Source organism: Oculatella sp. LEGE 06141 (genome assembly GCF_015207605.1).
GTDB lineage: Bacteria > Cyanobacteriota > Cyanobacteriia > Elainellales > Elainellaceae > Oculatella.
This window is the reverse complement of sequence record NZ_JADEWO010000011.1, coordinates 57672-150756: the sequence shown is the minus strand read 5'-3', so window position 1 is coordinate 150756 and position 93085 is coordinate 57672. Positions and strand designations below refer to the sequence as shown.

86 protein-coding genes, 3 tRNA genes and 3 pseudogenes (1 of these 92 running past the window's edge) are annotated in these 93085 nt (G+C 51.1%); 49 read left to right on the top strand and 43 right to left on the bottom strand.

The window, feature by feature from the left end:
- Positions 1–127: pseudogene (locus IQ268_RS10765) on the top strand (photosystem II q(b) protein); the annotation flags it as partial.
- Positions 128–267: 140 nt separating this feature from the next.
- Here IQ268_RS10765 and IQ268_RS10760 read toward each other — a convergent pair.
- The gene (locus tag IQ268_RS10760) at positions 268–573 is read right to left on the bottom strand and encodes a hypothetical protein (protein ID WP_193878319.1); all 306 of its coding nucleotides are present in this window, start codon (positions 571–573) and stop codon (positions 268–270) included.
- A gap of 202 nt (positions 574–775) precedes the next feature.
- On the opposite strand from IQ268_RS10760, the gene recR reads away from it, so the two are divergent.
- On the top strand, positions 776–1378 hold the full coding sequence (gene recR, locus IQ268_RS10755) for a recombination mediator RecR (RefSeq protein ID WP_193878339.1): 603 nt from the start codon (positions 776–778) through the stop codon (positions 1376–1378).
- A gap of 70 nt (positions 1379–1448) precedes the next feature.
- Here recR and fetB read toward each other — a convergent pair whose 3' ends face one another.
- On the bottom strand, positions 1449–2228 hold the full coding sequence (fetB, locus tag IQ268_RS10750; protein WP_193878317.1) for an iron export ABC transporter permease subunit FetB: 780 nt from the start codon (positions 2226–2228) through the stop codon (positions 1449–1451).
- Between the two features lie 439 nt (positions 2229–2667).
- Between fetB and IQ268_RS10745 the strand changes: the two genes are divergently transcribed.
- Complete coding sequence (locus tag IQ268_RS10745; protein WP_193878315.1) at positions 2668–3834, top strand: DegT/DnrJ/EryC1/StrS family aminotransferase; 1167 nt, start codon at positions 2668–2670, stop codon at positions 3832–3834.
- 555 nt (positions 3835–4389) lie between these two features.
- Complete coding sequence (locus IQ268_RS10740; protein ID WP_193878313.1) at positions 4390–4572, top strand: CsbD family protein; 183 nt, start codon at positions 4390–4392, stop codon at positions 4570–4572.
- Between the two features lie 141 nt (positions 4573–4713).
- On the opposite strand, the gene IQ268_RS10735 is transcribed toward IQ268_RS10740, so the two are convergent.
- Together IQ268_RS10735 and IQ268_RS10730 are read right to left on the bottom strand one after the other, a co-directional pair.
- Entirely contained in the window at positions 4714–5442 is a 729-nt protein-coding gene (locus tag IQ268_RS10735) for a phycobilisome rod-core linker polypeptide (RefSeq protein WP_193878311.1), read from the bottom strand.
- Positions 5443–5582: 140 nt separating this feature from the next.
- Positions 5583–6056, bottom strand: a complete 474-nt coding sequence (locus tag IQ268_RS10730) for a phycobilisome protein (protein WP_193878309.1) — start codon at positions 6054–6056, stop codon at positions 5583–5585.
- A gap of 240 nt (positions 6057–6296) precedes the next feature.
- Between IQ268_RS10730 and IQ268_RS10725 the strand changes: the two genes are divergently transcribed.
- Together IQ268_RS10725 and IQ268_RS10720 are read left to right on the top strand one after the other, a co-directional pair.
- Positions 6297–6506 (top strand): hypothetical protein, encoded by a 210-nt coding sequence (locus IQ268_RS10725; RefSeq protein WP_193878307.1) that lies wholly within the window; start codon positions 6297–6299, stop codon positions 6504–6506.
- A 46-nt stretch (positions 6507–6552) separates the two neighbouring features.
- The gene (locus IQ268_RS10720) at positions 6553–7191 is read left to right on the top strand and encodes an ABC transporter permease (RefSeq protein WP_193878305.1); all 639 of its coding nucleotides are present in this window, start codon (positions 6553–6555) and stop codon (positions 7189–7191) included.
- Positions 7192–7224: 33 nt separating this feature from the next.
- Here IQ268_RS10720 and IQ268_RS10715 read toward each other — a convergent pair whose 3' ends face one another.
- The 4 genes from IQ268_RS10715 to IQ268_RS10700 form a co-directional block, all read right to left on the bottom strand.
- Positions 7225–7887 carry an ABC transporter permease gene (locus tag IQ268_RS10715; protein ID WP_193878303.1) on the bottom strand — a complete coding sequence of 221 codons (663 nt, stop codon included), beginning with the start codon at positions 7885–7887 and terminating at the stop codon, positions 7225–7227.
- Positions 7884–8849, bottom strand: a complete 966-nt coding sequence (locus IQ268_RS10710; protein WP_193878301.1) for an ABC transporter ATP-binding protein — start codon at positions 8847–8849, stop codon at positions 7884–7886. Before IQ268_RS10710 ends, IQ268_RS10715 begins: the two co-directional genes overlap by 4 nt.
- Positions 8850–9003: 154 nt before the next feature.
- Positions 9004–9915, bottom strand: a complete 912-nt coding sequence (locus tag IQ268_RS10705) for a glycine betaine ABC transporter substrate-binding protein (RefSeq protein ID WP_193878299.1) — start codon at positions 9913–9915, stop codon at positions 9004–9006.
- Between the two features lie 393 nt (positions 9916–10308).
- Positions 10309–11391, bottom strand: a complete 1083-nt coding sequence (locus IQ268_RS10700) for an ATP-dependent 6-phosphofructokinase (RefSeq protein WP_193878297.1) — start codon at positions 11389–11391, stop codon at positions 10309–10311.
- 147 nt (positions 11392–11538) lie between these two features.
- On the opposite strand from IQ268_RS10700, the gene IQ268_RS10695 reads away from it, so the two are divergent.
- From IQ268_RS10695 to IQ268_RS10665, 7 genes are all read left to right on the top strand, one after another.
- A complete protein-coding gene (locus tag IQ268_RS10695) occupies positions 11539–11727 on the top strand; it encodes a hypothetical protein (protein WP_193878295.1) in 189 nt (62 codons plus the stop codon).
- Positions 11728–11944: 217 nt separating this feature from the next.
- Entirely contained in the window at positions 11945–13021 is a 1077-nt protein-coding gene (fbp, locus tag IQ268_RS10690; RefSeq protein WP_193878293.1) for a class 1 fructose-bisphosphatase, read from the top strand.
- 52 nt (positions 13022–13073) lie between these two features.
- Positions 13074–14225, top strand: coding sequence for a transaldolase (tal, locus tag IQ268_RS10685; protein ID WP_193878292.1), 1152 nt, complete (start codon positions 13074–13076; stop codon positions 14223–14225).
- Between the two features lie 87 nt (positions 14226–14312).
- Positions 14313–15842, top strand: a complete 1530-nt coding sequence (gene zwf, locus IQ268_RS10680; RefSeq protein WP_193878290.1) for a glucose-6-phosphate dehydrogenase — start codon at positions 14313–14315, stop codon at positions 15840–15842.
- A gap of 76 nt (positions 15843–15918) precedes the next feature.
- Positions 15919–17262 (top strand): glucose-6-phosphate dehydrogenase assembly protein OpcA, encoded by a 1344-nt coding sequence (gene opcA, locus IQ268_RS10675; RefSeq protein WP_193878288.1) that lies wholly within the window; start codon positions 15919–15921, stop codon positions 17260–17262.
- Positions 17252–17413 carry a hypothetical protein gene (locus IQ268_RS10670; protein WP_193878286.1) on the top strand — a complete coding sequence of 54 codons (162 nt, stop codon included), beginning with the start codon at positions 17252–17254 and terminating at the stop codon, positions 17411–17413. Before opcA ends, IQ268_RS10670 begins: the two co-directional genes overlap by 11 nt.
- A 6-nt stretch (positions 17414–17419) precedes the next feature.
- The gene (locus IQ268_RS10665) at positions 17420–18793 is read left to right on the top strand and encodes a cobyrinate a,c-diamide synthase (RefSeq protein ID WP_193878284.1); all 1374 of its coding nucleotides are present in this window, start codon (positions 17420–17422) and stop codon (positions 18791–18793) included.
- Between the two features lie 15 nt (positions 18794–18808).
- Here the strand turns inward: IQ268_RS10665 and IQ268_RS10660 are convergent, their stop codons facing one another.
- Positions 18809–20350 (bottom strand): family 10 glycosylhydrolase, encoded by a 1542-nt coding sequence (locus tag IQ268_RS10660; RefSeq protein ID WP_193878282.1) that lies wholly within the window; start codon positions 20348–20350, stop codon positions 18809–18811.
- Between the two features lie 310 nt (positions 20351–20660).
- On the opposite strand from IQ268_RS10660, the gene IQ268_RS10655 reads away from it, so the two are divergent.
- A complete protein-coding gene (locus IQ268_RS10655; RefSeq protein WP_193878280.1) occupies positions 20661–22589 on the top strand; it encodes an alpha-amylase family glycosyl hydrolase in 1929 nt (642 codons plus the stop codon).
- A gap of 3 nt (positions 22590–22592) precedes the next feature.
- Complete coding sequence (locus tag IQ268_RS33365) at positions 22593–23693, top strand: glycosyltransferase (protein WP_193878278.1); 1101 nt, start codon at positions 22593–22595, stop codon at positions 23691–23693.
- A gap of 92 nt (positions 23694–23785) precedes the next feature.
- On the opposite strand, the gene IQ268_RS10645 is transcribed toward IQ268_RS33365, so the two are convergent.
- On the bottom strand, positions 23786–25237 hold the full coding sequence (locus tag IQ268_RS10645; protein WP_193878276.1) for a S8 family peptidase: 1452 nt from the start codon (positions 25235–25237) through the stop codon (positions 23786–23788).
- Positions 25238–26005: 768 nt separating this feature from the next.
- On the opposite strand from IQ268_RS10645, the gene ileS reads away from it, so the two are divergent.
- On the top strand, positions 26006–28945 hold the full coding sequence (gene ileS / locus IQ268_RS10640; RefSeq protein WP_193878273.1) for an isoleucine--tRNA ligase: 2940 nt from the start codon (positions 26006–26008) through the stop codon (positions 28943–28945).
- A 221-nt stretch (positions 28946–29166) separates the two neighbouring features.
- On the opposite strand, the gene IQ268_RS10635 is transcribed toward ileS, so the two are convergent.
- Positions 29167–30306 carry a septal ring lytic transglycosylase RlpA family protein gene (locus IQ268_RS10635; protein ID WP_193878271.1) on the bottom strand — a complete coding sequence of 380 codons (1140 nt, stop codon included), beginning with the start codon at positions 30304–30306 and terminating at the stop codon, positions 29167–29169.
- Positions 30307–30751: 445 nt separating this feature from the next.
- On the bottom strand, positions 30752–32071 hold the full coding sequence (sbcD, locus tag IQ268_RS10630; protein ID WP_193878269.1) for an exonuclease subunit SbcD: 1320 nt from the start codon (positions 32069–32071) through the stop codon (positions 30752–30754).
- Between the two features lie 174 nt (positions 32072–32245).
- Here sbcD and IQ268_RS10625 point away from each other — a divergent pair, with 174 nt between their 5' ends.
- Positions 32246–32941: a hypothetical protein gene (locus IQ268_RS10625; protein WP_193878267.1), complete on the top strand. Its 696-nt coding sequence runs from the start codon at positions 32246–32248 to the stop codon at positions 32939–32941.
- Between the two features lie 209 nt (positions 32942–33150).
- Here IQ268_RS10625 and cysH read toward each other — a convergent pair whose 3' ends face one another.
- Positions 33151–33885 (bottom strand): phosphoadenosine phosphosulfate reductase, encoded by a 735-nt coding sequence (gene cysH, locus IQ268_RS10620; protein WP_193878265.1) that lies wholly within the window; start codon positions 33883–33885, stop codon positions 33151–33153.
- Between the two features lie 100 nt (positions 33886–33985).
- Between cysH and IQ268_RS10615 the strand changes: the two genes are divergently transcribed.
- Both IQ268_RS10615 and IQ268_RS10610 read left to right on the top strand, forming a co-directional pair.
- Entirely contained in the window at positions 33986–34294 is a 309-nt protein-coding gene (locus IQ268_RS10615; protein WP_193878264.1) for a glutaredoxin family protein, read from the top strand.
- 39 nt (positions 34295–34333) lie between these two features.
- Entirely contained in the window at positions 34334–35842 is a 1509-nt protein-coding gene (locus IQ268_RS10610) for a UDP-N-acetylmuramoyl-L-alanyl-D-glutamate--2,6-diaminopimelate ligase (protein ID WP_193878262.1), read from the top strand.
- On the opposite strand, the gene IQ268_RS10605 is transcribed toward IQ268_RS10610, so the two are convergent.
- Positions 35812–36030 (bottom strand): hypothetical protein, encoded by a 219-nt coding sequence (locus tag IQ268_RS10605; RefSeq protein ID WP_193878260.1) that lies wholly within the window; start codon positions 36028–36030, stop codon positions 35812–35814. The two genes, IQ268_RS10610 and IQ268_RS10605, sit on opposite strands and share 31 nt — an antisense overlap.
- Before the next feature lie 45 nt (positions 36031–36075).
- Between IQ268_RS10605 and IQ268_RS10600 the strand changes: the two genes are divergently transcribed.
- Complete coding sequence (locus tag IQ268_RS10600; protein WP_193878259.1) at positions 36076–36732, top strand: DUF1361 domain-containing protein; 657 nt, start codon at positions 36076–36078, stop codon at positions 36730–36732.
- Positions 36733–36827: 95 nt separating this feature from the next.
- On the opposite strand, the gene IQ268_RS10595 is transcribed toward IQ268_RS10600, so the two are convergent.
- The 4 genes from IQ268_RS10595 to IQ268_RS10580 form a co-directional block, all read right to left on the bottom strand.
- Positions 36828–37283, bottom strand: coding sequence for a hypothetical protein (locus IQ268_RS10595; protein ID WP_193878258.1), 456 nt, complete (start codon positions 37281–37283; stop codon positions 36828–36830).
- Positions 37284–38303: 1020 nt separating this feature from the next.
- The gene (locus IQ268_RS10590; RefSeq protein ID WP_193878257.1) at positions 38304–39173 is read right to left on the bottom strand and encodes a transglutaminase family protein; all 870 of its coding nucleotides are present in this window, start codon (positions 39171–39173) and stop codon (positions 38304–38306) included.
- Between the two features lie 71 nt (positions 39174–39244).
- Entirely contained in the window at positions 39245–40195 is a 951-nt protein-coding gene (locus tag IQ268_RS10585) for an alpha-E domain-containing protein (protein ID WP_193878256.1), read from the bottom strand.
- Between the two features lie 59 nt (positions 40196–40254).
- Positions 40255–41730, bottom strand: a complete 1476-nt coding sequence (locus IQ268_RS10580; protein WP_228035255.1) for a circularly permuted type 2 ATP-grasp protein — start codon at positions 41728–41730, stop codon at positions 40255–40257.
- 363 nt (positions 41731–42093) lie between these two features.
- On the opposite strand from IQ268_RS10580, the gene IQ268_RS10575 reads away from it, so the two are divergent.
- Positions 42094–42756 carry a hypothetical protein gene (locus IQ268_RS10575; protein WP_193878254.1) on the top strand — a complete coding sequence of 221 codons (663 nt, stop codon included), beginning with the start codon at positions 42094–42096 and terminating at the stop codon, positions 42754–42756.
- A complete protein-coding gene (locus IQ268_RS10570) occupies positions 42753–43331 on the top strand; it encodes a zinc ribbon domain-containing protein (protein WP_193878252.1) in 579 nt (192 codons plus the stop codon). The genes IQ268_RS10575 and IQ268_RS10570 overlap by 4 nt, the downstream gene beginning before the upstream one ends.
- A gap of 143 nt (positions 43332–43474) precedes the next feature.
- On the opposite strand, the gene IQ268_RS10565 is transcribed toward IQ268_RS10570, so the two are convergent.
- Complete coding sequence (locus tag IQ268_RS10565; protein ID WP_193878250.1) at positions 43475–43861, bottom strand: hypothetical protein; 387 nt, start codon at positions 43859–43861, stop codon at positions 43475–43477.
- A 397-nt stretch (positions 43862–44258) separates the two neighbouring features.
- Here IQ268_RS10565 and IQ268_RS10560 point away from each other — a divergent pair, with 397 nt between their 5' ends.
- On the top strand, positions 44259–44543 hold the full coding sequence (locus tag IQ268_RS10560; RefSeq protein WP_193878248.1) for a hypothetical protein: 285 nt from the start codon (positions 44259–44261) through the stop codon (positions 44541–44543).
- A gap of 28 nt (positions 44544–44571) precedes the next feature.
- On the opposite strand, the gene IQ268_RS10555 is transcribed toward IQ268_RS10560, so the two are convergent.
- Both IQ268_RS10555 and IQ268_RS10550 read right to left on the bottom strand, forming a co-directional pair.
- Entirely contained in the window at positions 44572–45108 is a 537-nt protein-coding gene (locus tag IQ268_RS10555) for a DoxX family protein (RefSeq protein WP_193878246.1), read from the bottom strand.
- Between the two features lie 200 nt (positions 45109–45308).
- Positions 45309–46070 carry an amino acid ABC transporter ATP-binding protein gene (locus tag IQ268_RS10550; RefSeq protein WP_193878245.1) on the bottom strand — a complete coding sequence of 254 codons (762 nt, stop codon included), beginning with the start codon at positions 46068–46070 and terminating at the stop codon, positions 45309–45311.
- A gap of 364 nt (positions 46071–46434) precedes the next feature.
- Between IQ268_RS10550 and IQ268_RS10545 the strand changes: the two are divergent.
- Both IQ268_RS10545 and IQ268_RS10540 read left to right on the top strand, forming a co-directional pair.
- Positions 46435–47275, top strand: a pseudogene (locus IQ268_RS10545) (basic amino acid ABC transporter substrate-binding protein); the annotation flags it as partial.
- Between the two features lie 292 nt (positions 47276–47567).
- Positions 47568–48260: pseudogene (locus IQ268_RS10540) on the top strand (amino acid ABC transporter permease); the annotation flags it as partial.
- A gap of 2 nt (positions 48261–48262) precedes the next feature.
- On the opposite strand, the gene IQ268_RS10535 reads toward IQ268_RS10540, so the two are convergent.
- Entirely contained in the window at positions 48263–48460 is a 198-nt protein-coding gene (locus tag IQ268_RS10535) for a hypothetical protein (protein WP_193878239.1), read from the bottom strand.
- A gap of 89 nt (positions 48461–48549) precedes the next feature.
- Here IQ268_RS10535 and IQ268_RS10530 point away from each other — a divergent pair, with 89 nt between their 5' ends.
- Positions 48550–49140 carry a chromophore lyase CpcT/CpeT gene (locus IQ268_RS10530; RefSeq protein WP_193878237.1) on the top strand — a complete coding sequence of 197 codons (591 nt, stop codon included), beginning with the start codon at positions 48550–48552 and terminating at the stop codon, positions 49138–49140.
- 15 nt (positions 49141–49155) lie between these two features.
- Here the strand turns inward: IQ268_RS10530 and IQ268_RS10525 are convergent, their stop codons facing one another.
- Genes IQ268_RS10525 through IQ268_RS10515 form a run of 3 tightly spaced genes read right to left on the bottom strand, consistent with a single transcriptional unit; the run spans position 49156 to position 51015 of the window.
- Positions 49156–49452 (bottom strand): AzlD domain-containing protein, encoded by a 297-nt coding sequence (locus IQ268_RS10525; protein ID WP_193878235.1) that lies wholly within the window; start codon positions 49450–49452, stop codon positions 49156–49158.
- On the bottom strand, positions 49449–50135 hold the full coding sequence (locus IQ268_RS10520) for an AzlC family ABC transporter permease (protein ID WP_228035249.1): 687 nt from the start codon (positions 50133–50135) through the stop codon (positions 49449–49451). Before IQ268_RS10520 ends, IQ268_RS10525 begins: the two co-directional genes overlap by 4 nt.
- A gap of 49 nt (positions 50136–50184) precedes the next feature.
- Positions 50185–51015, bottom strand: coding sequence for an AraC family transcriptional regulator (locus IQ268_RS10515; protein ID WP_193878233.1), 831 nt, complete (start codon positions 51013–51015; stop codon positions 50185–50187).
- A gap of 98 nt (positions 51016–51113) precedes the next feature.
- On the opposite strand from IQ268_RS10515, the gene IQ268_RS10510 reads away from it, so the two are divergent.
- The 9 genes from IQ268_RS10510 to IQ268_RS10470 all read left to right on the top strand — a co-directional run bounded on the left by IQ268_RS10510 (position 51114) and on the right by IQ268_RS10470 (position 61035).
- A tRNA-Asp gene (locus IQ268_RS10510) sits at positions 51114–51187 on the top strand.
- A 300-nt stretch (positions 51188–51487) separates the two neighbouring features.
- Positions 51488–52225, top strand: coding sequence for an SDR family oxidoreductase (locus IQ268_RS10505; protein WP_193878337.1), 738 nt, complete (start codon positions 51488–51490; stop codon positions 52223–52225).
- A 436-nt stretch (positions 52226–52661) separates the two neighbouring features.
- Positions 52662–52735, top strand: a tRNA-Asp gene (locus tag IQ268_RS10500).
- Between the two features lie 147 nt (positions 52736–52882).
- On the top strand, positions 52883–54328 hold the full coding sequence (gene gltX / locus IQ268_RS10495) for a glutamate--tRNA ligase (protein WP_193878231.1): 1446 nt from the start codon (positions 52883–52885) through the stop codon (positions 54326–54328).
- 553 nt (positions 54329–54881) lie between these two features.
- Positions 54882–55388 (top strand): hypothetical protein, encoded by a 507-nt coding sequence (locus IQ268_RS10490; protein ID WP_193878229.1) that lies wholly within the window; start codon positions 54882–54884, stop codon positions 55386–55388.
- A gap of 448 nt (positions 55389–55836) precedes the next feature.
- Entirely contained in the window at positions 55837–57723 is a 1887-nt protein-coding gene (gene ftsH2 / locus IQ268_RS10485; protein WP_193878227.1) for an ATP-dependent zinc metalloprotease FtsH2, read from the top strand.
- Between the two features lie 82 nt (positions 57724–57805).
- Positions 57806–59275: an aminotransferase class I/II-fold pyridoxal phosphate-dependent enzyme gene (locus IQ268_RS10480; protein WP_193878225.1), complete on the top strand. Its 1470-nt coding sequence runs from the start codon at positions 57806–57808 to the stop codon at positions 59273–59275.
- 73 nt (positions 59276–59348) lie between these two features.
- Positions 59349–59951 (top strand): precorrin-6Y C5,15-methyltransferase subunit CbiT, encoded by a 603-nt coding sequence (gene cbiT, locus IQ268_RS10475; RefSeq protein ID WP_193878223.1) that lies wholly within the window; start codon positions 59349–59351, stop codon positions 59949–59951.
- Between the two features lie 211 nt (positions 59952–60162).
- A complete protein-coding gene (locus IQ268_RS10470; RefSeq protein ID WP_193878221.1) occupies positions 60163–61035 on the top strand; it encodes a phosphatidate cytidylyltransferase in 873 nt (290 codons plus the stop codon).
- 36 nt (positions 61036–61071) lie between these two features.
- On the opposite strand, the gene IQ268_RS10465 is transcribed toward IQ268_RS10470, so the two are convergent.
- The gene (locus IQ268_RS10465) at positions 61072–61893 is read right to left on the bottom strand and encodes a DUF2993 domain-containing protein (protein ID WP_193878219.1); all 822 of its coding nucleotides are present in this window, start codon (positions 61891–61893) and stop codon (positions 61072–61074) included.
- Positions 61894–62405: 512 nt separating this feature from the next.
- Between IQ268_RS10465 and IQ268_RS10460 the strand changes: the two genes are divergently transcribed.
- Positions 62406–63692, top strand: a complete 1287-nt coding sequence (locus IQ268_RS10460) for a DUF4912 domain-containing protein (RefSeq protein WP_193878217.1) — start codon at positions 62406–62408, stop codon at positions 63690–63692.
- Positions 63693–63835: 143 nt separating this feature from the next.
- On the opposite strand, the gene IQ268_RS10455 is transcribed toward IQ268_RS10460, so the two are convergent.
- Complete coding sequence (locus IQ268_RS10455) at positions 63836–65362, bottom strand: YifB family Mg chelatase-like AAA ATPase (protein ID WP_193878215.1); 1527 nt, start codon at positions 65360–65362, stop codon at positions 63836–63838.
- A 282-nt stretch (positions 65363–65644) separates the two neighbouring features.
- On the opposite strand from IQ268_RS10455, the gene IQ268_RS10450 reads away from it, so the two are divergent.
- The 3 genes from IQ268_RS10450 to IQ268_RS10440 are packed head-to-tail and all read left to right on the top strand — an operon-like array spanning position 65645 to position 70404.
- Positions 65645–67516: a PAS domain S-box protein gene (locus IQ268_RS10450; protein ID WP_193878213.1), complete on the top strand. Its 1872-nt coding sequence runs from the start codon at positions 65645–65647 to the stop codon at positions 67514–67516.
- On the top strand, positions 67507–67965 hold the full coding sequence (locus IQ268_RS10445; protein ID WP_193878211.1) for a response regulator: 459 nt from the start codon (positions 67507–67509) through the stop codon (positions 67963–67965). Before IQ268_RS10450 ends, IQ268_RS10445 begins: the two co-directional genes overlap by 10 nt.
- A 6-nt stretch (positions 67966–67971) precedes the next feature.
- Positions 67972–70404 (top strand): response regulator, encoded by a 2433-nt coding sequence (locus tag IQ268_RS10440; RefSeq protein WP_193878209.1) that lies wholly within the window; start codon positions 67972–67974, stop codon positions 70402–70404.
- Positions 70405–70409: 5 nt separating this feature from the next.
- Here IQ268_RS10440 and IQ268_RS10435 read toward each other — a convergent pair whose 3' ends face one another.
- Both IQ268_RS10435 and trpB read right to left on the bottom strand, forming a co-directional pair.
- Entirely contained in the window at positions 70410–71039 is a 630-nt protein-coding gene (locus tag IQ268_RS10435; RefSeq protein WP_193878207.1) for a ribonuclease H-like domain-containing protein, read from the bottom strand.
- A 366-nt stretch (positions 71040–71405) separates the two neighbouring features.
- Positions 71406–72683, bottom strand: coding sequence for a tryptophan synthase subunit beta (gene trpB / locus IQ268_RS10430; protein ID WP_193878205.1), 1278 nt, complete (start codon positions 72681–72683; stop codon positions 71406–71408).
- Between the two features lie 97 nt (positions 72684–72780).
- Here trpB and IQ268_RS10425 point away from each other — a divergent pair, with 97 nt between their 5' ends.
- Complete coding sequence (locus IQ268_RS10425; RefSeq protein ID WP_193878203.1) at positions 72781–73146, top strand: translation initiation factor; 366 nt, start codon at positions 72781–72783, stop codon at positions 73144–73146.
- 377 nt (positions 73147–73523) lie between these two features.
- Here the strand turns inward: IQ268_RS10425 and IQ268_RS10420 are convergent, their stop codons facing one another.
- Entirely contained in the window at positions 73524–73727 is a 204-nt protein-coding gene (locus IQ268_RS10420) for a hypothetical protein (protein ID WP_193878201.1), read from the bottom strand.
- A 285-nt stretch (positions 73728–74012) separates the two neighbouring features.
- Positions 74013–74948, bottom strand: a complete 936-nt coding sequence (locus IQ268_RS10415) for a tRNA (5-methylaminomethyl-2-thiouridine)(34)-methyltransferase MnmD (protein ID WP_193878199.1) — start codon at positions 74946–74948, stop codon at positions 74013–74015.
- A 184-nt stretch (positions 74949–75132) separates the two neighbouring features.
- On the opposite strand from IQ268_RS10415, the gene IQ268_RS10410 reads away from it, so the two are divergent.
- The 3 genes from IQ268_RS10410 to IQ268_RS10400 all read left to right on the top strand — a co-directional run bounded on the left by IQ268_RS10410 (position 75133) and on the right by IQ268_RS10400 (position 78078).
- Positions 75133–75963, top strand: coding sequence for a sulfurtransferase (locus IQ268_RS10410; RefSeq protein WP_193878197.1), 831 nt, complete (start codon positions 75133–75135; stop codon positions 75961–75963).
- Positions 75964–76510: 547 nt separating this feature from the next.
- Positions 76511–77029 carry an NYN domain-containing protein gene (locus IQ268_RS10405; protein WP_193878195.1) on the top strand — a complete coding sequence of 173 codons (519 nt, stop codon included), beginning with the start codon at positions 76511–76513 and terminating at the stop codon, positions 77027–77029.
- A gap of 116 nt (positions 77030–77145) precedes the next feature.
- Complete coding sequence (locus tag IQ268_RS10400) at positions 77146–78078, top strand: TIGR04168 family protein (protein ID WP_193878193.1); 933 nt, start codon at positions 77146–77148, stop codon at positions 78076–78078.
- Between the two features lie 52 nt (positions 78079–78130).
- Here IQ268_RS10400 and IQ268_RS10395 read toward each other — a convergent pair whose 3' ends face one another.
- Positions 78131–78712 carry a hypothetical protein gene (locus IQ268_RS10395; protein ID WP_193878191.1) on the bottom strand — a complete coding sequence of 194 codons (582 nt, stop codon included), beginning with the start codon at positions 78710–78712 and terminating at the stop codon, positions 78131–78133.
- 532 nt (positions 78713–79244) lie between these two features.
- Here IQ268_RS10395 and IQ268_RS10390 point away from each other — a divergent pair.
- Positions 79245–79329, top strand: a tRNA-Ser gene (locus IQ268_RS10390).
- A gap of 17 nt (positions 79330–79346) precedes the next feature.
- Here the strand turns inward: IQ268_RS10390 and IQ268_RS10385 are convergent.
- Positions 79347–79901 carry a hypothetical protein gene (locus tag IQ268_RS10385; RefSeq protein ID WP_193878189.1) on the bottom strand — a complete coding sequence of 185 codons (555 nt, stop codon included), beginning with the start codon at positions 79899–79901 and terminating at the stop codon, positions 79347–79349.
- 223 nt (positions 79902–80124) lie between these two features.
- On the opposite strand from IQ268_RS10385, the gene IQ268_RS10380 reads away from it, so the two are divergent.
- Together IQ268_RS10380 and IQ268_RS10375 are read left to right on the top strand one after the other, a co-directional pair.
- A complete protein-coding gene (locus IQ268_RS10380) occupies positions 80125–80700 on the top strand; it encodes a peptidoglycan-binding protein (protein ID WP_193878188.1) in 576 nt (191 codons plus the stop codon).
- A gap of 4 nt (positions 80701–80704) precedes the next feature.
- Complete coding sequence (locus IQ268_RS10375) at positions 80705–81547, top strand: sigma-70 family RNA polymerase sigma factor (RefSeq protein WP_193878186.1); 843 nt, start codon at positions 80705–80707, stop codon at positions 81545–81547.
- Positions 81548–81655: 108 nt separating this feature from the next.
- On the opposite strand, the gene IQ268_RS10370 is transcribed toward IQ268_RS10375, so the two are convergent.
- A complete protein-coding gene (locus tag IQ268_RS10370; protein ID WP_228035247.1) occupies positions 81656–82012 on the bottom strand; it encodes a hypothetical protein in 357 nt (118 codons plus the stop codon).
- A gap of 143 nt (positions 82013–82155) precedes the next feature.
- Complete coding sequence (locus IQ268_RS10365) at positions 82156–83115, bottom strand: YegS/Rv2252/BmrU family lipid kinase (RefSeq protein WP_193878185.1); 960 nt, start codon at positions 83113–83115, stop codon at positions 82156–82158.
- 340 nt (positions 83116–83455) lie between these two features.
- On the opposite strand from IQ268_RS10365, the gene IQ268_RS10360 reads away from it, so the two are divergent.
- On the top strand, positions 83456–83605 hold the full coding sequence (locus tag IQ268_RS10360) for a hypothetical protein (protein ID WP_193878182.1): 150 nt from the start codon (positions 83456–83458) through the stop codon (positions 83603–83605).
- Between the two features lie 119 nt (positions 83606–83724).
- Here the strand turns inward: IQ268_RS10360 and IQ268_RS10355 are convergent, their stop codons facing one another.
- From IQ268_RS10355 to IQ268_RS10320, 8 genes are all read right to left on the bottom strand, one after another.
- A complete protein-coding gene (locus IQ268_RS10355) occupies positions 83725–84186 on the bottom strand; it encodes a hypothetical protein (protein ID WP_193878180.1) in 462 nt (153 codons plus the stop codon).
- A 281-nt stretch (positions 84187–84467) separates the two neighbouring features.
- Complete coding sequence (locus IQ268_RS10350; RefSeq protein ID WP_193878178.1) at positions 84468–85103, bottom strand: hypothetical protein; 636 nt, start codon at positions 85101–85103, stop codon at positions 84468–84470.
- A 681-nt stretch (positions 85104–85784) separates the two neighbouring features.
- Positions 85785–87188 carry a CHAT domain-containing protein gene (locus tag IQ268_RS10345; RefSeq protein ID WP_193878176.1) on the bottom strand — a complete coding sequence of 468 codons (1404 nt, stop codon included), beginning with the start codon at positions 87186–87188 and terminating at the stop codon, positions 85785–85787.
- Between the two features lie 344 nt (positions 87189–87532).
- Complete coding sequence (locus IQ268_RS10340; protein ID WP_193878174.1) at positions 87533–88018, bottom strand: hypothetical protein; 486 nt, start codon at positions 88016–88018, stop codon at positions 87533–87535.
- A gap of 158 nt (positions 88019–88176) precedes the next feature.
- Positions 88177–88986, bottom strand: a complete 810-nt coding sequence (locus IQ268_RS10335; protein WP_193878333.1) for an ATP-binding cassette domain-containing protein — start codon at positions 88984–88986, stop codon at positions 88177–88179.
- Positions 88986–90155: an ABC transporter permease DevC gene (devC, locus tag IQ268_RS10330; protein ID WP_193878172.1), complete on the bottom strand. Its 1170-nt coding sequence runs from the start codon at positions 90153–90155 to the stop codon at positions 88986–88988. Before devC (IQ268_RS10330) ends, IQ268_RS10335 begins: the two co-directional genes overlap by 1 nt.
- Positions 90152–91297 (bottom strand): ABC transporter permease DevC, encoded by a 1146-nt coding sequence (devC, locus tag IQ268_RS10325; RefSeq protein ID WP_193878170.1) that lies wholly within the window; start codon positions 91295–91297, stop codon positions 90152–90154. Before devC (IQ268_RS10325) ends, devC (IQ268_RS10330) begins: the two co-directional genes overlap by 4 nt.
- Entirely contained in the window at positions 91294–92508 is a 1215-nt protein-coding gene (locus IQ268_RS10320; RefSeq protein ID WP_193878168.1) for an HlyD family efflux transporter periplasmic adaptor subunit, read from the bottom strand. Before IQ268_RS10320 ends, devC (IQ268_RS10325) begins: the two co-directional genes overlap by 4 nt.
- 96 nt (positions 92509–92604) lie before the next feature.
- Between IQ268_RS10320 and IQ268_RS10315 the strand changes: the two genes are divergently transcribed.
- Positions 92605–92772 (top strand): hypothetical protein, encoded by a 168-nt coding sequence (locus tag IQ268_RS10315; RefSeq protein WP_193878166.1) that lies wholly within the window; start codon positions 92605–92607, stop codon positions 92770–92772.
- Positions 92773–92961: 189 nt separating this feature from the next.
- Positions 92962–93085, top strand: partial view of a TetR/AcrR family transcriptional regulator gene (locus IQ268_RS10310; protein ID WP_193878164.1) — the 5' end (the start) only. The gene runs 500 nt beyond the window's last position; the window shows 124 of its 624 coding nt (coding positions 1–124); its start codon is at positions 92962–92964; its stop codon lies beyond the right edge, outside the window.

The window sequence follows — 93085 nt, the reverse complement described above, 5'->3', positions numbered from 1 at the left end:
AGTGATTGGCACCTGGGCAGACGTACTCAACCGTGCGAACCTGGGGATGGAAGTGATGCACGAGCGCAACGCTCACAACTTCCCGCTTGACCTGGCTTCTAGCGAAGCACCCAGCATCGTTGGCTAATCGAAGCAGATGCTTTCGATAGTTGATTAAGCTTGAAAGCGCCCCACAAGGGGCGCTTTTTGCGTAGCTGTCATTGCTTAAGCATTTGAGCATTCAGAGGTCATTCTTTGCGGTTGAGCTTCAACAATAAAGAGCGCTGGCTAGTCCAGTTCTGTGCCAACGGCAAAGTTACCGTTGGTTTCAATAAGCAACATATTCTCTGGTAACCCCAATTCGTTCGGCAAGCGGATAGTGTTGGTTCGGGTTTGGTTGGGGGCAACTGTTCGCTGATTCAACTGTGTTTCTATTTCGGCCAGGCGATCGGCATCGTACTCAAATTCCGAGGTTGCCTCGTCCTGTGGTATCAAAAGCTGAGCTGCCTCACCCGGTGAGGAATCGGCTTCAGCGGCAGCAGCAAATCCGATCGTACCGAAGAGCGCTGAAATGGCTAATGGTAGAAGTTTCATTTTTCTGCCTGTTGAGGTTTGATTAGAACAAAACAAACTTAAGCTCCTCTACATTAACTAAGCTTATTTCGTGCAAGCAAGATGCAATTGAGCAACGCAATGGCGATCGCCCCGCTTCGTTAGCATTTCCTGATAAAACCGTTCGTGACCAAGAATCGCTATGATTTGAATGGTCTACGTTTGAGATGAGTCATCTGGAGGCATTCCAACGGTTTACGCACGTCCCTTAGCTCGACTAATTGAGCAGCTACAACGCCTACCCGGAGTAGGCCCCAAAACCGCACAACGCTTAGCGCTTCACATTCTGAGACGCCCGGAGACAGAAGTACAAGCCCTGGCTCAAGCGTTGATGGAAGCAAAGCAGCAGGTGGGGCTATGTTCTGTGTGCTTTCATTTGTCTGCCGATCCGGTTTGCGAGATTTGTCGTTCTCCCAGCCGCGACCCGGATACAGTCTGTGTCGTAGCAGACTCTAGAGACGTCATTGCGCTGGAGAAAACGCGCGAATACAAAGGGAAATATCACGTCCTGGGTGGTTTAATTTCCCCAATGGATGGAATTGGGCCGGATCAGCTTCACATCTCGCCGCTGGTGCGGCGGATTAGTCAACAGAAGATCCAGGAAGTCATCTTGGCGATTAGTCCCAGCGTTGAGGGAGACACTACAACCCTTTATGTGGGGCAATTGTTGAAACCCTTTACCAAAGTAACCCGCATCGCTTTTGGTTTACCAATGGGGGGAGACTTGGAGTATGCCGATGAGGTTACTTTAGCAAGGGCATTAGAAGGCCGACGAGAGTTAGAGTAGCGAGTCAGACTGCTCGACGGCTTGATGGATTGGCTTGATGGATTGGCTTAGTGGATTGGCTTGAATAGCGTCAATGAAGCGTTAACTGCGCGACTGAGTTGAAAAACTGACGGAAGATGCCCTGCGTTACCAGAATCGCCGTCAAAGCACTGGCAAACGACAGCATAATCATAATCAAAATTTGGTAAAGCGCTGCGTTAAATGGACTGACGCCGCTAAGTAACTGACCTGTAATAATGCCCGGAAGGGTAACGATTCCCACTACTGCCATCTGGTTCAAAATGGGAATTAATCCAGCTTTGACTGCCTCTTTGCGATAGGTAGCGATCGCCTCTCCAGGCGTTGCACCAAGACTTAAATGCGTTTCAATTTCAAGCTGACTGGCATTAATGGTGCTGGCTAACCGTTCCCCGGCGATCGCAGCGGCATTCATCGCGCTACCAAATACAATGCCAGCCAACGGAATCAAATACTGGGGTTCGTACCAGGTTTCTGGCTGAATGATTACCAGGTTGACATAGCTCAGCGTCAGCACCGAGCTAACCAAAATGGCACCAGACACTAAGGGCATTAGTTTGGGCACTTTTTTGCTGATGCGGTTACGAGCGACCGTTGCTGCAATGACTAACATCACACCAATCACCGTCAACACAACCCAGGGGCTACGCAGCGCAAAGACGATTTCCAAAACATAGCCAACCACCAGCAATTGAACGACCGTACGTGCTGTAGCGATCGCCAGATTCCATTCCAACCCAAGCCGTTGCCAGCTCGACAAGCCAATGGCAACGGCAGTCAGTGCCAACGCCCAACTCAGACGGATTGGATCAAGTTGAATCAGCGAATCCACAAGGGTAACTGTTGGAGAAACGACAATGAATTAGCCTGAATCTTTTGCGAAACACTTTCAGGACTTTATCATTCTTTAGACATGGTAAGACACAGTAAAGCATGGTCTGCTATTGCTTAGGAGTAGACTTTAGACTATGAATATCAAATGCTGGATTAGGTCAACTCAAGCTTGTTGAGGCAAGGCTTGATGACTTCTAAGGCATAGTTTTCAGACTGTGGTTCAACTACAGTTGAAGAGGGTGTCTGGACAGTAGAAACCATGACCTGCTACGTTTCTCTGGCTACCAATTCTGGGGAGAAATAGACCGAAAGTCCTTCCGAATTGGGGATATAGGGATAACGGTAGAGCGATCGTTTCTTCTCAGACCTCCTCTAAAGCTACTTTCTAATGTCCAGCTGACCAGTGGTTCAGCATTGATGTTTGTGGTGTAAAACGAGTGAGTCCAATTCCCCCTTTTGATTTAACCCAGCAGTATACAACGATTAGCGAAGAGGTCAGTGCTGCTGTATTAGATGTGTTGTCTTCAGGTCAATACATCAAAGGCTCTGTTGTAGAGAGCTTCGAGCGGCAGTTTGCAAACTACATCGGTACCAGTGAAGGCATCGCCTGCAATTCCGGTACAGATGCGCTTTACCTGGCATTACGAGCCTTGCAGATTGGTGCAGGCGATGAAGTGATCACCTCACCGTTTACGTTTATCGCAACGGCAGAGGTTATTAGTGCTGTTGGGGCAACGCCTGTTTTTGTGGACGTTGAGCCTGAGACATTTAACCTCGACCTCAAACTGATTGAAGCGGCTATTACAGAGCGCACGCGGGCAATTATTCCGGTTCATTTGTTTGGACAACCAGTGAATATGACCCGGCTCATGGCGATCGCCCAAACTCACCGCCTGGTTGTAATCGAAGACTGCGCTCAGGCGATCGGGGCGAAGTGGGGTAATGCCAGGGTTGGTAGCATTGGCCATATTGGCTGCTTTAGCTTTTATCCCACCAAAAATTTGGGAGCCTGTGGCGATGGCGGAGCCGTGACGACTAACGATAGTGCGATCGCGGCGGCGATTCGCATGTTGGGCGATCATGGCAGAAAGTCGGGCTACTTTCACGAAAAGGTTGGGGTAAATAGCCGACTGGATGCGGTTCAGGCCGCCATCCTACAAATTAAACTACGCTACCTCGATAGCTGGAATGACCAGCGGCAAACGGTTGCAAAACGCTATCACCAACTGCTCCATTCCATTTCGGATTTGGTTGTGCCTCAGATTCCAGAAGGGGGGCATGGTGTGTGGAACCAATACACGATTCGCCTTTCCAGGGCTTTAGAGACGCATCAGCACAATGGACACGGCAATTTTCGAGATGCGGTGCGCCAGCAGCTTCAGCAACAGGGGGTTAGTTCAATGGTGTACTACCCTCTCCCACTGCACCTTCAACCTGTTTATGCTGATTTGGGGTACCAGGTTGGGCAATTACCCGTTTCAGAACAATTGGCAAAAGAAGTGCTGTCACTACCAATGTTTCCTGAACTCTCGGCGCTGCAACAGGAACAGGTTGTGTATACGCTAAAAGATTCGTTGCTCCAGGTCGCAGAACTCTCGGTTTAAGAGGATGTACAGGTTTAATTTGTAGCCCAACACCCGCAGGGTATGCTGCGCCCCTGCGGGTGTTGGGCTACAGAATACTTCTGAGTCTATTTCAATGGCTATTTGCCAAATGTACGCCCTTACAAGGAGACATTTGATACGGTTCAAGCATCCTTTTAAGCCTTCTTTAGAGGGGGAGATTAATTGCTCTTTTTACAGGCTCACTACTCCACAAAACAGTAGTACATTGCAATAATTGATCGTTGCTCTGACCTCAGTTGGACGAATAGTTATTAGCCTACTGAGTAGCTTCCTTGATAAGCTCAGATCAATAGACTCGCAAGATGTTTGAAGGTTAAGCAACAGGATTGCATCTATGTAACATCTGTTGAAATGACATTCAGATAGCATTATTTATCAATGCTGCTAAAGAGTGACACCGTGTTATCACCTTAGGAGGATGGAGTTTCTATTAAACATACCTATTCTAGTAATAGAGCCAAGGATAAAAAATAACCTTTCGCTCCAAAACTTATAAACATAAGTTTTGCGAAACTATCGATTTAAGAGGGAATTATGAGTACAGAAGAAAGAGCTAAAGCAACTGGCAAAAACCTCGAAGGTAAAGCGCAAGAGGCTATGGGCAACATCACTGGCGATCCCGGTGACAAAGCTGAAGGCCAAGCGAAGCAAGCCGAAGGCCAAGCACGCCACGCCAAAGAAGATGTCAAAGATAACGTCAAAAAAGCATTGGACTAATCTCACTTTAAACATTAGATTCGTGCGATAGAGCAGTCTAATTTTGGGTCTAATGCTCTTAGTTACCAGGATTAGACAGTTAAGAAAGGGGGAACAGGTATTTGACCTGTTCCCCCTTTTTCACGTGATGGAGTCGTACTGTCAAGCGCTAATTGCTCGACGGAGAGCTGCTTTTTGCTGAGGCGATAATGAAGCAACTACTTTTCTGGCCTGATTCACATCCATCGATCGCAACATTTCCAACAGTTCCTCCTGGAGTTGCTCTCCCGCTTCAGAAACAGGCGGATCTAAAATTTCATCTGCTTCCGGATGACGGCATACTCCAGCGTCACAATTTAGCCCTAATTCGTGCCAGTAAATTGTTGGTACAACATGGCCGCGTTGACCTACATATTCGTGGTTCAGTACATGGCTTTCCCAATACGCCTTGGGCGACTCGTAACGTTGCAGTTGGCGTGGGTATGGAACGGTGAAACAGCCAAAGACTTTACGGTATTCTTCAGAATCCAAAATAGCTGTAATCAACGCTGTTGCACCCTTCTTCATCAAGAGATCGCAAGACGTTTGAACTTCCGTTTGATGAAGTGGAGCACGCCCCATGAAGTGTTTGAAGCACCACTCAATAAACTTCAAATTAGAGGCGTTGAAATAAAACACATTCAGATAAATGTTTGAATGCCCCAACTCTTTGAGAAATCGGCGTACGCCAATTTTGTCATTCAAAAAGTCCTTTTCTATGGCTGCTAAACACTTGCGTTCATAGCAATAGGGTTGTCGCTCTAAAACCTGGCGGTAGATTTGGTGCAATGCCGCCTGCCGCTCTTCAAAAGACGACCGTCGGCTGACAGTAATGGTATTAAGGTGATTCATGAAGCAACTCTCCAACAAAGCAAATAAGTGCCTTGCCATTTCTGGTAAGGGTGTACATTGCTGTTTGCAGACCTCTTGGTGAACTCACGCAAGCAGCAAAACTGCCGGAGACGCTGTGACTGGGTTAGGAAAGCGGTTGATTAAGCGTGGGATTGAAGAACCAAGATAACGCTATCGAGGTAAGGCCGCAGCAGCATACTGTTGGCAGGGGGGAAGCTAACATTGATGGCGTTTTGCAAGTAGCGGTAAGCAGTTGAGCAAGGGGTATGCCGTTTGTGTGCCAACAAGATGGTATCTAGCCATGCCATCATCTGCTCTTTGAAAAAGACTTCGTCATCTCGCAATATAGCTAGCGCAATGTAGCGCAGCACTTCTGACATGTCATATTGACAACGTTGCCCATGTTTTTTGATGATGTCTGGGTTAGCTTGAGCCATTTTTTGTAACGCCTGAACCACCAGTGCCGGACTGCGATCGCGCAACATTTGATACGTTTCCAGGCGCAGTGCGTACGTTTGAAAGTACTGTTCTAACGGCTGTAACCCTTGACTGTTCAAGTATTGACCGTCAGCATCTAGGACTTTATCTTCCAGGGTGCGGTTGAGAGTATGCATAACAGTTGCGATAACGTTTCAGTCAGTTTAAAGCGTTCTTTCAACGCTGATGTGATCAGATTTCCCTGCACTACAAACGAACTGAACAATTCAACAGAAAACTCAATATGCCGATGTCTTTCTTCATAGTCGTGCTGCTGATTCATTCAGAGTTGGCGATAGACGATGGCGATAGCGTTAGAAGGCAGGCTGATAAACTGGTTAACTTAACCGATCATTTAGTTTATATCGTTTGCCATCATGGGCGCTTACCCAGCCAAACAGCGAATTTCTGTTGAGATTGATGCAGCAGTGGTTCATCAGCTTGACCAGTTAACGGACGATCGCACCCAGGCTATTGAAGCCGCTATTCGGTTGTGGTGCCAGCAGCAAGCGACGCAAAACCTCAAACAAGCCGCTGCTTTGCGCCATCAACTTCACGACAACGATGAAACCGGATGGCTGGTATGAGGTACAGTAGTGCCACGAGCCGTGATTCCCTGAGGCGATCGATTCGGTGGACATTTTTACCCAGGCGTATCAGTACGTTGTTGATAATCCCGATCGGCTGATTCAAGCGCTGTGGCAGCACTTGCAGCTAGTTGCAATTCCACTGCTGATTGGCTTGCTGGTGGGTTTGCCGTTGGGATTGTGGAGTGCGCGATCGCGTACAGCCTCTACGGTTTTAATCAACCTGTTTAACGGGCTGCGGGTGATTCCCAGTCTGGCTATTTTGTTTATCGCCATTCCCTATTTAGGGCTGAGTTTCCAGTCGGCGCTAATTGCCCTGACAGTTTTGGTGATGCCGCCGATTTTAATTAGCACAGACGTTGCCTTTCGCACTATCGATCCGATGATTCGTGAAGCGGCTTACGGCATGGGCATGGATAACAGGCAAGTGTTGCGGCAGGTTGAAATTCCCCTGGCGCTTCCGGTTATTCTCGCTGGAATCAAAACGGCAACGGTAGAAGTAATTGCCAGTGCGACTCTTGCGGCGTTTATTGGTGCCGGAGGGTTGGGTACGTTTATTGTTCTGGGGTTTGCACTGTACGACAACGCCGTCCTACTGGTTGGGGCAATTCCGGTCGCAATTTTGGCGTTGCTAGCCGAAGTTGGCTTAAGCACCCTGCAACGTAGCGTGCAACCGCCCAGCTAATATCAGGGCAAGTTTTTGAGGAGATGACCTGCGCTATCGAGCCTGGGAGAGTTTCATGCGCTGACGAACCTGCATCCGGCGGGCAGGATGGGCAGCCACTTCCAGAGCCAGCAAAGCTCCGTTAATTACAAAGGCAAGGAACGCAACGGCGATCGCCCCAGCCCAAATTTTGTCGTAGCGTCCAGCCTGGGCAATGCCATCAAACAACAAGGTACCCAGACCACCCGCCCCAAATTTTGCGCCAATTGTAGCAATGGCGATCGCCACAATAGCCGACAGCCTCAAGCCTGCCAAAAACAGCGGCAAAATGAGAGGAACCTGCACTTGCCACCACCGCTGCCATGCGCTCATTCCCATGCCCCGCGCGGCTTCTAACACAGCCGGCTGAATAGATTGCAGCCCTACGGTCAAATTTCGTACCAGAATCACCTGGGTATAGATCACCATAGCTGCCACCACTGACTGCGAATTGAGGCCAAAGATGGGTACAAGCAGAATGATGAGCGCCAGACTGGGAATGGTATACATCACCCCCAGAACGCCCAACACAGGCACATTCAGCCAGCGGTAACGGGTGACTAGCAGAGCGATCGGTAGGGCTAGCAACACAGCAACGACCAGCGTCAGGCAGGTCATTTGCAGATGAGCTAGCAGAAGCGTAAAAACAATGCCGGGATTGCCAAGGATATAACTCATGCACTGGCTCCAACGCTAGCAGAATCGCGGATGTGTTCTAGCGTTAACACCCCAACGGTGGCACCGTTATCCAGAACCGTCAGCGTCTGTGCGCCAGTTTTTAAAATTAACGACAGGGCATGACGCAGGCTGTCGCTTCGGGTCACGGTTGGTTCACCGTTGTGGCGATAGTTATCTGGAGCGCTAATCATAGCGGTTTCAACTCGCAACAAGCTGAGTTGACGCACCATATCGTCTGCTCCCATCAAGTCATAGACGAAGGGATTGGCTGGCTGAGTCAGGATATGAAACGGTGTGTCGTATTGCACAATCTTGCCGTCGCGCAATATCAGAATGCGATCGGCCAGCCGCAAGGCTTCTTCTACATCGTGCGACACGAAGAGAATTGTTTTTTGGAGCTGGCGTTGTAGCCGCAAGATTTCGTCTTGGAGACTGGTGCGGGTAATAGCATCGATCGCCCCAAACGGTTCATCCATCAACAGCACATTTGGGTTCCCTGCCAATGCCCGGGCTAAGCCCACGCGCTGTTGTTGTCCACCCGAAAGCTGAGCCGGATAGCGATTGCGGTATTCTTCGGGCGGCAGCTTAATCAACATCAATAGCTCATCAATTCGAGCTTGAATAGTAGGACGGGACCAGCCCAACAGCTTTGGCACCACCGCAATGTTTTGAGCCACCGTCATATGGGGAAATAAGCCCGATTGCTGGATGACGTAGCCAATCTGCTGCCGCAGTTTTGTTACCTTAGCCCGACGAATATCGGCATCGTCAAGATAAATCGTGCCTGAGGTTGGCTCATAAAGACGGTTCACCATCTTGAGCAGCGTGGTTTTGCCGCAGCCCGATGGCCCCAAAATGACGACCAGCCTGCCCGTTTCGATCTCACAACTGCACTGATCCACGGCTGGACGAGGCGCACCGGGAAACTTCAAAGATACTTGCTCGAACCGAATTGCGCTCACAGATTCCTCTCCGCAATAGACGCTACACTGGCGACCCTAAACTGAAACGTCGGGCAATCAACTATCAAATCGTAGAGGCTGGAGGCGTGCCGTTTTAAGCAGCTACCGCCTGAAATCTATTAGCCTGTGGTGTCACTCAGTCCAAGCATCGACCTTAAATCAAGCCCTCCTGCGCCAGAAACTCTCTAGCCACCTCGGCGGGTTCTCGTTGATTGCCGCTGACTTCATAGTTGAGCTGCCGCATCACCTCATCTGTTAGCCTTGGAGCCAGTGCATTGAGCGCTTCTGCAACTTCAGGATGGGTATCTAAAGCGTCTTGCCGAACCACAGGCGCAACCTGATACGGCGGGAACAACTGCTGATCGTCTTCCAGAAGCACCAAATCAAAAGCGCTGATTTCGCCATCGGTGCCAAAGGCCACTGCTACGTCGGCTTCACCATCTACTAAGCCTTTGTATCTCAGTCCTGCATCGACAGCTTTGTATTCTTTTAGCTGGAAGTCGCCATAGGTCGTTTGTAGCCCTCGCAATCCATCCTCGCGCACCTCAAACTCCGGTGGGCCAATCATCGTTAGCTCGTTGGCTCTGGCGGCCATTTCAGAGATGGTGGTCACGCCAAAGCGATCGGACCCCTCTTGAGTCATCGCTAGCCCCTGCGTGTTGTTCATGGGTGAAGGGTCTAGCCAAACTAAATCAAATTGCTCTTTGTAGGCACTACTCACCGATTGATACACCTGCTGCTGGTCACTGGCGGCAGGCAGTTTAAGAACCGTCAGCAGGGCCGTACCCGTATATTCGGGATACAGGTCAATTTCGCCACTTTCCAAGCCTGCCTGAGCGACGGGTGTTCCTCCTAAATTGAGCTTGCGTTCAACGGTCAAGCCCGCATTTTCAAGCACCAGGGCATACATCTCGCCAATAATAAATTGCTCACTGAAATCCTTGGAGCCAACCTTGATTGCTCCACTACTGCTGCCCGTTCCACCTCCACCCGCACAGGCAAAAACCGTGAATGCTGTGAATAGTGCCAGCAGTGGGAAGAGTAATCGACGACGAATTGGCTTCATAGGAACACTCAACTGGGAGCAAGTTAAAAGTTGATTGAGATGCGTAGGGAAATGAACTACTACATCCCCTTCACAGCAATCATACTGGACTGAGCAGAGAGATAAAGCTGACTCATGATAACGTTGCGATCGATCGGACGTATTTCCACCCCAGGTTAGAGGTTCTTTCAAACACTTGCTTACAAAACCCAGGCAGCAGTGTGAATAGTAACCGCTCGGTGCTGCACATCCTGTTCTTCTACGAACAAAACGGTGCGTTCATTGTGCCGTACCAGCCCAACGCAACCAATGTCGCCCCGGTCACAATGTTAACAAAATGTTAACAACGGTTAACGTTTGGCGTTTGATTAGTGAGGGTACGTCTGGCGTACGAATGTTTTGTGGCGAGCCGCATCAAGACCCCAAGCAAATGCCCAAGCCTCTGGCCGTTCGAACTAGAGTGCCGTTCGGATCAACGGTGCTGTATTGGGCGATCGCTTCTGCAATGGGCACACTCACCACCTGGCGATTTTGCCAGGTAACGATCTGGTCGTACCGTTCTTCAGCAATCAGGTCAACGGCGGCCACACCAAACGCGCTAGCCAGCAAGCGATCGAGCGGCGATGGCACCCCTCCTCGTTGGGCATGGCCTAATACAGTGACGCGAGTTTCGGCTCCGCTACAGGCACAGATCTGGTCGGCCAGATATTGACCAATGCCGCCCAGGCGTGCCTGTCCCAGGTAGTTTTTACTCATAACGGGTTCGCCCGTCTCAGTCAGCACGGCTTCTGCCACGATCATGACTGAAAAGTTTTGCCCCCGCTCCTGCCGCGCTTTGAGTTTCTGGCAGATATTGGCGATCGTATAGGGAATTTCGGGAATCAAAATCACGTCGGCTCCGCCTGCAATTCCGGCACTGATGGCAATGTGACCCGCATCACGACCCATCACTTCTAAAATCATGACGCGCGAATGGCTGGCTGCTGTGAAGTGCAGCCGATCTAGCGCTTCCGTGGCAATATTAACCGCGGTATCAAAGCCGATCGATCGCTCTGTAATGCCTAAATCGTTATCAATGGTTTTAGGAATACCCACCAGGTTGATGCCCCCTTGCTGCGCCAGTTTGCGTAAGATCGCCATACTGCCGTCGCCGCCAATGCCGATGAGTGCGTCGAGTCCGAGTTGGTGATAGCCTGCGATGATTTCATCAGAGCGATCGCTCAACGTGCCGTCTGCTAAGGGAAAGGCAAATGGATTGCCGTGGTTGGTGGTTCCCAACACGGTGCCACCTGCAATGAGCAACCGATCGGTCTGTTGAATGTCTAACATCATCGCTTCGGGAGGGCGAGCCATTAGCCCATGCGTGGCGCGACAAATGCCAAACACGTCCCAACTGTAGGTGTCGATCGCCCGATGAACGACCGCCCGAATGGCGGCATTCAGTCCGGCACAGTCTCCTCCACTGGTCAGAATACCGATGCGCTTCGTTGCTCCCATTAGCCGTTTTTCCTTCGTCTTGAATAGATGTGTGCTGTCGCGCTGGTCAGCGGGCTGGGCTGGCTTGGATGGTCTAGCGGTTGAGCGTTAAACTGGTAAATGTAACAAGCAGTTAAGAGCATCGCCGCCAACGGGCCAGCCAGCACGATGGTCATCCTGTACGGTCGCCTGTGGGCGATCGCAACGATCAAGCAATGGAGTTTGCCGATGATGGCGATCGCGGCATTTAACCCCGACCCATCAGCCGACCACCAGCATTGCTACAGATGCCTGATTTGCCAAGATACAGGTGTCGTGTGCCAAACTGACAGCTTTTGTAGGTTTCTTTATGATTAAGCTCAGATGGCCTCTGGTTAGTTGGAACTGGCTACTGCCGCAAGCGGGTTAAACGCAGTTTTTCGACTGCTTTCTATAGTTCGCCTAAAGTTACATCCCCATCCGAGAATGCCTTCCTAAGATAGAAGTAGAGGGCAACTGGATAGCTCACCATAGGGTGGTGTTATCCCCACGGCTATCTAGAGCAAACGATATCCAACGGGAAGGAGAATACCGTATGACCGACGTGGATCAACCGTTAGCACTCGATCACGAACATGCCCTTGACCGAAATTACATGACCTTATCTCGGCATGTATTACAGCAGCTTCATAGCTTTTCAGCCGACGCGCAAGACTTAAGCGCATTGATGACGCGAATTGCGCTGGCTGGCAAGTTAATTGCCCGCCGTTTGACCAGAGCTGGCTTAGTAGAGGATGCTTTGGGCTTTACCGGACGAACCAATGTTCAGGGTGAAGCGGTCAAAAAGATGGATATCTTTGCCAACCAGGTCTTCATTTCGGTGTTTGAGCAAAGCGGTTTGGTATGTCGGTTGGCATCCGAAGAGATGGAGAAACCGTACTACATTCCAGAGAATTGTCCTGTGGGTCGCTACACCTTGCTCTACGATCCGATCGATGGCTCATCCAATGTAGATATCAACCTGAACGTGGGTTCAATCTTCTCCATCCGCAAACAGGAAGGGGATGATGCTGACGGCACTGCAACGGATCTGCTTCAGGATGGGCATAAGCAGATCGCCGCGGGCTATATCCTTTATGGCCCAAGCACAATGCTGGTTTACTCCATTGGTACGGGGGTACATGCATTTACATTAGACCCCAGTATTGGTGAGTTTATTTTAGCGAACGAAAACATCCAGGTTCCGACGCATGGCCCTGTTTACAGCGTTAATGAAGGGAATTTCTGGCAATGGGATGAATCGATTCGAGACTACATTCGCTACGTCCATCGGCATGAGGGTTACACCGCTCGCTATAGCGGCGCTTTAGTGGGCGACATTCACCGCATTTTGTTTCAGGGAGGGGTGTTTCTCTATCCAGGGACGATCAAAAACCCGGAAGGGAAACTGCGGTTGCTTTACGAATCGGCTCCGCTAGCCTTTTTAATTGAGCAGGCAGGCGGCAATGCCAGCACGGGAACACAGGCCATTTTGGATGTGGTGCCAGACAAGATTCACACTCGCACTCCTCTGGTGATTGGCAGTAAGGAGGATGTGGCGCTAGTGGAATCGTTTATCCAGGAGCACTTGCGCGAGCAACGAGATAAAGCAATTCTGACCTCCCAATCTTAAAGTTTAGGGCTGAGTCTGTTTGAGCATTTAGTTTTGATAGGAGTAAATTTGAATGACCTCTGAAAATCACATTCTTGAAGTCAAGCAATACGGTCAAAGTATCTGGATGGATAATTTGACGCGCGACATGATTCAGTCGGGCGAGCTTAAAGGCTTGATTGAAGATCGGGGTATTAATGGTATTACCTCCAATCCCGCTATTTTTGAGAAAGCGATCGCCGGAAACGCAATTTATGATGGCGATATCGAAGCGGGAATCCGCGAGGGGAAATCGATTCAGGAAATTTACGAAACGTTGATCTTTGACGATATTCGTAATGCTTGCGACGTGTTGCGTTCGGTGTACGACCGCACCGATGGCTTAGATGGCTATGTCAGCATTGAGGTGCCGCCCAATATTGCCCACGATACAGAAGCCACGATTCGCGAAGCCAGACGGTATTATGATGCGATCGGTCGTGAAAACGTGATGATCAAAATCCCCGGCACGACGGCTGGTTTGCCAGCGGTGGAAGCGACGATCGCAGATGGTATTAACGTCAACGTGACGCTGCTGTTTTCGGTAGATAGCTACGTCAACACGGCCTGGGCGTATATCCGTGGGTTAGAAAAGCGAGTGGAGCGCGGCGAATCGGTTGACCGTCTGGCTTCGGTTGCCAGCTTCTTCCTCAGCCGGATTGATAGCAAGATTGACGGGTATATTGACGACATGCTGAAGCAGGGTGCCGATCGAATCGAGAAAAAAGCCGAGATTGAATCGATTAAGGGCAAAGTAGCGATCGCCAATGCCAAAATTGCCTATCAGAAGTACAAAGAAATTATCCAGAGCGATCGCTGGCAGGCGTTGGCAGCAAAAGGAGCTAAGGTGCAGCGGCTACTGTGGGCTAGCACCAGCACCAAAAATCCAGAGTACAACGATGTGATGTATGTAGACGAGTTAGTAGGGTTAGATACAGTCAATACCTTACCCCCCGCTACAATCGAAGCCTGCGCCGATCACTGCGACATTGCCGACCGGATCGAAACTGGCGTTCCAGAAGCCTACGAGCTAATCGAGAACCTAGGCACACCCGATGTTGGCATTAATCTCGACCAGGTGATGGACGAACTCCTGACCGAAGGCATCGACAAGTTCGTTCAGCCGTTTGAATCCTTGATGAAGTCCCTCGAAGATAAAGTCAAGCAGCTCCAGCCCATTTCCTAACGACGAATACAGGATCGGGGGCTAACCTCCCCGATCCCTGGCTTCAATTTCTACTCCCGTTCTCTCCAACCCAGTCTCCAATTGCTTATGGTCTCCCTAGTCGAAAACCCCCTTCGCGTCGGCTTACAGCAAGATCGAATCCCCGAACCGCAAATTTTGATTATTTTTGGTGCGTCAGGCGATTTAACTCAGCGCAAGCTTGTTCCTGCTATTTACCAGATGAAGCTCGAACGAAAACTGCCGCCGGAGTTAACCGTTGTTGGCGTTGCTCGCCGAGACTGGAGTCACGACTACTTCCGCGACCACATGCGGGAGGGAGTGGAACAGTATGGTGGTGGCATCGGCGCTGAGGACATCTGGCAAGATTTTGCTAAAGGGCTATTCTACTGCTCGGGCGATATTGACAATCAAGACAGCTACCAAAAGCTAAAAGCCTTCCTGGGAGAGCTAGACGAAAAGCGCGGCACTCGCGGAAACCGAGTTTTTTACTTATCGGTTGCCCCTCGTTTCTTTTCGGAGGCCGCGCAACAGCTTGGTACAGCGGGTATGTTGAGCGATCCCAAGAAGCAACGGTTGGTGATTGAAAAGCCATTTGGCAAAGATTTGGCCTCAGCCCAACTTTTAAACCAGGTAGTGCGGCAGGTTTGCAAAGAAGATCAGATCTACCGCATCGATCATTATTTGGGCAAAGAGACGGTGCAAAACTTGATGGTGTTTCGGTTTGCGAACGCCATTTTTGAACCGTTATGGAACCGACAGTTTGTTGATAACGTTCAGATTACAGTTGCAGAGACAGTTGGCTTAGAGGGTCGAGCTGGCTACTACGAGTCGGCTGGTGCGCTGCGAGATATGGTACAAAACCACCTGATGCAGCTCTTTTGCCTGACTGGAATGGAACCGCCCAACGCGCTGGATGCTGATTCTGTTCGTAATGAAAAGGTTAAAGTGCTGCAAGCCACCCACCTAGCCGATGTAACCGAGCTAGAACTCTCGGCTACGCGTGGGCAATATACCTCTGGCTGGAGAGGGGGCAAGCCCGTGCCGGGGTATCGGGAAGAGGAGGGAGCCTCTGCTGAATCGACAACACCGACCTATGCTGCCTTGAAGCTTTACGTGGACAACTGGCGTTGGAAAGGTGTTCCTTTCTATTTGCGAACTGGCAAGCGGATGCCGAAAAAGGTGACAGAAATTGCGATTCAATTTCGCGAGGTGCCTTATTTGATGTTTCAGTCGGCAGCAAAACAAGCTAATCCAAACGTTCTGGCGTTGCGAATTCAACCGGATGAAGGAATTTCGCTGCGGTTTGAGGTGAAAACACCCGGTAATTCGTTGCGAACGCGTTCGGTGGATATGGATTTCCGCTATGATGCTGCGTTTGGTCAGCCCAATAAGGAAGCCTACAGCCGTTTGCTGATTGACTGCATGTTGGGAGATCAGACGTTGTTTACACGCGGTGATGAGGTAGAGGCATCCTGGCGGATCTTAACTCCCTTGCTTGAAGTCTGGGACGCTCCTGCGGCGGCTGATGTTATTCCCTTGTATGAGGCAGGAAGTTGGGGACCCGTTGAGGCCGAACTGTTGCTGAATCGGGACGGACGGCGCTGGCGCAGGCTTTAGAGCGTTCATGCTTCAGTTACCGCACTGCACCGATCGCGACATTGATTACTCCATACCATTACTTAAACACTGAACAATGAGCACTCCACTTGTTGCCCTACAAAAACCAATCGATATCTCCCTGGACGAAATTGAGGCGGAGCTTAGCAAAATTTGGCACAGCCAGGATGGTAACCGGACGGCTCCAATCGCCACTAGAGCAACCACATTTAGCATGGTGGTGTATGAACCAGAAGAATACCAGCAGATGTTGGGCGGGTTAGGCTTTTACACCGGGACGATCGACGGTAATCATGGGTCGCAAACGAAAGAAGCGATCAAGAAAGCGCAACAAACCTACGATTTTCGGATTACCGGACGAGTCGATGCAGAAACGCTGTCTCGGCTGCGCGAAGAGTTTGAGAAACTGCCTCCAGAGCGCAAAGAGGGCAGCAATCCTGATATGCGTGGCTTTAGCGTTAGTGAAGCGATCGCCGCTCAAAATCCCTGCCGCGTCATCACCTTGTGTCCCACGTTGGGTGAAGACAGAGGGGTAACGGCACAGGTTTCGGCCTATTGTCCCTTGCAAAAAAATGCGGCGAGCAGCCTAATTTGCTGTGAATACATTACGCTAAAGGGCACGAAAGAAGCGCTGAACCGAGTGGGCGATCTGGTCACATCCCTGATGATTTCGGATCTGCCTAAGTTTGTTTGGTGGAAAGCGACCCCAAACCCGGAGCAAGAGCTATTTACGAAGCTCTCTAAGAGCTGTAATTGTTTAATTCTCGATTCTTGCTATTTCAGCGACCCAGAGTCGGAATTTCCGAAGATTCAAGAGCTAATTGAGGCTGAAACCTACGTTGCCGATCTCAACTGGCATCGTCTTGCTTCCTGGCAAGAGTTAACCGCGTCAGCGTTTGACCCACCGGAACGGCGAGCGGCACTGGCAGAGGTCGATCGCGTCACAATTGACTATGAAAAAGGCAATGCGGCGCAGGCGTTGCTGTTTTTAGGCTGGTTGGCGAGCCGGTTGGGCTGGGAGCCTGATTCTTACACCGAAACCGGGGGCGAGTATGGGCTGACCCACATTCGCTTTAAGAGCAGCGGTTCAAAATCGCACAGCATCGAAGCAGAACTGGCTGCGATTCCAACGGCAGATTGGGGCGAAATTCCAGGCGATTTGATTGGTCTGCGGTTAACCTCAACGAACCTCAATGCCGACTGCTGTACAATCCTGTGTTCTGAAACAACGGGCTGTATGCGGATGGAAGCGGGTGGTTCTGCCCAGTCGTGCCGTACAGAGCAAGTAACGCCGATGAATGATCAAAAGGCAGAGTACCTGTTAAGCCAGCAGTTGCAGCGTTGGGGACGCGAAGTTTTGTTTGAAGAGAGTTTGGCTGTTGCCTCTCAGCTTCTCAGTTTAAGAACGGGTGAACAATAGCCGAGAATGGGGCAATCGGTTTAACTTGAGCGTGAGCGAAATGGAGCGATTGGTAGCGTGGGTCATGGCATTGCCTGACCCACTGATGTTTACTGACACTGCTGCTTACCGATGTGTATGGGCAGCGATCGCCCCATCCCTAAACCCCTGATCCACTATGTCGCTCATCATTGCCGGAGAACGAAGCGGAGTCGGTAAAACGACCGTTACTTTATCGCTGTTAGCAGCGTTACATGCCCAACAGCAGCGGGTGCAGTCGTTTAAGGTAGGGCCTGATTACATTGACCCCATGTTTCATCAGCACATTACGGGACGATCGTGCCGCAACCTAGACCCTGTGCTAACGTCGGAAGCCTATGTTCAGCAGTGCTTTTGGCAGCATACGCAAGCGGTTGACTGTGCCCTGATAGAAGGGGTAATGGGGCTATTTGATGGAGCAACTGGGGCAAATGATTGGGCTAGCACAGCACACATAGCTCGGTTGTTAGATCTGCCCATTCTGTTGGTGTTGGATTGTAGCCGTTTGTCGCGTTCGGTGGCGGCGATCGCCCACGGGTATCGTAGCTTTGATCCACGCCTGAAACTGGCTGGAGTCGTGCTAAACCGGGTAGGCAGCGATCGCCATCTAGAATTGCTGACGGCAGCATTAGCGCCACTCGCTATTCCGGTTCTGGGTGTGTTGCGACGGCAGGATCGGCTGACCATTCCCGATCGCCATTTGGGGTTGGTTCCAACGGCTGAACTCAAGACGCTAAACGATGTGGTCGCACAACTGACGCAGGTGGGTGAAACCTGTTTTGATTGGTCACAGTTACGCCCGCTGCTTCAGGTTGAGCGGCGATCGCCCCCGGAAACGGATACAAACCTGGTACCCTCATTACCTGCACACCTTGCTGGGTCAGTCAGACTTGCAGTGGCTCGCGATCGCGCCTTCAACTTTTACTATGCCGATAACCTTGAACAGCTAGAACAGCTTGGTGCAGAAGTCGTGGACTGGAGTCCTCTGGCAGATGCGGCTCTGCCAGAGAATATCGGTGGGCTTTACCTAGGTGGGGGGTTCCCGGAAGTGTTTGCCGAGGCATTAGCTGCAAACGAGTCGGCTCGGAACTCGGTGCAGGCTGCGATTCAGGCGGGAATGCCCACCTATGCCGAATGTGGCGGGCTGATGTATTTATCGCAACAGTTAGTTGATTTCGATAACCACTCATGGGACATGGTTGGTGTCCTGCCTACCGTCGCGCAGATGGGTCAGCGGTTAACCCTGGGCTATCGTCGAGCGGTAGCATTGCAGGATAGCCCTCTGATGCCAGCCGGAACCGCCGTTTGGGGACACGAGTTTCATCGCTCGACCCTGCAAGATGCGCCATCCCTACCGCTCTATACACTCCAGGGCTACGATTCGCAGCAACCCACCGCAGCGGAAGGATGGCGATCGCACCAGATTCACGCCTCTTACGTTCATCTACATTGGGGGAGCCGACCTGACATCCCCGCCCGTTTCCTGGCGCACTGCGCCCAATTCGTGCGTTAAGTGATCGACAAACCCTTATTCCAAACGGCAGAATTTACGTTCTCGATCGAACTGCGGCTCTTGCCAGGAGAAAGCAAAGTGACTCACCGTGTTCAGTTGCGGTGCGGCCTGTCGCAGGGATTGCATCTGAGCCTCCAGTGGAGGACGACCCGTAATGGGTGCGCCCCAGACTCCGGCCAGCACAGGCATCACCTGTGCCCCAGGAGGTGCCAGAGACAAAACCCGCTGCACTTGAGACACAATACAGCCGGTGTTGCCGCAGGTACCATAGGCCATCGGATGCCATTCAATATTAGCCGGGAAGCGATCCCACGGCTGCAAGCGGGAGTCATAGCCGCCTTGCCCAACGGGTTGGTTGGCTTCTGGGAAGAAGACCGCTCCGGCTGAAATGCCAGCTTGCTGAACGGGTAAAGATGCCATTGCCAGAAAATCGACAACGCCTTGAATGGCGTGTGCTACGCTCAACTGCCAAAGCTGGAATTGCAGCGGTGCTCGAACCTGATCCGGCGGAGCAGGCGGATTGACATTCGTGGGAGTACGTCCCTGCCACAGCGGTTCTAGCTCATTGGGGTAAAGACTGCGAACCGCCGCAATGTCTCCTGTGGTAATGTAGCCCTTGCTCAGGTAACGGTAGATCAAATCTCGACCGCTTTGATTCAGGCCGCGATCGTACAACGCTTGTTGAGCGGCCGAGCCATAAATCCACAAATCCTGCACCCGACTGGCAACCGATGCCGCACCCGATCCTCTGGGGTAGCGAATGTAGTCAAACAAAACGCCATCGGGTTTGCGAGCCACAACGGCCTGCACCATAGAATAATAATCGCGTTTGGCCTGTAAATTGTATGGATCAATAAAGGTTTCTTCTGAGTTGGTGCTGTTGATCTCAGTACTCAAACCAGCGGCCGTTTGAAACGTTAAACTGGTTTGCCCGGAACCGTTTCGAGCCAAAATCTGTTCGGTGCCCGGACGCTGACTGTAGGAATACCCGTAGTTCAGCGAAAACATCCAGGCATATACTTTTAGACCGCGATCGTGCCCTTTTTGAATCGTCTCGGCTAACAGATCTCGATTTTCATAGCCTGGTATCCGAATACTGGCAGGCCATGCGGTGCGATTTGTGGCGGCGGGTAGGAGCACCTGACCGTTGTAAAACACTTCCAGGTACACCTGGTTATATCCTTTATCAACGATGCGATCGAGCAGTGCCTCTAGCGCTCCCTCTCTAACATCGCAGGGATATAACCGCAGCCAAATGGCCTGATTTTGAGGCCAGTTTTGCTGCCGACAGCGCTGCAACTGGTTGGCATGTTCCTCCAGCAGATTCTTATAGCGATTTTCGGCATTGCCATTGCCTTGCAGAGCCTCCTGTAGCAACGAGCTTTTTTGCGCGATCGCCTCTGCCGACATCTGACAATAATTGATGGCCTGGGCTTGAGCGGTCTTTCCCCAGCTAAGTGGACCCACAATCAAACTGCTGGTGAGAGCAGCCGCTAACACGTAGCCAAGCAAACGACGATACCGCCGTCCGACTTTTAGGGGGCGCAAACATCTCATCGAACTAACGACTCCTTGCACAGTGAATTCATAACTTCTGAACGTTAAACCTTTGACGGAGGGGTGTATTTCTAGACTAGTGTTGAGACGTTGCAATATCGATACAAGTGCCTAGAGTTACATCTAGAGTGAACATAGAGTGAACGGTTTAACATTTAACAAGATTAAGAAGCGGTTGAGCGTTTTTAACACGGTTAACTACTCTCTCAGGTTAGATATACAAACCAGAAAGCACTTCGTAAAATTCTAGGTAGAAAAAATAAAAGGCACCGCTCGACGTTGCTTCTCCCCTCATATTATTTGCAACTGTATGGTCACCACTCCTCCCTCTCAGGCATCTTCTACTCAATACCAGGTTACTGAGCCGCAATCCGAAATCGATGCACTTATTCCTGAACAGCGACAGGATACGGATATTGACCTCGAATTTTTATATACCAGAGATATTGAATTTCGTCAGGAAACAATTTATTTTTTGGTGGTCGATCGCTTCTACAACGGTGATCCAGACAATAACGAAGGCCCCAATCCAGAACTCTACGACCCAGACCGCAAAGACTGGGGCAAATACTGGGGTGGAGATTTGCAAGGCGTAATCGACAAGCTTGATTACCTCAAGAATATGGGAGTCACTGCCGTTTGGCTCACGCCACTGTTCGAGCAAGTCGAAGATTTGTTTGTGGGGCAAGCGGCGATTCATGGGTACTGGACGAAGGATTTTAAGCGCATTAATCCTCGTTTTTTGGGCAAAGATGAGGAGCCGTCGTTAAACAAAACACAGGACGCTAAAAACACAACGTTCGATCGCCTGGTGGCTGAGTTACACCAGCGCAAAATGAAGCTGATTTTAGACATTGTGTGTAACCACAGCAACCCCGATTTCAGCGGCAAAAAGGGAGAATTGTACGACGATGGCGTTAAAATTGCGGACTTTAACGACGATGTGAATCACTGGTATCACCATTATGGTGAAGTGACGAATTGGGAAGATGAATGGCAAATCCAAAACTGCGAGTTGGCGGGGCTAGCCACTTTCAACGAAAACAATGTTGACTACCGCAACTACATCAAATCAGCCATTAAACAGTGGCTCGATCGCGGCGTTGATGCGTTGCGGGTGGATACCGTTAAGCATATGCCCATCTGGTTTTGGCAAGAGTTTAATGCAGATATTCAAAGCCACAAACCGGATGTTTTTATTTTTGGCGAGTGGATTTATAACCATCCCAGCGATCCTCTCTCGGTTGAGTTTGTGAATTGCTCTGGCATGACCATTCTCGATTTTGGCCTGTGTGTTGCCATTCGAGGCGCATTAGCTCAGGGAGCCGAAGGCGGGTTTCATCTCATCCAGAATATTTTCAACCAGGATCATTGCTACAGTGGGGCGACGGAATTAGTCACCTTCATTGATAACCACGACATGCCCCGGTTCCAGTCGCTTAACCCCGATCCGGAAATGTTGCGCGTGGCGATCGCCCTGATTATGACCTGTCGCGGCATTCCGTGCCTCTATTACGGCACAGAGCAGTATCTCCACGACGACACCGATGGAGGGGATGATCCCTACAACCGTCCCATGATGACCCAATGGGATACGGAAACCGAAATCTATCGCCAGGTTCGGTTGTTGTCGGGTGTACGCCGCTTGAATCCGTCCATATCAATGGGCAGCCAGTGGCAAAAATACCTGACTCCCGATGTTTACTGTTACTCTCGCCGCTATCGCGAGTCCCGCTGTTTTGTGGCGCTTAATCGAGGAGAAGCGACAACGTTGGACGCGGTCGAAACCGACTTGCCCGATGGAGAGCATACCTGCGTCATCACGCGAACCAAATATGAGGTAACGGAGGGCAAAATTTACAACCTCGAGCTGGATCGTCGGGGTGTCGTTGTCCTCAGCCATGTGGGTGAGCGGGTCAAGGGACAAACCCTTGTTCGCGTGCAGCTCAACGGTGTCGAAACCCAACCCGGTGAAACGGTTGTGGTGATTGGCGATTGTCCTGAATTAGGAAACTGGGATATTGCCAAAGCCTATCCACTGGAATACATCAACTCGAACACCTGGTTTAACGAAATTCCGTTTGACGAAAGTGTGGGGCAGTTAATTAATTACAAATACGTTGTGTTGCGGGAAGGGAAGTCGCCACTGCGCGAAAATTTGGTGGCGCGTCGCTGGGTCATTGCTAGCGAGGGAACCGTAAAGTGGCGCGATACATGGGCATCCGGACACGAATCGTAAACGGTGCGGGTTGTTGTTTACACTGATGCGGCTGGCATCGGTGGGGCAGAGATTAGCGTTGGGCATCTGGTGGCCACTGCCGCTAGCGATATAGATATCACGGTGGTGGGGGTTTCTCCCACCGTGGTAGAGGCGATCGCCTCTCGTCGGTCTCAGGCAGCTCAATTTGTTTTACCTGCCCACGGGTTGAGTGCAGCGATCGCCCATTTCACAACGTTTTCTCGGCTGCAACCGGATATCATTCACTGCAATTGCTGCACGCCCTGGGCCTGTGCAGTAGGATTAACAGCGGCGTTGCTGCTGCCCCATGTTCGAGTAGTGCGGGTCGATCAGTTGCCGCTACGGACGACGGATGCAGTCGCGCTGTGGCGCACGCGGTTTCTGTCGCTACGGGTCGATGCTCACGTTGCGGTGGGTGCAGCCAGCGCTCGCCGGATGGAGGATTTTTACGCGCTGGGGCGAGAGTCTGTGGTGTCGATCCCCAACGGCGTGCCAGACATTAGCCTGCCAACTCCGCTGCCATCTCGGTCGGATGAAGCCCTGGTGGTGGGTAGTGTGGGGCGGCTCGATCGGATGAAAGCCCATGATGTGTTGTTGCGGGCGATCGCTCAGGTGGATGGGGTCAGGGTTGTAATTTTGGGAGATGGCGACGAGCGATCGCCCCTGGAAACCCTGGCGAATCAACTGGGGGTGAGCGATCGAGTTGAGCTACCCGGTTGGGTAGAAAATCCCCGGCTGTTACTGCCAGAGTTTGATGCAATCGCCCTTCCCTCTCGCTCCGAAGGCTTTCCGTTAGCGATGGTGGAAGCGATGCTGGCGGCGCGTCCGGTCATCGCTAGCCGTGTGGGCAGCATGGCCGAAGCGGTGATTGATGGTCAAACAGGCTTGCTAGTGGAAAAAGACAGTGTGGAGGGACTGGCACATGCCCTGATACAACTACGAGACGATCCGGCTCTGCGTCAGCGCTTAGGGCAGCAGGGTCGGGAAGTGGCGGTGGCTCGGTTCACCGTGCAGCAAATGACCACCCGTTACGAACAGCTTTGGCGCAGCCTGCAAACCACTCCTCCAACGCCTCGACTGCGGGTTCCTCGTCCGCGTGATTAGCCAGCCGCATAGTGCTGCTAGCAAACGATCTGGCAGAAACGGGGGCGATCGCCCCCGCTTCTGGAATCGACAACCAGCATCTTCTGCTGCATCTATATATAAGTAATTCCCTGGGGATTTGCCGTTGTGGTGATCAGGTGTTCAATCTGCACCGGGGTCAAGTTAGGAGCGGCACTCAGCAGCAATGCCGCAACACCTGCAACATGGGGTGTTGCCATGGAAGTACCATTCCAGCCATAGCTTTCGTACCGTCCACCTGGAACCGTCGATCGAACGTTAACCCCCGGAGCAACAACAAAATCAAGCGGGCGGTTTCCGGTCGGGTTGGAAAAATCAGCAACTTTACGCCGTTTGTCGATCGCCCCAACAGCAAGACCCAAGCCAATCGTGGAGGCCAGAGCGGGTTGATTCGGTCGTGTTGTCCCATAGATTTGGCGTTCGTTGCCAGATGCCATAACGACGACCACTCCCTTTTGCCGCGCCAGACGCAACGCCGACTTCTGAGCCTGACCCAACTCACTGCCGCCCAAGCTGAGGTTGATCACGTCGGCACCGTTCTGTACGGCATAGCGAATGCCACGAGCAATCGCATCATAAGAGCCAAACCCATCGTCGTCTAACACTTTGACCGGCATAATTTGAGCGTCATACGCTACGCCAGTTACCCCAACTTTATTATTCGTGGCGGCGATCGTGCCAGAAACGTGAGTGCCGTGTCCATTCCAGTCCATCGGGTCATTGTTGCCATTGACAAAGTTCCAGCCGCGCACATCGTCGATGTAACCGTTGCCATCGTCGTCTATGCCGTTGTTAGGAATGTCGCCCACATTTTTCCAAATGTTCGCTTGCAAATCGGGATGGTGATAATCCACGCCCGTATCAATCACCGCCACCACTGTTCCTTTTCCGGTAAACCCGCGCTGCCAAACGGCTGGCGCTTTAACCAGATCTAACGACCAGTTGCTCCCTCCCAGTTTGGTTCCGTTTTTTACAGGAGATCGGCCTGCTACCTGGGCGATCGCCGCCGCCGCATCGATCAACCCATAGCCATAGGCAAAGTTGAACTGTGGGGTTGAGCGGGCTTGAAAGCCGCGTGTACTGAGGTGATAGCGTCCCGTTTGGTTAGGATGAAAACTGCTGATCCGCAGCGTATAGTCAACTCCTGGCTGCACAATAAAGGTGAGGCTAGAGTCGGTGGTATACCCCAGATTCGCATCATCATTTTGAAACAAGACGGTGTTGGTACGGCGATCGACCAGTTGCAGATACGTATCAAAACTGAAAGAATTGAGCTGTACATGGATTTGCTGCCCAATCTTTGCTTTCACCAGGCGGTATTCATCAACAAAGCGATCGCCCCTCAGAAACTGACGGGCAAAGCGATCGCCTCTCTTCATCTGATTGCGATCGGCAGGACTGAGTTCACCGCGAATTTGCTGGGTTGGGCGAATAAATTGCTTGACAACGGCCTTTAGATCGAGCGTCCGGTCAACTTCTAACGTCTGTTTCAAGGCTCGCTGACGCTGAGTGGACGCAAACCGCATAGGGTGTTGCTTGTTCCGCCCATACCATAGATGCTCTGATGCTCGCTTGGAATTAGCAGAACTGCGTTGAAAGAAGGAACTGGAGGGTAACAAACTCGTCAGTGGTGACTGAGCCTTCGTGGAGTGCCATACCGTAGCGGTATATGACTTTAGATGCAGAGACATCCTGGATATTTCAACCCTTAATTTTCAAATAGTCTTTAAAAAGTCAGCTTGCAACAGTCGTAGAAATACGGAAGTCTATCCAGAACCTTAGTCTTTGATTATGCAGCCAAGATCAGTTAAACTCGCCTCTCTTTGCATAATCTTTCTGAAGTGGCTTTCTCAAAGGTGGTTTAAACGAATCCAATATCTCCGTAAGAGCGTTGCCTTCGGCAGGTAGCCCTTGCAATAGCCCCAGAATGCTGACCCTTTTCCGCAGGGTATGGCTACACCCCTATCCGGTATCGGGCTAAGAATTAGACCAGACATCTTCCTGAAACCCGTTTCAGTCGATTTGCGGCTCCTCACTTAAACCTACCCATGCCAACCAGTAAAATGGTGGCTATTTTGCTGAAGCAGGAATGGGACGATCGCGTCTTTTTCGGGCTGATGCAGAAACTGCATGACTGAAGAATCACGCTGTCTCTGCCATTTCTCGGAATAATTGTCAGAATTAATGGACAGCCAGCAAAAAACTCAGCACAAACTTGAAGCTCTGTAAGCTTCTAACTGATAATGGTCTGATACAGTTCTTAGAATAAGTGAACACATTCTCCCTAAGCGATCGTGGCAGAAGCAGGAAGTTACAAAGACACGGTTAATTTGCCCAAAACCAAGTTTGACATGCGTGCGAATGCGGTCAAACGCGAACCAGAACTGCAAACATTTTGGGCAGAGCATCAGATTTACGAAAAACTGTCGCAGAACAATCCGGGAGAACCGTTCATTCTGCACGATGGGCCTCCGTATGCCAACGGAGCGTTGCATATTGGCCATGCGCTCAACAAAACCTTGAAAGACGTGATCAATAAGTATCAGCTTCTCCAGGGACGCAAGGCTCAATATGTGCCGGGGTGGGACTGTCATGGGCTGCCCATTGAGCTAAAAGTACTGCAAGCAATGAGCCAAAAAGAGCGCGAGTCGCTCACGCCGATTCAGCTTCGTCGGCGAGCCAAAGAATGGGCCTTGCAGCAAATGGAACAGCAGCGCAGCAGTTTTATGCGCTACGGCGTTTGGGGAGATTGGCAGCACCCTTACCTGACCCTGAAGCCAGACTATGAAGCGGCTCAAATCGGCGTATTTGGGCAGATGGTCTTAAAAGGCTATATCTATCGCGGCCTCAAATCGGTGCATTGGAGTCCAAGCTCGCAAACTGCCCTAGCTGAAGCTGAATTAGAGTATCCCGAGGGGCACACCTCTCGCAGCATCTATGCCGCCTTCCCGATGGTGGCTCTTTCGGAGGGGGCAGCGTCCCTGTCGCCCTATCTGGCCGAATTAGGAGTAGCCATCTGGACAACCACTCCCTGGACGATTCCAGCAAACCTGGCTGTGGCGGTGAATCCTGACCTCACCTATGCGGTGGTAGAAGTCAGTGCCAGTGACGTGAGTGCCGATACATTACAGGCGATCGGCCAGGAAGCGATGAAAACTGGTGATGCATCGGGCATCTTTTTCCGCTACCTGTTGGTGGCAAAGGAGTTAATCGAGCGTTTATCGACCCTGCTCAACGTCAAGCTTACGGTTAAGGCAGAAGTGTCTGGCAGGGCGTTAGAGTTCTCCACCTACCGTCATCCCCTGTTCGATCGCGAAAGCCCGATCGTGATTGGTGGCGACTATGTTACCACCGAATCTGGTACTGGTCTGGTTCACACAGCTCCAGGGCACGGTGAAGATGACTTCAGGGTTGGGCAACAGTACGGGCTGCCGATCTTGAGTCCGGTAGACGAAGCCGGAAACTTTACAGAAGAAGCAGGGCCGTTTAAGGGATTGAACGTACTGAAAAATGCCAACGCTGCCATTATTGAGGCGCTGGTTGAAGCGAAGTCTTTGTTAAAGGAAGAGGTCTACGCCCATCGATATCCCTACGACTGGCGCACCAAGCAGCCCACCATCTTCCGGGCAACGGAGCAATGGTTTGCCTCCGTGGAAGGGTTCCGGGACGAGGCGTTGAAGGCGATCGCCCAGGTTCAGTGGATTCCGGTTCAGGGCGAAAATCGCATCACTGCAATGGTCAGTGAACGGTCAGATTGGTGCATTTCGCGTCAACGCAGTTGGGGGGTGCCCATTCCGGTCTTCTACAACGAAGCGACCGGTGAGCCGTTACTAAATGAAGAGACGATCGCCCATGTCCAAACCATCTTTGCCGAAAAAGGCTCTGATTCCTGGTGGGAACTCGCGGTTGAGGATCTGTTACCCGAAAAATACCGCAACGATGGACACACCTACCGCAAAGGCACCGATACGATGGATGTCTGGTTTGATTCTGGCTCATCCTGGGCGGCGGTTGCCAAACAGCGAGACGGTCTGCACTATCCGGTCGAGATGTACCTGGAAGGCTCGGATCAGCACCGGGGCTGGTTTCAGTCCAGCCTGTTGACCAGTGTGGCAACAAACGGCATTGCGCCTTACAAAACTGTACTCACCCACGGATTTGTGCTAGACGAACAGGGACGCAAGATGAGCAAATCCCTGGGAAATGTGGTCGATCCCGCCATTGTGATTGAAGGCGGCAAAAACCAAAAAACCGATCCGGCTTATGGGGCAGACGTACTGCGTCTCTGGGTGTCATCGGTCGATTATTCGTCTGATGTTCCCCTGGGGAAAAACATCCTGAAGCAAATGTCAGATGTGTACCGCAAGATTCGCAACACGGCGCGGTTCTTGTTGGGCAATCTGCACGACTTTGATCCGGCTCAGGATGCAGTGACCTACGACGAGTTGCCAGAACTCGATCGCTACATGCTGCACCGGATGACTGAAGTGTTTGCTGATGTTACCGATGCCTTTGAGAGCTACCAGTTCTTCCGCTTTTTCCAGACGGTGCAAAATTTTTGCGCGGTCGATCTGTCCAATTTTTACCTCGACATTGCCAAAGATCGGCTCTACATTAGTGCCGTTGATGCATTCCGTCGCCGCAGTTGTCAGACGGTGTTAGCCGTGGCGATCGAAAACCTGGCGCGGGCGATCGCTCCAGTGCTATCGCACATGGCAGAAGATATCTGGCAGTATCTCCCTTACAAGACACCCTTCGAGTCGGTGTTTGAGGCAGGTTGGGTACAGCTAGACGCAGCCTGGACGCAGCCCGATTTGGCCGCCACCTGGCAAGACCTGAGGCGAATTCGGCAAGACGTGAACCGAGTGCTAGAGCAGGCGCGAGTTGAAAAGGCGATCGGGTCATCCTTAGAAGCGAAACTTCAGCTTTATGTTGAAAACCCATCGCTGCAACAAAAACTGGACTCCATGAATCCTGCTGATTCCCTCAGCGGGAATGGGGTGGACGAGTTGCGCTACCTATTCTTAACCTCGCAAGTTGAACGGGTTGATGCCCCAGTACGGTTAACTGAGTTGAAGTACCATCTGCAATCGGATGCCATTACCGTTGGTGTGGTAACCGCAGAGGGGCAAAAATGCGATCGCTGCTGGAACTATTCCACCCATGTTGGCGAATCTCAGGCACATCCGTTGCTATGTGAACGGTGTATTCCTGCTCTAGAAGGCGAATTCTGAGCATCAGGTAAACAAAATCGGGATAAACCAGTCATCCTGAGTGACAGGCTGAAGCTCTGTGGTTCTTTGAAACACACAGAGCTTTTTTGTAGACTCCACCTGTTATCGCCACCAAAAACGAAGATGAAGGGCGATCGGCAAATAAGCCGCTCCCTTCATCTCAATGTAGTTTTGCTCGCACTGACTCGCTGTCGTTGACAGCGATGCTCGTGGGGTCGTAGCTAGTTAGCGCTGTTGGTTGTCCCGATCACGTCCACACTGACGGGCGCAACGCCAGCTTGCATTAACCCTACAGCACGCGCTGCTCCGGCGGAGAGGTCAATAATCCGGTGGCGCGAGAAAGGCCCCCGGTCGTTAATGCGAACAACCACCGATTGCCCATTGTTCAAGTTTGTGACTCGAACCTGGGTGCCAAATGGCAGGTTGCGGTGAGCCGCCGTCATGGCATTCTGGTTAAACACTTCGCCACTGGCACTGCGACGACCGTTAAAGCCAGGCCCGTACCAGGATGCCAACCCTGTTACCGAAAACTGGATAGGGCCAACCGCAACTTGCCGGGTGCTTGCGCTGGGTAACCCTTCCACCTGGCGCAAGGGAGGGGCATCGCCTATTTGTCGTCTCAGGCGATTGGTAGCCTGAAGTAAATCGGTAGCCACATCCTGGGTTGTATCAGGCAAGATGACCTCGGAGTTCATCTCAACGAGTTCTTCGTCCCCAATTTTGATTAGAAAACGCTCTTGCTCAGCATCCCAACTGGCTGTAATTGATTCTGCGTCAACGCTGTCGTGGTGAAGTTGATTAATTCTGGCTGCGATCGATGTGGCTTGCCAGACGGGGTCAGACGCTTGCTCCGCGTCTGATGGGACAGTTTGAGAACTGGATAGCTGGAAGGCTGCATCTTCCGAGGAAAGGCTATTGTTGGAAGTAGCAACTTTAATGTCTGCGTTTGCAACGGTAGATTGAGCGGAACCGCGATCGCTGGAATCTCCAGTCTGAGATGCATTTGCTGAATCAGAACCGAGAAACGTTAAAACTGGAATATTGCGAACGTAGAGCGTAGCCGCTGGCCGTCCTTCCATGTCGTGAGGTTGAATAATGGCGATCGCCTCTTCAACTGTTCCATTCTCCTCCTGAGACTGGTATTCGCCAACCTTAACGGCCTCGCCTGGTTGGTTGTTGCTTAAATTGGCACGAGCCAAATTAGAACCTACCGATTCGGGAAGAGTTTCCCTGGCGGTAACACTAGCTTCAGCAGGTTCGTCAGTTGCACTGGGTTGATCGGCACTACCAGAAGGTGCTGTGCCCAAGCCGGTGATGATTAACGCCGCAGTAGCTATACCGCTCCAAAGTTTTTGATTCATACATCAATGGTGAAGGTCATTAAGAACTACGCGCAGAGCGACTAAAACCGTCAGGGGACAGCCAGACCGACCTCTAACTCGTAGTCATTCCGTAAACTCGTAGTCGTTCCGTATTTACCTTTACTGATTGAACTGCAACAGACTAACACGAAGTTTTTGCTGTGGGGATCAGGGTTCTCCATGAGGTCCACGTAACTTAACAAAAACTCTGTCGTAACGTTTTGCTGAAAAACCTCCTTGCACACGGCTTTGACGGAACAGCGTCCGATTTTCGGTCTCAACGTACTTTATCAAAAGTTCACCTAAACCTCACACTTCTTTTAACTGCGGTTTGAAAATGGGTGCCGTAACGATGCGCCTCAAATTACCGCCCCTTCAAGGTTTGAGCCGTGTAAAGTTACATTGATTAGTTTTTTCTATTGGTATAAAAATTGACGCAACATTTTCAGAGTAATCGCAGTTGTGCAGATACTCGTTCTAGTGCATTTACTTCCAGGTTGGAATAGTCAGATGGGCTGGCATCCGAACGAGAGTCGTTCAGCCACGCTTCTTCGCTGCTGGTGAGCAAACTTTGAGCCACATCGAGCATTTCACTGGCAATATCTTGCAGACCGGATTGGTTAGCAAGATAAGTTTTTAGCGCTTCTAACGGTTCGATAGTGCTGCCGACCCCCAGCTGCGGCAGTCGAGGCCGAGCCAATTGGCTAACCAGTTCTGGATAGATGGTGTAAGTGTGGGTGGAACGGAGTGCATGATGTAGTGCGGTGTTGTCAATTTGATCGAGCTGCTCTGAGCGGACTTGATAAATTAGCCGAACGACGGCATCCTGAATCAGGTCTGGGTCGATCGCCTGTAACAACGCAGCCTGTGGATCGTCGGTTGCTGAAACATCAACGCGGATGGTTTTGAAGCACCGAACGGGCAGAGGACAAAACTCCCAATGGCTTTTTCCAGGCTCAACGTCAACTAAAATGAAGCCCTTTTCCTCTGCTTCTTCGCTGAAGTCCACTCGCTCAATGCTGCCGGGGTAAACCATTGGCGGGTCGTCAGACAATATCTGGTGACGGTGAACATGTCCTAAGGCAATGTAATCGAAGCAGGGTCGCGTTAACAGGGTAATGGGTACGGTAAAGCCCTTGCTGACGGCTAGAAACCGTTCCGCTCCATAGCAGGCCGTGTCTACCATCAAGTGACCCAGCAAAATAGTTGGCAATGTTGGATCGAGCCGTCGAATTTCGCCTTCTAGAGCTACGCGCAGGCGATCGATCAGCAGTTCGTTCACGTCTGCCAGCGACAGCCCATCTGTTTCAGGTCGAGTGAGCAACGTAGAGCGGGTGAGCCAGGGCAAGGTGACAATTTGAATGGCTCCACTGCGCGTGATCACGGTGTGGGTTTCGAGGCGATCGCCCACCACAAATCCCGGTACGCCCAGGGTGCGATAAATACATAGGCTGGCTCCCCCATGCCCTTGAGAATGCTGATCGTGGTTGCCGACCAGCAACACGGTAGGAATTTGGGCATCGACTAACCTGCGAAACTGGCTGGCAAATGCCTGCTGCACCAAAGGCGGAGGAGTCGCGTCTGGAAAGGCATCACCGCCAAATAACACCAGATCAACTGGCTCGGCGATCGCTCGATCAATGCAGCGGCTTAGCGTGTTTACAAAATCTTCTAACCGGGTGTTCAATCCAGTGGTTGGATTGAGCTGTCCATGCGAAAAGCCACTACCCAGATGAATATCAGACAGATGAAGAACTTTGACCATTGCAACTAAGCCGGAGGGCAATTTTTACAAAACGAAAGGTTAAAACTTAGCGTACTCAGGATCTTAAATTATTTTGTTATGTGGTTCTGCTCAAGCCATCCATCGAATCGAATATGCTGACAGTTAGAGAACAACTTCAACGTAACGCTCACTGTTGCTAAAGGAAATGTGGTTATGACAACTCAATCTTTAAATCCCAAACACTTGTTGAGAGATTGCTTTGTCATCTGCAAACCTATTTATATTCCTCTTTTAATCTTGAGCCTTCCTGGTTTAATTTTGAGCCTTACCAACCGCCTATTTATTGAAGCACCGCTTCTGCAAAACGGGATTAGCTTAGCTTATAGCATCTTGATTGTACCCTTGTTTGCAGGAGCGGCAATTCTTTACATTTATCGATATTTTGTACAGCAAAAGATCGGTTTAGTTCAGTCCCTTCAAGCCATGTTTCCTAAACTGGCGCAGCTTAGTTTGGGCGTTATTTTGTTGCTGTTGATCTTGATTCCAGGGTTCGTTTTTCTGGTGATTCCAGGTATTTATTTAAGTGTGCGGTTTGGATTTGCTCTATATGCGATCGCGCTTGAGAACGATTCTGCCATTGGTGGGTTAAGCCGCAGTTGGGAGTTGGTAAAAGGTCGGTGGTGGTCCGTTTTTTGGGCAGAATTGGCGGGTAGTCTTACCTTTCTCATTCCCATTGGGTTGATTGGTTTGGTGATTGGCACGACCTTAGGTGAAAATGCAGCTGTATCGCAAAACTTAGGTGCTGTTTTGGGCTTTTTAGTCAGTCCGTTTGTCAGCGTTTATTTTGTACTATTGTATTTGCGGCTGAGGGCGATCGAGGATGCGTCTTCAACGGATGCAGCGGCTTAAAGAGAATGAATATCTAAGTTCTAATTGGCCTGACAACCTTGAGCACAGCAACTCCTGCGACCAGCAAGCTCAAGGTACGTTTATAACATCCTCATCACAGCAATTCTTGAAGAGAACAACTGTAAAATACGCCAGGTGCGATCGGTTTAAACCAAACCAGGGGGCAGCGCTGCCCCCTGGTTTGGTTGCGGTTTGAGTGAGAGTCACCGTTAAATGTGGATGCCGCACTCCGTTTTACCCATGCCGCGCCAGCGTCCTGCCCGCTCATCTTCACCATCGGCTACGGGAGATGTGATGGGTTCGTCTCCAATGCTGGGATACCCCTGGTCGTGCAGCGGGTTATAACTTACGTTGTGCTCCATCACATACGCCCAGGACTGTTTGCGTGTCCAGGTTGCCAGCGGATTAACCTTGAGGCGCTGCTTGGCATCTAGTTCAAAAATAGGGATTTCGATTCGGGTGGTGGCTTGATCGCGCCGCCGTCCGGTGATCCAGGCTATGGCGTTTAACTCATCCAACCCTCGCTGAAGCGGCTCGATTTTGGTCAGATGATGAAACTGCTGAATATCTGTATTCCATAGAGCTTCGCCATAACGAGCGGCAAAGGCATCTCGCGTATCTACCCCCAAAATTTTGTACACCTTGAGGTTTAAGTTGTAAACGGCCTGGGTCTTAGCAACCAGGTCTAGCGTTTGAGGAAAATGATGCAGCGTCTCTAGAAAGAGGACGGGAACCGGGTGAACCGCATTTAGCTGGCGGTAAAGGATGTCTGTGATTACCTGGTCATCCACGTTGAACGCACTGGCTTGAACGAGGCCAGTCGGCAGGTTAGCAACACACCAAGATAAAATGTCGGTGGGATGTGCTGTTTCAAATTGCTGGTTGAGTTCATCAAGATTCAGGTTTTGCACGGAAACAAGAGGCTCAGCAGTATTAAGCGGCATACCTGTTAAAACATTTGCTTATTTACAGTTCTATCCTAGCTCGCAAAGGCACATAAACCGACCGGAAAATGGGTCAATCATCTGCACTCCCTCTTAAACTATGCGGCTAATTTTGTTTAGCAAGCCCGGTTGCCATTTGTGCGAAGGGTTGCAAGAAAAACTGGAACAGATTCAAACGATCGCGATTGAGTTAGAGATTCGAGACATTACTACGCGCGATGACTGGTTTCAAGCCTATCAATATGAAATTCCGGTTTTGTATCTGGATGCTGGTAGCGATCGCAATTCCCCCGTTAACGAATCTGATGCAACGGCTCTGATCCGCTTACCGCGATTATCGCCACGATCGACGGTGCAGCAAGTGGCGCAAATGCTACAGAACTATCGGGTGCAGAATACGTCAGAATAGGCGAGTTGAGAGGCGCAATGGTAGAAGGAGTGGTTTGCAATGAGACTTCGAGAGTTATTGGCCGCACTACCCTACGAGTTATCCAGTCCCGATCATCCTGCACTTGAAGCGGAGGTGAAAGGGTTATGTACCAACTCTCATGCTTGCCAGGCGGGTGATGTATTTATTGGTATGCCTGGAACCCGTGTGGATGGCGGCGAGTTTTGGGCTAGTGCTATTACGGCAGGGGCGATCGCGGCATTGGTATCACCAAGTGCGGCTCAAGCGACGGCGGCAGCCATAGAAGAGGCGTGTGTGATTACGATTCCTGATATCCCACGGGCGTGTGCCCATATTGCCGCTGCGTTTTATCACTATCCGGCTCAACATCTACAAATGGTGGGGGTTACTGGCACCAACGGCAAAACCACGACAACCCATTTAATCGAATTCTTTCTAACGCAAGCTCAGCGATCGACAGCGTTGTTTGGCACGCTTTACACCCGCTGGCCGGGCTACCAGCAAACGGCCTCCTTTACTACACCATTTGCGTTGGAACTACAGCAACAGCTTGCGGCGGCGGTTGCAGCGGGTAGCCAGTTTGGCGTGATGGAAGTGAGTTCCCATGCGTTAGCGCAGGGGCGAGTTTGGGGCTGTGCCTTTGAGACCGCCGTGTTTACCAACTTGACGCAAGACCATCTAGATTATCATCACAACCTGGAAGACTACTTTGCGGCAAAGGCGTTGTTGTTTAGCCCTGACTATTTAAAAGGACGCGCCATTCTGAATCAGGATGATCCCTTTGGCCGTCGCTTGATTGAGCAACTGGATGCGGAGCAGGTGTGGACGTATAGCACGTATGATTCAACGGCTGATTTATGGACGGGCGATCTGGTTTACGATCCCGATGGTGTGCGAGGACTGCTGCATACTCCCAGTGGCGAGCTTGAGTTTCGATCGCCTCTAGTAGGGCAGTTTAATTTAGCTAATTTATTAGCGGCGGTTGGGGCTGGGCTGCATCTCGGTCTGGAACTAGAAAGCATGGTGCAGGCGTTGCCTCAGTTTCCGGGAGTGCCGGGGCGAATGGAACGGGTGCAGGTAGATGCCAACCAGGACATTAGCGTAATTGTTGATTATGCTCACACGCCTGATAGTTTAGAAAACTTGCTGAAAGCGGCTCGTCCGTTTATTTCGGGACGGATGATCTGCGTTTTTGGCTGTGGAGGCGATCGCGATCGCACCAAGCGGCCTTTGATGGGGGCGATCGCGGCTAACTTATCGGATTGGGCAATTGTGACATCCGACAATCCCCGCACTGAAGATCCAGAGCGAATTTTGCAGGATATTTTGGCTGGAATTCCAGAAACGGCCAATCCGTTGGTGTTGGGCGATCGCACTGAAGCCATCCGCGAAGCCATTCTACAGGCCAACCCTGGAGATGGTGTCCTTATTGCCGGAAAAGGGCACGAAGATTATCAAATTTTGGGAACCGAAAAGGTACATTTTGACGATCGCGAACAGGCCAGAACAGCACTTGATCAACGGCTGTCTGCCTCCACACCGTCTTGATGGGCACTCCAAAAAACGGGGCGGAATTCTGCCATAACGGTCTTATCTAACAAGACGTTTTGGTCTTTTGAGTTAAAACAGTAAAGAAGCGCTGTACCGCTCAACTCAGAAAAACTGACCCGGTGGGGCGGGATCTCACAGCCCTCTTGCACGTCAAAGGGTTGTAGCCCGCCTGTTGTTGTAGCCATCCGCGCCTTTATACGTGCGGGTGCCCAGAAGGAGGATATACCTGAATGAATTGGATCATCTACGCTGGTCGAGTGCTGCATCGCAGTGTCCGCTGGATGTCTTGGAATCTGTTTCTGGCGTTTGTGCCACTGGTTTTAAGTGTGTGGCTATTTCGCTTGAGCCGATCGCGATCGCTGCTTTGGTGGATCGGCGTTCTGGTGTTTATTGCCTTTTTGCCCAACGCCCCTTACGTTTTAACGGATGTGATTCATCTGATTGCTCAAATCCGCGAGGGCGAGTCAATCTGGGTTGTTACCTTGCTGCTAATTCCCCAATATCTTGCGTTTATGCTGGCTGGGTTTGGAGCCTACGTTTTATCTCTAATTAATGTGGGGCGCTATTTAGCAGAACAAGGCAAAGCGCGTTGGATTGGAGCAGCAGAACTCTCAATGCACGCTCTAAGTGCGGTTGGTGTCTATTTAGGACGGTTCGAGCGGTTTAACAGTTGGGATTTTGTGACTCAACCCGATGCAGTTGTCTTCAGCACAATCGACAATCTTGCCCACAAACGTCCGGTACTGGTAATTGTCATTACCTTCGCTGTCATTACGGGGCTGTATTGGATCATGAAACAGCTCTGCCTAGGGATTTTGCTACGCGCTCGGCAAAGAATGAAAGCGAATCGCCATCGAGCGAGATCCCAATCTTCGCAGCTACAGTAACGTCTTCCTTCTGGCATGACTCAAACAGCCACAGGTCGGGCTTGACAGTACACACCCCGATCCGTGGCTGTCTTTATTTGGGCAGGGGCGCTAGCTTAAGAGGCGAACGGCAACACATTGGCATGATGTGACTCATCCACTGACTCCGCCAAACTAAACTCGGCATCGCTGCTGTCATATTCGGCCAACAACAGCCGTTCTGCTTCACTTAAGTCGGGATCGCGCTCTTTTTCCATTTCCTGAAGCGTTTCGGCGACAAGGTTGAGCTGTTCTTCTGCTTCGGCTAAGGCTGCTTGATGCTCAGCGTCTATTAATGCCTCTAGCGGTTTCAGCGCTTCGTATTTAGATGCGATCGCTTGCAGTTCTGCTTCAAGCCGCGATTTTTCTTCGGTCAGGTCGGCCACGGTTTGCTTGTACGTTTTGAGCGCTTTCAAGAATGGAATGATTTTGCCTCTTAAAGACATATGCTCTACGTCAAGTTTCTGAAATTGATCGGCGAGCTGGACGTAGGCGTGGCACAGACGGGTATAACGTTCAGCGATATTATCCATGAGGTTGCCCTAAAAGATTCAAGCTACATTGCATCAAGCCGTTCGCTTTGCACGAAAAAGCTCCAGTTTATTAAACCTGCTGTTGAGAAACCCCTATACTCGATCAGGCTGCATCCAAGTATGGACGCGTCCTTCAGAGGTTGGTAGCAGTATTTAACCAAACTGTGTATTCAGGCTATCAGATCCCCACAGAATGGTCTGCCTCTTGAACGTTAAAAAGTCATGAATTCCTTTCATTTGGGTTTGTTGCCATCATGAAGTTGGGTTGAACGTGCCAAGGATCACGAACTGGTTAATCGCTTTTGAGAGGATGTCTTAAAAGTGCTAAGCTCCAACTCGAACCGCCCCCTAATCCCCCAATTTTGGCTTCGACGTGAGCGCTCAGCCGAACGGGGACTTCCGAACCAATTCTGTTTCAAAGTCCCCCAAAACTGGGGGATTTAGGGGGCTAATTTAGAATGTTGATCCATTCTCAGACACCCTCTGAGGAGACATTTGATGCTGTCATGGGTTCTGTCTTCATTTGCTTTCTAAACGGGTTTGAACAGCAGCGATCGCGTTCTCAACCGCATCATTTTTAGAGAATGTTTAGAAAAGTCTAATTTGTAGCCCGACACCCGTAGGGGTGTAGCAGTCGGGCAATACTTCTGGGTCTATTTCAAGGGCTATTTGCCGACTGCTACGCCCTTGCAGGAGAGAATTTGATATTTTTCAAGCATCGTTTCAGTTTCAACCAGCAACGTTCCTGACTAAAACAACAAAGTTTTGGTTTAAAGCAAGAATGTTCCTACATTAAACCTCTCCGTTCCAATTTCAAGTGAGAACGACGCGTGTTTGAACAGCAATTGTCGTCTTTGAAATCGAAACGATCAAGTGCAGAGGCTAAACGACCAGGGTTGAAGATGGAACGATCGCCTTTGAAATCGAAACGATCGAGTGCAGAGGCTAAATGACCAGGGTTGGAGATGGAACGATCGAACGTCGAATCTCGGTCACGTCATGGTTTCACCAGGGCATCGCTCAGGCTGGATCTAATGGCTGGATCGACAACTGATAGTGCATCTCCGATTGCACTCCCGCTCCCATTTTTAAGCTGCCGCTGATTGGCGTTGTGGATTGGGGAAAAGGACTGGTGACTAAGGCAATGTGGCGATCGCTCACCGCTAAACCGTGGGTTGGGTCGTAGCCGCGCCATCCCGCTCCTGGCAAATACACCTCTGCCCATGCATGCAAATCGCGGTTGTCGCTATCTGGATCGCCTTCTTGATAACCACTCACAAAGCGAGCCGCCAATCCCATCGCCCGACACGCTTCCATAAACAGCACCGCCACATCTCGACAGGAACCCAACTTTTGCGTCCATGTTATTCCAGGGGGAAGAGGGGCACCTGTCTCCCGCACCGTATAGTCGCAGGTGGTGTAAATCCGCTGGTTCAGTTCACTTAAAAAGGCAATGGTATTGCCATGAGTTGCCTGCCACACCTCCTGAGCTAGCTGAACCGCGATCGCATCTACACCACCCACCCCCAGATGCCCAGCTAAATACGGCTGAAGTTGACAAAATAAGCTAACCGGATAGTCGATCGGCAAATTTGTCGCCCAAGCTTCCAGCAGAAAGTCGAACGGATTGGAGCGATACGTTTCAACCTCAAAGGCAGCTTTCACGCTTAGCAAGTCGGTTGTTTCATCGGGAAACCACAGCTTAATGATGCCATTTCCATCTAAATCAACCGTTTCAGAAATGCGGCTTGGTTCTGGATTAACGTTTAACGAAAACTGCTGAAGCATTTGCGTGACATCACACCGGGGGCGCAACCGCACCGTATGCGCGGACAACATCACCGGGCGATCGTAGGTGTAGGTGGTGGTGTGAATGATTTGATAACGCATTTTGATAACGCATGGAGAATGGATGGCAAATGCTGCCAGTGAAAGCGGGTTGATAGGTCATCTCTCACGGCTTAACTCATCGGTTCTAGCGCAAAGAAGGTTTCAAAGATCTTTTCGCCCACCATATTGATGCGGCTTTGCAGATCGTCCAAAAACTCGTGCAAGCCGATGTGAGTAATCTCTTCAATGGTCAAGTAATCCAATTCCGATCGCAGTTTGCCAAGGGTGCGTTCGGCAGGATTGCGCCAGGTGCCGGGGGAACTGCCTGTGATGCAATAAAGCGATCGCTCCGCCTGTAAAAAACACGATTGAATCGATCGCGGAAACTCTCGATCCAAAATTAAAAACTCGGCAACGCTTTGCGGCGTAATGCGATGCTGGCACTTGCGATACATTTCATAGGCACTGGCCGATCGCAACAGCGACATCCATTGCAGTTCGTCCAACGTGGTGCCAACATCCTTGACCGAGGGCAACAAAATAAAATACTTCACATCCAGAATTCGAGCCGTTTTTTCAGCCCGTTCTAGCAATCTGCCTACCTGTCCAAAATGCCAGCCTTCATTGTGTGACATCGTGGCATCCATCACTCCGGCAAACAGATGGCTTGCCATTTTAACTTCGGCAAAGAAACTGAACAGTTCAGAAAGGGCTTTTCGTTCACAGGCTTCCTGCACCATCATGTGAAAGGCATTCACCTGCTCCCACATTTCTGATGAGATAATTTCTCGGATCGAGCGCGCATTTTCGCGAGCCGCCCGCAAACACGACAGAATGGAATTGGGATAATCTGGATCAAACGCCAGAAAGTGAATCACATTATCCGCCGTTGGTTCACCGTACCGTTCTCGAAACAGATCGAGATCGCCCGTTGTAATCACCAACGGTTTCCATTGCTGCACCGTTCCAATAGGCAGTTCCAGCGACAGATTAAGATTAACATCCACAAAGCGAGCAATATTTTCTGCCCGCTCAACATATCGATTAAGCCAGTAGATTGAATCCGCAACGCGACTGAGCATGTTGACCCGTGTGAAATGTAAAGAACAGCGACTTTAGCAAGCAGACAGTGAGCCACCAATTACTCGATGGACTCGATGGACTCAAAGGACTCAAGGGTTTGAGTTTGGCTAGAGCGTTGCTGAACGATATCCGGCTCCTCGCTGGTTTGTGCTACTACCCAGGTGTCTTTACTTCCCCCTCCCTGGGACGAGTTAACCACAAGCGACCCTTTCTTGAGCGCCACGCGAGTTAGCCCGCCTGGATTCACATAAATCTCGTTGCCATAGAGAATGTAAGGCCGCAGATCGACATGACAACCTGCAAACGTTTCGCCAATGAGCGTAGGAACCCGCGATAAGCAAAGCGTGGGTTGGGCAATGTAGTTGCGTGGTGCTGCTTTGATGCGTCCTGCAAAATCCTCTCGTTCGGCTGGGGTGGCCTGAGTGCCCACCAACATGCCATATCCGCCCGACTCGTTGGCTGCTTTCACCACTAGCTTGTCGAGATTGGCCAGTACATACTTCAACTGCTCTGGCTCCCAACATAAATAAGTAGGGACGTTGGGCAGAATTTGCTCCTCGTTGAGGTAGTAGCGGATCATTTGCGGTACATAGGCATAGATTACCTTGTCATCGGCAACGCCTGTACCCGGAGCATTGGCGATCGCCACCCGTCCCGCCCGATACACCTCCATCAGCCCCGGCACACCCAAAAATGAATCGGGTCTAAATGCAGTTGGGTCAAGAAAATCATCATCAATGCGGCGGTAAATGACGTCCACTCGCTGCAACCCCTTGGTCGTTCGCATCTGGACATAGCCATCGGCTACCAGCAAATCTCGACCTTCCACCAGTTCCACCCCCATCTGCTGTGCCAGAAACGAGTGTTCAAAATAGGCAGAGTTGTAAATACCGGGCGTGAGCAACACCACGGTTGGATCGGGTAATCCTGGAGGAGCCAGATTCAGCAGCGTTTCAAATAGATGGCTGGGGTAGTCGTCTACGGGCTGAATCGCCATTGTTCTAAACACCTGGGGAAAGGTGCTTTTCATCACCCGCCGATTTTCTAAAACGTAGGATACGCCCGATGGACAACGCAGATTATCTTCCAGCACATACCATTGCCCGTCGCGATCGCGCACCAGGTCGGTTCCGGTGATGTGGCACCAAATGCCCTGCGGTGGTTGTAACCCAATACAGGGCTTTAGAAAGCCGCTAGCCGAGTGGATCAACTCCGCCGGAATAATACCATCCGTTAAAATTTTCTGTTCGCCATAAATGTCTGAAAGAAATAGATTTAAAGCCTGAATCCGCTGCTTTAATCCGGTTTCCAACCACGCCCATTCATGGGCAGACACAATTCTGGGAATGATATCAAACGGAAAAATGCGCTCGGTGCCCTGGCTGTCGCTATACACATTAAACGTTACCCCAATCCGAAACAGCGCATTTTGCGCTGCTCGCTGTCGTCGCTGAAGCTCATCCAGGGATAGGGAACTGATGCGTTCAACCAGCAGACTGGCATCGGGGCGCGGTTGCCCTTTTGCCATAAACATCTCGTCGTAAAACTCTTCCGGATTGTATTGTTCAAACTGCACTTTTAAAACTAGCTTTCAATAAACGGCACGATTCCCAATCATAGGGTCATTGCCTATTGAATAGTCGTTCGGCGGACATGCTGACTGTAGTCGAAGCTACTGTTTCCTCAGTCCAGGCTCATTACATAGTGTTACCAATCTGCCGAAATGGTCAAAGAACCCAGATAAACGCGATCGACGTTTGGGAACTGAACCAAATGCTGATGCGTGAACCCAGTTGAAACTTTGAAATTAAAAACAAGCTGGGTTGATTGAGTCAAGTCAACGACAGCACTTTAATATCCCTAAACCCAATATCTTCACCGGCAACTGTAATTTAAGATGACTTTTTTTAATCCTGAGATGCTCTTCTTTCGCAGAAAAACATCTGCGTTCGAAATTCAAGATACGCCCGGACTGTGGCGAATCAATTGGCAGTTGGGTAAGGCAATTATTCATTCAACGTTTTACACGCGCCACGACCAGGCCTGCTTGTTGTGGGGATTCATTTCTGCCCTCATATTTATGATGGTGCAGTTTGTTTCGATTAATTGGACAATTCAAACTCTTGTTTCCTCTGCCCTTAGCATGTTAGGCATCGTCGGCATGGTGAGATTAACTCGCTATTTCACCACCGCCGAGCGGCTCGGTTGGGTGCTGTATAGTTGGGTTGGCTTAATCGGGGTAGGATTGCTGCTCACGAATCTGGGTGTCTTTCTGCGATGGGGCGCTATGCTGACGCAAGTCTGCGAACTGTGGCTAGGACTCAGTGCCGTGGGATACTTGTGTACAGGATTGGGAATGCGATCGCGCACCTTTTTGTTAGCAAGCGCCATTCATCTGGTTGCCATTGTGGGACTGCCGCTTGCTGGCATCTGGAAACCGCTCACAACAGGAATTATCATCAGCGTTACCGTGATCCTCATTGCCGAACTCCAATGGGATACCCACGGCGTTTGTGGTCACAATGACTCTTTACCATCGGCTGAGGCCACCCAATCATGACAGACACTTACTCCGGCTATACCTGCAATCTTGGCAACGGTCAGCAGCTCCTGGTTGAAAACAGAGGGCAGCAAACTACTATTACCGTGAGCAGCCAATCGGTTGGTCAGCAGCAGAGCCAGGGATCTGGCCTGAACACGGGAGCCTGGTCTGCCCCTCCTACACTATTTCAGACCCCATCCGGTCTTGTGCTGCGGTTGGAGTCGGCAGAAGGATCATCGTTTGTGCAATTACAGGGCAACCACATTCAGTCGTTGTCGCGATCGCCCTCACTGACGCAGGCCGAAGTCGTCCCATTACGTTCCCTTGCGGCTGAAGAGAGGCCATCTGCTGCAACTCGCCAGAAACCAATGGAGCCAATGAAGCCTTTAGAACCGATGAAGATGGGCAACATGGAAATGCAGATGAACCCAATGCAAATGCGGATGGGCGATATGGAAATGCGAATGGGTGATACCTCTTCAGCTCAAACTGAGGCAAACGCTTCTGCTAAACGGTTTTGCTCCCAGTGTGGGCAATCGGTCGAGGTGGGCGATCGCTTTTGCGCCTATTGCGGCCACCAGTTAACTCACTAACCAGAAGGCTGGAGCCGGGGAACCTGGGGCGTTGAGTGCTGCTCATTCGAGCACGGTTTGGACTATTAATTGGACGATTAATTGGTAGGTGGAGTTGAGTGACGCAACCCCACTGCCGCAGAGTAGCCGCAATGCTTAGAATCCTAAAGCTCAGGGGCGATCGAACTCGCTTCAATCGAAGCTGTGACGGCATCAGACGGCTGCACGTAAACAAACAAATTGGGCACCAACCTACCGCTATTGCGCTCGACTTTTACTAACTGAGTTGATTGGATAATGTACCGCTCTGCAATTTCATTGAGGGAGCTAAACAACATTTGACCCGACTCATCTACCGCCAGCCCTGAACGCACAAACCCCAACAGGTTAGGCTCTACCACCAGCACACGGTCTTCTACCACTGGTTTGATAAAATAATTGCTTCCGATTTCGCCAGCCCCATTAGCAGGGATACTAAGACTCGCCATAACCAATAGGGTAAAACTGACGGCGATCGCTACAACGGGCGCTAACACTTTTGTTTTAATCACGACGACGGTCAATCTAACCTTCAGAAAACGGTACCCCTAAAGCTTAACGCAGCATAAAGATTTGTAAAGAAACAATCCGGTTGCGAGCGGGGATAGGTGTGTTGTTTCCTCAAGAAATTGTGCGAAACCGTTACATCTTTTGGCACAGGAGAAATGCTGAATCGCTTACCACATCTCAATTTGACGCGGCTTTACCGCTTATGTCATGTCTCAATCGGGCGTTAAATCTTCTTGCAAGTCTCGCCCACCTCTGGTCTGGCTGCGCTTGAATAGATCCACAGCCGAGCAGACACGGGACTTTCAGCTAGAGCCGGAGTATTAAGGCTGATGAAGCTAAGTCCAGAGACTACATCGAGCCTGTAGCGCCAAGTTAAACAGTTAAATCAATATTGTGGTTATGAATCGGTATTCCCAACTGACGCACCTGATCTTAGATTTTTATCGTGAAGACTACGCTGAGTTGCAGCAGTTAAGACCATTGAAATTGGCAAAGGTCTATCGCCGTTGGGGAATGTTGCGAATCAACTGCCCGGATTCACAAACCGTGAATGCTTTGGTGGGCGCATTCGAGCTATTAAAAGAGCCAGTCGCGCAGTTGCGACTAGCTCAAAACATCAGCTTTTTCGTGAACGGGACTCTGTTTATGTCGTTGCCTGTTGGTTCTCGTAAGCTGGTTTCTTGAGAACTATCAGGTCATAGCAAGCACCCAATTACTTAGACGCGGTTTCCCGCACCTTGTAAGACGACTCTAGCGTGTCGCGCTGCTGCTCTTGTTGTCCAAACATTGATGCGCTGAGCCACCCTGAGAGGAGTGCATCAATGGAGAATAGACCGGCACCGTTGACGGTAAAGAAGAGGAAGCAGGATGCATACAGCATCGATAATTCTAGATAGGGGATGCTAAACCCTGCCACTTTGATGTGGTGATACATGGCGACCAGCATAGTGCTGAGCAACCCGGCGGCAGCAGGTCGGGTAAACAACCCCAATGCCAGCAACGGTGCGCCGAGCAGTTCTGTGTAAGCGGCAACGTAGCTAAAGAAAATGGGGAACGGTAAACCAATGACCGAGACATAGGCTTGGGCAAAGCTTTCGATATCCGCTAGTTTGTCCAGGCCGTTGTGAATCATCACCAGACCCGCAACGACGCGGAGAACGGTCCAGGCTGACTGAGACGTGTAACTGGGTGCTAAGGATGGGCGTAAGACCGCAGATAGCACCGCAGCCAGGCGTTGAGTGATATGCATGGGATTGGTAAAAGTATGTAATGCTGTGCTTCTATTAAGTAATATAACAAGTATTAATTATTGTAACCAGGTAATCTGATACCAATGAACCAGATCAAATAAGCTCAGGGGCGATCGCCCCTGAGCTATTCTTTTTTGTTCCTTATTTTGACGACTCGCCCTGCTAAACGGTGCCGCTGAGCCGGGTGAATGGTAGCGTCCTACACTTTGGTAAAGCTCATCCGGCTGAGGAAAGTTCTCAAGCGATCGCTTTTAGGAGAGGTCAACACCTGGCGGGCAGGGCCTTCTTCTTCTACACAGCCTTTGTTGAGAAATAAAACGCGATGGGCGACTTCACGGGCAAACTGCATTTCGTGGGTGACAACCACCATCGTCATGCCCTCTTCTGCCAATTGCTGCATCACGGTCAGCACTTCCCCCACCAGCTCTGGGTCAAGCGCGCTCGTCGGCTCATCAAACAGCAGAATTTTGGGCTTCATGCACAGCGATCGGGCGATCGCGACTCGCTGCTTTTGGCCTCCAGAAAGCTGCTCTGGATAAGCATCTGCCTTTTCCGACAATCCAACCTTGTCTAGATAGAACCGAGCGGTACGTGAACTCTCTTTAGCAGACTGCTTTAAAACCTTACGCGGAGACAGCGTTAAATTGTCGAGTACCGACATATGGGGAAACAGGTTGAACTGCTGAAACACCATACCCACATCTGCCCGGAGCCGACGCAGTTGGGAAATGCCCATGTTGGGTTTCGACAAATCCATGCCGTTTACCGTCAACCGTCCGCCGTTGATTGTTTCTAAGCGGTTGATGCAGCGTAGTAGCGTACTTTTACCGCAGCCAGAAGAACCAATAATGGCGACGACTTCACCCTCGTTGATACAGCCATCAATGCCATTGAGTACCCGCAAAGGACCAAAACTTTTTTCAACTTGCTCAAAAATAATCGCAGGCACGGCATCACTCATATCCGGCATCCTGAAGAATCATGTATCGTTTTTATAAGCTCAACAACACGACTGTAGTGAGTCAGTCTAATGATCATAGTAGTGCTAGCATACTCCTCCAACACGATAGAGTGTATTGCTACACAAAGGCATCGTTCAAAATCTGTAGAATGAGCAGATTGTGAACCTGATGCGGTGCCACAACGAATTTGTTTGTTTGTTTGTCAGCCCAGGTTCAGCCCCCACTCTACCGATGACATCTCAACAAGCAACACTTGGCAGCAGGCGTTTCACCTGTAGTTGTCGTGTTTTTACCTGTTTTTGAAACACCTCAAGCACGGTCTGAAATTGAAGTTAAACCCCAACCGAGGGGAAAGAGTGAGGTATGGCTAAATTAACCCGTTCTCGATTTTTACGGCAGATGCTACTGGGGGTACTCAGTTGTGTCTGTGTTGTTACATTTGCCGCTTGTGGTGCTAACCAGGGCGGCTCACCAACGGCTACTGGTGGTGAAGGAACGACCGGAGCAGAAACAACCACTCTAAGAGTGGCGACTGAACCTGCGTTTCCTCCGTTTGAGTCTCAAGGCTCTGGGGGGGAACTCGAAGGGTTTGATATTGATTTAATGAATGCGATCGGTGAAGCGGCTGGCTTTACGGTGCAATTCCAAAGCCTTCCTTTTGATGGCATTATTCCAGCTCTCCAGTCTGGAACGGTTGATGCTGCCATCAGTGCCATGACGATTACGGCTGAGCGGGCACAAACGGTCGATTTCTCCCGCCCTTACTTCAAAGCCGGATTGGCGATCGCGGTTCAAGAGTCTGATACGGAAGTTACCTCCTTTGATGACTTACAGAACAAGCGAATTGCAGTTCAAATTGGGACAACAGGTGCAGCCGAAGCTGCCAAGATTGAAGGGGCTCAAATTCGTACCTTTGACTCTGCGCCGCTGGCGCTGCAAGAATTAGCCAATGGCAATGTTGATGCCGTTATTAACGATGCACCCGTCACGCTTTATGCGGTTCAAAGCGGTAACATCGGAGGTGTTAAAGTGATTGGTCAATTGATCACCGAAGAGTTTTATGGAATTGCGATTCCCAAAGGCTCTCCTAACGTCGAGGCGATCAACCAGGGGTTAGCCACCATCCTGGAAGACGGTACCTATAATGAACTTCACCAAAAATGGTTTGGTGAGGATGCTCCCGATTTGCCCGAAACGGCTCCCATTTAAAGTCGGCCTGGCAGTGTGGTATCCACAACGAGCAGCAGGCGATCGAGGTATGAGTCTGTGACCGTTATTGCCCTGATTCATTGTTTAATCATGGTTGAAGCGGGTGCAGCTCATGCCTTGGGGCGAACAGTCGGCAACTCATTGAGCGGACGATTATTCGCTCCAGCGCCTTTCCCTTATTCTCATCCTTTAAGCTTTGCTTGTATGAATTAAGCCGCGATCGCTCTTTTCATATCCTCATCTTTCTAAACCTATCTATGGCTTCCTCATTACAAATTGTCCTTGATGCCTTACCCAATCTGCTCCTGGGTGCCCTTGTCACCTTACAACTGACTGCTTTCTCGGTATTGTTAGGCATGTTGGCTGGCTCATTAATTAGCATTGCGCGTCTATCGCCTGCCCGCCCAGTTAGATGGGCCGCCAGAGCTTATATTGATTTCTTTCGCGGCACCCCTCTGCTTGTGCAGATTTTTATCATTTATTTTGGAATTCCTGCCCTCACCAACGGCTTAGGATTTCGGATTGCATTAAGCCAATTAGTGGCAGCGGTCGTTGCCTTGAGCCTGAATAGTGCCGCCTATATTGCCGAAATCATGCGAGGGGGCATTCAGTCAATTGAACCGGGACAATGGGAAGCGTCTCAATCGTTAGGACTGGGTCCCACCCAAACCATGCGATACATCGTCTTTCCGCAGGCGTTACGACGAATGATTCCACCGTTGGGGAATGAATTTATTACCTTGCTGAAAGATACCAGTTTGGTGGCTGTTATTGGCTTCGAAGAACTGTTTCGGCGGGGACAGTTGGTGGTGGCGCAAAACTATCGCACGTTTGAAATTTATGTGGCGGTTGCCATTGTTTACCTGGTGCTCAACATCCTCTCGTCGCAGCTATTTGGCTTGCTGGAATGGTGGCTAAACCCCGTTACACGAGCCAACCGCAAAGCTCGGAAGCAAGTGGCCAGTCTCTCTACAGAATGAATCTACAGAATAAGGGGCTGTGAGGAGATGAGGCCAGCCGACAAGGCGGGGGCGATCGCCTCCCACTTACAGCCATTTCCATTTGCATTCACCACACCCCACACCCCACACCCATCCTGGCGAGACTGTGGCTGACTCGATTGAGAACTGCTGTAAGACGCACTGGTGGATGAGGTCGGCTGGCTCAACGCATTGTGCATTTCTGTGCATTATTGTGCATTACAGTTGCGTGCAATAGTCTCGTACAATGATTTTTATCGCTGGATAGACCGTTATCGCTTGACAATTCATGACTCATTCTCAAGACGTTGCCACCCTGGCTCGTTGGATGGCAGCAGACTTCAGTAATCAATCTCAAGCCTTTGAGAATCCTCCTTTTTTTGCTCACATTCGCGTTTGTATGCGCCCGCTGCCGTTAGACTTGCTCTCTGGCATTAGTCTCTATGTTGAGCAGGCGTATGATTACATGCTGAACGATCCGTATCGTGTGCGGGTACTTAAGCTGATTCCCGAAGCCAATCACATAGCCATTGAAAACTATTTGGTGGATGGAGAAGAAGCGTTTTATGGCGCTTCACGGGAAACGGCACGGCTGCAAACCCTCAAGGCAGAGCAACTGAAGAAACTGCCGGGGTGCAACATGATCGTCGAGTGGACTGGAAAAAGCTTTAAAGGGCATGTGGAACCGGGAAAGGCTTGCATGGTGGTGCGTAAAGGGCAAACGACCTATCTCGACAGTGAATTTGAAATCGACGATCGCCAGTTTATCAGTCACGATCGCGGACGCGACCCCGCTACCGACGAACATGTTTGGGGAGCCTTGGCGGGTCCCTTTGAGTTTGTTCGCTGGCAAACCTTTGCTGATGAGGTCATGACTTAGCGCTAACAGGCGACCCTACAGGCTGGTTATTGCCCCAAATACAACACACCCGATCGCAATACACACAATCAGCGGCAGCTCTTTAAAATTTGCCACCACCACCGCACTGCTGGCTGCGATCGCGGCCAGCGTTTGTTGTCCGGTGTCACTCAAGTTGAAGGCACTGCCCACAGCCATAACCAGAATCACTGCAAACGGCAAATAGTCTAACCAGCGAAAATTGACATATTGAGGCGCAATCCACACCCCTGCACTTCGCATCAGGAAAGTGCCAATGCCGCCCCAAAAAATCACCCATCCAATGCTACTCATGGTTTTGTACCGCCAGACTGTTTTTCCTGAGAAAGCAGAGAGGCGATCGCCGCTACTGCCAGAATGGAAAGCAGAACGCCCGTTGCGCCCCAGGGCTGGGTTAACAGCACCAGCGCAATGCCAACTCCCAAAGCAATCATGATTTCGCGGCTCCAGTGCTGTTTAAGGCTATTGCACAACAAACACAGAAATAGAGCAGGTAGCGCAAACGCCAACCACTGTTCGGGTAGCTGAACTCCCAGCCAACCGCCCAGCCCGGTTCCTATGACCCAGGCCGCCCAACAGCACAGGTGCATTCCCAGGTAGTAAGCAAAGGAATGGGTTTCTTCAGACAGTTCCAGGGCAAACGTTTCATCTACAATGCCGTGCGAGAGAATGAACTGCTTCACTTTGCCAAACGGCCTGTAATTTTTTTGAGCCGCCAAACTCATGGGAATATGACGCAGGTTGATAATGAGGATGGTTAGAACAATGCTCACGGCTGACAAATCCTGCCGAACCGCTTCGATTGCCGCAAATTGGGATGCTCCGGCAAAGACCCAAACCGACATACCCATGGCTGCCAGTTGAGACACACCCGTCTGGGCGGCGATCGCCCCAAAACTCATGGCGATTGGGAAAAACCCAACCACAATTCCCGTAGCGCGAAGACTGCCCCGCCAAAATTCCGGCACTGATTGCATGACGACCCTTGAGAAATGCCATCCTTTAATTTAAGAGACAGTTGCCAGGTCAGTCTTGAACGTTCTTGCTCTTTTGATATTGCCCCGGAGTCACGCCCCACATGCGCTTAAACTGCCGTGTCAGGTGGCTTTGATCTGCGAACCCCACCAGATGCGCCACCTGCGAAATGGGATACTCTAGCGCCAGCAACCGTTTTGCTTGCGTTAACCGAATTTGGTTGAGATAGCAGTGCGGCGGCAAGCCCACCTGACGACGGAACGATCGCAACAAATAAAATGGGCTAAGATTGGCGATCGCCGCCAGTTGGTCTAGCGACACGTTCTCAGCGTAATGGGCTTCTAGATAGGCTCGAATTTGCTGCACCGCGCAGGGTTCAGAACCGACAGGTTGCAGCCTGACCCGCAGCTCGGCATGGCGAGCAATTAACTGCGTGAGCGTCCACAGCAGCCGCGAGTCGTGCTCTAAGGCTGGGGCAGACCTAGCCAGCGATCGATGCAGTTGCACCATTAACTCGGTTAGCCACGGATCGTAAACAACTGGCTGGGTAAAGAAGGGAAGCGCGTGCGGCGGTTGGCTAATCTCTTGAACGGCTTGCTGCAACAAACATATATCTGGATAAAACATGCTGTATGTCCAGCCGGCCTCGGTTGCGGCGTGTCCGGTGTGCATCTCTCCAGGATTAATCAACACAATGTGGCTGGCCGGAGCAACATGGTTACTGCCCCGATAGGCAAATGCTTCTGCCCCCTGCTGAATGACGCCGATCGCATAGGTATCGTGGGCATGGCGCGTAAAACAGTGCGTTATATACGTTGCTTGCAGCAACTCCAAATTTGCCATTTCTGGCACTCGCCAAAAGCTCACCTGTTCCCGCATCATGGCTCTGCCACCTCCTGATGTGCCTATTATGCAAAACGTTTTAGAAAACGTTTGACAAAACAATAAGTTACCCGCAGAATAGAGATCGCGCCTTTTGAGGGACTGTAGTTCAATTGGTTAGAGCACCGCCCTGTCACGGCGGAAGTTGCGGGTTCGAGCCCCGTCAGTCCCGTTTTACATCAATAGTTGACGATCGCCCTTTCAGGCAAACGATTTTTCGTCAGAGCCGGATGGCAGTACGAGTCCTTGAGCGGTTGAGGGCAAATTCAGCAACGCCCGATTTTGCGCCACTCGTTTTCATTAGAACCATCGCACACCTGATTATTCATTGGATTTAGTTACTTCTCCTCTCCTTTGGAAGACGCAGAAATCCATTGCGAACTGTTACAAGGCATTAAGGGACGGGATGAACGCTGAACTGAAACGGCGATCGCCCCCCTAACCTATGCACTTGAAGGAAAAAGTAGACGATATGAGCCAAATTACTGGGAAGAGCATCATCATTACGGGTGCCAGTAGTGGAATTGGTGAGGCAACTGCCAGAATGTTGGCAGAGCGGGGCGCAAAGCTGATGTTGGCTGCCCGCCGCGAGGAACGGTTAGAAAAACTGGCTTCAGAAATCAAATCTGCCGGAGGCACTGCCAGCTACAAAACGGTGGATGTGACACAGCATAGCCAGGTTGAGGCACTGGCTCAATCTACCTTAGAGCAATATGGCAAAATTGACGTTTTAATCAACAATGCTGGCATTATGCCGCTGTCGAAGCTAGAGCAACTCAAAGTCGAAGAGTGGGAGCGCACCATCGATATCAACATCAAGGGTGTGCTGTATGGTATTGCTGCCGTGCTGCCGCACATGCAAAAAGCGCAGAGCGGCCACATTATTAATCTTTCGTCCGTGGCAGGGCACCGGGTGTTTCCTGGCAGTGCGGTGTATTGCGGTACTAAGTTTGCCGTTCGCGCCATTTCGGAAGGGTTCCGGCAGGAAGTGGGCGAACACATTCGCAGCACCATCATTTCTCCAGGAGCCGTTGCTACAGAGTTGACCAACTCCATTAGCGACCCACAGGCGGCCCAGAACATCGGTGAAGTTTACAAAATAGCAATTCAACCGGAAGCCATTGCCCAGGCGATCGCCTACGCATTGGAGCAGCCTAAAGAAGTGGATGTTAATGAAATCCTGCTTCGTCCAACCGCTCAAGAACTTTAGTTAGAGCGTTCTTGAACATCCGCTAAAGCATCGCTACCCTTGAGCTTGAAGGCAGAACACCTAAGAGGATGCTTTAAAGCTGATTGCCACTCGAACCGCCCCCTTCTCTGGCTTGCTGCAAGTGCTAATCCCCCAATTCTGGCAGGGCTAATTAAAAGTCAGCAGAGAACCGTTCACGCCAGGATAGTTCCGTGCAGCGCTCCAGAAGACGGCTTGAACCGTGGCAAACATGCTGCATTCGCCTCCTAATTCCCAAAATTGGGGACTTCCGAGTCATCTGTTTCTCCCCCAGAATGGCAGGCTTAGCACCTGCGGCAAGCCAGAAAAGAAGGCGAATGCAGCACATTTGATACTTCTAAAACATCCTCTAAGGGTGGCGATGATCTGGTAAAATGCTTCGAGCTACTTCAACCGTCGCTGTGCTGGTACGGTTTGGGGGACTGTAGTTCAATTGGTTAGAGCACCGCCCTGTCACGGCGGAAGTTGCGGGTTCGAACCCCGTCAGTCCCGTTCTAAAAACACCACAACCCCAGAAATAGCAGCATCGGTATAGATGCCGCGCATCTCGGTTGGTATCGTTACCGTTACGATAAGATGACGATGTTGGAGGTGCGTTGTTGCTTCCCTCTATTCCTCTTCTCATCACTAATTTCAGTTATGTCTGTTCGCGTTCGAATTGCTCCTAGCCCTACCGGAAATCTGCACATCGGCACGGCTCGAACGGCTGTGTTTAACTGGCTGTTTGCGCGTCATCATGGCGGTCAGTTCATTTTACGAATTGAGGATACCGATCTGGAGCGATCGCGCCCCGAATTTACCCAAAACATTCTGGATGGCCTGACCTGGCTGGGGTTGAATTGGGACGAGGGGCCATTCTTTCAAACCAAGCGAATGGATCTGTACCAGCAGGCCATCCGAACCCTGCTTGACAACGGTCTGGCTTACCGTTGTTATACCTCCGAAGCCGAACTGGACGAAATGCGAGCCGCGCAAGAAGCCAGAGGGCAGGCACCCCGCTACGATAACCGCCACCGCCACCTAACGCCCGACCAGGAAGCGGCCTTTCAAGCAGAAGGGCGGCTGCCTGTGATTCGCTTCAAAATTGAGGACGGTCGAGAAATTGCCTGGAAGGATATGGTGCGGGGCACCGTGAGCTGGCGTGGCAGCGATCTGGGTGGTGATATGGTGATTGCCCGTCGCGCCCCGGCTGATGAGATTGGTCAGCCCCTCTACAACTTTGTGGTGGTGGTAGACGACGTTGATATGAACATCACCCATGTGATTCGGGGTGAAGACCATGTTGCAAATACGGCTAAACAAATTTTGCTGTACGAAGCGCTAGGCGCAGCCGTACCAGAATTTGCCCATACCCCGTTGATTTTGAGTCCTGCTGGCAAGAAACTGTCGAAGCGTGATGGGGTTACCTCCATCTCCGACTTTCGCAAAATGGGTTACGTGGCCGATGCGTTGGGCAACTACATGACGCTACTCGGCTGGTCGCCACCGGATTCCACTCAAGAGCGGTTTACCCTGGCCGAAGCGGCAGAGCAGTTTAGCTTCGATCGCGTCACCAAGGCTGGAGCAAAATTCGACTGGGATAAGTTGAACTGGCTCAACAGCCAATACTTGCACGATATCCCAGCCGATCGCCTCACCGACCTGCTGATTCCCTATTGGCAAAACGCAGGCTACGAGTTTGATCCGGGCGATCGCCCCTGGCTAGAGCAGCTTGCAGCTTTAATTGGCGCTAGCCTGGTGCGTTTGGAGGATGCGGTGGAGATGAGCCGTTATCTGTTTATCGTCGATGTCGGATTTAGCGATACGGCAACGGCTCAACTGCAACAAGACGGAACGGCGGCAGCGCTGCAAAGCATTTTAGACTCACTCGCGTCGACTCAAACGCTGACGGCAGATGAGGCGCAGACCATGATTAAAACCGCAGTCAGCACTGCCAGCGTTAAAAAGGGGTTAGTGATGCGATCGCTGCGTGCAGCCCTGACGGGTGACATGCAGGGGCCCGATTTAATTCAATCCTGGCTGTTGCTCAACCAGCACCAGATCGATCAACGTCGTTTGCAACAGGCATTGGCGATCGCAAAATAGCGCCGTTAGTTTGCTGCCGACGGGCATCGTTAGAGGATGTTTGAAAAGTAGCAAATGTCCTGCATTCGCCCCCTAAATCCCCCAATTCTGGCTTCGACGTGAGCGCTCAGCCGAATGGGGACTTTGAACGAGAATCGGCTCGAAAGTCCCCCATGTTGGGGGATTTAGGGGGCGGTTCGAGTGACGTTCAGCACGTTTCAAACATCCTCTTAGGCCGAGGGTTAGGCAAATATTAGGCAAATAGTCAGGCAGACGGTTAGGCAGACGGTTAGGCAGATGTTCAAACGACCGATTGGGCTTCAACGTTGTTGATACGGGGGAACTCTAGCGATCGCCCTGCCGTCGTTGCTGGTTCAGGTCATTTTTGTTACATACCCTAACCTGGCAGGGTAGCGGTCGATCGCCGTTTTTGAAACGCTAAAACCTGTTAACACAAGTTGCCAACCGTTGTACAGTCAGTTTTACTGAACGGTAGTTTTGTGTTGAAATACCATCTTTGCCAGATTTTTGCCAGACTTCTTATTCCCTAATCGATCCGTCACTTAACCACACCATGCCTATCAAAGGGTCAAACTTAAACCTCAAATTGCCCGTCGCTGCCGTGTTTTTGGCGATCGCCTGGTTGAATCAGGCTCCCGTTCAGGCGCAGCAATCACCGGCTCCATTACTCTCAATTTTTGAAAACGTCACGCTTAGTCCAAATTTTTCCCCCGACCCCACCACCATCCGAGGCATTAGTGGTGGCTCTCGACCCGCCAGCGAAATTTCAGGTCGTGCCGAAACCGCTACAGGCCCTTGTTCTGGGTTTGTTGATGCCGAACCTGACCACACGATGGTGTTAACCGAGTTCTTCGATTACCTCAGTCTGGCGGTGCAAAGCCCCGAAGACACCACGCTGGTGGTGCGGGGGCCAGGCGGCAGTTGGTGCAACGACGATTATGACGGCAAAAATCCAGGGATTGCAGGACAGTGGTTGTCAGGTACCTATGAGATTTGGGTCGGTTCCTACCAGGAAGACAAATACCATCCTTACATCGTCCGCATCACTGAAGCGGAATAAGCAACCCGCAACGATTCCGATTCCCGGTTTTTCAAAAATCTGGGGATCGGAATGCAGGCGGGTGTGGTTCAAAGGGATGCGATCGCCCACCTTTGAGCCATTTTAAGGATTCTGGTTAACCAGGCACCTCATTTGTTTCACTGTCTTGAGCCTGGGAAACAACCAGCAATCCACGAAAAATCAACGGGTTCACTCAAGTCTTGCTAATGACTAGTTGCCCGTTTTTCCACAATTAAGTTAAATTTGATTAAGATTCACTCTCATTATTGAGCCAGTGAGCGTATCGAACAGGTGAGTTAGCCACCGCGCTAGCTCCTGATTCACTTTTGTAAGCCTTACACTGAGGCTATATAGAGTTTAATTTCGCGACGTTCAGAAATCTGATTTAGGCAACAACTTTCTTTGCCCTAGTGGATTTGACAACCGTATCTGTATTTAGAGGCTAGCTATGAAACTTTCCTGGAGAGTTATCCTTCTCTGGACATTGCCAGCCCTTGTCATCGGGTTTTTCTTCTGGCAAGGTGCATTTTCCACCTCTCCGATGAACATGGGTAACAATACTGCCAGCACGCGCATGACCTATGGTCGCTTTTTGGACTATCTCGACAAAGGACGAGTCCAGAGTGTTGACCTGTTTGATGGTGGCAGAACCGCGATCGTAGAGGCAGTTGACCCAGAGCTAGACAATCGTGTTCAACGGCTACGGGTTGACCTACCCGGCAATGCACCTGAGCTAATCTCCAGGCTAAGGGGCGACAACGTTAACTTCGATGTGCATCCACCCCGTAACGATGGTGCAATTTGGGGGTTGCTTGGTAACTTAATCTTCCCTGTATTGTTGATTGGTGGATTGTTCTTCTTGTTCCGCCGCTCGAGCAATGTTCCGGGTGGGCCAGGTCAGGCGATGAACTTTGGCAAGTCCAAAGCTCGCTTCTCGATGGAAGCCAAAACGGGCGTCATGTTCGATGATGTGGCTGGCATTGAAGAAGCCAAAGAAGAATTGCAGGAAGTCGTTACCTTCCTTAAAAAGCCAGAGCGCTTCACTGCGGTGGGTGCCAAAATTCCCAAAGGGGTGCTGCTAATTGGCCCGCCCGGAACCGGGAAAACCCTTCTGGCCAAGGCGATCGCCGGAGAAGCAGGTGTCCCCTTCTTCAGCATCTCCGGTTCAGAATTTGTGGAAATGTTTGTTGGGGTCGGTGCTTCCCGTGTGCGCGACCTGTTCAAGAAGGCGAAAGAGAATGCCCCCTGCATCATCTTCATTGATGAGATTGACGCGGTAGGACGGCAACGGGGTGCGGGGATTGGCGGCGGAAATGATGAGCGTGAGCAGACGCTTAACCAGCTTCTGACCGAGATGGACGGGTTTGAGGGCAACACAGGCATCATCATCATTGCGGCAACGAACCGTCCTGATGTGTTGGATTCTGCCCTGCTGCGTCCCGGTCGCTTTGACCGTCAGGTGCAGGTCGATCCACCCGATATTAAAGGTCGGTTGGAAGTTCTCCAGGTTCATGCTCGGAACAAGAAGCTGGCTCCAGAGGTTTCGTTGGATGCGATCGCCCGCCGCACACCGGGCTTTACCGGAGCGGATTTGGCTAACCTACTCAACGAAGCCGCGATTCTCACCGCTCGTCGCCGCAAAGAAGGCATTACCATGCTGGAAATTGACGATGCGGTCGATCGGGTGGTGGCCGGAATGGAAGGAACCCCCCTGGTGGACAGCAAGAGCAAGCGCCTGATTGCTTACCACGAACTGGGACATGCGATTATTGGTACCCTGGTGAAGAATCACGATCCAGTTCAGAAAGTGACGCTAATTCCCAGAGGCCAAGCTCAAGGTTTAACCTGGTTTACCCCTGCCGAAGACCAGGGTTTGATTTCTCGCGCCCAAATTTTAGCCCGGATTACGGGTGCTTTGGGAGGTCGTGCCGCTGAGCAAGTTATCTTTGGCGATGCCGAAGTGACGACTGGAGCCGGAAACGACTTACAGCAAGTAACCAACATGGCGCGGCAGATGGTAACGCGCTTTGGCATGTCCGATTTAGGACCGCTCTCGCTAGAGAGCCAGCAAGGTGAGGTGTTCCTGGGGCGCGATTGGATGACCCGTTCGGAATACTCTGAGGAAATCGCTTCTCGGATTGATGCTCAGGTTCGCACCATTGTTGAGCATTGCTATGACGACGCTTGCCGCATTATGCGCGAAAACCGCACCGTAATCGATCGCCTGGTTGACCTGCTGATTGAGAAGGAAACCATTGATGGCGAAGAGTTCCGCCAAATCGTGGCTGAATACACTGAGGTTCCTGAGAAAGAACAGTATGTGCCTCAGATCTAACCTCTAGATTGCGCCTAATATTCAGGAAAGTGGGGGTGTAGCAACCCCCATTTTTTGTTGCTGATTGGTCACACCATCAACCATGTCTGCTTCTCGATCGCAACTCGAAACGCCGCTAGTCTTTATCCTGCAAGCCTGCGCCAACCGACGCAATGCCGCTTTTCATACTCCAGGACACAAGCAAGGACAGGGTACGCCGCAACCCTTGCGTGACCTGATGGGCGATACGGTTTTCCAGGCCGACTTGCCAGAACTGCCAGAGTTAGACACCCTGTTTACACCCCAAGGAGTGATTCAACAGGCACAGTCGTTGGCCGCAGATGCCTTTGGCGCAGAGCAAACCTGGTTTTTAGTGAATGGGTCTACCTGCGGTATTGAAGCGGCGGTGCTGGCAACCTGTTGTCCTGGCGATAAGCTGATTTTGCCCCGTAATGCTCACCAGTCTGCGATCGCTGCCCTGATCCTCTCGGGTGCCGTCCCCATCTTTGTCGAACCGGAGTACGATGCTACCTGGGGCATTGCCCACAGCCTCACGCCTGACACTGTTTCTGCTGCGCTCAAGCAACACCCTGATGCCAGAGCCGTACTGATGGTGTCCCCTACCTATTACGGAGTGTGTGGAGATGTGGCGGCGATCGCCCATCTGGTTCATCAGCACGGCATTCCACTGTTAGTGGACGAAGCGCACGGCCCTCATTTTGCCTTCCACCCGGATCTGCCTGTTTCTGCGTTGGCTGCTGGAGCCGATTTAAGCGTGCAATCTATCCACAAAGTGCTGGCCGCCATGACCCAGGCCGCCATGCTGCATGTGCAGGGATCGCGGGTTTCGGTGGAACGGCTGGCTCAAGCCTTGCAGTTAGTGCAGTCTAGCAGTCCCAGTTATTTGCTGCTGGCATCGTTAGATGCGGCTCGACAGCAGATGGCGGTTCAGGGTTACTCTTTACTCAGCAGAACATTGGAGCTGGCCGATCGCGCCAGAAACCACCTGAGCCGCATTCCCGGTTTAACGGTGTTTCAGCCCACCGCAGCAGGGCGAACCCCCGGTTTTGTTGCACTCGATCGCACGCGCCTGACGGTCAATGTTACCGGGTTGGGGCTAACGGGCTTCGAAGCCGATGAGCTGTTGCACCAGCATCTGGGTGTCACTGCCGAACTTCCGTCTCTGCACCATTTGACCTTCATCATCAGCATCGGCAACACCGCTACCGATATCGATCGCCTCATTCATGCCTGCCAAACCCTGCACCTTCACTTCCGTCACTCGCCCCTCTCGATTCCTTATCCATTGCCTCCCACCCTAAACCGTTCTGCCCTATCGCCCCGTACTGCCTTCTTTGCTCCCAGCGTTACCGTTCCTATTGCAGACGCGATCGATCGCGTCAGTACTGAAACCGTTTGTCCCTACCCGCCCGGTATCCCCGTCCTGATTCCTGGCGAAACTATTAATGCAGAGGCGATCGCGTATTTGCAGCAGGTTCTGGCAGCGGGAGGCATGATCACGGGCTGTAGCGATCCTGAGCTGCAAACGCTGCGCGTGATAGAGAGCGCATAAACTGTTCGATAGGGTAGGAATTGCAAGCCCGCTATTAGCCGTCGATTAACTGTCCTCTCGTTCCCCATTCGTTATGCCTTCTTCCCTTTGGCCCTATGTCACTCCTGGCATCCCCGATGACCTGTTTGAGCGACTGCCCGGTATTCCATTGAGCAAACGTGAAGTGCGGCTATTGATCATTTCGCATCTGCGGCTGACCCCCAACTCGGTACTATGGGATATTGGTGCCGGTACAGGCACTATTCCGGTTGAAGTGGGGCTGTTGTGTCCCCACGGGCAGATTGTGGCGATCGAACGGGATGAAGATGTGGCGAAACTCATCCGGCGCAACTGCGATCGCTTTGCCGTTCAAAATGTTGACATCATTGAAGGCAGCGCTCCCGATTGTCTTGATCAACTCATTCAAGCACCTGATTGTGTGTGTCTTGAAGGGGGGCGATCGCTTAAGGCTATTCTGCAAGCGGTCTGGCAACGGCTACAGCCCAAGGGTCGGATTGTGGCAACAGCCGCTAATTTTGAGAGCCTATACGCTATTTCAGAAGGGCTGGCTGATGTCCAGGCGCGTAATATTGAAGTGGTACAGTCTGCTGTGAATCGCTTAGAAACCCGAGGAAATCATCAACTTTTTGCGGCTGTTGATCCCATATTTGTGTTGAGTGGGGAAAAAATGGAATAAGGCTGACCGATTCACCTGAATTCGAATAACGTTATGCTCGGTTTAAAGCCACTCAGCCGCCTTCTTTTGCCAAACATTACAACGGAATTGAGATAGATTCGCTAGAGTATGCCAAAGTAGTTTTAACCTGAACTTAAACGGTTGATTGCCATTTCGTGAAAGCCCAATATTGAGGCTAATTCAGGCTAAGTTTTTACTATTTTCTTTTCCTATGCCGCTGCCTCGTATCCTCAGCTCTATCGTTGCGATCGCCCTCGCACTGGGGATGATTACCCTGGGAGGATGGTACTTCACCATCGGGTTTGGCATCATTATTTATCTGGGGCAGCAAGAGTATTTTCAGCTTGCCCGTGCCAAAGGTATGGCTCCGGCAGGTAAAACGACGCTGGTGGTAAGCCAAATTTTGCTCGTTATCTCGACCCTGTCTCCAACCGGTCTGGCAGATGCGGTGTTGCCAGTTGCGGGAACGTTTATTTGCTTTTACCTGCTGTTTCAGCCCAAATTTGCCACGATCGCCGATATCTCTGCGTCTATTCTCGGTCTGTTTTACGGGGGCTACCTGCCAAGCTATTGGGTACGCCTGCGGGCCTTGGGCAGTGTCGAAGTCAGTAACTTGCCTTTAGACGGGTTTTGGCCGTTTCCGCTGACTGGCGTGCAAAACTTGCCGATGGGCTTAACCGCAACCTTTCTCGCCTTTGGCTGTATTTGGGCCGCAGACATCGGTGCCTATATTTTTGGCAAATTTTTTGGCCGCACTCGGCTGTCCGATATTAGCCCCAAGAAAACCGTAGAAGGGGCGGTGTTTGGCGTGTTAGGCAGCGTTGCTGTGGCAATGGCGGGTACCTGGTATCTCAACTGGCCGGGGTCACCCTTGAGCGGAATGGCTCTTGGCCTCATGATTGGAATTGCCAGCCTGTTGGGCGATCTCACCGAATCGATGATGAAACGAGACGCAGGCGTTAAAGATTCTGGGCAACTGATTCCCGGTCATGGCGGCATTCTCGATCGCGCTGACAGCTACGTGTTTACTGCACCACTGGTCTATTACTTTGTGACGCTGTTGTTGCCGTTGCTGCCATCCTGAGGCTCAAAGCGATGACCGGTGGCAACTCAGGTGCAGCTAAGGGGTGACTGGAATGACATTAATACCACCCCGGCAAATGATGCGCTCGTCCTCCAGGCTGAGTTCTTCTAAGTCCACATCAGAGCCTAAATCCACCTGAAATCCGTGCAAATCGTTTAAGGGCAATCCACGTTTGGCGCGAGGATGCGGTAGCCATTGCGGGTGTTCCAGGCATAGCAAATTCCCGTTCATCACCTGCATTCCGGTGCGAATGGCTACGGGGATTAAGCGCCCACTCGCCGTTAACAAATCAGCTACCAGGGTGATTCGGTGATTGCCGATCGTGACGCTGGGGTTTTGCAAGGTCAGTTTTTGAGGCTCAGACGATTCGCTTAAACCGGGAGACAACTGCGATCGCAACAGCTCGGCCAAAAACTCGGCCAGGGCGGTTGCCAGCATTGGCGCGTGCAGGGATGCGTTCAGGTCGGCTTGCTGAATCACCACCTCACCCCGAATCGGCACCACCGCCAACAACCGCAGCGGCTTACCCCGCAGCATTTGCCCAAGATTAACGCGAATATTACGGCCCACCATTTGCACTTGACTCAGGTGCAGCCCTTGATAAACGGCTTTGCTGGCTGAAATTATGACCTGGGGAATGTGGCCCGAAAGCAGTTGGCGATCGCCCCCCTCAATCCGAAACTCTAACGCTTCAACCTGCTCTACCTGCGATCGCAGCCACAACCGCACGGCAGGGGACAACACTGTGCTGATGATGCGGCTGCGGCGAGAAGCCTCTTCAGGTGGCGTTGGTTCAGGCGACTGTGCAGCGGTTTCATCATGGGCATGGCTGGTGGATGGAGCGGCGGTTGGTTCCATAGCTGGTTCCATAAATGGGTTGTATAAATTGGCATCGAGCCGCAGGTAAGCGGAGCGCCATACGGTTGGTTGATCTTACAGCAGCTTACCTGATACTGGACGAGATCGCGGTGGCGGCACCTCAGGATCGCTGTGTCACCGAATTTTGACAACGTGCGATCGCTGGCTTGATCCCTCTACATTATTAATGTCAAGATATCATGACATTATGATCCCCGATTATCCCATAATTCCGTAAAACCCTACAGAATCAGCTTGAACACCCCCTTGATCTCTTCGTTACTTTTCTGCAACATACACTTAACGCTTGATCCCTGCGATCCCAAATAAAAACCTAGTACAGGCATTTGAGGGAGCGTTTTAGATTGATTCGGTCGATCGGGGGTTAAGCGCAAGCCCTGTTCACGACTGCTTAAATCAACTTCGTATTCATAACGTTCAGGCGGCGATCCACTGAATTGTGTATCGCCGGAAACATTTAAGTTCTGTAGAAGCTACCAGAGGACATTGTCATGGCAAAAGAACGCCCACCCTTAGAGGAATTAACTCTAAGACAACTCCGAAAGGTTGCCAGCGAATATGGCGTTTCTCGTTACAGTCGGATGCGGAAAGAGCAACTGCTGAACGCCATCCAGGAAATTGAGCGCACCCGCTTGGCTTCCAGTCAACCCCGATCTGTAGAGTCGCAACGCACCGTAGAATCACAACGCAAGATGGAGGCGCAAGAAGAAGTGGAGGCAGCAAAATTTGATGTGGGTCAAGACGATCTTTCTCCTGAGTCGTTATCAGCCGTAGATGAAGGGCTGGCTGACTTGCCCGACGGCTACGGTGATAGCCGCATTGTGCTGATGCCTCGTGATCCTCAGTGGGCTTATGCTTACTGGGATGTGCCCAGCAGCCACAAAGAAGAACTGCGGCGACAAGGAGGCAGCCGATTGGCACTGCGCTTCTACGATGTGACTGACATCAACCTGGAATATCAGCGTCCCCACAGCTTGCAGCAATATGAGTGCGATGAAATGGCGCGGGAATGGTACTTGCCCATTCCAGTTAGCGATCGCGACTATGTGGTTGAAATTGGTTATGTCGCCTACGACGGTCGGTGGCTTACCCTGGCGCGATCGGCTCCAGTCCGCATTCCGCCCGTTTATCCCTCCGACTGGATTGAAGACAAGTTCATTACCGTTGCCTGGGAAGAAGAACTGCAAAACAAGACCTTCCTGGAACTGGTGCCTCCTCACCAAAAAGAAGCGATGTCGGCAGCGGCTAGTTACCAGGGACAGGGGGAAGGAAACCCCATCTACGACCAGATCTTTGGCATGGCTCAGTCTGCCGAAGCGCAGCGGGTTGCCGGGTCGCTGTATGGTTCTATGCAGCAGGTGCCGCAGCAGTCGGTTAGTTCTTACGTCTTCCCATCTGGGGTGGGCATGTGGGCAGTACCCACCATGTCTGGCATCGGCATGTCGGGAATTGGCATGATGTCTGGGGTTGGCTTCTCTGCCTCGGCACCGCCCATCCGGCCTCGTCAGTTCTGGCTGGTTGCCGACGCGGAGCTAATCGTTTATGGCGCAACCGAGCCGGATGCCACGGTGTATGTGGGTGGTCAGCCGATCAAACTCAATCCAGACGGCACGTTCCGGTTCCAGATGTCCTTCCAGGATGGCTTGATCGACTATCCCATCTTTGCGGTTGCGGCAGATGGCGAGCAAAACCGAGCCATTCATATGAAGTTTACTCGCGAAACGCCAGAACGCCGCACCAACACCAAGGAAGAATCGGTTGAGGAATGGCTGGCATAACGGCAAAGCTGTTCTGTTCATCCAACTTTTGAGGTTAACCTCCCTCTCATATCCTCTGTCTCATCGGCAGAGGATTTTTTTTGCTGGTTTGGCGGCTTGCTGAACCCGGTTGATCCCCGCTGTAGTGTTCAAACGGATAGTACTTACTGCATTCGATCGATTGTTCGATATTGGATCGCTTCTGCAATGTGATGGGCTTGCAGGCTGTCATCGCCAGCAAGGTCAGCGATCGTCCGTCCTACTTTGAGAATGCGATCGGTTGCTCTGGCCGAGAGTCCTAGTTTACGAATGGCCTTTTCTAGCAACAGGCGCGTTGTGTCGTCGAGTGGGCACCATTTCCGCAGATGGCGACTTTGCATTTCCGCATTACAGCGCAGGGGTTCATCTTGAAATCGGCATCTGGCTCGATCGCGTGCTTGCTGTACTCGTTCTCGAACCGAGAGGGAGTCTTCTCCAATGGGTTGCTGTGTGATTTCTTCCGGCTTGAGGCGATTGACCGCCACCTGTAGATCAATCCGATCCATTAATGGGCCTGATAATCTTGCCCAGTAATGTTCACGCTGTCGGGGGTTGCAGGTGCAGGCTTGAATAGAATCACCAAAATAACCGCAGGGGCAGGGATTTGTACTGGCAACCAGCGTAAACTGAGCTGGAAACGAAACAGATTGGCGAGTGCGGGCGATCGTCACATGCCCGTCTTCCAGGGGCTGCCGCAAGAATTCCAACACATCCCGCTTAAACTCCGTTAGCTCGTCCAGAAACAAAATGCCTCGATGGGCCAAGGAGATTTCACCAGGACGCGGAAAACTGCCGCCACCCACCAGGGATGGGCCAGAGGCGGAATGATGGGGGCTGCGAAACGGGCGATCGCTAACGAGCGAGCCTTTCTCTTTTAGCAACCCTGCAACGGAATGAATCTGGGTTACTTCCAGCGCTTCTTCAAAGGACAAAGGCGGCAAAATTCCCGGCAGGCGACGAGCGAGCATCGTTTTGCCGCTGCCGGGAGGGCCAACAAAAACGAGGTTGTGTCCCCCGGCAGCAGCAATTTCGAGGGCACGACGCGCATGGGCTTGCCCTTTGACCTCTTTGAGATCCAACCCGGTGAAGGGCGATCGCGCCAGTTCTGCCACCGCATTAACTTCCACAGGCTGGTAGCGATCGGGATCGTTGAGAAAGTCTGCCACTTCTGACAAATGCTGAAAGCCGTAGACCGTTAGCCCCTGAACCACGGCGGCTTCACAGGCATTATCGGCGGGCACCACTAAGCCTGTAATTCCCATTTTTTGGGCGGCGGCGGCGATCGCCAACACCCCGGCAACTGGACGCAAGCTACCGTCCAACGAGACTTCTCCAGCAAAGAGATACCGATCTAACAAATCAGTATTCACCTGTTCGGAAGCGGCTAACACACCAACGCTAATGGGCAAATCAAAACTGGGACCCTCTTTGCGTAAATCGGCAGGGGTAAGGTTAACCACTACCTTTCGCATCGGGAAGGCATAGCCTGCGTTTTTCAGTGCGGCCTTGACCCGTTCTTTTGACTCTTGTACGGCAACGTCTGGTAGCCCAACCACTACAATACCGGGTAACCCCCCGGCAATATCTACCTCGACCCCGACCTTTACTGCGTCAATTCCGACAAGGGATGCACTCCAAATCCTGGCCAGCATGCCGCTCCTTACAGTATGTGTGATCTGTAGAATGCCCGTAATGCTGACCAGAGTAACCGTAGCCAAACTTGCTAGAACGTTTGGCTACAGGGGACTTTCCGTAAATCTTGCCTCACAAAAGCTTCACGATTCACTATTGGCACAACGGCAGATCCCTGGTAGAAACAGGATTGATCATGTCTTGTTTTAATAAGCCTTAAGATCGATGCTAAATTTTTGGCATCCATCGTAGGGTAGCAAAACGACTCAATCATCTACTGAGTTTCTGGTAAAGAACGTGAAATGGTGGACGTAAAACGCACTGATTTTCAGCGATATGGCGTTGCTGTGGTTAGCGTCGCGGTCGCCCTGGTCTTAACACTGTTGCTCCGACCGCTGCTGGCACAGTCCATCTTCGCATTCTTTATTGCTGCCGTTACCATTAGCGCCTGGTATGGGGGAATGAAGCCAGGGCTAGTTGCAACGGTGTTGTCTACCCTACTCGCAGGATACTTTTTCATTGCGCCATTCTACTCCTTAGGTTTGTCTAGTGCGGTTAGCCTATTGCGGTTGGCTATCTTCTGGGCAGTTACCTTTCTCATTAGCTCCCTCACCTCAAAGCTACGCACCGCCAAACATCAAGCCGAGTCGGCTTTAGCCCTTTTGCAGCTTAGTGAAGACCGTTACCGCCGATTAATTGATACGGCCAATGAGGGAATTTGGACATTGGATGTTGATGGACGAATAGATTATGCCAACCAGCGAATCTCTCAAATGCTGGGTTATTCCATTCCAGAGATGCTGGGGCGTTCCAGTTTAGACTTTGTGGATCAGGCATTTCGCCCTCTGCTTCAAGCCAGTTTAGAGCAATGGCAACAGGGTCATGCCAAACAACATGATCTTCAGCTTCACCGTTTTGATGGGGCGGTGCTTTGGGCGATCGCGTCTATCAGTCCCATTGTGAGCAGCACAGGCAAACGCCTGGGCACGCTGATCATGATCATGGACGTGACAAAACGAAAACAGGCTGAAGAATCATTGAAGGAGAGTCAGGCGCTCTTTGAGTCGTTCATGAGCTACAGCCCGGTTACGGCGTTTATTAAGGATGAGATTGGGCGATATCTGTATGTCAATCGACAGATTGAAACCCTGTTTCAACGCGACATGGCCGACTGGATAGGTAAAACGGATGCGGAACTCTTTCCAACTCAACCCACGCAGCAATGGCATGATAATGATGTTCGGGTTTTAACAACGGGAAAGATGCTTGAGACGGTAGAAACAGTTCTTCTGGATGACGGCGAACATTCCTATATCTCTCTGAAATTTCCGTTAAAAACCCAATCAGGGCAAAAGCTACTGGGCGGAATATCGATTGATATTACTGAGCGCCAACAGTTTGAAGCCAAAATTCGGCAGTTTAACCAAACGCTGGAGTCCCGAGTGAAGGAACGCACGGCTCAACTGGAGGCAGCTAACCAGGAACTCGAATCGTTCTCTTATTCGGTGTCGCACGATTTGCGGGCACCGTTGCGACATATTAGCGGCTTTGTGGAACTGCTACAAAAACAGTTGCGATCGGCTCCGTTGGATGAAGCCAGCGATCGCTATTTGAAGATCATTGCCGCCACTACCAAACATGCTGGTACGTTAATTGATGATTTGCTGGCGTTTTCCCGAATGGGACGGGCAGAAATACGCCATACGGTCATTGATATGGATCAATTAGTGAAGGAGGTACAGCAGGATATCAAGCAGGATATCAATGATCGGAGCGTTTGCTGGCAGGTTGAACCTCTACCGCAGATTCAGGGTGACCCATCTATGCTGCGATTGGTGCTGCATAACCTGCTAGAAAATGCCGTTAAATATACTCGTCAATGCGATCGCGCCAAAATTATGATCGGTAGCACCGTCAACGAGCAAGACGTTATCTTCTTTGTGCAGGATAATGGCGTTGGCTTTGATGAGCAATATACTCATAAACTGTTTGGCATCTTTCAACGGTTGCACAGCGATCCCCAGTTTGAAGGGACGGGAATTGGGTTAGCCAATGTGCGGCGGATCATCCATCGTCATGGAGGACAAACCTGGGCAAAAGGAGAAGTAGGCAAGGGGGCAACCTTTTACTTCTCTTTACCGAAATTGCAAAATAAGGGAAAGGAATGGAATTAAAACGAATTTTATTAGTTGAAGATAGCGCCAACGATATCGAATTAATTCTAACTGCACTATCCCAAAACAATCTGGCAAACGAGGTGGTGGTAGTACGGGACGGTGCGGAAGCGCTAGATTACCTGTACCGACAAGGGGTATATCGCTTGCGGATGGAAGGACATCCGGTTGTGGTTTTGCTGGATCTGAAGCTACCCAAAATTGATGGCACCGAGGTTCTGGCTCACCTCAAATCTGACACCCAGATGAAGCTCCTTCCTGTAGTAGTTTTAACGTCTTCACGAGAGGAACCCGACCTGGTGAAGTGTTATGAGCTGGGTGCCAATGCGTATGTTGTCAAACCAGTTGATTTTCGTGAGTTTGTGGAGGCCATCAAAGGACTGGGGTTATTTTGGGCGGTGGTAAACCAACCGCCACCCGGATCGATCTCTTCGGTCCGCAGTAAGTGAAGAGGCATGAATATGGACCCGCTCCAATTTCTTCTCCTGGAAGACAGCTCATTGGATGCAGAACTTATTTATGCAACGTTAGTGGAAGGAGGGATTCACTGCAAACTGATGCGGGTAGAAACCCGCTCTGAGTTTCTCAGCGCCCTTGAACAAACCCCAGTTGACTTAATTCTGGCAGATTACTCCCTGCCCACATTTGATGGCATTGCAGCGCTAGACATTGCCCGATCGCGGTGTCCGGATGTGCCGTTTGTCTTTGTTTCGGCAACGCTGGGCGAAGAATTGGCCGTTGAAATGCTCAAAAACGGTGCGATCGACTACGTGCTGAAGCAACGGCTAGGACGACTGGTGCCTGCCGTACAGCGGGCACTGCGCGAAACCGAGGAGCGCCGAGAGCGCCAGCGAGCCGAAGCGTTGCTACGAGAGAGCGAAGACCGATACCGACGCCTGTTTGAACGTAACCCGCAACCCATGTGGGTGTTTGACGCGAAAACGTTGGCATTCCTGTCGGTTAACCAGGCTGCTATTGATCACTATGGCTATTCCGAGTCGGAATTCCTCTCTATGACCATTCAGGATATTCGCCCTTCGGAAGACGTTCCGGTCTTGACCCGAATATTTTCTAGTTTGCCTGAAGACGCGGACTACAAAGGCGTTTGGAAACACCAAAAGAAGGACGGTACCCTGATTGACGTGGAAGTGTCAACGCGTGGAGAAACCTTTGCTGGACGACCCGCCCGATTAGTTCTCATTAATGACATCACCGAGCAGCAAGCGGCACTCCGTGAACGGCAACAGGCCGAGGAAAGACTACGCGAGAGTGAACGGCGGTTTCGCCAATTTGCAGAGAATATCGAGGATGTGCTTTGGATATTGAACCGTCGAGAGCAAACCATGCTCTATATCAGCCCTGCCTATGAACACATTTGGGGACGCTCGTGTGAGAGCCTGTATGCCAACATTGCAGAATGGACTGAGGCTATTCATCCGCAGGATCGCGATCGCATTTGTGCCGTTTTCCTGAACCAGGTGCTAGAGGAGGGGTATGAATTAGAGTATCGAGTGCTGCGCCCGGATGGTTCTGTGCGCTGGATTCGCGATCGAGCATTTCCTATTAAAAATGAACCGGAAGGAGCCTGTTGGGCGGCAGGCATTGCAGAAGATATTACTGAGCGCAAGCGGATTGAAGCGGAACGCGAAGAATGGTTTACCAGGGAGCAAGCGGCACGCGAATCTGCCGAAGCAGCCAACCGCATCAAAGATGAGTTTCTCGCGGTGCTGTCCCATGAGTTGCGATCGCCCCTGAACCCCATTTTGGGGTGGGCAAAGCTGTTACGGAGCCGCACCTTTGATCCAGCGACAACGGCTCATGCCCTGGAGATTATCGAGCGAAATGCCAGATTACAAACTCAACTGATTGAAGATTTGCTGGATGTCTCTCGGATTTTGCAGGGCAAGCTCAGCTTGAGCGTGTATCCAGTGGATCTTGTTTCGACCATTGCAGCGGCGATCGAGACGGTGCGGCTATCTGCCGAAGTAAAATCCATTCAAATTCACACCACCTTTATTCCCCATAATGGGCATGTGCTAGGCGACTCCAATCGCTTGCAGCAAGTGTTCTGGAATTTGCTGTCGAATGCGATTAAGTTTACCCCTCCAGGCGGGCAGGTTGAGGTAAGGCTGGAGAGTTGCGAGGTTCCAGTGATGAATGCTGAACGATCCGACTCCACTCAACCTGCAACACCCGCCACTTCACCCTTTCGACGCTACGCCCAAATTACAGTAACCGACAGCGGCAAGGGAATTAGTCCGGATTTCTTACCCCATGTATTTGCCTATTTCCGCCAGGCCGACAGCGCAACGACACGCAAGTTTGGTGGGCTAGGGTTAGGACTGGCGATCGTTCGTCATTTAATTGAACTGCACGGTGGTACGGTTGCAGCCAGTAGCGCCGGGGAAGACCAGGGAGCGACCTTTATCGTCAGGCTACCCCTTACCGTTAACACCTTAGAACAGGCGCAGGAGCGGCAGGACTCGCCTGAAACGCTGAGCTTACAGGGCGTTCGAGTTTTAGTTGTGGACGATGAGCCAGACGCGCGCGAGTTTGCTGCATTTGTGTTGCAGCAATATGATGCAGAGGTAGTGGTTGTGGCATCGGCAAAGGAGGCGCTGGAAGTTTTAACCCAATCGGTGCCCGACCTATTGCTGAGCGACATTGGGATGCCGGATGTGGATGGTTATATGCTGATCCGGCAGATTCGACAGCGCAGTACAGAAGCAGGAGGGCAGATCCCAGCGATCGCATTAACGGCCTACGCCGCTGAGTTTGATCAACAGCAGGCAAAGACGGCAGGGTTTCAAATGCATATTGCTAAACCAGTTGAACCAGAGGCGATGGTGAACGCGATCGCCCGCCTGGTTCAACTTAAACGAACCTAACGGCTTCAATGCTCGAAAACGTTGAGATACTGCAACAGATCTAAAGACACAATTGTAGGCAAACAGTCAAAGCATTGCTGTGCCAGTTCCCAGCGGTCTTCCCGTTGAAGCATTTCTGTTAGCTTCAGCCGTATATTCAGCAGATAGCGCACATCATTAGCGGCATAGCGTAACTGTTGCGGGGTGAGATTGGCGGCATTTCCCCAATCGGAGCTTTGGGAGCTTTTATCCAGTTCGATTTGCTCTAGCTCTTGCACCACATCCTTTAAGCCGTGGCGAGGGGTATAGGTGCGAGCTAGTTTGCTGGCAATTTTGGTGCAAAACACAGGCTTAACCTGAATGTTGAGGTGATGGCGCAACGTAGCCAGATCGAACCGGGCAAAGTGAAACACTTTAACGCTATTGCCGGTTTCCATCAATTGTTTGAGGTTGGGTGCCTGGGTTTGCCCTCGTTCAATGCGAATGGCTGTAGCTCGGTTTTGAGGATCACAGAGTTGTACCAGGCAAAGCCGATCGCGATGGGGCAACAACCCCATTGTTTCAGTGTCAACGGCGATCGCGTCTGCCTGCATGTAATGAGCTAGCTCCGCATCAGAGAGGTCGCGATCGTATACTTGAAAGTCTTCTAAGTCCATTGGGCTATTTTAGGAAATTTGACGAACGTCGTCGTCTGTTGGTTTCAAACCTTCTCACAGGATTTCTCTACTCTTGTAATGACAGAAATCTGAGCTTCTTACGGCAGTTCTCAATCGAGCCAGCCACAGTCTCGCCAAGATGGGTGTGGGATGTAGGGCTTAAGGCGTGGTGAATGCAAATGAAAATGGCTGTAAGAGGATTGGCACTTGTTTCCGCGTATTGAGCTATTTCACCAGCCCATTCAAAAGCCCATTGTAAAAGAAGGTATTCCAACGACCGCCAAACGGCAGAAGAGAATACCCTCACTTTGGAATATTAAACGGATGTCTGAGAAGTGCTAAACCCAGACGGCCATTCATCTACATTTAGCTGAGATCCAGGAATTTAGCGACAGTGTGAACGTCTTTATCACCCCGGCCAGAGCAATTAATCACAAGGGTAGGATTGCCCGTAAGCTGTGGGCAAAGTGTGTCGAGATAGGCGATCGCATGAGCCGTTTCCAAGGCCGGAATAATCCCTTCCAGACGCGAGAGAAGCTGCAATGCATCTAGCGCCTGGCGATCGGTAATACTGTAGTACTCCGCCCGTCCAGACTCTTTGAAATAGCTGTGTTCTGGCCCTACGCCCGGATAATCAAGCCCCGCACTCACCGAATGCGCCTCAATCACTTGCCCATCATCATCTTGCAGCAAGAAACTCATCGCACCGTGCAGTACGCCAATTCGGCCACGGGTTAACGTCGCCGCGTGCTTGTCCGATTCAACCCCTTCTCCTGCCGCTTCGATGCCAATCATCCGAACGGTTTGTTCTGGCACAAACTCATGGAATAAGCCGATCGCATTTGAACCACCGCCCACACAGGCCAGCAAAATATCTGGCAAGCCGCCCCACTTTTCCTGACACTGACCGCGCGTTTCTTCACCAATCACCGCCTGAAAATCTCGCACAATCATGGGATAGGGATGGGGGCCAGCAACAGAACCCAGAATGTAGTGAGTGCTTTCAACGTTTGTGACCCAGTCTCGGATGGCTTCCGAGGTTGCATCCTTGAGAGTGCCCGTTCCCGCTTCAACTGGACGAACCTCTGCACCCATTAACCGCATCCGGAAGACATTCAGCGCTTGCCGCTCCATGTCATGAACGCCCATATAAATGATGCACTCTAGCCCAAAGCGAGCGCAAACCGTAGCCGTGGCAACGCCATGTTGCCCTGCGCCTGTTTCGGCAATAACGCGCTGCTTGCCCATCCGCTTTGCTAGCAGTACTTGCCCCAGAGCGTTGTTAATCTTGTGTGCCCCGGTGTGGTTCAGGTCTTCCCGTTTCAGATAAATTTGGGCACCACTGCCGTCGGGGCGGGCATAGTGCTGCGTTAGCCGTTCGGCAAAGTAGAGCGGGCTAGGTCTGCCGACATAATCTCGCATCAAACCCTGAAGTTCTTGCTGAAACTCAGGCTCATCCCGATACTGATAGAAAGCGGTTTCCAGTTCGCTTAACGCGGGCATCAGCGTTTCAGGCACATATTTGCCGCCAAAGCGACCAAAGCGACCTAGCGGATCGGGACGCTGGGTTAAAAAGTCCGCAGGAACGTTACTGCTAGACGATTGGCTGGACGACTGGCTAGGAGAAAGGGGAGTGTGTGTCACAAACTTTAGAATGATAAAGAGCGTTACAAATTAGCCACCATTATAAAAAGATCTCATCCTGTCTTGAAGCAAATTGAATTATTAAAGCCGTTTAAACATGACTGAGAAACGCAAGAGTGACAAAACAACCAACGCCAAAGCCAATCGGATAGTGTATTCGGAGTTTGGCAATTCTGCCGATCCGTCTGCGTTTGAGCGTCCCGTTCAAGAACTGCCGCCCAATCAGCAAAATGTCAGGGTGCAAGCCTCTCGCAAGGGACGCAAAGGCAAAACTGTGACGGTGATTACGGGGTTTCAATCTAAGCCTGAAACGTTAGCGTCTCTCTTGAAGCAGCTTAAGGCTCAGTGTGGTGCCGGGGGAACCGTCAAAGACAACGAGATCGAAATTCAGGGCGACCATAGCCAGAAAATTGTGCAAGCGCTGGTGGCGTTAGGGTACAAGGCCAAGGTTAGTGGAGGATGAACGACCCAAGATGACAACCCGCCTGGTGCTGCTGTACTAGACGTAAGCCATCGTTTTTGCAGAGAGGCGATCGCACCCGATTAAGCTCAGAGATTGGTTGCACCGTGTCAAATGTGCGGCATCGTCCCTGCAATATCCCAGGCTTGGGACTTTCCGAACCAGATCTGTTGCCAGGTTCACCAAATTTGAAGATGAGCGCCTGCGGCACGCCAGAACAGGGAACGACTCAAATCTACTATTGGCACTTGTTAACTTGGCACTGTTAAATACTCGTTGAGAGAGGGAGATAGCCCACAGAGGCCAGTGACGCGGGTGGCTCCCTCTCTAATTAAACCGTTCGTCGAACATGAGGGTCATCCCGAACGGGCGGGTTGTGATTAAGACGCTTGCAGGGAGGAATCTTTAACCGGAATGACCGTTAGAGACGGTAACTGTGAGTTGTGTCGGCTCGATAAGTTTAACCCGACCACTGTGTAAGTTTGCGCTGTTGGACTTTGAAACGTGTCCCCGATTGCAATCGGCTGTTTTGCTTGAAAGGTACCAATAAAGCGTTGATGAGCATCCATGAGCAGGTACTGCATAAAATCTCCTTACGACAATATCGACAGACGATCGCCAGACAGGTCCAATTGCATTGCGATCGCCTCAGATGAATTAATCAGAGTGAGGAAAACTTCATGAGAACGTTCCAGCCGTGGCTGGAGTTCTCTCCACCTTGCTTATAACATCCCTATTCGAAAAATGTGCGAAATTGCGAATATTGAACCCAAATCTGTACGAGGTTAAACGGATACTAAGAACTTTAAACAAACCCGCTTTTAACGCAATAATGCGGCTGTTTTTCCTGAAGCCGCCAGTTTAATTCGTTACAGGCAAGACTCCGGGCTGGCCTGATGAGGTGGGGTTGCTGCCCACCGTTTTCGCCAGTGTGAGGTTGGCTCCAGGCCGCACCCTTGCTGTTCGGCCTGTCGGCGCTGCAAGATGGTTTCAGCGAAATCGGTCAAGCTTGGATCGCGATAGGGGATTGCGGCACGGGTGCGTAGATGTTCCTGCTCTTTGCGCGATAGAGAAGGCAGAACGGCTGGGTTGAAACTGGCGATCGTTCCAGGAGATTGCCGCCCAACACCGGGCAAGGAACCGATATGTAACCCAGCAGCGTGCAGCGCAGTTCTGACGGCTGCTGCACAGGAGTACGTAGCCAGTTTGCCATCTGGGTGCAAACAGCGAGCCAGTAGTCCTAAAAATTCGATCGTCCACAATGGCGGACAGTGAGGCGGAGAAAACGGGTCGAGAAAAATAGCGTCGGCTTGGAACCCAGAGTGGTGAACCTGTTGCAGCGTCTGACGCGCATCGCCAATCAGCAGCCTCGCCTGAAGGCGATCGCCGTTGATCTGATGCGACGATGCCAGTTCCACTAGAATGGCTTGAATGGCAGCAGGCCAGCAGGTCAGTACATTGTGGGCGATCGCCGCGTTGGGAATAGTGGGGTTGAGTTCTAGGCCGATCCATTCCACCTGGCAGTTGGGGTTGACCGCCCAAATGGTTTCCAGGGCTGCTGCCGTGTTATATCCCAGCCCATAGCAAACATCTAGCAATCGCACAGTAGACCGTTGCGCCATCTCCGGAAGCCGGATCGCATCTACATAAATTGACCTGGCTTCCAGACAGGCACCGTGGCGATTGTGAAAAAACTCGCCAAATTCAGCCGAAAAGAAGGTAAACGAGCCGTCCGCCGTTGATTCTGGAACGAATTCTGACACCAGTGGAAGGGAAACCTGTTCGGCTGTGGGCACGATGTCCATAGCGGTCTGCAATACGTCTTTTAGAAGAAAATTCTTAATAATAAAGGGTATTCTGGCTCAACGGACGACCCGCGCCAAACGCAAAAGATGCAATCGCTAGAGTCAACTAACGCAACTCTATTATTGTCTACCCTTTAGAATATCTGTTCAGACCTACCACACCTCGTTTTCACTTTACGTTTGCATGACCCTTTTAACTTCAATTGTTTCTGCCGAGTGGCTGGTGCAACACCTCAGCGATCCACAGGTGGCGATCGCAGACTGTCGGTTTGCCCTGGCCGACCCAACCTCAGGTCGGCAACAGTACGAAGCGGCTCACATCCCCGGAGCTTACTACTTTGATTTGAACCGCGATTTGTCGAGTCCGGTAGCACCCCACGGCGGGCGGCACCCCCTACCCGATCCACCCACCCTGGCCGCCAAGCTGGCCGCCTGTGGCATTAGTAACACGGCTGCAACGCCCAAGGTCGTGGTGGCCTATGATGATTCTCGTTTGGCGTTTGCGGCTCGCTTTTGGTGGTTGCTGCGCTATATGGGCTACGACCACGTGGCGGTGTTGGATGGAGGGTTTAGCGCCTGGCAAACCGCAGGATACCCGGTAACCTCTGCCATTCCACAGCCGCAGTCCGGTGAGTTTGTGCCGCAGGTGCGCTCAGACTGGGTGGTTGATATTAAAACAGTTAAAGACCGCAAAGACCTGCCCAATGTGGCTCTGGTAGATTCCCGCGAAGCCGAGCGATATCGGGGCGAACGAGAACCAATCGACCCGATCGCCGGCCACATTCCGGGTGCTGCAAACTACCCGTGGATGGACGTTACAGACGCTCAAGGATACATTCGCCCCCCGCTGGAACAACAGCACCGTTGGAGCGCTCTTGAACAATCAGGGGAAGTATTGGTGTATTGCGGTTCTGGCGTAACAGCGTGCGTTAACTTGCTGTCGCTGGAACTGGCAGGTATTTCGGTCGGAAAACTATACGCCGGAAGTTGGAGCGATTGGTGTTCTTACTTGTAGGAGCGAGATGCATGGGCGATCGACGTAATTTTTGCACAGGCACACTCCCTAAAGCGGTGATAGTTTGAACATAAAAAATACGCCGATTTTTGGAAGGCACAAAGGAGACTATTTATAATTAAAAATATTTCAACGTTGTAGAGTTGTAGCCCTTTCAAAGCTGGACTTACAGTTTCTTAGAGATAGTACAGATAGGAATGAAAATATCAGGAAATTTATACCTGTATCGGTACAGTACATCAAAGGGTGCGTTTTTCGTAACTATAGTCGTAGAGCAGATCGTAGAGCAAATCCATCGGTTAACGGGTTGAGCGTGTTGCTACAACCAGCGTCGCTTTTATACCAGCCAACCCCTACAGTCAACACGGTACATTTTGCAATTGCAGAGTGTTAGGAGTGAAAAGACCCAAAATCTTAGTAGGCTAGAATACTTTGATTCATGGTCAAGTCGCTCAAAATTCAGTAGTAACTATCTTGCAAAATCAGCCTGCTTAGTTCGGGCGATTTTAGTTTAATTCCTCGCTAAAAATTTTAGGTCTAAGTTTTTATGTCGTTCACTTCAAACCGTCTTTCTATATTTGTAGACGGGAACAACATGTTCTACGCTCAACAAAAAAACGGTTGGTTCTTTGATCCAAGGCGGGTATTGTCTTACTTTACGAGTGATTCTGAGGTGACGTTAATCAATGCCTTTTGGTACACCGGATTAAAAGACCCTCAAGACCAGCGTGGATTTAGAGATGCCTTAATCAGCCTGGGTTACACCGTTCGCACTAAAATTCTCAAAGAGTACTATGACGATAATTCGGGGCGCTATTCTCAAAAGGCAAATTTAGATATTGAAATCGTCGTAGACATGTTTAATACCGTTGAGCAATATGACCGGGTCATTTTGTTTAGTGGTGATGGTGACTTTGAACGGGCGATCGAGCTATTGCGCTCCAAAAACACTCATATTACGGTTGTTTCGACAGAAGGAATGATTGCCAGAGAGCTGCGAAATGCCACCGATCGCTACATTGATTTGAACGATATTCGCTCCCATATCGAGAAGGTAGATAACTAAATTGGGTTAGGAGATGTGGGGTATAGGGAAACAGAAATTGTTCCCTCCAATGTCAACCTGCTGCAAAAACTGAGATTGCTTGCCTATCCTGGAAAAGGAATTACACGGGAGCAGGTATGGTCAGCCATCAACCTCATCTAGACAAAACGTTCACCCTGGCGGTAGTGGGAGATGTCCACGATCGTTGGGATGCTGACGATGAGGCAGCCCTGAATCATTTAGGGGTTGATTTAGTAGTATTAGTGGGTGATTTTGGTAACGAATCGGTGGACGTTGTGCGGGCGATCGCCAATTTAAACATCCCCAAAGCAGCGATCTTGGGCAATCACGATGCCTGGTATACCGCCTCTGACTGGGGCAGAAAGCGCAGCCCCTATGACCACAGGCTAGAAGATCGAGTTCAGCAACAGCTCGATCTGTTGGGAGCAGCTCACATCGGTTACGGGGTGCTGGATGTGCCCGAATTACAGTTGTCGGTAGTGGGCGGGCGACCCTTTAGCTGGGGCGGCTCTGTCTGGAAAAATTCGGACTTTTATCAAACTCGATATCACGTCAGCAACTTTGAAGAATCGACGGCAAAAATTGTTGCAGCAGCTCGACAGGCCGCTTTTAACACAGTTATTTTTGTTGGACACTGTGGCCCTACCGGGTTGGGCGATCGCGCTGAAGATCCCTGCGGACGCGACTGGAACCCGATTGGCGGCGATCATGGCGATCCTGACCTAGCTCTGGCGATCGCACAGACGCGGGCACTCGGAAAATCGATTCCGCTGGTGACCTTTGGGCATATGCATCACCAGCTTCGCCACAGTAAACAGCATCGCACGATGGTACATTCTGACCTTGGGACGGTGTATCTTAATGCAGCCAGCGTGCCCCGCATTATTGACACAGCAGAAGGGCGGCAGCGAAACTTTTCGCTGGTGTCGCTACGGGCGGGCAGCGTTACAAAAGCCTCACTGGTTTGGCTCAACCCCCAGTTTGAAATCAGTGAGCAAACGGTACTGTATGAGGGCGATCGCACGGCTGCCCATCTGGCATCAAGCTAAGGCAACGGGTGTTGTGCGGCTCGCTGGACGCACGGCTGCAAAAAACCGTGATTTAGCGGGCGGGTCTGGCAGAGGGCTGAGTGAACTCTTGCGGGGTTGCTTTCGTTTTACTCAGCCATGTAATTAAGTCGTCGGCATGGACTTGCAGTTCGGTTCCCAGGGTTTTGATGTAAAGCACCCCGTTGCTGATCACTAAATCACGAATGGGATACCACGACGCGCGGGTACGGATAAGCAAATCTAGCGGAATGCCTAATTGTGCCGCATGTCTGCTGTATTTCCACCAGGCTCGCCAGAGAATCACTGACTTGGTGCAGTGCATCCGATATCCCTGCGGCACCTGACACGTACGAAATTGATAGAACGAATTTTTATCCGCTTCCCCGGTAAGCAAGAAGTTGTGCTCGGCTAATACCTGGTTCATCCATTCCCAACTGGATGTTCCCGCCTTTACCAGAAAGTGAGGCGGTGTTTCCTTGAGTTTGGCGATGGCCAGCACGCCTTCCTTCTTAGCGGTGAGTTGATTGTTGTTGCACACCGTCTGTGCCTGTAGCTCTGGATTTGCCAGCAACACGTCCTGATTTTGCAGAGAACTTTGCACAAACGTTCGCATCAAATCTAGGTTGGTCAACATAGCGCTGGATGTGCTTACTGCACGGCTAGGAACACGGTTACTTAAAACACCCAAATGTGTTTATTGACACATCTAAACTAAATTTACTACAGGAATAGAATTTGCTCAAGCGTGGCGCGATCGCCCTACATTCGTACATAATGCTTCAATTTTACTTAAAGGGTGTTTTAAAAGTATCCAATGTGCTGCATTCGCCCCCTAAATTTCCAACCTTTGGGGACTTAGCACCTGCGGCAAGCTAGAAAAGGGGGCGGCTCGACCGCACCTTTAAATCACCCTCTGAGCTGGCACCATCTCATCCGCTGGTTGCTGCTGAAGTTGGGTTCAGCCTTGGGCAGTCACCACACGTCTTCAACCAATAACCGGAACCCGGAACCGGGAGAAGCGGCGATCGCTGGATATCATAGAAAAGTGAAAACGCTAGCCCAATGACAGCCAATTTGGCGTAAACTAAAAGACTGATTGCGTTTGCTAAACTCGTGACTGTGTACAGCTTGCCAAACACAGCGAACCGCATCCGCAACTATTACCTGGAGAGGTGGCTGAGTGGTCGAAAGCGCTCGACTTGAAATCGAGTGTACCGAAAGGTACCGTGGGTTCGAATCCCACCCTCTCCGTTTGCAATGGGTCATCTTTAAAGAGCCTGGCTTGAGCAAAGACCACTCGGCGAAGAACAGCGTAACCAGTGCAGCATAACCTTGCGCGGCGACCAATCTAGCCGATTGGTAAGGAATGCTACCGGATCGCCCTTATGTGGATAATGGCTAAAGCTAACGACCAGCCTGGATCGACCAAAGCCAATGACCTGTAAGCAACGCGTGTGTGTCCAATAGACCTGTTGGTCGATTGTGGTGGATTGGTACGGTACCGGGCGGGTTAAAGCGACCAGTTCTTGAACGGTAAGGTGATCCCGCGTTTTAGCTCGGTTGGAGTCGGCAATACCCACGCCCCTGGGATCATCTATTTCTAGTTCCCAATCGGGATGCAATAGACTGATCCAGTCGTTTTGTGCCTCTGCTAACGCGTCAATTAAACCAGGAGACAGGCGATCGCCATCTAGCAGCACAATATTCGGCTGGGGAAGAACCCTATCCTTATTCCGATTGGATTTGAACCGAGAGACGTTGCCAGCTATAGTCTGTTCTACAGTGGCGCTAGACGGACGAGTTTCCAGATTCAGTCCATTCATTTCAACCTCTTTCTACCATGCAGTGAGCTAAATTTGCTCGCCTTTGTTTGTATGTGTGGAATTTCGGCAATGTGTTACGAGACGACAGACAATTTCAGCGGCGCTTCAGTAACATTGGCTCGGTTTCCGGCACAACAGTATGTAGCGGGTAGACATCCATTGCTGATGGAAAGCCGCTCATTCACTAAAGCTGTGCTTGGATAAGACTGAAGGAGTGACTGCTATGGATTCTTCGATAGAAGACTGGATTGATCGGTTGATTGAAGCTTTTCAAGTCTATATTCCTACCTTGAAAGAGTATCGCAGGCTGGCACTTTGTAGCGAGCTAAGCGAGGACGATGCGGATTGTTTGGAAGCCATTTACACCATGGCAGAACAAGACTCACTGCTAAACTTTCTCATTAATGAGTTTGACCGCATCTGGGGAAAACGAATTGGCCTGCTGGATGAACAGTTTGTCGAGCAGTACAAAGATCAGCAGGCATGGCTGAGAGAGCACCTAGAGCAGACGTTATTTGAGCAGGAATCCCGTTCCGAAACCCAACGCCTTTTACAGGATCAAGGGTTTTATGATGGTCCGATTGATGGTGTCTGGGGCGATCGCTCGGTGGCGGCTATCAGACAATTTCGGGAGGAAGTACAACGACAGTTAACCAAGCAGGGGTTCTACCAGGGAGCCATTGATGGCGAATTTGGCCAGCTTTCTGTCTCGGCTGTCAAAGAATTTCAAAAATCTCAGCAACTTAAGGACGACGGTATACCGGGTTGGCAAACCTTCTCTGCTCTTCAATCTGGGTGAACCTATGGCAAGCAAATTTCAACTTCGTTTTGATTCTGAACATCCTGATATAGACTCCTTCAAGGCGTTTATTCAACGATCGTTGGAACTGTATCAACTGGCTGAAATCTGTAACGTCGATGACATTCTGGATAAAGCCTGTAGCCGCAACGAAGGTTGGCTTACGGCGGATTCAGTGGTTGAAATTCACTTAGCGTGGCTTAAAACAACGTGCCTGGAGGTGATTGAGGAATTAAATCGACAGCGTGACAATAAGCGAAAATTTGACATTGCGATTCAAGCACTATTCGATATTGAGAATCCAGATGCCCGTTCTCTGTTGGCAAGTGTCACCCGAACCCTGCGCCAACATCGGCTCTACGGCACCTATGAAGTTAAGGAGATTATGGCTGAAGCCTATGCGATCGGCATCAGGCGAATCGAATTGGGCACCATCATTGAAAAACCGTTGCCCTGGTTGAGATCCACCTGTTTGAATGTCATCCGCGATTTACGGCGCAAACAAGACAAACTAGACAAACCCAAGTTGGACGGCGAAGGGTTCTCTCCGGGTGATGAGGTTTTCTCTGATTTGATCTTTGCTGAAGATCGAAAAGCCATGCGGCTCGCTCTAGAGCAGTTGAGCTATGACGATCGCCAAATTTTACATGCCAGAGTGCTGAAGCATCAGGCGTGGCAGGAAATTGGCGAAGCGTTATCCAACCCAAACGAGGCGGCGCTCAATGCGAACGCGGCTCGTCAGCGCGGATACCGGGCGCTTCAGAAGCTACGGCAACTCTATGATGCGATTCGACAGAACGTGCAGATTGATGACGATGAACCGGATGAGCGTGGGAGGTCGTTTTAAACGTATCAAATGTGCTGCTCAGTATTCCCAACTCAATTTTCAACGTCAGTGTCTCCAAATAGTGTCTCCAAAAAAGAGTGATCGTATTACGATCACTCTTTTCTTGATTTAGAGTACAGTTTCTAACTGCTGTAGCATTCGATCGAGACGGTCATTGGCTGCTTTTTGGCGATCGGTTGCCTCTTTAGACAGTTGGTAAGAATAGACTCCAGAAGCCAGCCCAACTGCGGTTGTAACGGTGCCTTCGGAGGCATTGCCGACCAGCAACAAACCGGCTCCTCCCAGGCCGATGATGGTGCTGGCTGTGGTCATAATACTAGCGACCACAAAGCTCCAGTAAGCCTGGTCGGCACTTTGCCGTGCCTGACGCACCCCTTCTTGAATGACACTTTGCATTAATGCAGATCGCTGGCTGGGTTGAGAACTATTGGTTTGATTCCATCGCACTATCCGACTTCTGGACATAGTACTATCCCCTGAGAAAGATACAGCTCGATCGTTCAACCGCTATGTCAACCGTTGCGGCAAGGCGATCGCAACATCGGTCTACTGATATGTGGTGATATTTGCCAGTTCGCTACACACGATCGAGAAAGTTACCTCACAGGCTAACTTTTTGGCTCAATGATCAAATTGGGCAGCCCTTCCAGTTTTTCGACAGGTGTATCCTCTTCCATCCCTGGAGTAAAGACCGTTAGCCCTTGAGGAATACACTCAACTTCAATCGGAGTGGTGCCGATCAGTTCTCCATCCAGCGCCACTTTTTGCGGTGGGGTGGTCGTTACTTTGATCCGCTTTGCCCGTAAATAGCCAATGTCATCTCGTTCAACGGCGTGACCCGACAAAGCCGTTTGTAAGAGGTGAATTGAGGCGGCGATCGCTCCTCCTGTATTGGCAGGAGCCACAATAGTGAGATCGAGCAAGCCATCATCATAGATAACGCCAGCCGGTCCTTGCGCCAGGATAGAAGTGGGGGGAGCCGCATTTGCAACCGTAATGGCAGAAGCCGTGACCTTAATCACCTGCTCATCGGTTTCGATTTCAGCATCAAACGACTCCAGCCTCCGCAACTGCTGAATGCCTGAAATCACATAAGCCAACATGCCGAGTCGGTTTTTAGCATCTCGATCGGCCTGCTCAACGGCTTCTGCTTCAAACCCAATACCCGCCAGTAAAACCATCGGTTTGCCGTTGCAGTAAGCCGCGTCAACAATCTTGGTATAGCCGCCCAAAATGGTTTGACACGCACCCTCGATCGTGTCGGGTAGCCCGAGCGCATTGGCAAAAGCGTTTGCTGTTCCGCGAGAGATGATGCCAAAGGGAATACTGGTACCAACCAGGGCTTCTGCGGCGGCTGAAAGGGTACCATCCCCACCGGAGGCAATAATCGCTTCAACTCCACGCTCAACGGCAGCATGAGCCAGTTGGCCTGCGTCAATTTCTTCGGTTGTCAACTGGACATCCAGATCGATTGTGGGTTCTAGCAGTGAGCGAATTACTACTAAATCTTGCTCTGAATCCCCTTGCCCTGCAACAGGGTTGAAAATCAAACAGGCAGAACGAGTCATAGGTTTATGCAATAAGAGTGAGATTGAGTACTCAGTGGGCTAACCGTTTGTGGAGCGATCGAGCTACTGATGGGAGAAGCGATGTATATCTTCCCATTCTCTCCAATTTTTTAGAAAGAACGTCAGGTTCCCAGATCAGGTATCGCTGAAGGTCGGTATGACTTACAAACGTCACTCCCTGCTGTAGAGGTATGCCCCTAAAGGAGTTGCAGGAAAAGGTACGGTCAGGTACATGATTCGCCCGCAAGCCTGTAGTTACGCCCGATACACAATCGTTGTTCCATTATGGAGAAATACATCAACGAGGGCACTGCGTCGCAGTGCCCTCGTTCATAGGTGAATGCAGAAAACCCAATACGGCCTGGTTAAGGCTGCAACCCCAGGGCAGATTTATGCCCTTGTTCGCAGCCAAAGCCTACTAAAACGGGCTGATGGTGCCGTTGGGCGTTCAACCCAGTTCAATGGACGGCCTGTTTGCTCAGACTATTAGTTCTGGGTGAGTTAAGCGGCCAACCGAGACGGATTAAACGAAAACCTGCCGTTGGCTCACTTCAAACGGTCAACCCATCAACCTCGAAAGAATAGGCAGTTTGAGACTGTTGCCAGCCCTTAACTATCCGTGGAGGCATTGGGAACGCTGTCTGCCTCGCCCGCCGATGAATCACTCTCTGAAACTGTATCTGGTTCACCGTTAGACTCCACCTCAGATTCAGTCTCAGGCTCAGTCTCGGACGGTGGTTCTTCTGCGACAGGAGTGGCTCTGGCTGGCTTCGGCCCTCTCATGAGTGCAAGGTTAGCAGGCGCTTTGGGGGCATCTTCCCTGGAACCGCCTCTACCTTTGCCTCGGCCTCTACCTTCATCCCGGCCTCTACCTTCATCCCGGCTTCTGCCTTCATCCCGGCCTCTGCCTCTATCTCCACCTTTGTCTCTACTTTCACTGTCATCACTATCCCGATCGCTGCGACGGGTAGGTTTCGATGGTCTGGGCGATGGGGAAACAGGGCTAGCGGAACTACTGTCAGTAGTCTCCTTAGCGGGTCGCTCAGATTTCTTGATTGGACGCTCTACCATCTTTAAATTATTTGAGTTCTGCCATCTTCCAGTATCCTAACTGCTTTCGTAGCCAAAATATGCGTTTAGCTGCAAAGGTAAGCCAGGGATAACAGGTTAAATGGCGATCGCCATTCCTGCCCGAAACAGGAACCCATACCACCAGGTTTACCGCGCAGGAGAATCATGTTGGTCAGTATTGCTTCGTTCAAACACTACAACACCCAGGGATTAAATTGGCTGCTTCAGCCATTAACGACCGCAATGATTCTCCACGGTTAAGGTGATAAGGAGCGGTTGAATTATGAGGACAGATCAGCTCTGGCGGCAGCTTGAGAAAGGCTATACCGACCCGTTTTGCCGCGATACCACTTGTTTTCTTTCAAGCCAGCCGAAAGGGCGTTGGCAATTCGGGTGCTGGCTTTGCTTCGCATTGCCTTGGGTGTTTCATCAACATAGATGGAGTCGATCATCTCAGGGATGCCCATCACTTTATCGGGTTGCTGTTGTAAGACCGTGGATACAGCCTGTGGCAAGGAGTTTTTCTCAAACTCTGGCCGCATGTAATCTTGTAACCCTTGCTCTCGCCGTTTCCCTTTGCTAGTGTTAGTTGCCTTCTTGCTTTGTTGAGACGTGGATGAGGATTTGCGATCGCCTTTAGTAGTCTCAGCCGCGGATGCATGATTCGCTGTAGCGTTAACAGGTGAAGCTGCTTTGCCTGTTGAAGCTGATGCATCAATCGCTGCACTTAGCTCTGCCGCTACAGAATGATTGTTAGATGAAAACATGCTGACAACCGACTGGAGGCTTTTTCGCTTTTCACCAATGCCCTCTATTTGAGCTAATAGTTGAGCCTCTTGAGACGCTAAATCGGCATCAATTTCCAGCAGCTTCGACAATGTTGGATCAGAGGAGGAATTGGTTGGTGAAACTTGCATCTCAGAGCGTTCCTTGTTTGAGTAATGATGTTCAATAGTCGGGAGAGAATTTCTCACTACTTCCATTAAAGTCTGAAATGGAAAAAAAAGTTATTTGTAGGATGATGTTTCTTCAAGATTGATTGGCAATTGAGGTAAAGTTGTCGCTCGGTTCCCTTAAAAGAGCTACAGTGTTACCCATTTCATTGCCAGAATGTTGCTGTGGGTGCGTGTTGTCGATTCCAAAGGAAAGCCGTTGCTGGCGGTTAAGGTATCACGATCGCAACACTTGATATTGTAATGGGTCAAACTCAAACCAGCGAGGTACGAAATATCCTTTAACGAATCTCAGTGCGTCTACTTCAGTGCATCTATTAACCTGGCAATAAAAGATTTGGCATAAGGGATTGGGGTTCGACTCCGCTCACCCCACACGGGAGCGAGTGCTGAGCGGAGTCCAAACACGGTTTGCCCTAAGAACAATGGCTGCCAGGTTAATCCCCCCTTGGTTCGTCCCATGCTACAGCTTGAGAAGAGGCTACGGCTTGAGAAGAGGCATATAGGCTAAGCGGCAATGACCAGGGCGATCGAATGAATCATCAACGTGTGGGGATGATAGCTATCCCCACGCTACCCCACTACCCAGGGTAGTGGTTTATGAATGGGGCTTAGCGCTCTGCTCCAGCGTCCATTCTATTTGACTCACCAGGGATTGCCAATTAGGGTAAAGGCAGCCCAGTAGTAGGGGTGAGATAGATCGACGCTGGCAGATTCCCTTAATTCGACAGGTAAATCGTTGCGACCGATCGCCCGTAGAATGGGGGAACTTTGTAGCTGAAGCTGCCCACGCAGCATCGCCAGCTGCGCCTGTCGTAAAGCATCTGCTTTGATGGGAGCGGTCATCAACTGTCTGTAAAAATCAATCATTAGCACTAGCGTTCCGGCATCACTAACCGACCATAAGCTGGCTAAGGCGGCCTTGGCTCCAGATTGTACAGCTAACCCTGCAAATCCCAATTCAGCATTGGGATCACCTAATGCGGTGCGGCAGGCGCTCAACACCAGCAATTGCACAATCGGAAGCCGCAAGTTTAACTCTCTGAGGCGATCGAGATGTAACGGTTGATCCCAAAACTGAATATACGACTCATCGACCGATCCGCCCACAAAAGCCGCATGGGTTGCCAAATGAATGATGCCAAACGGATAGGACGATCGCCGCGCCTTCAACGTTTCCATCGTAAATTCTTGATTGAGCCAGGTTTCTCCTTGCCAAAGTTGGGTAATGGCCGCAAGCTCCACCGGAACGGCAGGAAGCGGGGCTTCTTGCTGAAACTCGGAGGCACCCATTGCCAACACTCTGGTATTCGCAAGCGCTGCTGGTTGGCGATCGAGCAGGTTAAAGGCAGGAATGATGCCGAAACTGTATTTTTCAATTAGAAACCGTTCACCGTCATGTAAGGCCGCCAGCGGCAGGCTGCGGAGTCCGGTACCCAGACAAAAGATCAGCGTATCGATTCGTTGAGCCTCTAAGTCTGCTTCTAGTGGGGCAATAATCCACTGATAAAGCTGTTGAGCGACGGGCAAATACTCTGATGCCTGGGAACTAACATTCACGACCCCTGCGCGAAAGGTTTCGACGGTTTGGTTGAGCCGCTCGCGATTAGCCTCTGAAATGCGCTGATGTACAGGTTGGCCGCGTGGTGGCAGCAAAATCAGCTCTAGCTGCTCTGGGGTGGGAATCGCGTAGATTAAAGCCGATCGCCTGCCAGTAAGCCGCGCTATCTGGTTGAGACTCTGAGCAATTTGATCGCTCCCTAATACCTGGCTGGTTAAGTTTCCCTGATAATAATCCTCATATTGTTGCTTCCAGCCTAACTCTACCTGACGAATTGCATCTGCAAGGTCTTCACGATCGAGGGTTTGCTGTAGCCTTTCTACATCCAGTCGCAGTGCAGAGAGCGGCTGTGGATACATTGAAGTGGTCATGGATGAGGCTGGAGTGGCCTGTACAGGCTGATTGTGCAGCAAAAGGGGGAGAAACGATCCGACGATCGCCCAGCTGCATGCCAGCAGAAATAGCAGAATCAGTCGAATGAACTTCATAGCGTTATAGATGCAGTGGATGAAGGAATAAACGTCATGGTTGGGTGTCTTTCAACATCACGTCGTATCAGGGTCACACCGCAATGAGTTGCTATGGTGTTGGGATATGATTATTTCAACAACCCAAGTTTGCGAAACCAGGACGTTTGCTCTACAGGGATTCTTTCATGCTTGAGCAAAAGAATACTACTTTCTGCCTGGTGAATTGGCGATCGCCCTCAAAAAGGGTCAAGAAATCTGGTTGATAGCCCAACACATGTAGGGGCATTGCAGTGCAATGCCCCTGTCATCCCTATATCGCTCCCACAACGCCTGATGGCTGGCGGATTTAATGTGGCGGCAGGTTAAATTTCAACCAGTGGACGTTCAACCAGCCGCTGTCCGTTAAATTTTGCTGCGAGAATGTCTTCGTAGGTGGCGGCGATCGCTGCTACAGACAAAATACAGCTTTCTAGCTCCAGCAAATCCATGTTTTCGCCACCCAAAATGCTGTGAACAAACAGGACTTGACCGGCTTCATCCAGTTGAAAGGCACCAAAGCGCATCTTGCTATTTTCAGCCAGCAAAAATTGAATCACCTCAGCATCCATTGTTCTACCGATGGTGATATGGCTGGATGCTTTCACTACTGCTAACTCTGCATCTTGCCAGGGATGAATTTCCCATGGCAAAACCTCAACTTCAATCAGCGTGGAGGGTTGGTAAAGCAGGTTGAACGTAGGAGCATCGGTCGCCGCCTGCATGGTGTCTTTGAACAGGCTGGAGGAGCGTAGATACTCTGAAATGTGTTGATAGGTTAGCTCTTGAGCGCTGTTGACGAAAAGAGACATAGGTTTAAGCCGTAGGTTCTGGTGCTTTTAACTCGGTTGGCTCATGAGTGCAGATAAGAAGCTGATGAACCCATTGAGATCCGTTAGAAAAGCGTGCCCATTATTTGATTATATGTTACAAAGCTTTACCAAAATTAGCATCGCCTGACGGTATGACCCTACAGCATGAACATGCGCGGATCGAGGGTTTTAGGATCATGGGCAGTAACAAAATCCCTCATGCTGGTATCGGATTCCAGGCGACCGTCTACTAAGTTAATGATCCGATCGGCAACATCCAGAATGCGGTTATCGTGCGTGACCATCAGAATAGTGCAACTCTGTTCCTTCGCCAGCGTTTGCATCAACGTGACCACATCGCGCCCAGATTCCTTATCCAGCGCGGCGGTGGGTTCATCGGCCAGGATAAGCTGCGGCTGGTTGACGAGGGCACGGGCGATCGCGACCCGCTGTTTTTGCCCACCAGAGAGGGAATTGGGCTTGTAAGTGACCCGATGTCCCAATCCGAGCTGTTCTAGCATGGCGATCGCCTGCGCCCGTTTAGACCCAAAGCCACCCAATAGCTCAACGGCCATCTCCACATTTTGCACCGCTGTTAGCGATTCAAACAGGTTGTGCGCCTGAAAGATAAAGCCGATGCCGCGCCGCACTTCCACCAGTTGCGCGTTGTTCATCCCCACCAATTCGCGTCCCATCACTTTGAGGCTGCCATCGTGAATGGTTCGCAAAGCTCCGATCAGGCTCAAAAAAGTCGTTTTTCCAGACCCAGATGGCCCGGTAATAATGGCAATCTGGCCGCGCGGAAAGGTGAGATTAAGGTCAAACAGAACCTGTTTGCGGAGGTCACCCTGACCAAAGTAATAATTTAAGCCGTGCGTTTCCACCGCCGGGGTAGATTGGGCGATCGCGACCCCAGCATTGCTGTTTGCGGCGGCATGATTGTTGTGGGGGGTAGGGTTCGCGTCCATCATCCAAATACCTCTGCTGGGTCAGTTGCTTGAACTTTGCGAACGGCGATCGCTCCCGAAAACAGGCACATAATAAACGTGGCGAGCAGGGTAGAGAGGGCACGACTCACCGTCATTTGCATCAACAACCCGGTGGCATTCGCCGTGGCGTTATACAGCAAAACGCTGATACAAAATCCTGGAATGAAGCCCAGCACAGACAAGATAACCGCTTCCTGAAGCACAACCCCCAACAAAAAGATGTTTTTGTATCCCATCGCTTTGAGGGTGGCATATTCCGCCCAATGGTCGGCCACATCGGTGTAAAGAATCTGGTAAACGAGAATGATGCCGACAATGAATGCCATTCCGGTCAGAAGCGTAAACACAAAGCCAATATTGGTGTTGTCCTGCCAGTAGCTAAGTTCCTGCTGCACGAATGCGTCTTTTGTTAACACCTTCACATCCTTGGGCAAACGTTGACTCAGGGTACGAGCCAATCGATCTGGATCGGCACCTTCCTCCACTTCCACCAGGCCAATATCTACCATGCCTAAGTTGCGGCTCTCTAGTTCTGGGTCCAGGTTGGAAAAAAAGCGCAGATAATTTTGGTCGCTCATCACCAGGTTGCCGTTGCCGGAGGCAAAGTCGGTTCCCAGGCTGTAGTTGCCCGCAACGCGCACCTGCCGCTCTCCCAACTCTGTGACAACCCCCGGTGTAATGCTTCCTAACTCTGGACGAGATTTCAGATCAATTAAAACCGTGTTGGGTTCTCTGAGCTTGTCGAGCTGTGCCTGAATGTCGGGCAGGAGCAGCACCGGATCTTGAGGATTGAAGGCCAATACCCTGACCGGACGCGTCGCTTTGGTTTCAGGATTCTTCCAGTTCGCGTTATTGATGTAGAGCGGATAGGCTGCCGTAATGCCAGCAAACGCCCGTGCCTGATAGAGGCGACGGCGGGCAAACGCCTCTGGCACAAACATGTTGTATTTCTGAGTATTGGTAATAATGATGTCTGCGTTTAAGAGCTGCAAAAGCTGCACCTGGCTATCGTACAGGGCGTTTTTGAAGCCATTAAACATGAACATGAGCAAGACAGCAAAGGCAACACCACCCAATGATGTCGCTAAACGACGGCGATCGTGCGTCAGGTTCAGCCAGGCCAGGGGAGTACGGCGCAATGGACTCATGAGAATACCTCTGCGGGGTCAGCCGTCACTACTTTACGTACCGAAATGAGTCCCGACAGAGCGCACATGCTTACCGTTAACAACAACACAAAGACAACGCGACCCACCGTCATTCCCATCGGTAAGCCGCCGCTGGTAGCATTAGTCGTCAGTTCATATAGCCCCAAGGACAGAATCAAGCCAGGAACATAGCCCATCACCGCCAGAATCACGGCCTCTTGCAGCACAATTTTGAATAAATAACGGCTGCGATAGCCCATGGCCTTCAAGGTGGCATACTCTGGCAGGTGGTCGGAAATGTCGGTGTAAAGAATTTGATAAACAATCACCGTACCGACAATGAAGGACACCGCTACTCCCATACTAAAAATGAATCCGGTGGACGTGGTGCCAATCCAGAAGTCGCGATCGCGTCCAATAATTTCCTCCTGCGTCAACACGGTAACATCGGCGGGGAGTAATTGACGCACGGTTGCCTTTACCGCCTCGACATCGGCTCCCGGTTGCAGTTTCACTAACCCCAAATCAATCCGATTGAGAGGACGAGGAGCAAACAGCCGTAGAAAATTTTGGTCGCTGACAATCAGGGTGCCGTCTGAAGCAAACCCGCCTCCCAGGGTAAACTGTCCGCCAATTTCAACCCGTCTGCGATCCGACTCGGTTTCAATGCCGGTAGTTTGGGGGCCAAACTCAGGACGAGACAACCGATCGATGAAGACGGTGTTGGGGCGTTGCAGTGCGGCGATCGCTTCAGGGGCTTGCAGTTCGGGTAACGTAAACACCGGGTCGCGCGGGTTGATGCCGTAGACAAACATGGCACGGCTGAACCGAGTTTCGGGATTGCGCCACTGCTGATAGCCAACATACACGGGCATGGTTTGCTGCACACCTTCCACTCCCGCAATCTGGTAAAGACGTTCACGGGGAAAGGATTTTGTGGTGCTAATTTCCAGGGTTTGAGGCGATCGCAAAAAAATCTCGGCATTCATCTGGCTATAGATTTGGGTTGCCGTTAACGACAGCGCTCCCAAAAAACCTAAATTCATGAAAATTAGCAATACTGCAAAGGCCACCCCGGCGATCGCCACCAGCAGGCGAGTTTTTTCGTGCAGTAAGTTCAACCAGGCGAGCGGCGTTTTCATGGCGTTACGGTCGGTGAGGGAGTGGGGTTGGCTGGGGGTGTGCCAGAATCATCTACATCAATCCGGACATCGACCTGTAAATTAGTGAGCTGTGCTACGGGTTCACTTTGATCCAGGCGGATTCTAACCTCAACCACACGAGCATCCGCATTGGCCGCAGGGTCATCATCCAACACGTTATTTTTGAAGATCTGGCTACCAATCCGCTCTACTGTTCCGCCGAGGGAAACGTCAAAGGCACCGTTACGGCTGGTCACTGTGGCTCGTTGCCCCGGCCTAACCAAACCAACATCTGTTTCGTAAACTTCGGCAACCACATACATTTGTCGTGTGTTGCCCATCGCTAAAATGCCGTCCTCTGCGATCGCTTCTCCCGCCCGAGTGTAAATTCTTAATACCTCACCACTGGCAGGGGCACGAATAATGGTGCGGTCTAACCTGGCGTTTGCCAGTTCCAGGTTACGAGCGGCAGAATCGACCTGGACTTGCGCCTGCGATCGCGTCAGGTTGGCTTCACTCGACTGCACCTGAGCCTGAGCATTTCGCAAGTCGTTACTTCGCGAAGCTTCCAGCCGAATCAAGTTGGCTCTGGCACTCGTCAACTCTTCCTGTACGCGCCGCACTTCTGTAATTTGTTGATCCAACTCCTGCCGCGAAATGGCTCCTTCTTGCTGCAAGGTTTGATAGCGGTCTAAATCGGTTTGCACCAGCGACAGTTCTGCCTCTAGCTGGCGCACCGTTGCCTGCTGTGCCTGGATCTCAAACGATTGGGGTTGATCAATCTGCCCCAGGCGGGTGCGGGCTTCCTGCACCTGAGCACTACCATATTCAGTTTCAGCCACAATTTGAGTCTGCGCTTCTGCCAACTGGCTGGCGGCGTAGTTTCGCTCTGCCAGCCGTTCGCCATAGCTTTCCAGGTAAGCCAGAACGTCCCCCTGCTGGACATATTCTCCCTCCCTCACCAGCAGTTGGCCGATGCGATCGCCCTGGGAACCGCTGATGTTAACCACTTCTCCTTCTGGCTCCAGCCGACCCAGTGCTGCAACGCTGACCTGCCGTGGAGGGGGTGCAACCTCCTCTACCTGATTTTGACCCGGCGCTATCACCAACCGAAACGCTAGAACGCTGCCAAACCCCAAGAGAATTAGGGCTGCCAGTCCTAACCAAAGCCCCCGTCCTGACCAGGGGCGCTGAGCATTACTTACACTCATACGCGTAGATTGTCCAATCGGATTGATATGGTTATGGTGCTATCTATGTTTGGAGCTAACGTTAATGGCTCGCTTGAAGTTGACGGTATACGGCGAATGGCTGAAATCATGGGGTGCCACATCTGGCAACAGACACCTGACTACTGTAGTGGTCTGGCTGGTAAATGGCGGTGGGGGCTGGGGCGTGAAGTGAGCAGTTTGGAACCAAAACTGCTGCCGTTAAAACAGGGGGCTGAGACGGTCGCAAGAAATACATTACAATAACACTGCACGAAACTGCACGGTTTAGTGCAATCACTTCTATCCCTAGACTACACCGTACCGTTCGTAGTGTCTACAAACGTTCACAAGCGGGTGGCGATCGCCCCTGGCAGCCCCTAACTCAAACGGGTTCAGCCCTTCTGGTCTCCATCAGCCTCTCATTTTTGCCCTTAACCGTTAACCGTTAACGCTATGCTGAGTCGCTCTACAAACGATGATTCTGAAACATCTTGCAAACCCGAACAGATTTTGCAGGGCGCATTTCAGGTTTTTCTTCAGTATGGCTATGCTGAAACCAGCATGGATCGGGTTGCGG

Bases quoted from the DNA above. Each gene is read 5' to 3' on its own strand.
- IQ268_RS10760 (WP_193878319.1), bottom strand. From the start codon at position 573: ATGAAACTTCTACCATTAGCCATTTCAGCGCTCTTCGGTACGATCGGA.
- IQ268_RS10740 (WP_193878313.1), top strand. From the start codon at position 4,390: ATGAGTACAGAAGAAAGAGCTAAAGCAACTGGCAAAAACCTCGAAGGT.
- IQ268_RS10735 (WP_193878311.1), bottom strand. From the start codon at position 5,442: ATGAATCACCTTAATACCATTACTGTCAGCCGACGGTCGTCTTTTGAA.
- IQ268_RS10730 (WP_193878309.1), bottom strand. From the start codon at position 6,056: ATGCATACTCTCAACCGCACCCTGGAAGATAAAGTCCTAGATGCTGAC.
- IQ268_RS10725 (WP_193878307.1), top strand. From the start codon at position 6,297: ATGGGCGCTTACCCAGCCAAACAGCGAATTTCTGTTGAGATTGATGCA.
- IQ268_RS10715 (WP_193878303.1), bottom strand. From the start codon at position 7,887: ATGAGTTATATCCTTGGCAATCCCGGCATTGTTTTTACGCTTCTGCTA.
- IQ268_RS10705 (WP_193878299.1), bottom strand. From the start codon at position 9,915: ATGAAGCCAATTCGTCGTCGATTACTCTTCCCACTGCTGGCACTATTC.
- IQ268_RS10700 (WP_193878297.1), bottom strand. From the start codon at position 11,391: ATGGGAGCAACGAAGCGCATCGGTATTCTGACCAGTGGAGGAGACTGT.
- IQ268_RS10695 (WP_193878295.1), top strand. From the start codon at position 11,539: ATGGTCATCCTGTACGGTCGCCTGTGGGCGATCGCAACGATCAAGCAA.
- fbp (WP_193878293.1), top strand. From the start codon at position 11,945: ATGACCGACGTGGATCAACCGTTAGCACTCGATCACGAACATGCCCTT.
- tal (WP_193878292.1), top strand. From the start codon at position 13,074: ATGACCTCTGAAAATCACATTCTTGAAGTCAAGCAATACGGTCAAAGT.
- zwf (WP_193878290.1), top strand. From the start codon at position 14,313: ATGGTCTCCCTAGTCGAAAACCCCCTTCGCGTCGGCTTACAGCAAGAT.
- opcA (WP_193878288.1), top strand. From the start codon at position 15,919: ATGAGCACTCCACTTGTTGCCCTACAAAAACCAATCGATATCTCCCTG.
- IQ268_RS10665 (WP_193878284.1), top strand. From the start codon at position 17,420: ATGTCGCTCATCATTGCCGGAGAACGAAGCGGAGTCGGTAAAACGACC.
- IQ268_RS10660 (WP_193878282.1), bottom strand. From the start codon at position 20,350: ATGAGATGTTTGCGCCCCCTAAAAGTCGGACGGCGGTATCGTCGTTTG.
- IQ268_RS10655 (WP_193878280.1), top strand. From the start codon at position 20,661: ATGGTCACCACTCCTCCCTCTCAGGCATCTTCTACTCAATACCAGGTT.
- IQ268_RS10645 (WP_193878276.1), bottom strand. From the start codon at position 25,237: ATGCGGTTTGCGTCCACTCAGCGTCAGCGAGCCTTGAAACAGACGTTA.
- IQ268_RS10635 (WP_193878271.1), bottom strand. From the start codon at position 30,306: ATGAATCAAAAACTTTGGAGCGGTATAGCTACTGCGGCGTTAATCATC.
- sbcD (WP_193878269.1), bottom strand. From the start codon at position 32,071: ATGGTCAAAGTTCTTCATCTGTCTGATATTCATCTGGGTAGTGGCTTT.
- IQ268_RS10625 (WP_193878267.1), top strand. From the start codon at position 32,246: ATGACAACTCAATCTTTAAATCCCAAACACTTGTTGAGAGATTGCTTT.
- cysH (WP_193878265.1), bottom strand. From the start codon at position 33,885: ATGCCGCTTAATACTGCTGAGCCTCTTGTTTCCGTGCAAAACCTGAAT.
- IQ268_RS10615 (WP_193878264.1), top strand. From the start codon at position 33,986: ATGCGGCTAATTTTGTTTAGCAAGCCCGGTTGCCATTTGTGCGAAGGG.
- IQ268_RS10610 (WP_193878262.1), top strand. From the start codon at position 34,334: ATGAGACTTCGAGAGTTATTGGCCGCACTACCCTACGAGTTATCCAGT.
- IQ268_RS10605 (WP_193878260.1), bottom strand. From the start codon at position 36,030: ATGGCTACAACAACAGGCGGGCTACAACCCTTTGACGTGCAAGAGGGC.
- IQ268_RS10600 (WP_193878259.1), top strand. From the start codon at position 36,076: ATGAATTGGATCATCTACGCTGGTCGAGTGCTGCATCGCAGTGTCCGC.
- IQ268_RS10595 (WP_193878258.1), bottom strand. From the start codon at position 37,283: ATGGATAATATCGCTGAACGTTATACCCGTCTGTGCCACGCCTACGTC.
- IQ268_RS10590 (WP_193878257.1), bottom strand. From the start codon at position 39,173: ATGCGTTATCAAATCATTCACACCACCACCTACACCTACGATCGCCCG.
- IQ268_RS10585 (WP_193878256.1), bottom strand. From the start codon at position 40,195: ATGCTCAGTCGCGTTGCGGATTCAATCTACTGGCTTAATCGATATGTT.
- IQ268_RS10580 (WP_228035255.1), bottom strand. From the start codon at position 41,730: ATGTTTATGGCAAAAGGGCAACCGCGCCCCGATGCCAGTCTGCTGGTT.
- IQ268_RS10575 (WP_193878254.1), top strand. From the start codon at position 42,094: ATGACTTTTTTTAATCCTGAGATGCTCTTCTTTCGCAGAAAAACATCT.
- IQ268_RS10570 (WP_193878252.1), top strand. From the start codon at position 42,753: ATGACAGACACTTACTCCGGCTATACCTGCAATCTTGGCAACGGTCAG.
- IQ268_RS10560 (WP_193878248.1), top strand. From the start codon at position 44,259: ATGAATCGGTATTCCCAACTGACGCACCTGATCTTAGATTTTTATCGT.
- IQ268_RS10555 (WP_193878246.1), bottom strand. From the start codon at position 45,108: ATGCATATCACTCAACGCCTGGCTGCGGTGCTATCTGCGGTCTTACGC.
- IQ268_RS10550 (WP_193878245.1), bottom strand. From the start codon at position 46,070: ATGAGTGATGCCGTGCCTGCGATTATTTTTGAGCAAGTTGAAAAAAGT.
- IQ268_RS10535 (WP_193878239.1), bottom strand. From the start codon at position 48,460: ATGCACAATGCGTTGAGCCAGCCGACCTCATCCACCAGTGCGTCTTAC.
- IQ268_RS10530 (WP_193878237.1), top strand. From the start codon at position 48,550: ATGACTCATTCTCAAGACGTTGCCACCCTGGCTCGTTGGATGGCAGCA.
- IQ268_RS10525 (WP_193878235.1), bottom strand. From the start codon at position 49,452: ATGAGTAGCATTGGATGGGTGATTTTTTGGGGCGGCATTGGCACTTTC.
- IQ268_RS10520 (WP_228035249.1), bottom strand. From the start codon at position 50,135: ATGCAATCAGTGCCGGAATTTTGGCGGGGCAGTCTTCGCGCTACGGGA.
- IQ268_RS10515 (WP_193878233.1), bottom strand. From the start codon at position 51,015: ATGATGCGGGAACAGGTGAGCTTTTGGCGAGTGCCAGAAATGGCAAAT.
- IQ268_RS10505 (WP_193878337.1), top strand. From the start codon at position 51,488: ATGAGCCAAATTACTGGGAAGAGCATCATCATTACGGGTGCCAGTAGT.
- gltX (WP_193878231.1), top strand. From the start codon at position 52,883: ATGTCTGTTCGCGTTCGAATTGCTCCTAGCCCTACCGGAAATCTGCAC.
- IQ268_RS10490 (WP_193878229.1), top strand. From the start codon at position 54,882: ATGCCTATCAAAGGGTCAAACTTAAACCTCAAATTGCCCGTCGCTGCC.
- ftsH2 (WP_193878227.1), top strand. From the start codon at position 55,837: ATGAAACTTTCCTGGAGAGTTATCCTTCTCTGGACATTGCCAGCCCTT.
- IQ268_RS10480 (WP_193878225.1), top strand. From the start codon at position 57,806: ATGTCTGCTTCTCGATCGCAACTCGAAACGCCGCTAGTCTTTATCCTG.
- cbiT (WP_193878223.1), top strand. From the start codon at position 59,349: ATGCCTTCTTCCCTTTGGCCCTATGTCACTCCTGGCATCCCCGATGAC.
- IQ268_RS10470 (WP_193878221.1), top strand. From the start codon at position 60,163: ATGCCGCTGCCTCGTATCCTCAGCTCTATCGTTGCGATCGCCCTCGCA.
- IQ268_RS10465 (WP_193878219.1), bottom strand. From the start codon at position 61,893: ATGGAACCAACCGCCGCTCCATCCACCAGCCATGCCCATGATGAAACC.
- IQ268_RS10460 (WP_193878217.1), top strand. From the start codon at position 62,406: ATGGCAAAAGAACGCCCACCCTTAGAGGAATTAACTCTAAGACAACTC.
- IQ268_RS10455 (WP_193878215.1), bottom strand. From the start codon at position 65,362: ATGCTGGCCAGGATTTGGAGTGCATCCCTTGTCGGAATTGACGCAGTA.
- IQ268_RS10450 (WP_193878213.1), top strand. From the start codon at position 65,645: ATGGTGGACGTAAAACGCACTGATTTTCAGCGATATGGCGTTGCTGTG.
- IQ268_RS10445 (WP_193878211.1), top strand. From the start codon at position 67,507: ATGGAATTAAAACGAATTTTATTAGTTGAAGATAGCGCCAACGATATC.
- IQ268_RS10440 (WP_193878209.1), top strand. From the start codon at position 67,972: ATGAATATGGACCCGCTCCAATTTCTTCTCCTGGAAGACAGCTCATTG.
- IQ268_RS10435 (WP_193878207.1), bottom strand. From the start codon at position 71,039: ATGGACTTAGAAGACTTTCAAGTATACGATCGCGACCTCTCTGATGCG.
- IQ268_RS10425 (WP_193878203.1), top strand. From the start codon at position 72,781: ATGACTGAGAAACGCAAGAGTGACAAAACAACCAACGCCAAAGCCAAT.
- IQ268_RS10420 (WP_193878201.1), bottom strand. From the start codon at position 73,727: ATGCAGTACCTGCTCATGGATGCTCATCAACGCTTTATTGGTACCTTT.
- IQ268_RS10415 (WP_193878199.1), bottom strand. From the start codon at position 74,948: ATGGACATCGTGCCCACAGCCGAACAGGTTTCCCTTCCACTGGTGTCA.
- IQ268_RS10410 (WP_193878197.1), top strand. From the start codon at position 75,133: ATGACCCTTTTAACTTCAATTGTTTCTGCCGAGTGGCTGGTGCAACAC.
- IQ268_RS10405 (WP_193878195.1), top strand. From the start codon at position 76,511: ATGTCGTTCACTTCAAACCGTCTTTCTATATTTGTAGACGGGAACAAC.
- IQ268_RS10400 (WP_193878193.1), top strand. From the start codon at position 77,146: ATGGTCAGCCATCAACCTCATCTAGACAAAACGTTCACCCTGGCGGTA.
- IQ268_RS10395 (WP_193878191.1), bottom strand. From the start codon at position 78,712: ATGTTGACCAACCTAGATTTGATGCGAACGTTTGTGCAAAGTTCTCTG.
- IQ268_RS10385 (WP_193878189.1), bottom strand. From the start codon at position 79,901: ATGAATGGACTGAATCTGGAAACTCGTCCGTCTAGCGCCACTGTAGAA.
- IQ268_RS10380 (WP_193878188.1), top strand. From the start codon at position 80,125: ATGGATTCTTCGATAGAAGACTGGATTGATCGGTTGATTGAAGCTTTT.
- IQ268_RS10375 (WP_193878186.1), top strand. From the start codon at position 80,705: ATGGCAAGCAAATTTCAACTTCGTTTTGATTCTGAACATCCTGATATA.
- IQ268_RS10370 (WP_228035247.1), bottom strand. From the start codon at position 82,012: ATGTCCAGAAGTCGGATAGTGCGATGGAATCAAACCAATAGTTCTCAA.
- IQ268_RS10365 (WP_193878185.1), bottom strand. From the start codon at position 83,115: ATGACTCGTTCTGCCTGTTTGATTTTCAACCCTGTTGCAGGGCAAGGG.
- IQ268_RS10360 (WP_193878182.1), top strand. From the start codon at position 83,456: ATGCAGAAAACCCAATACGGCCTGGTTAAGGCTGCAACCCCAGGGCAG.
- IQ268_RS10355 (WP_193878180.1), bottom strand. From the start codon at position 84,186: ATGGTAGAGCGTCCAATCAAGAAATCTGAGCGACCCGCTAAGGAGACT.
- IQ268_RS10350 (WP_193878178.1), bottom strand. From the start codon at position 85,103: ATGCAAGTTTCACCAACCAATTCCTCCTCTGATCCAACATTGTCGAAG.
- IQ268_RS10345 (WP_193878176.1), bottom strand. From the start codon at position 87,188: ATGAAGTTCATTCGACTGATTCTGCTATTTCTGCTGGCATGCAGCTGG.
- IQ268_RS10340 (WP_193878174.1), bottom strand. From the start codon at position 88,018: ATGTCTCTTTTCGTCAACAGCGCTCAAGAGCTAACCTATCAACACATT.
- IQ268_RS10335 (WP_193878333.1), bottom strand. From the start codon at position 88,986: ATGGACGCGAACCCTACCCCCCACAACAATCATGCCGCCGCAAACAGC.
- devC (WP_193878172.1), bottom strand. From the start codon at position 90,155: ATGAGTCCATTGCGCCGTACTCCCCTGGCCTGGCTGAACCTGACGCAC.
- devC (WP_193878170.1), bottom strand. From the start codon at position 91,297: ATGAAAACGCCGCTCGCCTGGTTGAACTTACTGCACGAAAAAACTCGC.
- IQ268_RS10320 (WP_193878168.1), bottom strand. From the start codon at position 92,508: ATGAGTGTAAGTAATGCTCAGCGCCCCTGGTCAGGACGGGGGCTTTGG.
- IQ268_RS10315 (WP_193878166.1), top strand. From the start codon at position 92,605: ATGGCTGAAATCATGGGGTGCCACATCTGGCAACAGACACCTGACTAC.